Here is a 115,343-nt window from a genome sequence, read left to right on the forward strand (position 1 = left end):
TCCAGCATTTTCATTGCTTTTCCGGACACTGCCAAACTGTGTATTACTAATATTTGTCTCTGCTGCGTATTCTCCGGATAATATTTATCAATGATTTCGTATGGATTCATGTGCTTTATTTTTTGCTCTCTTGACGAGAAATTAATATTTTTGTGCAATATTACAAAAAAAATCACCGATATGCAAACTAGAGTTTTCTTCATTCTTATATTTCTGTTCATTATGCTGTTTCCAATGCGTGTAAACAGTCAAATTGTCACGGGAGCAGAACAGATGGATCAATACCTACCGCTGTTGAAAGGGAAACGCGTTGGAATGGTAGTCAACCATACTTCCATTGTGGGGGCAAAGCAAACTCATCTTCTCGACACCTTATTAAAAAGAAATGTTCAGGTCGTCAAAGTATTTGCCCCCGAACATGGCTTCCGAGGTAATGCAGATGCGGGTGAAACGGTGAAAAACGGAAAAGATTCCCGTACTGGTACTCCTATCGTTTCACTTTATGGCGACAACAAAAAACCGTCCGCTGCCCAGCTAAAAGATATTGATGTTATTTTGTTCGATATTCAGGATGTGGGAGCACGCTTTTATACCTATATAAGTACAATGTATTATGTAATGGAAGCTTGCGCAGAGAACAAGAAGGAAATGATTGTGCTGGATCGTCCCAATCCGTGCGATTATGTGGATGGCCCGATACTCAAACCGGGCTACAAGAGTTTTGTCGGCATGCTTCCCATTCCTGTACTTCACGGATGTACCATCGGCGAACTGGCACAGATGATAAACGGAGAAGAATGGATTGCCAACAAGAAAAATCCTTGTTCATTAAAGGTAATTCCAATGGTCGGGTGGAAACATGGAGAACCTTATTCACTTCCCATCAAACCGTCACCCAACCTCCCGAACGACCAGTCTATCCGATTGTACGCCTCACTCTGTCCTTTTGAAGCCACCCGTATCAGCGTGGGACGAGGAACAACTTTTCCTTTCCAGGTATTGGGCGCACCTAATAAGAAATACGGAAGTTTTACTTTTACTCCCCGCTCCTTACCCGGTTTTGACAAAAATCCGATGCACAAAGGTATCACCTGTTATGGGGAAGACCTCCGGAATGTAACCGATGTGAATGGCTTTACGCTTCTCTACTTCTTGAACTTTTATCGCTTATCCGATGAAAGCGCAGCCTTCTTCTCCCGTGCCCGATGGTTTGATTTGCTGATGGGTACTGACAGCGTACGCAAGGCTATCCTCAAAGGGGAATCGGAAGAGGCTATCCGGAATAGTTGGCAAAAGGAGTTACAGGATTACAAAGAGATTAGAAAAAAACATCTTCTCTATGAGTAAAAAACTAGTATCATACTCTCATTCATTTTTATAAACCACTTATAATTAAAAGAATAAGTATATTAGCAAAAAGAATGAGAGTTATGATAGTTATTTTCTACTCTAAGAACAATCAGTTAATAACACAATAATGAAAGATAAAACACAAAAAAGTTTCAGGGGAATAGTCCGGATATTACTTCTTGTTTTCTGTTATACCTTTGGTAGTCATGCTTTTGCATTGGCTTTAGAGCACGAACAAACAGTAGATATCTATAAAGTAACAGATGTCCCCAATCCGCGTAATGAAAGCTCTTCCAATTGGGTCAGCAATCCGAATCAGATATTGGATGAAAGTTATGTGTGGGAAATAAATAATATGTTGTCACAGTTAGAAGATTCATTGAGTATTGAAGTGACAGTTGTTGCACTCCCTTCTATCGGTGAAGATATTCCGGCAGAGTTTGCCCACAAGCTTTTTGAACACTGGGGCATCGGAAAGAAAGCGGACGACAACGGATTACTGATTCTTTTAGTGCTCGATCAACGTAAAGTCACTTTCGCAACCGGATACGGTTTGGAAGGAGTACTTCCCGACGCTTTATGCTTTCGCATTCAACAGAATGAAATGGTTCCGTGGTTTAGAAAAAACGACTTTGACAGAGGAATGACAGAGGGAGTCCGAGCTGTAACATTGGTGCTTTATGGAAGCGACTATGAGCCCGTTTCTCAAGGCACTTCTGATAATTACTGGAAAAGTGCCGGCAATACGTTGTGGAATTTTCTGGCAAATCAGCCGCCTATGCTTTGGGTATTCTTGATACTGGTAAATGTTATCACTTACCTCATGAAGGTAAATAAAGCTCGCCCCAAAGACAGTTCAGCATTAGCAGCAATCAAAGTCCTGACACTTTACAACCCACTTGGATGTCTTGTATTGTTTTTTCCAGTCTGGCCTGCACTTATTGCGGTATCCTTATGGTACAAGTTCTACCAAAAACAACGTGTTATTTTGCAGAGTAAAACCTGCGATTCTTGCAAAGCTGTGGCTTTACAACTTTTACCCAATGAGCTTGCAACCCCTTTATTATCTGCTTCCGAACAAATGGAACACAAACTAGGTTCTGCCATCCACCGTATTTATCAATGTACTTCCTGCGGCTGGCTTTTACGGTATAAATCTATCACCATAAGCGAATATAGGATGTGTAATCAATGCCATACCATTGCTTCCAAGCGTATCAGCCCGTGGAAAACAATTAAAGAGCCCACATATTCCGATGCCGGATTGGAGGTTGCCGACTCTCTTTGCCTGATGTGCGGAGATAAAAAGCAGACAACACAGAAGATTCCCCGCAAGACACCCCCCAATAGTGACAGTTCTAGTAATAGTCACAGCAGTAGTAGTGGCAGAAGCAGTAGTAGAAGTAGTAGCGGCAGTTTTGGTGGTGGACATAGCGGTGGCGGTGGAGCGTCAAGTAGTTTTTAAGATCAACTATCCATCCGAAGAAGTCGACTAACCAAATAAAGGACATGAAAACACATCTCACCTGAATATTTTCATAGAAAGATGGTTGTCCACTCCCTTATTCTAACTATTTTTGCATAGATAACCGAACATAAAAAAGTGAAATGAATATCGAAGAATTTAGAGAATACTGTCTTTCTTTTAAAGGTGTTCACGAGAAGATGCCTTTTCCCAATGTACCCGACCAATATAGCCGTGACGTTCTATGCTTTTATGTTGCGGACAAATGGTTTTGTTTCGTTAACATTGAGATTTTCGATTTTTGTTGCATCAAATGTAACCCTGACGAATCTGGAGAACTGCAAACTGAATATGCCGGTATAAAACCAGGCTGGCACATGAAGAAGAAATATTGGATCAGCGTTTATTTCAATCAAGACGTATCTGATGATAAGATCAAAGAACTTGTAAGCAAATCCTATGATATTGTAGTCAAAAGTCTGACAAAGAAAGAACAGGTTTCTGTTTGAGATTGCAAAAAGTCCTCCAGTGCTTTCAAGTCTTTTATTTCAAATATTCTTTCCATCATTTTCATTTTCAGCTCCGATGTCTTGTGTTGGGGAATGTTTTACATTTTTCACAGCGTGCACTATTCAATTGCGCTCCCAGACAAGGATTTTTTTGCCGTGTATAGGTAGGACACCCACCACAAAACACGCCACATGCCGGGACACGACCATTATAAATTTTCATCATACAAGGCTTTTGGCCATCCAATAGTTAGTAAGAGACAGCTGATTAGCCCTGCGTTTTTGCTCTACTTCTACTATATACCCTCGCTTTTCAAAAAATGGACGGGCTGTTATACTCACTTCAGAGGTAATCCGCGTAATCCCGGCTGCGACGGCATAACGTTCTATCTCATTCAACAATAGTGTAGCAACACCTTTGCCCTGAAAATCCTTATGAATAAACATTGAATGCAAATAGCCCTGAGGTGTAATGGATGAAAAACCGACGATTTCAGATTGCCGATTAACAGCAACAATAAAATAGTGAGTTTTTATCATACCCTCTATTTTAGAAGGATCATCTCCGCACGATGCCCAATCTTCAACCTCGGCCTGTGAATAGTCACGCCTGTTTATCACTAACACTGTGTTTCGATATAGAGACTGAATTTCCTCTATATCCGTATTTAAAGCTATCCTTATAGTAATCATATAATCCCTAATTATTTACTATTTTACCTCTTTTTTTCGCATTTTCCACAACTGCCAGCTATTGATAATATTCTGCCACAACACATACGAACCCGGTGCAACGGAAGACAGCGGATTCAGATAGGTATGCGCCATCCAAATAGCCAGAATTGTATTCTTTTGTCCAAGTGCTTGCCCACCACTGATACGGTCATTATAAATCGAGCCGATTGTCTTCCCCAAAAAGAACTGCAAACAACAGGCAATCAGTGCTCCGACAGCAATCATGATTTCCGTAAAACCATCCGCCGGGTCATTGAGCAAAGAATACAATGTTTGCGCAGTTACGATAGCTAAAGATACAGCCCACAAATAAAAAGCAAGTTCATGATAACCCAATAACTTCTGATGTACTTTCGGCAAACACTTGCTCAACAACCAGGCAACCAAAAAAGGACAAATCAACAACGGAAATACCTTACCCAAAATAACAAGAAACGCCTCCCAAAAAGTGACATCAGGATGGACTTCCACCAAAGGAAAAAGAATGGGCACAGCAATAGCCGCTCCGATATTTGCTATCAATGTATAGGTAGTCAGACTGGCCGCACTCCCTCCCAACTTGGTAGTAATCACCGCAGCAGCCGTAGCCGTTGGACAAATAATGCAAACCATCACTCCTTCTGCTACAATTTTATCAAAGCGATAAAGCAACAGATAAGCAGCCAACGCTCCACCAATCTGAATCAATAACAACCACATATGAAGAGGTTTTGGCTTCAAATCACGAGGAGATACCTTACAGAAGGTCAATAGCAACATCGTAAAAATAAGATAAGGAGTCAGGAAAGAAAGACTGATAAACAGCGGATAACCTACAGCACCTACCAGCATAGCAATAGGTAATGTCCAATTCTTCAAAAACTTAAGCATCGTCGTACATTTTAACTTCGAAGCACAAAGTAACGGAGATTTAGGGAAAAAAGCTATCATTAAACCGAAAAAAACACAAAACTTAATGGCAAATCATGAGTTTTCTACAAATTTCTACTACATTTGCACCGTATTATAGATATGAAACTGAATAGACCGTACATATTATACATATTTATTTGCCTCTGGCTACTTTTTCTACCCTCATGTACCAACCACTTATGGGGGAAGGATTTCGTAGTAGTTATTGACGCCGGACATGGTGGACATGATCCTGGTGCTATAGGCAAAATCTCGAAAGAGAAAAATATCAATTTGAACGTTGCCTTGAAAGTGGGGAATCTAATCAAAAGAAACTGCGACGACGTCAAAGTGATCTACACCCGTAGCAAAGATGTCTTTATTCCTTTGGACCGACGGGCAGAAATTGCAAACAACGCAAAGGCGGATCTCTTTATTTCCATTCACACCAACGCACTGGCAAACAACCGTACAGCCAAAGGGGCTTCAACCTGGACGCTGGGTTTGGCCAAATCAGACGCTAACCTGGAAGTTGCCAAGCGGGAGAACTCCGTTATCCTCTACGAAAGTGATTATAAAACAAGATATGCCGGTTTCAATCCGAACTCTGCCGAATCATATATTATATTTGAGTTCATGCAGGACAAATATATGGAGCAGAGCGTACACTTGGCCTCGCTGATGCAAAAACAGTTCCGCCAAACCTGTAAACGGGCAGACCGGGGAGTGCATCAAGCAGGATTCCTCGTCTTAAAAGCAAGTGCGATGCCAAGCATTCTAATAGAATTGGGATTTATTTCTACTCCGGAAGAAGAACGCTATCTGAATTCCGAAGAAGGGGCCGGAAGTATGGCCAAAGGTATTTACCGGGCTTTCCTGAATTACAAACGAGAACATGAGTTACGCCTTACGGGAGTCAGCAAAACGATTATCCCAACCGAGCAGGAAGAAGACAACGCCCCGGAAATTGCCCAAAAGGATACCGAAAGCATAAACACAGCTCCTCAACAGCAAGAATTACTAGCCGAAGCAAAAACCAAACCGGCTGCAACAGCAAAAACAGCACCGAAGCGCCCAATTGTGGCAGAAAGCGCAACCAATGACAGTGAAATTACGTTTAAGATACAGATACTCACTGCTTCCAAACCTCTCGCCAAAAATGACAAACGGCTGAAAGGACTGAAAGACGTGGATTATTATAAGGAAGGGGGAATATACAAATACACGTATGGAGCCTCCACCGATTACAACAAAGTGTTGCGCACGAGGCGCACTATTACGGCTGAATTTAAGGATGCCTTCATCATCGCTTTCCGAAATGGAGAGAAAATGAACATCAATGAAGCGATTGCCGAATTCAAGAAAAGAAAAAATAAATAAAAAGATAAAATGAAGTACATTACAAAAGAAGTCAGAATAGGTATTGCAGGTATCGTTGCACTATGTGTGCTTATATATGGAATCAACTGGCTGAAAGGTATACACATGTTTCAGCCTTCCAGCTATTTCTATGCCAAATTTGAAAACGTAAACGGACTCACTAAATCAAGCCCGGTATTTGCCGACGGTGTCCGTGTAGGTATTGTACGTGACATCTATTATGATTATGTCAAACCCGGAAATGTGATTGTTGAAGTAGAACTGGACACTGAGTTGCGGATTCCTAAAGGAAGTACCGCCGAACTCGTATCCGAACTTATGGGAGGCGTACGTATGAATATCCTCCTGGCAAACAACCCACGTGAAAAATATGCCGTAGGAGATACGATCCCCGGCACACTAAACAACGGAATGATGGAAAGCGCAGCACAACTGATACCGAAAGTGGAAGAGATGCTGCCTAAGCTGGACTCTATCCTCATCTCCCTGAACAATATCTTAGCTGACAAGAGCATTCCTGCCACTCTGCACTCAATAGAAAAAACGACCGCCAACCTGGCAGTAGTCAGTTCACAAGTGAAAGGACTAATGAGTAACGATATTCCTCAACTCACAAGTAAACTGAATACCATCGGAGACAACTTTGTGGTCATCAGCGGAAATTTGAAAGAAATAGATTATGCAGCCACTTTCAAAAAAATAGACGAAACACTGGCTAACGTAAAAATACTTACAGAGAAATTAAACAGCAAAGATAACACGCTCGGTCTGCTCTTCAACGACCCGACTTTATACAATAATCTGAACGCTACAACAGAAAATGCAGCTAGCTTATTAGAGGACCTGAAAGAGCACCCGAAACGATACGTTCACTTCTCATTATTCGGCAAGAAAGATAAGTAGCAAATTCTTGTTATATAGATTTCATCTAAATAACAAGGGGCTTTCAAAAGAAAGTAGATTGCTCTTCAAATGTCTATCTATAAACCGAAATAATATTCCCGTACAAACGTACAAAGATGAGAAAAAACGCTAAATTTAAGCATATAAGACATTAATATACAGATACTTATAAAATCGCAAGAGAGGGTAAGCTGACAGTGTCCAACAACAAAAGCATAAGTCATTGAAAGTAAACACATTATTGTTCGCATGAAAAAAACAAGAAAAAACAGATTTGTTTTTTCCGAATAAGATTCCCAATTTTGCAAACGTAGAAGTTTTGCTTAATTAATAAATGTATTAAAAGTTACTATGATTGAATCAAATCATGTCGTACTTTGGAACCGCTGTCTCGACGTAATTAAAGACAATGTTCCTGAGACGACATATAATACTTGGTTTGCCCCTATTGTCCCGTTGAAATATGAGGACAAAACTTTGATCTTACAGATCCCGAGCCAGTTTTTCTACGAAATCCTGGAAGAGAGATTCGTAGATCTAATACGCAAGACATTATATAAGGTCATTGGCGAAGGCACCAAGTTGATGTACAACGTCATGGTGGACAAGACTTCGATTCCGAATCAAACCGTGAATCTCGAAGCAAGCAATCGTTCTACAGCTGTTACCCCTAAAAGTATAATCGGAGGCAACAAAGCTCCCAGCTTCTTACAGGCTCCTGCCGTTCAAGATCTGGACCCGCATTTGAATCCCAATTATAATTTTGAGAACTTCATTGAAGGATACAGCAATAAACTTTCAAGAAGTGTAGCAGAAGCTGTAGCGCAAAAACCGGGAGGGACCGCTTTCAACCCGTTATTCCTTTATGGAGCATCCGGAGTGGGAAAGACACACCTGGCAAACGCAATAGGCACGAAAATCAAAGAAATTTATCCAGAAAAAAGAGTATTGTACGTTTCGGCACATTTGTTCCAGGTACAATATACGGATTCTGTACGTAATAACACGACCAACGACTTTATTAATTTTTATCAGACGATTGATGTATTAATCATTGATGATATTCAGGAGTTTGCCGGTGTCACCAAGACTCAAAACAACTTCTTCCATATCTTCAATCATTTACACCAGAATGGTAAACAGCTCATATTGACTTCGGACCGTGCTCCTGTATTATTGCAGGGTATCGAAGAACGCCTCCTGACCCGTTTCAAATGGGGTATGGTAGCCGAGCTGGAAAAACCGACCGTAGAACTTCGCAAAAACATTCTACGCAACAAGATACACCGCGACGGGTTACAATTCCCGGCAGAAGTGATCGACTATATTGCTGAAAATGTGAATGAAAGTGTACGTGATCTGGAAGGTATCGTCATCGCCATCATGGCCCGTTCTACTATTTTCAACAAGGAAATAGACCTGGATTTGGCACAACACATTGTACATGGCGTGGTTCACAATGAAACGAAAGCTGTCACTATTGATGATATTCTCAAAGTGGTATGCAAACATTTCGACCTGGAGCCGTCTGCCATACATACAAAATCCAGAAAAAGAGAAGTCGTTCAAGCACGACAGATCGCCATGTATCTGGCTAAAAACCACACAGACTTTTCAACTTCTAAGATAGGTAAGTTCATTGGTAACAAAGACCATGCAACCGTACTTCACGCCTGCAAAACCGTAAAAGGACAATTGGAGGTAGACAAGAGCTTTAATGCAGAAGTACAGGAAATAGAGTCGTTACTGAAGAAGAGAAACTAGAATCAAGTATTAGGTATTAAGTATTATCCTAGTAATGTGAAACTGCATTATAAATGCGTGTTTGCATGGACAATACTTAATACCTAATACTTATTTTAAAAACCCTTGTTGGCGGAGTACTTTCAACAAGTTTTCAGACATAAATTCGTTATCTTTCTTTGTATAACGCACATCCGTGAAAACCTGAGCCAATGTTTCTTTTTTATTTTCCTCGATGAACTGCTTATTTTCCGGCAACGATTCTTTGTAGGCATAGAGTTTATCTATCTCTTCCTGTGTATAGTCGTGATATTTTTCGTCATGCACAGCAGCTTCCAAAGGTAGACGGTCGACTTGGGAGGGAATACCATCCGGATAGCCTACCGTTATTGTTGTGAGAGGGAATACCAATTCAGGCAGTTGGAGAGTATCGATAATCATTTGAGGATTATAAGTGGTAGTCCCCAGATAACAAATGCCGAGTCCTACTTCTTCCGCCAGTGTACAGAAAGTCTGCGCAACGAGCAAAGTATCCATAGACGCATTCATAAAAGACATTAAATTATCATAGCCCGGCACAGCTTTCCGTTGTTCACACCATTTACTGAAACGACGGAAATCAGCACAAAAAGTCAATACGACCGGTGCATTTTTTACCATAGGCTGATTGAAATGAGCAGGCGAAAGTTTCTCCTTCATTTCCGCATCACGAGTCACAATTACACTATAAAGTTGCATTCCCCCCATCGTAGAAGCACGGAAAGAGGTTTCGAGCAAATCATTTAACAAACCAGGATTTATATCTTTAGGCAGATATTTCCGGATAGTTCTTCTGTTCTTTACGGTTTCAAACATATCTTTTTTTTGCAAAGATATAAAAAGAAAAAAATATTCTACCACACTAACAGAATAGAATAGTTTTCTTTTTGGAGAACTTTAACCTTTGAACAAAATTCAATTTTAACTGTTTATCAAACACTTAGCATAAACAAATGGAAAACTTGCAACCTGTTAATAAATTATTTCATTTTTATTTTGATAGATGAAAAAACATTCTTAGCTTTGCGGCTGCATTTGTTAACGATAAGTAAACTTCTACACATTACTTATTAAAAACGAGATTTAACACACATTGAATCGTGGAAAAACAAATTTATTCTTACGACGAAGCCTATGAAGAATCTTTACGATATTTTCAAGGCGACGAGCTTGCTGCAAGGGTTTGGGTAAACAAATACGCAGTAAAGGATTCTTTCGGTAATATCTATGAAAAATCTCCGGAAGACATGCATTGGAGAATTGCAAATGAAGTGGCACGCGTAGAATCAAAGTATCCGAATGCGTTGACAGCAAAAGAACTGTATGATTTATTAGATCACTTCAAGTACATCGTCCCCCAAGGTAGCCCGATGACAGGAATCGGTAACGACTATCAGGTTGCTTCACTATCCAATTGCTTCGTTATCGGAGTGGATGGCGCAGCCGACTCTTACGGTGCTATTATCAAAATCGACGAAGAACAGGTGCAACTGATGAAAAGACGCGGTGGTGTAGGTCACGACTTATCACACATCCGTCCGAAAGGTTCTCCCGTTAAAAACTCGGCACTGACTTCTACCGGCCTTGTTCCGTTTATGGAGCGTTATTCGAATTCCACTCGTGAGGTTGCTCAAGACGGACGTCGTGGTGCACTGATGTTGAGTGTATCCATCAAGCATCCGGATTCTGAAGCATTTATCGATGCCAAGATGACTGAAGGTAAAGTGACAGGAGCCAATGTTTCTGTCAAGCTGGACGATGCTTTCATGCAGGCTGCCGTAGACGAAAAGCCGTATGTACAACAATATCCTATTGACTCTGCCAACCCGACATTTACCAAAGAAATCAACGCTTCTACCTTGTGGAAGAAAATCGTTCATAATGCATGGAAATCGGCAGAACCGGGAGTTTTATTCTGGGATACGATTATCCGTGAGTCTGTGCCTGATTGTTATGCAGATCTGGGTTACAGAACTGTATCTACCAACCCATGCGGAGAAATTCCTCTATGTCCTTACGATTCATGCCGTCTATTGGCTATCAATCTATATTCCTATGTAGTGAATCCGTTCAAACCGGATGCATCTTTTGATTTTGATCTGTTCCAGAAACACGTGGCTCTTGCTCAACGTATCATGGACGATATCATCGACCTCGAACTCGAGAAGATCGAACGTATCATGACCAAGATTGACGAAGATCCGGAAAATGAAGAAGTAAAACATGCAGAACGCGCACTTTGGGAGAAAATCTACAAGAAGAGCGGACAAGGTCGCCGTACCGGTGTAGGTATCACTGCAGAAGGTGACATGCTTGCTGCATTGGGATTGCGTTACGGAACGGAAGAAGCGACAGAATTCTCTGAAAAAGTACACAAGACAGTCGCCCTCGGCGCATACCGTTCTTCAGTGGAAATGGCCAAAGAACGTGGTGCTTTCGAAATATACAATAGCGAACGTGAACAGAACAACCCGTTCATCCAACGTCTGGCAGCAGCCGACCCGAAACTGTATGAGGATATGAAGAAATACGGTCGCCGTAACATTGCCTGCCTGACAATTGCTCCAACCGGAACGACCAGTTTAATGACACAGACTACTTCGGGTATTGAACCTGTATTCCTGCCTGTTTACAAACGCAGAAGAAAGGTAAACCCGAACGATACGAATGTACATGTAGATTTTGTAGACGAAACAGGAGATGCATTCGAAGAGTATATCGTATTCCATCATAAGTTTGTGACCTGGATGGAAGCTAACGGATACGATCCGGCCAGACGCTACTCTCAAGAAGAAATTGACGAACTGGTTGCCAAATCTCCTTATTATAAAGCAACTTCCAACGACGTCGACTGGTTGATGAAAGTGAAGATGCAGGGAAGAATCCAGAAATGGGTAGACCACTCCATCAGCGTAACAATCAATCTGCCAAACGATGTAGACGAGGATTTAGTAAACCGTCTGTATGTAGAAGCATGGAAATCCGGCTGTAAAGGCTGTACCGTATATCGCGACGGTTCACGCTCTGGAGTTTTGATTTCCACTAAATCGGATAAGGAAAAGAAAGAAGACCTTCCTCCTTGCAAACCGCCTACGGTTGTAGAGGTACGTCCGAGAATATTGGAAGCAGATGTTGTCCGTTTCCAGAACAACAAAGAAAAATGGGTAGCTTTTGTCGGATTATTAGATGGGCACCCTTATGAAATATTCACAGGTTTGCAAGATGATGATGAAGGTATCTTGTTGCCTAAGAGCGTGACTTGCGGACGTATCATCAAAAATGTAGATGAAGACGGTACCAAACGTTACGACTTCCAATTCGAGAACAAACGCGGATATAAGACGACCATTGAAGGATTGTCAGAGAAGTTCAACAAAGAATACTGGAACTATGCAAAATTGATTTCCGGCGTGCTTCGCTACCGGATGCCGATTGAACAGGTTATCAAACTGGTTGGCTCTCTCCAATTAAACAGTGAAAGTATCAACACTTGGAAAAACGGTGTGGAACGTGCATTGAAGAAGTATATTCAGGATGGAACAGAAGCCAAAGGTAAGAAATGCCCGAACTGCGGTAATGAGACATTGGTTTATCAGGAAGGCTGTCTGATTTGTACAACTTGCGGTGCTTCCAGGTGTGGATAATAGTCCTACGTATGTTAATTAATATATAAACAAAAGATTAAAAGGAGTCCGGTGCGGCTCCTTTTATTTTTTATTCAAAAAAATGTCTTATACTTGCAGTGTCTTACATATACAATTAAAATCTAATATATATGATTCTATCATTTAATATTGAATACCGCACCAACTGGGGAGAAGAAGTAAGGATTTCCGGCTTATTTCCGGAATCAATTCCTTTACACACCACTGATGGTATCTATTGGACGGCAGAAGTTGAGCTTGAAATCCCGCATGAAGGGATGATTATCAATTATAACTATCAGATAGAACAAAACGGAATAGTTATCCGCAGGGAATGGGACAGTTTTCCGAGATCTATTTGCCTATCGGGCACTTCCAAGAAGATATACAGAATCAATGATTGCTGGAAAAACATCCCGGAACAATCGTATCTGTATAGTTCAGCTTTTACAGAAGCTTTACTGGCACATCCCGAGAGAGAGAGTATCCCGCAAAGTTATAAAAAGGGACTGGTTATCAAAGCCTATGCTCCACATATCAATAAAGATTATTGTCTGGCGATCTGTGGTAACCAGAAATCATTAGGCCACTGGGACCCGGAGAAAGCGGTTCTAATGAGTGATGCCAATTTCCCGGAGTGGCAGATAGAGCTGGATGCCAGCAAACTAAAATACCCGCTGGAATACAAATTCATCCTCTACAACAAACAAGAAAAGAAAGCGGACTGCTGGGAGAAAAACCCCAACCGTTATCTGGCAGACCCGGAACTGAAGACAAACGAAACGCTCGTGATCTCCGACCGGTATGCCTATTTCGACATTCCTGCCTGGAAAGGCGCAGGAATCGCTATACCTGTATTCTCCTTAAAATCGGAGAAAAGTTTTGGAGTAGGTGATTTTGGTGACTTGAAACGTATGATCGACTGGGCAGTGAGCACCCATCAGAAAGTTATTCAGATTTTACCGGTCAACGACACCACCATGACTCATGCATGGATCGACTCTTACCCCTATAACAGTATTTCCATTTATGCTTTCCACCCGATGTATGCGGATATCAAGCAAATGGGAACTCTGAAAGATAAAGAAGCCGTATCAAAATTTAGCAAAAAGCAAAAGGAGCTGAACAGCCTGCCTGCCATTGACTACGAAGCAGTCAACCAGACTAAATGGGAGTTTTTCAACTTACTATTCCGGCAGGAAGGAGAAAAGGTTTTGGCCTCCAAAGGTTTCAAAGACTTCTTTGAAGCCAACAAAGAATGGTTGCAACCCTATGCAGTCTTCAGTTATCTGCGCGACGCCTACAAAACGCCCAATTTCCGTAAATGGCCACGACACTCTGTTTATAATGCGGAAGATATAGAAAAAATGTGCCAGCCGGAAACTGTAGACTATCCTCATATCTCATTGTATTACTATATTCAGTATCACCTGCACCTGCAATTACTGTCTGCAACCGAATATGCCCGTCAACACGGTGTCGTATTAAAAGGAGATATTCCAATCGGTATCAGCCGCAATAGTGTGGAAGCCTGGACAGAGCCTCATTACTTCAATCTCAACGGACAAGCAGGTGCTCCACCCGATGATTTCTCCATCAACGGGCAAAACTGGGGATTTCCTACATATAACTGGGATGTCATGGAAAAAGACGGCTACCGCTGGTGGATGAAACGTTTTCAGAAAATGGCAGAATACTTTGATGCCTATCGGATCGATCATATCCTCGGTTTTTTCCGTATCTGGGAAATACCGATGCACGCCGTACACGGATTGTTAGGTCAGTTCGATCCTTCCCTCCCTATGAGCCGGGAAGAAATCGAAAGTTATGGTTTCACATTCCGGGATGAATACCTGCTCCCATCTATTCATGAATCTTTCCTTGGACAGTTGTTCGGACCACATACCAATTTAGTAAAACAGGACTTTCTTCAATTAGTTGACGACTCCGGTACCTATCGGATGAAACCGGGATTTGAGACACAAAGGGAAGTAGAACAATTCTTTGCCGGCAGAAACGATGAAGATAGTATCTGGATTCGGGAAGGGCTTTATTCGTTAATCAGTAATGTTTTATTTGTTGCGGACAAAAAGGAGGAAGGGAAATTCCACCCTCGCATCGGCGTACAGCGGGATTTTGTATTCCGATTGCTAAACGAAGAAGAAAAGAATGCTTTTAACAAGCTATACGACCAGTATTATTATCACCGGCACAATGAGTTCTGGTATCAACAGGCTATGAAGAAATTGCCCCAGCTGACACAATCAACCCGTATGTTGGTTTGTGGAGAAGATCTGGGAATGATTCCTGCTTGTGTATCGTCAGTGATGAATGATCTCCGTATTCTTAGTTTGGAAATTCAGCGGATGCCTAAAAATCCGATGTATGAATTCGGGCATTTAAATGAGTACCCATACCGGTCTGTCTGCACAATCTCCACCCACGATATGTCTACCCTGCGTGGCTGGTGGGAAGAAGATTACCAACAGACCCAACGTTACTATAATGCAACGTTAGGACACTACGGCGCCGCACCAACCACTGCTACTCCGGAGTTGTGCGAGGAAATTGTACGCAATCATCTCAACAGTAATTCTATTCTCTGTATCTTATCTTTCCAAGATTGGTTATCAATAGACGAGAAATGGAGAAATCCGAATGTGGCGGAAGAGCGGATTAATGTTCCATCAAATCCACGAAATTATTGGCGATACCGGATGCACCTCACATTGGAACAGTTGATGAAAGCAAAAACACTCAATGATAAGATTTGTGAACTGATAAAAAACACAGGAAGAGATCCGAATAAATAAGATAAAAGACACTAACTCTTTTTAAAGGATATTTTCCGGACACTACTGACGCGGATAACACTAGATTAAGAACTCTAAAATCAATGTTATCCGCGTCATTCGTTTTTTAAAGATATATTGCCAATAGAGGTAAAATAAGGAATTTCAAAACACAGCCAACGTTTTTTTTCGCAATAACAGTATTGCCTTATATCATACTTTTTCGCTTTGCGTATCATTCGTTTATTTTTTCAATCTTCCTCTTTTTATTCCAATTTATGAAGTATCTTTGCGCCGAAAAAGTGAAATTGAAAAGAGATAATGGAAGGCAACCAAAGCAGACGTATTGATTTCGTGGACTTAACCAAAGGAGTCTGCATCATCCTTGTAGTAATAGCGCACGTTGGAGGAGCCTTCGAACAGCTGGATACCAATTCCATGCTCTCCTGTTTTCGCATGCCGCTTTATTTCTTTATCTCCGGAGTATTTTTCAAATCATACGAAGGCTTGTTCGGATTTATCCTACGGAAAATAAACAAGTTGATTATCCCTTTTCTTTTCTTCTATCTAAGCGCATTTCTAATGAAATATATCGTTTGGAAAATAGCACCCGGGGTATTTCAACTGCCTGTATCATGGAATGAGCTCCTGGTAGTGTTTCATGGACATGACCTTATCAAGTTCAATCCTCCGATTTGGTTTCTACTTGCACTATTCAACTGCAATATCCTGTTTTATCTGATCCACTTTCTGCGTGAGAAACACCTGCCTATCATGTTTGCTGTCACACTCCTGATTGGTTGCACAGGATTTTATCTCGGAAAGTTACAGATAGAGTTGCCTTTGTATATAGATGTTTCCATGACCGCCCTCCCTTTCTATGTAGCCGGTTTCTGGATTCGGCGGTATAACTTTTTTCTGTATCCCAGTCATCGTTTCGACAAGTTGATCCCGGTTTTCATTCTGTTGGCACTGGTAGTCATGTACTTTACCGCTACCACATTGGGTATGCGCACCAACAACTATGCGGGAAATATTTTTCAAGTATACATCGCTGCATTTGCAGGAATATTTATGATTATGTTACTTTGCAAAAAAGTGAAGAAAATAAAGGTTATCTCTTACTTAGGGCGATATTCGATCATCACCTTGAGTATTCATGGACCGATACTTCATTTTTTAGGTCCATTGGTCAGCCGTTATATTCACAATAGTTGGGCACAGGCAAGTGTACTTTTGCTTATAACACTAAGCATCTGCATTCTGCTCACCCCCGTCTTTCTAAAAGTGATTCCACAAATGGTTGCACAGAAAGACCTGTTAAAAGTCAAACAAGATCACATTAAAAAGACAGTATATGAAGATAAACAGTAGCTATATTCTTTTGAAAGAAATTCGTTGTTACGCCTATCATGGAGTTGCACCGCAAGAAAATCTGATTGGAAATGAATATATCATTGACCTGAAACTGAAAGTGGACATCAGCAAAGCTACCCGGACAGACGAAGTTGCCGACACCGTCAACTACGCCGAAGTACATCAGGTGATAAAAAATGAAATGGCTGTTCCCTCAAAATTGCTGGAACACGTTAGCGGACGGATTATACAAAAACTCTTTGACCAATTCCCCTGTATTGAAGAAATCGAGCTCCGGCTTTCCAAACGAAACCCACCGATGGGAGCAGATATAGAGTCCGCAGGAATTGAGCTACACTGCAGCAGGAAATAAGATATCACAGTTGGAAATGAAACATAAATGACGAAATGCAGATAATACGATATTAATAAAGTAATCCGTATCATCTGCATTCCTTTTTTAAGCAAGATCTGCTTCTATTTTCACAGCCGTAAACTACCGGCTTATTTTCTCTTCTTTTTTCTTCTATTTACTGATTCTACAGCCTCCGTCACCACAGGTTTATCCTGGAAACGTTTCGTATAACTGGAATAGTCCGGATGAATGCGCTCATAGTCAGGATCCATAAATAACGGACTGGAAATAATATGATCCGCCGTAGAACGATTACAGCAAAAAACAATATTTTCTACACCAGCCAAGCGGGTTAATGCTTTCACATCCGTATCATGCGGTTGCAATGTCATAGGGTCAGTGAAGAAAAACAGATAGTCAATCTGTCCATCCACAATACGTGATCCCATTTGTTGGTCACCACCCAGCGGACCTGATTTTAAAATCGTAAAGTCCCATTCTTCATCAGGGTGCTTCTCTTTTAATGCTTCCAATATCAAAGTACCGGTAGTACCGGTACAATAGAATTTATTTCCCATCAACAGTTCCGAGTTCCACAGTACCCATTCGATGAGGTCTTTTTTCATTGCATCATGCGCTACCAGCCCGATGCCTCTTCTAACCTTTGCTTTCATTTGCTATCCTTTTAAATCCGACAATTGAGAGAATCTTTTGCATCCTCTCGCATAAAACTGCCACAAGATACTACTTTTTGTCCGTTCAGGTATCGGATTCAAAGTTTTTTTTCTCATATTCTCTTCACGGGATAAAGAAAATGAAGGACGTAGCTGTTGGTACTCTTTCCGTGCACGCATGACGGCACGAGCATTGTCCCAATGTCCTTGCAACAAGAAATTAAACGCTGCCACATAATCGAGACAGGCCCGGATACGCATCACTTTATTTAACTCCTCCTGTGGAAGATTCTTATAGAGCATGACAAGATTATTACGGAAATTAAGAAAAGTCTTATGAGGATTCTCTTTTTTAAGAGTAGCTCCCCCCACATGATAGACAACACTTTGAGGCACACAAACAATCTCACGTCCTCGTGAACGGAGTCGCCAGCACAAATCTATTTCCTCCATGTGTGCAAAAAAACATCCATCCAATCCTCCGGCATTCATATAATCAGCGCGTCGGATAAACAGGGCGGCTCCTGTCGCCCAGAAAACAGGAATTACTGTATCGTACTGACCTTCATCTTTCTCCACAACGCCCATTATACGTCCCCGACAGAAAGGATAACCGTATTTATCAATAAAACCACCGGCTGCCCCGGCATATTCGAAATATTCTTTTTGTCGCTGGCTACGTATCTTCGGCTGACAGGCAGCCACCTCCGGGTGAGCATCCAGATAAGCAACCATTGGTTCCAGCCAATGCTCCGTCACCTCGACATCCGAATTCAAAAGCACTACATATTCTGCATCTACCTGCTGTAATGCCAAATTGTATCCGTCTGCAAAACCATAATTCTGATCGAGCACAATCGTCCTGACAGAAGGAAATTCCTGTTGAAGCAAAGCCACAGAATCGTCCGTAGAACCATTATCAGCCACACAAACCTCTAGCCCCTCTCCTTTCGAATAGCGGACAACAGACGGAAGAAAAGTACGGAGCATATCACATCCGTTCCAATTCAAGATTACAACTGAAACTTTCATTGCTGTTCTTTCTTCTTGTTCAATTCTTCCTGTTGTTCAGCTTCCTCTCTGGTTAATTTCCAGCGTTTATGAGACCACAACCAGTATGCCGGTTCTCTACGAATCGTCTGCTCCAATTGATGAGCAAACATTTCAGTAATTTCTCCTTCCTTTGTTTCTTTCGGCGTCTCCGTCATTAGTTTGAATTCCGCTTCACAATATCCTCTGCGTCTCTTACTAAGTTCGCAATAGAAAACAGGAAAATTCATCATTTTGGCAATGCGCTCGGCACCATTCAGAAAAGCAGTCTCCTGCCCTAAAAAAGTAGTCCAATATCTATCAAATCCGCTGGGCCATTGGTCGGTAATCAGACCAACTACCATCTTTTTCCCATCACGCTTCAACTTAATAATTTCGCGTGCAGTAGAATGTTTGGGAATATTATATCCTCCGAAACGAGAGCGGATACGTTTAAAAAGTTTATCCAGATATTGATTTCTCAACGGTTTATAAACCTGCACAGGAACATCTCCGGGTTTCATGATTGCACCCATGCCAATCAACCATTCATAATTGGCATAATGAGGAATCATCACAATAATACCTCCGTACTTTTCGGTCAGTTCCAGATATTGTTCCGTATTCTTATAAGTCATTCTCACACAAAGCTCTTCGGCAGACATATGCAACAGTTTCAAATCCTCAAGCATATAATCCGACAGATAGCGATAGAATTTGCGCTCTATCTGCAATCTCTCTGCATCAGTTTTTTCCGGAAATGATCTCAACAGGTTCCCCCGAACTACTTTCCGGCGATATTTTCCAATATGATACATCAACAGATAATTCAAATCCGAGAACATATACAAAACCCGGAACGGAAGTGCCGAAAACAACCACATCCCACTATATACCAACCAGTAGATAAGTTTTGATCCCATACTTATATCAGAATTGTACCTTTAAGTGCTGTCATCTCTTCATTAAAATCTCCCAAACACACATTGACCACCCTATTATCCAGTGAATCATCGCTTTCCACCTCTACACGTATATAGTTCTCCGTAAATCCATGCATCGGAGCACCTGCCTTTGATTTTTCCATCAGCACCGGCATTGTCTGCCCAATATGACGAGCATAAAAGGCCTGCGTTTTTTGGTCCGACAGTGTCAATAAACGTTGGCTACGCTGATGTTTCTCTTCCGGAGAAACCACATATTCTATTTTTAAGGCCTGCGTTCCGGGACGTTCGGAATAACTAAACACATGCAACTGTGTCACATTCAAACTCTCAATAAACTGATAAGCTCGTTCGAAATACTCCGGCGTTTCTCCACGGGTTCCCACAATCACATCCACACCGATAAAAGCATCCGGCATCACCTCTTTGATCTTCTTCACTTTCGAAGCAAAAAGAGCTGTGTCATAACGGCGGCGCATTAATTGCAAAACCTCATCACAACCGGACTGCAAAGGGATATGGAAATGAGGCATAAAACTACGGGAGCGAGATACAAATTCAATGATCTCATCAGTCAACAGATTAGGTTCTATAGAAGATATCCGATAACGTTCGATTCCATCTACCTGATCCAGTGCTTTTACCAAATCAAAAAAGCTCTCTCCTGTTGTTTTACCAAAATCTCCAATATTCACTCCGGTCAGAACAATTTCTTTTCCTCCCTCGGCAGCCGCTTGACGGGCCTGCTCAACCATGGAAGCAATAGTCCCGTTACGACTTCGCCCCCGGGCAAAAGGAATCGTGCAATAAGAACAAAAATAATCGCATCCATCCTGCACCTTCAAAAAGAAACGGGTACGGTCTCCCCGTGAACACGAGGGAGAGAATGAACGGATATCTTTGGTCGTCGTAGTGATAGCCTCTCCTTTTTCATGCTTTTGGAGGTCGCCCAGATATTGAAGCAATTCTCCTTTCTGTTCCGCTCCCAACACTACGTCCACTCCATCTATCTTTGCCACATCGCCGGGCTTCAATTGCGCATAACATCCGGTCACTACCACAAAAGCACCAGGGTGTTGTTTTACCAGACGATGAATCGCTTGCCGGCATTTCTTATCCGCCATCTCCGTCACCGAACAGGTATTTACCACACAGATATCTGCTTTCTCTCCTTTACGCGCAGTCCGAACTCCTGCCTCACGCAGAATTTTACCAATAGTTGAAGTCTCTGAAAAATTTAATTTGCAGCCTAAAGTATAATAAACGGCTGTCTTATTTTGAAATACAGTGGTATCTATCATAAGCTGTTATAAACACATTAACTTTGCAAAGTTACACATTATTATTAGTAAAACGCTTTTGGATACGAAAGTTTATTCTTATTTTTGCACAATTCACTAAAAAACGTGCAATGATTAAAGAGAATTTCATTAAACTATACGAAAATAGTTTTCGTGAAAATTGGGATCTACCTTGTTACACTGATTATGGAGAAGATACCCAATATACTTATGGGGAGGTAGCTGAAAAAATCGCCCGTTTACATCTGTTATTCAAACATTGTAGCCTCCGCAGAGGAGATAAGATTTCAGTTATCGGCAAAAACAACGCTCACTGGTGCATCGCCTATATGGCAACCATCACGTATGGAGCAATCATTGTTCCCATCCTTCAAGACTTTACGCCCAACGATGTTCATCATATCGTCAATCATTCCGAATCCGTATTTCTGTTCACCAGCGACAGCATTTGGGACAATCTGGAAGAGGAAAAACTAACGGGACTGCGAGGCGTATTCTCACTGACCGATTTCCGGTGTCTTTATCAGCGTGACGGAGAAACCATACAGAAGTTTCTGAAAAATACCGATAAAGAAATGCATTCTTTATATCCGAAAGGATTTGCCCGTGAAGATGTTCAATATACCACTTTATCCAATGATAAAGTGATGCTATTAAACTATACTTCCGGAACCACCGGTTTCAGTAAAGGAGTGATGTTGACAGGGAACAATCTGGCAGGAAATGTCACTTTTGGTATCCGCACCGAACTTCTTAAAAAGGGAGACAAAGTACTCTCTTTCCTCCCACTCGCTCATGCATACGGCTGTGCGTTCGACTTTCTGACTGCAACCGCTGTCGGCACCCATGTCACTCTGCTTGGTAAAACTCCTTCTCCGAAGATTATAATGAAGGCTTTTGAGGAAGTGAAACCCAACCTTATTATTACTGTCCCGCTAGTGATCGAAAAGATATATAAGAATATCATCCAGCCACTCATTAATAAAAAAGGTATGAAGTGGGCACTCAATATTCCGCTACTCGACACACAGATCTACAACCAGATACGCAAAAGACTGATTGATGCACTGGGAGGTCGGTTTAAGGAAATCATTATCGGCGGCGCCGCTATGGACAAGGAAGTAGAAGAATTCTTCTACAAAATAAAATTCCCTTTTACTATAGGTTACGGTATGACGGAATGTGGACCACTAATCAGTTATGCCCCTTGGGATGAATTTGTACTAGGCTCTTCCGGAAAGATTCTGGATATAATGGAAGCACGTATCTATAAAGAAAACCCTGAAGCAGAAACCGGAGAAATCCAGGTCCGGGGGGAGAACGTGATGGTAGGATATTACAAGAACCAGGAAGCAACAGAGGAAGTATTCACACAAGACGGCTGGCTACGCACGGGTGACCTCGGTAGCATGGACAACAGCGGGAATATTTTCATCCGGGGACGGCTCAAAACCATGATCTTAAGTTCAAGCGGACAGAACATCTTCCCCGAAGAGTTGGAAACAAAACTGAATAACCTGCCTTTCATTCTTGAAAGTCTCGTTATCGAGCGCAACAAAAAATTAGTAGCACTCGTTTATGCCGATTATGAAGCGTTGGATTCTCTCGGATTAAACAATCCGAATAACCTAAAAACAATCATGGATGAAAATCTTAAGAATCTGAACAGCAATGTAGCCGCTTATGAAAAAATCAGCAGAATCCAACTTTATCCTACGGAATTTGAAAAAACTCCCAAAAGAAGCATAAAAAGATACCTATATAACAGTATTGCTGTCGATTAGCATGTTCTAAAACATACGAAAGAGGGAGAAAAGTGGCTAGTTACAAAAAAAAATATAAAAAAAGTTGGTGTTTCGAGAACAACGTATTGAAAAAGTACATACCTTTGCAACGTTTTAATAAAGCAATTGATTGTATTACGTTTTTAAAAAGCAAAGAAAATGAAAAAATTAGTTTTGATGGCCGTAGCTATCGTAGCAGTATCATTCGCATCATGTGGTAACAAAGCAGCTGACGCAGCAAAAGCAACTGCAGATTCTATCCGTATCGCTGACTCAATCGCAGCAGTAGAAGCAGCAGCTCTTGAAGCTGAACAAGCAGCAGCAGCCGCAGCAGATTCTTTGAATGCTGATAGCACTGCAATTGTAGCTGAATAATTCAGACACAACTTAGAGAGAATTGAAAGTCTGCCATGCGAAAGCATGCACAGACTTTTTTTTATGCCTTTATTTTAGCAATTCACACGCTATTTAGCGTATGAACTCTTCACAAAAGGAGCATCCAACAAATAATCCAAGCTCACTTCCACACTTTCTTCTACCGGCATACTATAACCCTCGATTTCAGCAACGAGATAGTTAACACCTGCAGTTTTTGCATTCTTAAAGATAGCGTCAAAACCTACCATTCCACTTTGTCCGATCTCTCTGTGATCCTTAACATGGAATATCTTGAAGCGGCCGGGATATTTATTAAAATAATCAACAGGACTGTTTTGTCCGCGAACTACCCAATAAAGGTCCATCTGGAAGAAGACATATTCAGGATTCGTATGTTCCAGCATATAATCATACATCACTTTATCTTCTACTTTCTGAAATTCATGAGCGTGATTATGATATCCAAACGACAGACCTTGTTGTTTACAACGCTTGCCTATCTCATTATAATATGCACAATACGTATCCAAATCCTTGAGCGTCTTAGGTACATCCATCCACGGAGCTACAATATATTTCATACCGGCAGCTTTATGATCGGCAATACACTGATCCCACCATTCAAGTGATTTCGAATAGTCACCGGAAGCAAGTTCTTCTTTCGACAGTCCACGCGTACAGTGTGAAGACAAGACTTTTAATCCAGCCGATTCTACATCTTTCTTAAATTGTTGAGGAGTCCGGTCATAAAATTTACCGTTGTTATAATTGGCAGCTTCAACACCGGTATATCCCATGTTTGCCAATTTCTTCAGAAGAGCAGTATAAGTGGGGTCACACTTACCATCTTTATTGTCTACTTTATTCAATATATCTCTGACAGAATAGAGTTGAATAGCTACTTCTTTTTTAGCTTTCTTCTTTGTTTGCGCTGTCATTGCCTGTGGAATCATGAAAAGAGCAGCCAACGCACATAAATAAATTTTTGTTTTCATATAATAGATATCAGGGGATTACAATTATTAGATTTATATAGAAAAAAACAGGCACGGATTACACAGACTTCACGGTTACTCTATGGCAATCGCCATTCAAAAAAACGTGAAATACGTGTAACCAGTGCCCTTTTATTGCTATTTGATTAGTCCAAAACCTTCACGCGGATGTTGCGGAACCAAACATCATCACCGTGATCTTGCAAACCGATGAAACCTTCGTGATTTTCGCCACCACAGTTATTCAGCAATTCAAATGCCAAAGGCCATTTATCTTCGCTGAACTTACTTGCCTGCAACATATCAGTCCATTGTTTTGTCCACAAATGATATTCAAGTACGTTTTCATCGTTTTGTCCGTGAACCACTGTACCTTTATAAACCATAATCTTAGCCTTGTTCCATTCGCCAAACGGTTTAGAGTTTTGAGGAACTGCCGGAATCATGTCATACAAAGAAGCCGACTGACGATTGTTATCTTTACCCAATTTAGCATCCGGATGATTGGCATTATCCAGGATCTGATATTCAGGTGCGGAAATATAAATAGGTTCAAGCACATCATTACCATCTTTGTCTTTAGAAGTAACTTCCTGAGCTAAATACAGAATACCTGAATTGCTACCTTTAGCAACCTTCCATTCCAATTCCAACTCGAAGTTTTTAAATTTGTGAGCAAAGATCAAGTCACCACCATCACCGTCTTGAGCTTCACCGCCGCCAGAACCGTTGAATTTAATACAGCCATCTTCGATTGTCCATTTAGTAGGAACACGGTCTTTTCCATAACCACGCCATCCGTTAAATGTTTCACCATCAAAGATTGTGATATAACCATTTTCGTCAACAGGCAGATTCAAACTATCAGTTTCCGGTGCTTTCAATGATTTAGAGTAAGACAATGCAACTTTGCTCGGTTCTTCCTGAGCATTTGCTTTTTTCTGACCACCGCAAGAAGCAAAAACTCCTGCAGCAAGACAACAACAAGCTAATGGATAAAATACTTTTTTCATGATAATAACGATTTAATTTTTTATCTTTAATTTCTAATTTATCTCGGCATATCAGGCAGTCTCCAGCCGTCACGATAAGTATGTTTCACTAATTCAGCAGCAAACTGTTTCGCATTAATCGGATCAGTCCATGTCTTGTCAAATGTCGGATGACCATCATGAATCTTGAATCCGTCTTTGATAACGGTACGGATCGTTTCGTTATCACCGATATTCGTAAAGCACATGTTAGCTCCATCCCATTCAAGAGTCTTATTCAGCGCTTGCAAACGAATAGCCAATACACCCATTGCTACCATTTCATTCATTGGTCCGGCTTCTGAGAAATCAGACTTAGTCATGATACGGTTAGATTTATTTTCTTTACATGCACGTACCCAGTCCATTTCGTGACCACCGTTCATAGCATTGGGAACACGACGGCAAACCTTTGGCGCATTTGGTTTACGACCAGAAAGCAACCAAGGATTCTGTCCATAACATCCGCAAATCAAAGTATCTTTCGTTCCGTGGAAAATAGTCAAACCACCACCACTCTGCATCAGTTGTTTTCCTTCCGGGAATCCTTTCGGACGTTCAGGCATCATACCGCCATCGTACCAATGTACTTCCACTTCAGGCATAGCTACTTTCGGCATATTTTCACGAGCAGGGAAAATCATTTTCACATGCTGTGCCTGCGGAGCACAAGCATTCAACAATAAAGTAGATGATCCTTCCACTTTGGTAGGATATTGCAATTTCAATGCTCTAAACGGCTGATGCAAAATATGGCAAGCCATATCACCTAATGCACCTGTTCCATAATCCCACCATCCACGCCAGTTCCAAGGATGATAAATAGCATTGTAAGGATTCATTTTAGCAGGACCTGTAAACAAATCCCAATTCAATGTACTAGGAATACGGTCTACACCTTCAGGAACATTCAATCCTTGCGGCCAAATAGGACGGTCTGTTGCACATTCCACCTTAGTTATATCACCGATTTCACCATTCCAAATCCATTCGCATACCAAATCCGTACCTTCGTCCGATGAACCCTGATTACCCATCTGAGTAACAACACCTGTTGAAGCAGCTAAATTTGTCAATAAACGAGATTCATAAACAGAGTGGGTCAACGGCTTCTGACAGTACACGTGTTTTCCCATTGTCATTGCATCAGCAGTGATGATAGCATGAGTATGATCGGCAGTTGCAATAATCACACCGTCGATAGATTTACCCATTTCCTCATACATCTTACGATAGTCCCAGTATTTTTTAGCCTTGGGGAATTCGTCGAACACACCTTTTGCATACTTCCAATCCACATCACAAAGAGCCACAATATTTTCAGTGCCCTTTACGTGATTAATATTGGCATGTCCCATACCACCAATACCCACGGCTGCAAGATTTAGTTTGTCAGTAGGCGAAATATGCCCGTGGCTCATACCTAAAATAGTACTGGGAGCAATAGTAATGCCTGCTAAAGCAGCAGCCCCCGTTTTGAGAAACTTTCTCCTCGAAATGTTTGACATGATTTTATTTATTTAAGGGTTAATAATCTTTGGAAGGTTGCCATGCAACAATCCATATCCATTTTTCATGTTTCTTCTTCGCTCGCGTATTTGCTCCAGAGTGCGCAAATTACCAATAGCGGGCAAATCGTGTTTGCGTGTGTCTTTCAAGAATGTCCACGCATATTCGGATGCAATGGCCGAATCGCGCATGGACGGTAAGCGGGAACTGCGCTTTCCGGTTTCTACCGAATCAGCAAACAGGTCACACAACACGTCTATATTCTTGCCACCGAAAGGCTTCTCCACACGAATGGTCTGATTGACACCGTGTAGATCGACAACAGCGGTATTGAAATCATGCGTCATACGCACAACTCCTTTTGTACCTATAATATCCACATACGAATTATGTGTCTGGTCTTTAGATAATTGTCCATAAACAAAGCCCTGAGTAATATCAAAGACTACACCATTTTGGAAAGTTCCGTGACATTGTACCCACCAAGGATCTTTATAATTCCACATATTCACTCCCTGGGCATTCCATGTTCTATAATCACAGCCTGCATACCAACGGGTAATATCGACATAGTGCATTCCACAATCATGGAAAGCCGGCCCCTCATACTCATGCCCTTCGCCCGGTGCCAAGCCGGGAGTCATGTGGCAAATACGGATAATAGCCAGTTCTCCAATCTCTCCCTGCTCGATATACTCTTTCATTAGATTATGGTACCAGGAATTCCGCAGATACAAGTTTACCGCAGAAATGAGGTTGGTATTTTCTGTCATTTCCACGACCTTCCACTCATTTTCCATGGTATCTGCAATCGGTTTTTCTGAAATAATGTGTTTGCCGTAGCGAATAGCTTTTTCTATTTGTTCCATCCGCGAGTCGGCCAAAGTGAAAAGACCGACTACCTGTACACTTTCATCCTCAAAAACTTTTTGATTATCTTCTACTATAAGAGATTCAGGAGATAACTTCTTAGCCAATTGACGTGATTCCGGATCGGTATCGCAAATATAAGCAATATTCCATCGCCCACTTTTTGTCATCGCTTCCCAATAGAATCTTCCCATTCTACCGAAACCGATAATTCCAACTTTAATTCTCGTGTCTACTGAAGATTGCGTGTTCATAATAAAACATAGTGAATTTAAGTACAAATAATAGATAAAGTATCAATTTTCACCATCAAGCTGATGAGTAAAAAACTGATATTGCAAATCTAGCCAAATAAATAACGGCTTATTTGACTTACACTACTTTATGTAGATAGCAAATTAGTATTTCTCCCTATTAATCAAACACTTAACGCTTTAAGTATATCCCAAAAATGTAGATGATTTGGAAAGGGGGTCAGCAGTAAAATGATAATTATGTCTCTTGAGTTGAACTAATTTTCATAATTTCGTTCTCAAATTCATCTCTGTCGACAGCAGCTTTATTTCTCATCTTCGTACGATAATTATAAACCGTACTTGTAGAGCACCGGAGGAAGTTCGCTATCTTCCCACTATCCGTAATACCCAAACGTAATAAAGCATAAATACGAAGTTCCCTATTCAATAAAGCATCCGGTTTTAAAATAATCTTCTCTTCATCTTTCAATAAAGCATTAAAATCTGAAACAAAAGTAGGATACAAACCTAAAAAGACCTTATCGAAACGGGCATACAATGCACTAAGCTCTTCATCAATAAGCGCGGACGACTTTAGTTTCTTAATCAACTCGTCATAGTACTTATTAATAGCTATTTTATACAACATATTCTGGAATTTCTCCATTTTGTGGATATAGCTAAAGCACACATCGAAAAATTCGGCTATATAATATTCCTTTATACCATTAATTTCATACAACTGATTATTGGTGTCATTCAACTGGCTGTTCATACTATTCAGTTTATTGTTCAGCCGCAGAAGTTCTTCATTACTTTGTGCCAATGCCTGCTTTATTTTCAACGTTTTCTTCATCTGAATATAGATAAAAACAACGAGCAGAATCAAAAGGAAAAGGATAACGCTTGTAGAAATAAGAAAAGTAGTCAGATGCGATCTCGATTTAGCCTGTTCCGCCTGATAGGCAGTATTGATAATAGAATTGAATTTATAGATTTCGATTGCACGGAAATGAATGCCGGAAGAAATTACATCATCAATAGCAGACTGTGTAAACTTAAAAGCATCGGCCAGATTCTTTTCTTCGTATTGTATCAATGCAAGAGATTGAAGAGAGGCATTTTCACGTGTTGCATTCCGGGTATCGGCAATCGCCGACAACATCAGATATTTTTTTTCCTCATCATATTTCTTCTGATGGTGGCATAACCTGGAATACGAATGAGTAATCATGGCATAATTAGGCGTTCCTACCTCCTCAATATCCAACAATTCCTTAAAAATTTCCTTCGATTTTAAGGTATCACGCCAGATATAATAAGAAGCTTGTGACATCCGGTAATCCCAAGAAGTATGATCTATGAGAGCAAACAGTGAATCCTGATAAGCAGATTGTTGCTTTCCATACAGATTGTTGGCAACAGAAATGGAGTAATGCCCCCAGAAACTGGAGTAAGTCTGATAATAGTCTATTAATAAATCTTTGGGGAGTTCTGAAGTCTTTATACTTTTCAAAAGAATCTCGGCTTCGCGGAACCTGCCGCACATCGAATACAAAAGACTAAGATTTAAAGACGACTGATTGGTAAAATAAGGTTTATTCAACTGGTGGGAAATCTCGATATTACGATCAACATAATGAATGGCCGAATCAATATGAAACTTTTTATACTCGCTATATAACCGTAAATTGATTCTATACTCCCCTTCAAGAGTCAAACCGGGACTTTTCAACATACATTTTATCCGGTTTATCCTCTCCTCTTTCTTTTGAACATAGACATGCTTCTCATCTATCACTCTACGCAAAGAATCCGTCAATAGCTTCAACTCATCATTCGCATAAAGGACACTGCCAATTCCCAAAGCAATCAGCAGAAGCAAAAACCTCTTCTTCAGAAAACAACAGTTGAATTTCATAATAGTAATAGCAAAGATAACAAAAAAAGCGATTCATCCATTCAGAACAAATCGCTTTTTGTATATGAAGTAAATTTGCTCTTATTCAGCAACTACTTCGAAAGGAATTTCTACCGAAACTTCCTTGTGAAGCTTAACAATAGCCTTATAGCTACCAACTTCTTTCACAGCGTCTTTTACAACGATGATCTTTCTGTCAACTTCATGACCCAGCTTAGACAAAGCCTCAGCGATCTGGATGTTACCAACAGAACCGAAGATAGTACCGGTTGAGCTAACTTTAGTTGCAATAGTCAAAGAAACGCCTTCCAACTTAGCAGCCATAGCCTCAGCATCTTTCTTGATTTTCTCAAGTTTGTGAGCGCGCTGTTTCAGTTCTTCAGCCAACATTTTCTTTGCAGAAGGAGAAGCGATGACAGCTTTTCCAGTCGGGATCAGATAATTACGACCGTATCCGGATTTCACGTTTACGATATCGTTCTTATAACCCAAGTTTACTACGTCTTCTTTCAATATAATTTCCATACTTTTCCTCCTTCTTATTTCATCATGTCAGTTACATAAGGCAGCAATGCCAAGTGACGAGCTCTCTTCACAGCCTGCGCGATACGACGTTGGAACTTCAAAGAAGTACCTGTAATACGACGCGGAAGGATTTTTCCTTGTTCATTCAAGAATTTCTTCAAGAATTCAGGATCTTTGTAGTCGATATACCTAATACCACTCTTTTTGAAACGGCAGTATTTTTTCTTCTTAACATCTACTGACGGCGGAGTCAAATATCTGATTTCTGATTGAACTTGTTGTGCCATGATTAATCCTCCTTTTTGTTTGATTTAACACTTCTTCTTTTTGCAGCGTATTCAGCAGCATACTTATCCATCTTGAAAGTCAAGAAACGGATTACGCGTTCATCACGACGGAAATTAAGTTCCAGCTTGTCAATTACAGTAGGATCTGCATTGAACTCAATCAGTTGGTAAAAACCTGTAGACTTCTTCTGAATTGGGTAAGCCAATTTCTTCAGTCCCCAGTTTTCTTCATTGATAATCTCAGCACCTTCAGCTTGAAGAACGCCTTTGAATTTTTCTACCGCTTCCTTCATCTGAACATCAGACAAAACGGGAGTTAAAATGAAAACGGTTTCGTATTGATTCATACTTCGTTTAATTAAATAAATAAATTATTTGATTTTAAATGCGGGTGCAAAGTTAGACATTTTATTTTGAACTACAAATATTTAATCTTTTTTTGTATCCGAAGATAGGATTTATCCGGGAAGTGACTTACCTTTGCAAAGTTGTTTAAACAATAATTTCATGATAGAGCAATTTAATTTCGATATCCGGCTTATATTCGCCATACTAAATGGCAAAGTTTCCGCGGCAATCAACCGTAAACTGTACCGTAACTTTCGTCAGAACGGACTGGAAATCAGTCCGGAGCAATGGACGGTACTCATTTTTCTGTGGGAAAAAGACGGTGTTACACAACAAGAGTTGTGTAATGCAACTTTTAAAGACAAACCCAGCATGACCCGTTTGATAGACAATATGGAACGGCAGCATCTTGTTGTGCGCATTTCCGATAAAAAAGACCGCCGTACCAATTTGATCCACCTGACTAAAGATGGAAAAGAACTGGAAGAAAAAGCGCGCGTCATTGCCGGCCAGACTCTGAAAGAGGCTCTTCATGGCATCACCCTCGACGAATTGAGCATTGGCCAGGAGGTACTGAAAAAGGTATTCTATAATACGAAAGATTAAGCAGAAGAACAGATCTTAAAATCATAAAATCCACTAAATCGTGCATTTATAATGGAATTTTTATCCAAATAATTTCGCCCGTTAAAGAATTATGCTTTAATTTGTGACTGGAATATTATAATCTATTAAAAATACACACGCATGAAAGGCTTATTAAAGAACTTAGGATTGATATTAATCTTGGCCGGAGTAGTCATCCTGTTGGCTTGTTCCTTTACGGGAAATGTAAACAACAACGCCATCCTGGGTACTTCAGTAGTACTTGTAGTACTGGGACTCATTTCTTATATTATTATTAATAAGAAAATCGCTGATTAATTTCGCTGAAAATCAATAAAAAATCCCGGAAACGAATGCTTCCGGGATTTTTTATTTGTAGTCATCTCAAATGCGATTATTAAGATTCAACTTCCGGGGTAATCAGCTTATAGCCTTTTCCGTGGATATTGATAATCTCGATAGAATCATCTTCTTTCAGATGCTTACGTAGTTTCGTGATATACACGTCCATACTACGGGCATTGAAATAGTTATCGTCGATCCAGATCGTTTTCAAAGCAAAGTCACGTTGCAAAATCTCATTTGCATGTGCACAAAGCAATCCGAGCAGTTCAGATTCTTTGGTAGTCAGTTTAGTCTGTTTGCCTTCTGACGACAGAATTTGTTTCTGTGTATCGAAAGTAAACTTACCAATCTTATAGATATTGCTTTCTTTGTTCTTCTTTCCACGAACACGTCTCAAGATTGCTTCAATTCTGAACGTCAATTCTTCCATACTAAACGGTTTGGTGATATAATCATCCGCACCGATTTTAAATCCTTCCAGGATATCTTCTTTCAGCGTTTTAGCAGTCAGGAAGATAATAGGAATTTCAGCATTTGCTGCACGGACATCCTGTGCCAGTGTGAAGCCGTCTTTTTTAGGCATCATTACGTCGAACACGCACAAGTCATATTTATTCTTCAAGAAAGCCTTATAACCGGCTTCTCCATCAGGATATAACTCAGCAGAATAACCTTTTGCCTGTAGATATTCTCTTAAAAGCATGCCAAGATTTTCGTCATCCTCGCATAATAAAATACGCAGTTTCTCGTCCATATCAATTATTTTTTAATAAAGGTAATGCAATAATAAATTTAGTTCCCACGTTCAGGTCACTTTCCGCCCGGATGGTTCCCTTATGATCCAATATAATTTTTCTCACATAAGCCAATCCTAGTCCAAAGCCCTTCACATCGTGCAGATTACCCGTATGCACACGATAGAACTTTTCAAATATTTTTTTCAGGTTCTCCTTCTTGATACCAATACCGTTATCCTGTATCGAAATCATCAGTTTACCCGACTCATTCCACGTTCTCACTTTCAGTTCCAAATCCTCTTCCGGTTTCTTATATTTCACCGCGTTATCCATCAGATTAAAGATTACATTTGTAATATGCATCTCATCTGCAAATATAACAGGATCGGTAGCCTCAAGGTTCGATGTTATCTTACCATTATATCGTTCCACTTTCAGAGCAAAGGTATTGACAACACCTGCAATCAATTCATTCGCATCAATCTCCTTCATCTTCAAAGTTGCCTTCTGACGTTCGAACATCGACATCTGGAGCACCTTTTCCACCTGGAAGCGCAAGCGCTTGGTTTCATCATTAATCACTCCCGATATATGCTGGAACATCTGCGGTGATTTTCCTACCGCGGGATCTTTCAACATCTGTGCTGCCAATGAAATGGTAGATATCGGTGTTTTAAATTCGTGCGTCATATTATTGATAAAGTCATTCTTCATTTCCGTCAGTTTCTTTTGCCGGAATACGATATAAATCGTAAAGATGAATGTCACTAACAATACCAGCGTAAATATCAGCGACGGAATCATGAAACTGATTGAGTCAAAGATATAATCTTTCTTACCCGGAAAGTGCACTTTCAATATGCTCATTTTTGCAGGCGGATCATTTTTGAACAATGCCTGCTGATAAGCGTCTTCACTTCCCTTTGCCTCATAATCCGCACAACGATAGACTTCCCTACCGTCTTTGTCAATCACCGTAAAGTGATAAGGCAAGTCTATACTATTATTATATAAGCTCGATTTCAGATAGTCATCCAGTTCTTTGAACCGTACCCTGTCTCCAATCGATTTGTCACTTCCCCGATAAATCATCTGCCAGGCCACTTCATCGAGTAACGCCCGTTGATACATATACCGATTCTTGATGGCTTCCACTAATGAACGCGAAGTTTCCGGAATGGTCTTTGTTCCCCTATAAGGAGAAATCATAGCCTTTGGAAGCTCGGAGGGCTTAGTGGTCATCACTTTCAGCTCAAAATCCGAATATACTTTTCCATCCTTAGACTTCACCGTGAACCGTTGCGTTTGCTGAATCAAGTTGTCTTGTTGTATGGAAGCGTTATTCGCAATCAGCGCTTTTCTTTCCGCTTCTGAAATATCTTCGATCAACCAACGTCTGGTCTCTGCATATTCCACATCCTTGGAAACCTGATCCAGGCTATTGCGTACAGCCGAATCAAACTGTTCCTTACGGGTTTTCATCATTTCCTCGATATAACTAACCTGCAAATACAGCAGGCTAAGGAAGGAAAGCCCCATTACAATACCTAATATCCAAATTGTTGACTTCTTCATAGCAACAAAATTAACACTCCCTAATTAACACTCCTAATGCATTAACTTGATTTAACCGGAACTTCCCGGAAATTAACCGTAAGGAGCTATTTAGGTTGTATTCTGATTACTACAACAATAAAACCCCTCCTTTGGTTTGCAAATTTAATAAAAAATTAAATCTTTTCCTTGCGTTTTTCCATTTTTATTAATCATAGTTAAACAAAAAACGGCATCTTTTGGGCGAATTAGTTAAATTAAGAATGACTATTAACACAAAACGACTAAATTCATTGAGAAAAAAGCCTATAAAAATAGTAGAAGAGAATAAAAGTATAAATATCTACTCTTCCTGATAAGGTTCAATTGAGACTAGTTCGTATTCACAAATGAGAGGCAGATTAGGACTGGTTGCACTACGCAGGTTCAAAAAGTTGGTATCCGTCCAGATGGTGATTTTCCCACCTACACCCATCAGTTTTATTATTTCCAAGAAGTCCGGAGATGGAAACCTGTTGTATGAGAAACATCTGTCTATTTCATATTCACATGAGTTTTCTCCTCCAGCCACTCCTCCCAACTGGACTGTTTGCCGATAGTTCATTCTGCAAATGTCAGTGTCCCGGTTGATTCGTTCGTTACTACCCATCTTATCTATACGATAAAGCACTCCGCTTTTACTACGCTGTATACCCGGAGTCTTAGCTTCAATTTCTGCAAAGTACTGTTTAGCTTTGACCAGATTGCGCGCAGGCAGACGTTTTTCATAAAAGTCTCTCAACAAATTTTCTGCCTGTTCTCTTCCCAACAATGGTTTAGGATTATCTGTTAACGCATCATGCATTCCTTTAATAAGAATATCCGGATTTTGTTCGAACAGAACGATTTCTTTTCTAAACTTATCCTGATAAAAGAGAATCCCATAAACAATAGCCAACGAATCCAGATTGACAGGGCACCCGGCATTTTGTGCATCAAAGAAATCATGTATTTTGTGGTTGGCATCAGGATACGATATAGGCTGACGCCCGGCAAAAGCCATGCGCAAAACATTTGTAATCGTATCAAAATTGCATTTCTCTATATCCGGAACTGCTCCTTTTATAAACCAGAAGATATTCGCTTCCTGTTCTTTATATTCGCACACAGTACAGTAACCTGCCGCATAACTCAATGAATCGACTTCAGTACGCATCTTTAAACCCGATGTAGCACAAGAGCACAACATCATATTCACCAAGATTATCAATAATTGGATAGTCAGTGTTTTATTGTTCATTTCGTTTAAATCAATGTGTTTTGTTTGGAATCTACAAAAAGAGAGCATCCGCGATGGACACCCTCTTTCTTTGTATTATAATCAACTATCCGGAGTTAAATCTGAAATTCCGGAGAAGTTATCTTTATTCTTCTGTCTGCTTAGCCTCAAAGTCTTTCATCAACTTATCCTGAACATCTGCCGGAACAAGCTCATAACTAGAGAACTTCATAATAAACGAAGCACGTCCGCCGGTGAGTGAGCTAAGAGCTGTAGAGTAGGACGACATTTCTTTCAAAGGAACTTTAGCAACCAGTTTCTCAAAACCTTTTTCGCTACTCATACCCATAATCATGGCACGACGTCCCTGAAGATCTCCCATCACATCTCCCATCCTATCAGACGGAACAAACACTTCTACATCATAAATCGGTTCCAGAATTTTCGGACCGGCGTTCTTGAAGGCTTCACTAAAGGCATTACGTCCGGCAAGCATAAAGGAGATTTCATTAGAATCTACCGGGTGCATCTTACCATCATAAACAATGACACGCACATCACGAGCATACGAACCTGTCAACGGACCTTGCTCCATACGAGACATAATACCTTTCATAATAGCAGGCAGGAAGCGTGCATCGATAGAACCACCGACGATACTGTTGATAAACACCAGTTTACCACCCCATTCCAATGGTATCTCTTCCGTACCTCTCACGGTAATCTTAAATTCCTGCCCATTGAACTTATACGTATCGGGCACAGGCATACCTTCTTTATAAGGTTCTATAATCAGGTGAACTTCACCAAACTGACCGGCACCACCGGATTGTTTCTTATGACGATAGTCGGCGCGGGCGGCTTTTGTAATCGTTTCACGATACGGAATCTTCGGTTCTTCGTATTTCACCTGAAGTTTTTCATTGTTTTCCAAACGCCATTTCAATGTACGAAGATGGAATTCTCCCTGTCCGTGTACCAAAGTCTGTTTTAATTCCTTTGACTGTTCGATCACCCAGGTAGGATCTTCTTCACGCATACGGTTCAGAATGCCCATCATCTTTTCCACATCCGCTTCATTCACCGGCTTGATGGCACGGGTATATTTAGAATTCGGATATTTGATAAAGTTGAATTTATAGTCGCAATCCTTACCGTTCAGCGTATTACCGGTTTTCACATCTTTCAGTTTCACAGCAGCACCGATATCACCGGCTTGCAGCTCTTCCACCTTGACGCGGTTACCACCGGCTACCACATAAATTTGCGCAATACGTTCCTTCGAACCACGGTCGGCATTCAGCAAGTCGTCTCCTTCATGAACTTTACCGCTCATTACTTTGAAATAAGAAACTTCACCGATATGCGGCTCCACACTGGTCTTGAAGAAATAAAGGGATTCCGGTCCGTTAGCGTCCGGAGCCACTTCTTTACCTTCCGTATTCTGTACCTTCGGCATTTCAGAAACAAAAGGAACAACATTACCCAAGAATTCCATCAAGCGGCGAACGCCCATATCCTTACCTCCACAAACACAGAATACAGGGAACATACCTCTGGCGATCAATCCCTTACGGATACCTTCGCGCATTTCATCTTCTGTAAGAGAATCTTGTTCGAAGAACTTCTCCATCAAACCTTCATCATTTTCGGCAGCAGCTTCTACCAATGCTTTGTGCATCTCCATAGCCTTATCCATTTCTTCTGCCGGAATATCTTCGATGGTCGGAGCCCCTCCTTCGGGTTTCCACGAATATTTCTTCATCAACAGCACGTCGATCAGCGCATTAAAGCCCGGGCCGGTAGCTATTGGATATTGGATAGGAACAACCTTAGAGCCATAAGCCTCTTTCAGCTGTTCGAGGATATTATCATAATCGCATTTTTCATTATCAAGCTGGTTGACTAGAAAAATAACAGGTTTATTCAGCTTTTCTGTATAACGGAAGTGATTTTGTGTACCGACTTCGACGCCGTATTGGCCATTAAGAAGAATAATTGCTGTGTCGGTCACATTTAGTGCAGTTACTGTACTACCTACGAAGTCGTCCGATCCCGGACAGTCAATAATATTAAGTTTTTTGTTATTCCATTCTACATGGAGAACGGTGGAGAAAACGGAGTAACCATACTCTTGTTCAACAGGGAAATAATCGCTAACAGTATTCTTTGCGGCAACAGATCCGCGACGTTTTATAACACCACTCTCGAAAAGCATCGCTTCCACGAGAGTGGTTTTCCCAGAGCCAGAACTTCCCAACAAGGCAATGTTCTTGATTTCATTAGTCTGATATACTTTCATAATATATAAGATTTTAGTAATTACTCAGTATGTTTCTCACATACCATTAATTTTGTGATGCGCAAATTAGGGATTAATTGGGGGAAAAGCAACACTTATGACGGTGTTACTAAACAATGTTATGTAACACATCTTTAACATAAACATTTTCGAATCGGGTTAAAAATTATTTTCGCATGGCTATAAACTAATTTCATAGTTGCAATGAGTAATCCGGCACGATGTTATTTTTAGTTGTTTTCCTTTCATACAATAGTTCCCCCGTTACCTAATCAGTTTTCGTTTGACAGTTGTTAAGCGATAGTTCAACAATTGTCATTCTATCGCTTAACAACTGTCAAACGAAAACCCGGCTACAAGTTCGAATCTTATTTATAAAAAAAAGATCTTAAATTCAGCATTGCAGGAAATTATCTTCTACTAATCGATGGGAGAATTATCTATTTAGCGTATTCCTGCCCCACTATAAATAATTTCCGTCAACAGCTTTTTTGATATATCTAATAATAGTCTTACTTTTACACCCACAAACCCAAACAGCATAGCTATGGCAGGTATCTATCTTCATATTCCTTTTTGCAAAACGCGCTGCATCTACTGCGACTTCTACTCAACCACTCGCAGCGAACTCAAAACCCGTTATGTACAGGCTCTCTGCCGGGAGTTGGCGATGCGTAAAGAATACCTGAAAGGAGAAGATATAGAAACTGTTTATTTCGGTGGCGGAACCCCGTCTCAACTGGAAAAAGAGGATTTTGAACAGATATTTGATACCATCCGCGAGCATCACGGATTGAATCATTGCCAGGAAATCACATTGGAAGCCAATCCCGACGATCTGACAAGTGAATATCTGAAAATGCTTTCTTCGCTCCCTTTCAATCGCATCAGCATGGGAATACAGACTTTTGACGATCCCACTCTCAAACTATTGAAACGCCGTCACAATGCCCGTACAGCTATCGAAGCTGCTCACAGGTGTCGGGAAGCCGATTTTCAAAATATAAGTATCGACCTTATCTACGGATTACCGGGAGAAACCAAGGAACGATGGGCGAATGATCTTCGTCAGGCTGTCAGTCTGAACGTGGAGCATATTTCCGCTTATCATCTGATTTACGAAGAAGATACACCTATATATAATATGTTAAAACAACATCAGATATCGGAGGTGGACGAAGATTCCAGTTTAGATTTTTTCACGTTACTGATAGAGCATTTGCAGAAAGCGGGATTTGAACATTATGAAATTTCGAATTTCTGCCGTCCGGGCAAGTACTCCCGTCACAACAGTTCTTACTGGAAAGGAATACCTTATCTAGGGTGCGGACCGTCGGCGCATTCTTTTGACGGGATGACACGGGAATGGAATGTTTCTTCCATCGATACATATATAAAAGGTATAGAGGAAGGCAGTCGTGCTTTTGAAATAGAGTATCTGGACCAGACGACCCGCTACAATGAATTTATTATCACTACCATACGTACTGTATGGGGAACGCCTATAGAAAAGCTGAAACAGATGTTCGGCAATGAGATGTGGGAGTATTGCCAGAGAATGGCTGCGCCTTATCTGAAAAATGGAAAACTGGAAGAACACGATGGAGCCTTACGCTTGACTCGTGAAGGTATTTTCATCTCCGACAGTATAATGAGTGATTTACTTTGGGTAGATTAACAAAACAAACAGCAAGCCGATGACCGAATCAGAAGTTAGAAAGTTATTGCGGCAAATGAAAGAACTGGATTCGCAAACTGCTTTCCGGGACTTTTACAACATGACTTACGATCGCCTCTTCCGCATAGCCTACTACTATGTGAAGCAGGAAGAATGGTCGCAGGAAATCGTTCTCGACGTATTTCTGAAACTATGGAAACAGCGTAGCAATTTACTTGATGTGAGAAACATTGAAGATTATTGTTTCATTCTCGTCAAGAATGCTTCGCTCAATTATCTGGAAAAAGAATCAAAACACACTTACATTCATCCCGATTCTCTGCCGGAGCCACAGGAACAGAGCTATTCGCCGGAAGAATCACTCATCAGTGAAGAATTATTTGCTCTTTACGTAAAGGCACTCGACCGGCTTCCGGAACGTTGCAGGGAAGTATTCATTCGCATCCGCGAAGAAAAACAAAGTTATGCACAAGTAGCGGAAGAATTAGGCATCAGCATGAATACAGTGGACGCACAACTTCAGAAGGCAACCACACGACTCAAAGAGATGATTAGCCGGGCAGAAATAGATTAACAATTATTTAGAAAAAGAGCGTAGGGAGTTTCTGTCAACCTCCGGTCTTTATCAACAAATAAATCAATCACTAAAAAAGACAGAAAAATGAAAAAGCTAAATGACGCAAACATTGGATTCCTTGTTCTTCTATCAACTTGCCTGTGCCTGTTTTCATGCAACAATGACAACGACAATTTGCCCAAAGACTATGCAGGATTCGAACATTCGAAGGAAACGGTAGAATGTGAAGGAGACAAATCAGAGTGTGAATTGGAAATTAAAATTGTGGCAATGGAGAAAGCGAAAGAAGACCGAACGGTAGTACTTGCCGCACCTCCTCCGATGACAGGGCAAGCCGCAGTCATACAACTGACGGAAAAGAAAGTAATCATCAAAGCGGGTAAGAAGTCAGCTACGACTATCATTAAAATCTATCCCAAACAGATGGTATTGAATAAACAGAATGTCACTTTATCCTGCACTCCCCAATGGAAAGAAGGAGGGATCAGCAAACTGACCATTCTGTTGAAACGAAAATAATGGATCAAGAGTAATACAGAAAAAATATGAAACACACCGATACGGAATTAGAAGAAATACTGAATCAGCTCATTGCTTCCACGCGTTCACCGCGAGGGCGTTTTTCAGCAACAGCCAGTTACCCGGAACTAGAAAAAAGACTGAAGTCGCATACCCGGCGCCTGACTTTGATACGCACCTTCTCGGCAGCAGCGGCAGTAGTTCTACTTTGCCTATCGGTATGGACAGCTTATTTATATATGCAACCTGCTGCAATACAAACGGTTTCCACTCTGGCAGAGACACGTACAGTCCGTCTTCCTGATGGTAGTTCCGTCACGCTCAACCATTATTCTTCGCTTTCTTATCCGGAAAAGTTCCAATCGGACAAACGGGAAGTGGAGCTAAATGGGGAAGCCTATTTTGAAGTAAGCAAGGACCCAAAGCATCCGTTTATCGTGCAGACTGAAACGATTGACGTTCAAGTGTTGGGAACCCATTTCAATGTAGATGCATATCATGACAATCCGGATGTAAAGACAACGTTATTGTCCGGCTCGGTAGCAGTCAGCAATAAAAGTAAATCTGTCTGTATGATTTTGAAGCCTAACGAGATTGCTATATATAATAAGGTAGAAGAAAAACTCACCCGCAAGGTTTTAGAGAACGCAGAAGATGAAATTTCCTGGCGACAGGGAGAGTTTATATTCGACGACCTGCCTTTACAGGAGATTGCCCGCGAACTGTCCAACTCATTCGGAGCGACGATCCATATAGCCGATACGACTTTGCAAAATTACCGGATCACAGCACGATTCCGCGATGGAGAAGATCTGGCAACCATTTTATCTGTATTACACAACGCCGGTTATTTCAACTACTCACAAAACAATAAACAGATTATTATCACTGCTAAACCAGACTAAGATGAATATAATATTCCAAGATCGCTTCCCTATCAGAGCCATTGTTCTGATAGGGGTGGCGCTCCTTATCACCACGCAAATATATGCACAAAATGCGGAAGCCCGGCTTTCGCTGACACTACGAAACGCCACACTAAAAGAATTCGTCAAACGGATTGAAAACTCAACCGGATATTCTTTTATCTATGGCGAGGAAATTATCATCAAACATAAAATCAATTTGCAGGTAAAGGATAAGCCGTTGCGTGAAATACTTGATCTCGTATTCAAAAATGAACAGATCAGTTATCAGTTCACCGGCCGCCATATTCTACTGCAAAAGAAAAAAGAATCAAAAACCGTAGGCCGTAAGTTCACTATCAGCGGATATGTCACAGATGGAACGTCTTCCGAGACGTTGATTGGAACCAATATCATTGAGAGTCATCAGAATCAAGGAACAACCACCAATCCTTACGGTTTTTACAGCATCACTTTGCCCGAAGGAGAAACCGAACTGCGTTTCTCCTATCTGGGTTATGCCACAGAAGCGCATCATTTTACGCTCTCACAAGATACATTGCTGAATATCCGCATGCAGGGAAACACGCAGTTGCAGGAGGTAGTGATCGTTTCCGATAAAACTGAAACGGGCACCGTAGCCACCCAGATGGGCTCTATCGAAATTCCGATGACACAGATTAAAAATACGCCGAGCATACTGGGAGAGGCAGATGTCATGAAAGCCATCCAGCTGATGCCTGGCGTACAGGCAGGAGTAGACGGTTCAGCCGGACTGTATATACGCGGCGGCAGTCCGGACCAGAATCTTATTCTACTGGATGGGACTCCTGTATACAATGTAGACCACATGTTCGGATTCTTTTCGGTTTTTACTCCGGAGGCTGTCAAAAAGGTAACACTATTCAAAAGTTCCTTTCCGGCACGTTTCGGCGGACGGCTTTCTTCCGTCATTGATGTCCGTACCAATGACGGAGACATGCAGAAATACCACGGTACGCTTAGTATCGGATTACTAACCAGCAAAATCAATCTGGAAGGCCCGATTGTGAAAGGAAAAACCTCTTTCAACATTTCCGCCAGACGTTCGTATGCCGATCTCATCGCCAAGCCATTTATGCCGGATGGAGAAGAATATGGTTATTACTTTTATGACATCAATGCCAAAATCAATCATAAATTCTCCGACCGGAGCCGTATCTATCTAAGCGTTTACAACGGGAAAGATCATTTTGCCGCCAATTATGATGGGGATACCGACTCCAAAGATGGAAGTACAATGAATTGGGGAAATACCATTGTTTCCGCCAGATGGAACTACATATTCAACAACCGTCTGTTCAGCAACACGACTATCTCTTACAACAACTATTTATTCGACGTCAACTCATACAACAACAATAAATATGCTAACAGTATGGGAGCTTCGATAATCAACCGATATTCAGCCGATTATCGTTCGGGAATCAATGACTGGAGCTATCAGATTGATTTCGATTATAACCCGTCTCCCGCACACCACATTAAATTTGGTACAGGATATATCTATCATCGGTTCCGTCCGGAGGTCATGACATCCAAGATCTCCGAGAAAACAGGAGACAAAGTAGATCGAGACACCACTTACCACAGCATCGCCAACAGCCGGATTTACGGGCATGAGCTATCGGCTTATCTGGAAGACAACATCAAGGTGAATGACCGTCTGCGTCTGAATCTTGGATTACACCTCTCCTTGTTTCAGGTACAGAAGCAGAGTTATTCTTCTTTGCAGCCACGAGTTTCCGCCCGTTATCAACTAGGGAAAGACGTAACTCTGAAAGCCTCTTATACACAAATGAGCCAATACGTACATCTGTTATCATCCATGCCAATCGCAATGCCTACGGACTTATGGGTTCCCGTGACTAAAAAAATCAAACCGATGCGCTCTCACCAATATTCATTAGGCGGATACTATACGGGAATCGAGGGATGGGAATTCTCGGTAGAAGGCTATTATAAAGATATGTATAATGTATTGGAGTATAAAGAAGGAGTCAGCTTCTTCGGTTCTTCTGCCGGTTGGGAAAATAAAGTGGAAATGGGCAAGGGACGTTCGGCAGGTATTGAGTTTATGGCACAGAAGACACTTGGAAGAACGACGGGATGGCTGTCCTACACTTTGTCCAAAAGTGACCGTCAGTTTGCCAAAGGCGGTATCAACAACGGTGAACGGTTTCCATATAAATATGATCGAAGACACAATATCAACCTGACAATCAACCATAAGTTCAGCGAACGTATCGACATCGGTGCTTCCTGGGTGTTTTATACAGGTGGAACAAGTACAATCCCTGAAGAGAAAACCGCTGTCATCCGTCCTAGCGACGGCACAAACAACAGATTTGGAGGAGGATATGGATATGGAGATTATTTTGATTCAGGCATAACTTCACCCATCATCGGAGAAGCTTCGTATGTGGAGCATCGTAATAATTACCGGTTACCAGCCAGTCACCGGTTGAATGTGGGAGTCAATTTCAACAAAAAGACCAAACATGGTATGCGTACCTGGAATATCAGTCTGTATAATGCATATAATGCGATGAACCCTACATTTGTATATCGCAGCACCAGCAAAAACGATCCCTACAAACCGATTATCAAGAAGTATACTATACTTCCATTAATTCCATCATTCACTTACACTTATAAATTCTAAACCCATTATGAGAACTCGTATATATTATCCATTTATCCTGTTAATAGCATTACTGACAACAGTATCTTGCGAAAACGAACTCCCGTTTAGTGTAAAGGACAATCCACCCAAACTAGTGATGAATGCACTAATCAACGCAGATAGTCTGACCAATGTTCTTTACCTCAATTTCACGGGAAGAGGATATGCCACTCATGCAGAAAAAGCCACCGTGGAAGTACGTGTTAACGGACAGTTGTCAGAAAGTTTACGTCCGCTCCCACCACAGGCGGAAGGAGATATGCAATGCCGCTTCAATATTTCCGGCAAATTCTCTCCCGGAGATGTAGTACGTATCGACGCTCTCACTGACGACGGGCAGTATCACGCATGGGCTGAAGTTACCGTTCCACAGCGTCCCCACGAAATTACTGATATCGATACGGTCACTGTTCCACTGACACAGTATTATTATACACAGAATTATCTCCGGTATAAAATCAACATCAAAGATCGCCCCGACGAAAATAATTTCTATCGACTTATCATGGATAAGCAAATGACAGTGAAAGACTATAATAATGAAATAGGCGAATATGTCACTAAAACCACACACCGTTATCATTTTATATCCCGCGAAGATGTTGTATTGACGGACGGACAGCCTACCAACAGCGATGACGAAGATAATGGCATGTTCGACACCGTAAAGAATATATATGGCGTATTCGATGACTCACGATTCAAAGATACATCTTATACCATGACAGTCTACAACCAGACAAATGTTGAGGGGCTTTCCAAATATGGAACGAATGTAAAGATGGATATTATTGTGCGCCTGTTAAGCATTACAGAAACCGAATATTACTATCTGAAAGCACTCAACCTGGCAGATTCCGACGCTTATGATGAGACAATAAACGAACCAATCAAATATCCCGGCAATGTGCACGGAGGGGTCGGGATTGTCGGGATCAGTACGGAGACAAGCAAAATCATTCATATAGAAAAGCCATGGATATGAAAACTCATCACCTGCTATTTATACTCATCGCATTACCGCTGTTCTGTTCCTGCCGAAGCAGCCGGAGTATGCTAAGGGAAATACAAGCCTTAAAATCCAGCTTGTATTACGAGCTCACTTCTCCTATCTATCAGGAGAAAGCAGATCAAACCGTATATCTGGACTTCATCGACTATTCCAACATGGATTATTACACCAGCGTGAAACGAAAAAAGTCTGCATATATTCCGCTACTGTTATATAACTATGAAGGCGAGCTTTTCCATCTTCGGTTAGGAGAGTCTTCTCTCACCCAACTCTATCGGGAATTTCTGACGGAGGCACTGCTTACCGAATGTAACAGTAGCACCTGCTGTCATCTGATAGATAATCAGAAAGGAAAAATGATTCCCGATTCCGCCTATCGGCTGGAAGTAAAAATCAGAAAGAATGAGACGTGTGGCAGAATCAAACTCAACCAGTCAAGCATCCCTTGGTTTGAGGGAGAAATGTTGGAGGTTGTCAATAACAAAATTCGCCCGGCAGCTTCCAGTCTTGCCATTTCTATCCGCCTCACTCAAAAGGAAGATTGCCTGCTTGATAAAACTTACTCTACAGAATATCAGCAAACTACCAAAGCGCAAAGATTCGAAGATTCACCGTCCGCCAATGCCGCTTGTCTGGATGATATGACCGAATGTTTGTCAATGGCTACGAAAGAAATCGTGGAGGAGATTAGTCGGGATATACATTTAATACTATCTTTGCAGCCAAAAAGCAGGCACTAACTATGTTTATCATTATTGGAATTATGCTGACAGGCATGCTTTTTGGCTACTTGTTACGCAGTAAAAGACTATCATGGATACACAAGATAATTACTCTTCTTATATGGATTCTCCTCTTTCTTCTAGGAATAGATGTAGGAGGTAACGAATCTATTATCAAAGGTTTGCATACTCTCGGACTGGAAGCTATTATCATCACGGTAGCTGCCGTTGCAGGAAGTACGTTATGTGCCTGGGGATTATGGTACCTATTATATAAATGGAATGGAGGAAAGGAAACAAAAGCATGAAAGGTAGTTTGATTATCGTCTCTTTCTTCATTATCGGTACTCTTTGTGGAGTTTATCATCTTATTCCATACGACTTCACCGACAGCAAGCTCAGTTACTATGCCCTCTGCGGACTCATGTTCTGCGTAGGCATCAGTATCGGCAACGATCCGAATACTTTGAAGAGTTTTCGCTCCCTGAATCCGCGGCTTGTATTCCTTCCCATCATGACGATCATTGGCACATTAGCAGGTTGCGCCGTAGCAGGAGCCTTTATGAGCCAACGAGGTCCTTTAGACTGTATGGCAGTCGGAGCCGGATTTGGCTATTATTCACTTTCCAGCATTTTCATTACCGAATACAAAGGTCCCGAATTGGGAACTATTGCGTTACTTTCCAATATCATGCGTGAAATCATCGCTTTGCTGTGTGCGCCATTATTAGTGAAGTATTTCGGAAAGCTAGCCCCTATTTCTGTTGGTGGAGCCACTACAATGGATACCACTCTTCCTATTATTACCCGATATTCGGGAAAAGAATTTGTAATCATTTCTATTTTCCATGGTTTTGTTGTTGATTTCAGTGTTCCTTTCCTAGTCACGTTCCTTTGTTCAATATCATTTTAATAGGAATAAATCCTAAAAAGCAGATTATTTTCACTATCGTTTTCGCACACGTATTACAAATATGTTTCATAAAGAACCACTTTTGTATCAAAAAGCATACCATCTCTTGACTTACATCAAGAAATGAGGCTAAATAGAATCTTTTCCTTCTCTTTATTTTTATGCTATAAAACATATTCTTATATTTGCATAGGTAAAAAGAAAAACTAAGCGCTTAGACTAATTTTCAATAGGTATTAGATTTGTTTTTAGGAATAGTTTTTAGGTATAACAATTAAAAAAGTAGGTATTATGAAACGTTTAGGATTAACATTAGTGGCAGCGCTCTGCCTTGCTGCTACAACATTTGCAGCCGGAAATCAACCTACAACTGCAAAATGGGAAGGTAACATCAATGTTAGTAAATTAGGTAAATATTTGAACTTGAATTCAGTTCAGAGTGAAGAGGTTGCAAACATCTGCGATTATTTCTCCGAACAGATGTCAAGAGCCACAACAGCAAAGAAAGATAAAGAAGCTAAATTGCGTAACGCTGTTTATGGTAACTTGAAGCTGATGAGAAAGACTCTTAGTGCTGAACAGTATGCCAAGTATGCTGCATTGATGAACATCACTTTACAGAATAAAGGTATTGAACTGAATAAGTAAAATGAGTAATATGCAAAAGAGAGAGAGGGTGGAAGCCAGTTTGGGCTTCCACTTTTTTTATTCCTCTTTATCCTCATCTATTCACATGGCTTTATCTTTATCGCATATCCGCCTCCCGGATACATTACAATTTTAAGCTTCCTATCAACTGGTAACTTTTTTATTACTTTACGATAGTCGGAAGCATTTCTATCCGAATTTAAACCATCACAAAAGATTTCTACATAATAATCTGCATTCGGCAAAAAAGACAAATCAACCAGAGTCTCACGAATCGACCAATCATTCATCCCCCCTACATACCATACATCTCCTTTACGACGAGCAATGTGAATATAATGAGAAAGTTTGCAGTCCAACGAGCGCGTCTCATCCCAAACTGTAGGAACAGATGATATAAAATCAGTGCATTCTTGTTCTTTCATGTACCGGGTAGGTGAATCACATAACATATTCAAAGGAGAATTAAAGACTACATACTCCGCCATTTGACGACATCGCGTACCTTGACTCATTGGGTTACTATAAACCGGATAAAAACCTCCCCGAACAGCATTCTGCATAGCTCCTTGTGTATAATCCACAGGTCCTGCCATCATTCGTATAAACGGAAATTGCAAATCATAAGTAACCTGATCACATTCTATTGGTCTCCATTTCATTTGCTCCAATCCATGTACCCCTTCAAAATTCATCACATTCGGATAAGTCCGTTGAATACCAAAAGGTTTACAAGCACCATGATAGTTAAGAATCATGTGATATCTGGAACATAATTCCGCTGCTTCCCACATAAATCGAATCATATCCTGATCATCCCTATCCAGAAAGTCTACTTTAAAACCTTTCACTCCCATTTCTGCATAGTGCTTCACCACTTTTTCCATATCCCGGTGAAATGCCCAATAACCAGCCCATAAAATAATGTCTACATTCTTACTTTTAGCATAAGAGACTAACTCTGTCAAATCAATTTCAGGAATAACCTGCAACATATCCGCTTGCTGGTTTACTGCCCAACCTTCATCCAAAATTACATACTTAATCTGATTTATAGCAGCAAAATCAATATAATATTTGTATGTCTCATTATTAATTCCTGCTCGAAAATCCACTTTGGAGATATTCCAATCGTTCCACCAATCCCAAGCGACCTTACCAGGCTTAATCCATGAAATATCTTTTAGTACGGAAGGTGTAGCCAACAAGTAAACCAAATCATTATCCAACAATTCCCTATCCTGTTCAGCTATCGTAAATATTCTCCAAGGAAATGTACGCTTTCCATTAGTGTGGGCAATATAATCATAACGTTTCACCACTATTTGCTGTAGTTGATTATGCCCTCCCTGCACTGTTTTCTCTGGTAAAGGTGCCCAAACACCTTTCATTGAAAAGCTATCAGGACTACTTTGCAGAAACATACCAGGATAATCGCGCAGGTCACTTTCCGTAATACATATCTTTTCAAATTTATCCGGTAGTTCCACTAAAAAAGGATAGAAAATCAACCGTCTACTATTCAGTTGAGACAACAATTGATTATCATAAGTATTCTCAAAAGAATTTAAATACTGACTAGACAAGTCGTTATCATCTCCATAATTACTGTAAGCAGCATACCCTTTAGTTCCTGATGGGAAATGAAAAACAGCCTTCTCATTATTAATAACAATCTCCCTCTCCTTGAAATCAGTTACAAAACGATAAGCAACTCCCTGATTATAACAACGGAAAACAACCGAATAATTACCTCTAAAACTAGCAGTCAATTCATTATAAATATTATCAACCTCATCTTTTATATATATAGGAGATGATAATTTTTCCGTCACTGAACGTCGGCTTACACTTTTTAGTTTTGGATTTTCTCCTAATATTCCTATAAAACGGACATCCATACCAATCGCAGACGGTTGAAGTACTGTCGTCCCATTCCGAATAATAGCGATCTCCAATTCTTGACCTATCATAACCTGAAGTTCAATTTTCCTATCTGGCGACTGCACATATAATACTTTTTGTCCCCAGCTTACTACAGGTAACAACAAAATATATAACAACAGTTGATACTTGATTTTCATTTTATCAATCGAATTATTTATTTTATTCACCTTTTAAACGTCTCTCCAGCATTTTCATATAATAGCCACCAACTACCGAACGTGCACGGAATACTTTCACTTCGGGTCGATCCGTATACATCCAGTCAGTCATCGGTACACGATCTGGAGTTGTAGTCATAAACAAATAAACAGGATCAACAAATTTTTCGAATGTTTCCATATCCGAAGCCAAAGTAGCCGTCCACATAATCCAGTCAGTTTTGGTATAAGTTTCACGGTTATCCAATGGTAGACCGTATTTATTCTGTACTGAAAGATAATAAGGTATTTCTGTCTGTCTTACTTTATCTGGAAATATATGCCAATCCATCAGTTTATCCCACACCAAATTATACTTTTGGCTCCATGTTCCCGGTTTGTCAAATGCCAATTTATAATGATCACCATCATCAGCCATCTTTACCCATTCCAGAGCCATTTCTTTTGCTTTTTGTATATAGCTTTCACTTTGTTCCTTATAGCCTAGCTTACCAGCCAGATAACCATAAGAAGCTACCCCTAAAATTGCTTTTATAGAAAGATTTGCATTATGAGCCAAATGCCCGGCAAAATCATCTGTACAGAGTTGGTCCGCAGGATCAAGGCCGTTATAAAGTAAATAATCTGCCCACGCTGTTAATGTTTTCCAATGTCTTCGGGCATAATCAGTATTTCCCTCTACAGCGGCAATCGACGCAGTTAAAATTAAGATATTACCAGATTCTTCTATGGGCATTTCTCCAACATATGTCTCACCATTAGCAAGTGGATAAGTTCCGACATCATGAGCAGCAAACGGTTTAGTCCATCTACCACTCTCGCTATAATAGAAGATAGGATTCAACATACCCTTAACTAGTTCCGGATTATAAAGCAGAAACAAAGGAGCTGAAGGATAAGTAATATCCACTGTGCCAATAGATCCATTACTGGAATTTTCTTTTGAAAGGAACAGTAAATCTCCATTAGGAGCCTCTACCAATTTATGTGCCGAAATTGCCTGACGATATGCCAAGGCACAAAGCTCTGCATATCTACGTCCTCCTGCTTCAGTTGCCTCTTTCATTAATTGATAATCGAAAGCTATGCATTTCTTCATCAATTTCTCATAATCCGAATTCGCCTTATGAAATTGAGATAGAATTGTTTCTGTTCCCTTCCGATTCCAGTAAGGGCGCAAGTTCTCCCCAAAATACTGAATTGAAAATATATCATCATATCCAATTAAAAAACGCCCCTCTGACTTTCTAATAGTTCCCAAAGAACAAACTAAAGCCATTCGTTGATTTTCTCCTTTAGTATTAGCCGCACTAGCATAAAAGTCAGTATTTCCCTTTAAAAAATTTTCACGGAGTGTATTACGGTTTCCAACAGCAGCAAGAGTATTATGCCTATCGGTGCCTAAATAGAAATATCCCCAGTCAATACGAACATCATCTCCCTTCGTCCCAAGTATATTCTGTTGTTTCGTACCACTTTTAAGAAAAACAAAACCATCTTTAGTAAAAGTCTCTGAAACAGACGACTGGTTTGACAGATTCATAGCCCAATGTGGAGACACTTCTATATAAAGTTCTACATTGTGCATTTGACCATCATCAGTTTTCATTTCATAAGAAAGATAATTTACCGGACGGGCCACAAGCTCAAGATCATCCATCAAAAGAGGGGCAATAAAGGTCAAATCTAATTGAACCGGGCCACAAACAAACTGATAAATCGTCCTTGTCGGCTGTACATCAACAGAAAGTTGGCGAGCTGTCTGTGTAAAATAGGACATACTATCTCCTTCAGTGGACAAACCCGGAACATCACCATTCGTACTCATCATCGGATCATAATCCTCTATCCCCATAAAACGATACGGTACTCCATCTACTTTGACAACACCTATCAAAGGAAAATCTTGTCCTGTCCAATGTTTCAAAGAAGAATCATACAAATTATCCCCGAAGGACCAAGCATTAGTATAAGGATCTATCGTTACTAAAGGATAAGCAGGAGCGCGCAACTCATTCTTATCAACACAGTGTACTTCTTTATTATTGCAACCTAACAATAACAAAATCATTACTATTCCCGAAAGAATCCGAGATTTTATAATTTTCATATAGAGTTCAAATATTAAATGATAATTCTATTTATTCCACAGGTTGTATTGAATACATTTCGTTTGCATTCAGTGCCAAAGTAATCTGTCCATTGCTAACCGCTAGAACTTGAGCTTCCCCTAATCCTTTTTCCGTTACAGGATATATTGTCACCTGTTTTATTCCATTCCAACTAGAAGGCAACGTCCATTTCATAGAAGAGTATCCTTTCTCTGAAAAAGCGATAATCTCCTTGTGGTCTTTTATCCATGTTACAGGGATAAACAAATTATTATCCCGACGTACTAGGTTTCCGTCTTTTATAAGCGTTTTATTTTGTCCGTTTACAACTAATCCATCGGAATAGATTACAGTTTTAGTATCAGCATTATAACTTTCTACTTTATGTTGATTCAAGTAAGCCCATTGCAAAGTAGTTATACAAAATTGCTTTTTAAATTCCGCAAAATTCGTATTTGTACTTATTATTTCTTCACCATGCATATTATCACCAAATAAAAAAGCTGTATCCCATATGGTCCCATACAAACCACTACGTCCGCCGCAAGCCAATGCCGGACTAATTGTACAACGTTCTTCAGGAGTCAGATCGCTATACCATGCTGCCGGTTGTAAACCATAAAAAGCATCAGTGCGTTGATAACCCTTATAGAACTCACTTGTTACATCTATCCCTTTATCCCTCCAATAACGAAAAATTTTCCTCATAACCTCGGTCGTCATTTCTTTCGAATATCCATGAAAAGGACTTTCGCGAGGCTCAAATGCATCAATATGTACCGTCTTTGAAGAAGTTAAGTCCAACAGCTCTATCACTTCGTCTATACGTTTCTTAGTATATCCTTTCTTCCATTCATTAATCAGGCATACTTGAAAGTTTGGCATATTATTATAAGATCCCCATTGTAAGAAAGTACCATCCGCATTCCTACAAAGTAAATCCTTTTTCACATACGTATGCCACAAAGGACTATTCGTATAAGCATCTGTCAAATTGATATGAACAGAAATTATCGTATTATACTTGGCAGCTTCCTTTTTCAACCAAAGATAGCTATCACGAGCAGTCTTATCCTCCGGTCTTTTTAATGCTTCATTAAACACATTAAAGGCAGGGTATTTGTCATCATGTCCATTAAACTGCCAGCCTACCAAATATACTACTTTCGTAATGCCACGCGTTAAATTATCTATTTTCTTCACATTTTCTAAGACATCATTATAGTCCAATTTCTTAATAGTACCTCCTTGAGGATCAGGTTGTGCAAGAAACATTTTCATCAACATAGAAGTATGATAAGAAAGCATATAGGGACGTTCCGGTTTTCCAGTCTTTGTATAGTCATATTTCTCTCCCGAAATATTATCAATAAATTCTTCATCTTCCTCATTCTTTATTACTGAAGTTCGCTCTTCATTACTACAAGCACTACTAACTGTTGATACCATTACAAACAGCAAGAAATATATAAGACATAGACGATAACTAAAATTTCTCATGATATTATTTATTAGATGGTTATTATATTATTTTAATCGCACCTGGATGGATTTTCCAACCATTGAAGAATATGATTTCCAGACCTTTCCTTCCCTCTCTATTACTGTCTTGATCCTGTCACCATGCCGAATAACACGAATATTAAAAGGCTTTGTACCAAAAGCATACACATTTTTGAGTTCCATAAAATTCCATTCGGCCGGAAGTTGGGGAGTCAACATAAATGCATGTAGCCCCATTGGCCGGATACCAAATATACCTTCCGTAATTATTCGGCAATAAAGACCGCTTTCTGCTGACAAATGACGCTGATTACCTTCCGGCCAGGCTTCGATCGGATAAGGTACATGATCGCCTAATAATCGTTGCACGGAATAACGTTGCAAATACCGGGTGGCTTTCTCACGCTCACCAGCAGCATAAATACCTCTTAAAGCATACAAAGCAGGACGATCCCAATAAGTAGAGGTTCCCGTTTGTGATAATAAACCATTCTCTGTCCATAAATTTGGAGAAAGTAATGCATTAATAGTCCCCTCTTTACGGTCGAAAATACCAGCTACTAATGGCACACATATCCAAGAACGAAGCACATCGTTACCTTTATAATAACAATATGTTTCATACCCTTCTATATTCGCTTCAAAATAATGAGCTATATTCTTTCTTAATATCTCTGCCTCTTTCCGATAGCCATTAGATAGTGATACAGATTTTCCTAGTTCTTTACTTAGATAGCTGGCAGAAAGAAGAGCGTCATAGTATAAAGTAGATGTATTAAGATTTGCATTTCCTGCCGGAAAGCGATTCTCCATCTCATCAGTATCTGAAATTACCACACCTTCAGCATTAAGTTTTCGTTTACAATACATCAGACACCATTCTATCAGAGGCCACAATTCATTTGCAACATCAGTATCTCCTAATTCCAAAGCAAAACGTGCTGCACCATAAGCAATCATCGCCGCATCTCCACGGTCACCGGCACCATGCCAGATATCCTTTCCTTCTGCTATTATTGAACTCGGAATCGGATTGTATTCTGGATTCATAAAACGAGCGAAATGCCGATAAGAATTGATAGCTGCCTCATTACCTATTTTATACCCAAGAAAAGGGAAAAAAGGATTAACATATTCCGCCTGATCGTTTGCCCAAATTGCTGCATAATAAGCTTCACCACCCGGTCCATGCATTAATCCACCACTTGTACGATAAATGCTTTCCGATGCACGGATTTTAGCAAAAGCAAAAGCTGTATTCAAAATTGTGTCAGGAGAACAAAATTCCAGGCTATTCCATACCTGCTCTATAAAGCTATCTCGTGAACGAAGCTCTGCCTCTACATCCGGCAATAGTTCTGTCTGACCTCTTTTATAAGCCTGAACCGACGCCCCAAAAGTGATGGATTCACCACTTCCAAGTAGAAAAGCCTCCACTTTACCTACAACAGTAGAAGCTACTAATGTATAACTTCCATCCACTCCCTGATCCGGCCTTGTCTGATACACAACACGAGAATGAGGAAGCAATACTTCCACCTTTTCATTTCCTATATTCTTAACAGTGTATCGTTCGCACAACATCGGCTTGTCAACAGAAGGAAAGAAAACGCGAGTTAATTCTATTGCAGGAACAAGTTCTCCACCTGCCTTGGTTCCTCTTGTATGTCCGATTGTAAACTCACTGACTACCGTCAACTTTCCATCCAATTGTATTGACTTTACCTGCTCATTATTCAAGGTTAATCCATTTACCTGTAACATAGCTAAAAAGTCAACAGAAAAACGACGAGTCAAGCTAGCATGAGTATCATTAGGAACTGTACGCAACATAGGCCATATCACCGAACGTTCCAAAGAAAAAGCACCATCAGTATTCACACCATAACGAAGCACGGTAGCGACCTTTTCCCCCCCCATTTCTATATGATCATAATGGGGAATATTTTGTCCTATACTCCATTTTATCGATTGATCCGATTGAATCTGCCAACGAGACTGCCCATCCATTTCACAGAATGGTAATAACCCCACAAATAAAATAACCAGTTTAGCAATTTTCATCCTTTGTATATTTAAATGCAAGAACATAAAATGTAATATTTATAAATCCCATCATCGTAATCATCATTTCATACGATGATGGGAAATTGTCTTAATCAATTGGCTGTCCGTCAACAGAAGTCACTTTCTTCATAGAAAACTCCCAAATTGCCGTACGGTCAGCATTACCACTTGGAATAACCTCCATCTTCACATATTGAGTTCGCAACTGATTATCAAGCATATCATTCGGTATTTCTCCCCAATACAGACCATCCTCTGGAATATTTATAGAAGCAACCTTTATCCAGTTGACAGTAGCATCATACTCTTTCAGACGATTATGTAGTCCTCGATATTCATCCCCTTCTCCTTGATACCCTGAAAGTATATTCCAGTCATTATCAGATAAGGAAACATTTATATCATCAGTAGTAATATAGAAATTAACACCACCTGCTCTTACATCCCATTTTGAGAACACACCTAATTGCGCAATGAAATAAGGATCCCCAAGATCAATTGCAATATACGGATTTCCATAATTCCCGCCATGACTATCATTTACATATCCCATCCAACCGAAATTATTAGAAGTATTACTATCGAACAGATAAGAATAAGCATGCCCCCACGGTTCATAAGTTAATGTTCCATAAGCAACCTTCCACTTCGATTTGTCTGTCACTTCCGTATTTGTATAAGTGTGGAAACCACAAATCAACAGCATTTCATCTTTATCTGTATTAGCTGTTTCAGAAAGAGCTAGTAATCTGACAGGCAATACATAAATCACTCCACTATTATTCTTTTTAGCTTCATAAATTTTATCCGGATAAAAAGTTATATTAGCAACCACATTTGTTGCAGATGCACCCATTGAAATAAGTTTATTCGGCAATTCATACATATCAGATTCCAAAACTTTATATGCTATTCCTTCAGGAATACTATATTTTTCATCCAAATCAGATTGAGAAATCAACTCCAACTGTACATCAGTAGCCAAAGCACCCTTTTTCACAATACTAACCGGCACTATATGAGATATTTCAGCACTGTTTAATATCAATTGTTCCCTACTCTCCCCAAACGATACAACTACAGGAGATACATTGCATCGAAGTAGTACCCTATTCTTATCAGCATTAACTGAATCGCTGGCACTAACTAAACGCACCGGTAACACATATTCCACACCATCTCCTCCCTCTTTAACAGCACCATAGATTTTCTTGGGCTTAAAAGTAACATTAATGGTTTTTCCTGTTTCATCTCCAGAAATAGATACAGACTCATCTACTATCATATACATGTCCTTAGACAAGACCTGATAATTAGTCCCCTGTTTATCATTATACTCTACATCTACTTCATTCTGTGTAAGCACTTCCAAGGAAGCATTTGCCTCCAGATCCTTGCGTAAACCACCTTTTATTACTGTCAACTGATACTCGTATACCTCTTCTTCCACAGACATTATAACCTCTTGTGAGCCTGTTTCCTTTATTGATAAGATCTTATGATATTCATCCGGAACCAGTTCGTCATACTTTCCATCCAGATCATTACAAGATATAAGTAGCCCCAGGCATCCTAGCAGACAGATATTCAGAATATATTTTTTCATATTTCAGCATTTTTCAAATTAATATTTAGGAGCTTGTATCAAATGCGGGTTATTATAAATTTCACTAGCATTGACAGGAAGCAAATACATACGATCATCCCATTGAAATGGCTGATCCACTTTTGTCCGTCGGTTAAACTCTTCAAAAGTAGGATTCTCCTTTTCTATTGCATTCAATCCTTCGCGTACTCCAGCCTTAAATAGTTGTGGAGCAATCATCCAGCGACGTGCATCGTAATAACAGTGACCTTCGGCAAACAATTCAACAAAACGTTCATTGCGTATCCAATCCATCAACGACATTTCATTTAAATCTTTTGCTCCTATTACAGAAATACCTGCACGTTCCCGGACCTCATTCAAATTATCCAACGCAGACTGTTGCTCACCTAAAGCAGCATGGCATTCAGCCAAACTTAAATATAACTCTGACAACCGAATGAAAGGAGTAGGTACTGAACGATAATTATATCCACCATCCTTCCGAAATGTCAAATTAGGAGCTGCCCATTTCTTAAGGAAATATCCGGTAGTACAATTATCGCGATTAAACTTGCTTGGATTATATCCCTGCTTTAACGAATTTCTCACTTGTACAATCAGAGGCGAACCATCACATATCTTTTGTCCAAATTCATCACCATCAAACGATAGCCATGCATAAAAACGAGGTTCACGTTTGGTATTCAATTTTATAATATCCTCTCTACCTGTATATCCGGCAGACTCGAACCAACTATCTTTCGGCAACTGCGAATCATTTTCCGGAAGTTTTCCATCAGCTGTATAAAAGTGCTCCACAGCATAAAGTAATGGAGACATTGCACACACACCTCCCCAAGCAGAACCGTCATTCTTTGTTACCACCCAATGAGGAACAGCTTCTATCGCATTAGTACTTAATCTATCTGTTACTATTCCCCAAATCACTTCCCGATTTCCTTCTGTTTCTGCAGAACACATCATATAACGCATTTGCATAACTCTTTTCTTAAAATCATCACTTACCCCCGGAATATTAGGCAAATTCAATTGATGCATGTTCCGAAGACTCTCTGAAGTAAGAAGATCAAACAAAGATCTCCCCCCTTCACCCAATGCCAGATCTAATGCCTCCTGACATGCTGTCTTGGCGCGTACCCATTTATCACGACTATACATCAAACTCACGAGCTCCTTTCCATACCCCGGTGTTTCATAGTTTGTATTTTTCCATCCCGTAAAAGGGAAACCACCATTCCATAAAGGAGAAGCGGCATATAAAAGTACCCTAGCCTTCAAAGCTTTACTAGCAACAGAAGTGGCACGGCCTAAGTCATTAACATCTACTGTTGCAGGCAAAACCTTAGCAGCTTCATCTAACCAACCAACTATTTTATCGACACAATAATCAAAATGAGAACGCCCGGGAAACTCTGACTTAGGTGTATTCTGCGAATAATAATGTTCAATTATAGGAATAGGTCCATACGCTTCCAACAAACGGAAATGATAATATGCCTGTAAAAATAAAATTTCAGCTTTCCAACGCTGCCTGTCATTTTGAGAAACACCAACCGGATTCAGTTCATCCAATGTCTTTAAAAACAAATGACAATGCCCTAGATAATCATAACAAGAACTCCAAGGTAAGGCCGCCGGTCCCCAGTTTGAAACATAAGTAGACGAAAGTTGGTCCCAACTAACTTGTTGCCCCAGATACCCCCACAACAATGGACTCACAAATTCATCCGTAGAACTCTCCAATGCCCCCAAATTATTACAGGGTGCACTATAATTTGTGCCAGAATAGCATGAATAAAGAAAACCGATAGCATCATCCTTATCACGCATCGTATCATCAAAATCAGCTGTTTCAGGAGGTACCACATCCAAATAATTACAAGCTGTAAAGCAACAGACCGGCAATATTATTTTTGCCCAATATAACATGTGTTGAATGATCTTCATAGTCTATATTTTTTTAAGTATTTCTAACTGATTAAAAAGTAAACTGAGCACCAATATTAATAGCACGCTGTAGTGGATAAGCACTATAAGATAATTCTGGATCCCAAAGTTTAAATGGACTCCATACTGCTAAATTATCTCCACTAAGATAGATACGACAGAACGGAAAAGAATATCCTAAATCCAACGTTTTGAAACGTAAAAAATTACCATTACGCATCCAAAAACTACTAGGCTTCATATTATTAGCTATTTGAGAATTATTGACCCCCAATCTGGGATAAGCGGCTTCTTGATTAGGATTAGCTTCCGACCAATAATTATCAGCTATAAATTTCATCAGATTCCTGTCCTGGTTCCCTACATCCGAACAGAACGGAGCAATGTTGTCTATCATCAGTGTACGTTTGGCGGAACCATTGAAGAAAACACCGAAATCAATGTTCTTATATGTCCAGTTCAGACCAAACCCATATTGGATGCGGGGTATCCCCCCATAGCGTGATAACATAATCTGATCTTCGGTTGTAATAGTACCATCTCCATTCACGTCCCTGTATTTTATATCACCAGGCATTACTGTACTCCCCAAATTTTTTTGTGAAGGACTATTACGTATATCATCCTCATCCTTAAACAACCCATCTGCAATATAACCATATGTGCAAGATAGAGGCTTACCTGTTTTCGTTTGCCATACATAAGGATAATCCGGTTCATCATTATACACATATTTATTTTGTGTATATGTAAAATTACCACGTAAATCCACAAACATATCCTTTATTATTTCTTTCTTCCAGTTCACACTTAATTCAAAGCCTTTATTATCAACTTTCCCGATATTACTCCATGGAGTAGCATGAGCATATCCCATAATAACCGGCCATGAGCCACGCTTCTGCAAAATACGGTCACGCCGATCATGGAAATAATCGAAAGTGATGCTCACCTGATCAAAAAGATTCAAATCAACTCCAATATCAAATTTTTTAGCACGTTCCCACGAAGCATTCTCCACTGCATATCCTTCTATCCCTGGACCTCTTTTAGATATATAAACTCCATCATAAGGACCGGTAGAGAATATTCCGCTTCCATCGATATTAACATTATTAATATACAAAAAATGAGCGGCACCAGCCGAAAGTCCTGTTTCATCACTTCCTACAAGCCCATAAGAACCGCGAATTTTCAAGTGAGTAACAGCTGTTGAAAGGGGTTCCCAGAAGCTCTCATTGCTCACTACCCAACCTAACGACATTGCAGGAAAAAACTCAAATCGGTGTCCACTGGCCAAACGTTCCGTCCCGTTATAGCCAAAATTAAATTCAGCAAAATATTTATTCTGATAGTCATAAGTAAAACGTCCGGATAACCCTTGATTTCTCTGTGGCAATACATCACTACGATACTCACGCTGCATATACATTAACATACCGGAAACTGTGTGATCTTCACCAAAACGCCGATTATAGTTAACACGCGCATCAAAATAGAAAGTTCTATCAGAATAACGATTTATTGTCCCTTGCTTAATATAATCTGTTCCTTTCTGTAATAACTCAAGATAAAAAAACTCCGGATCAGAAGGATCCCAAGTATAATCCATCACTTTATAAAAATAAGGATCAAGTGTATTCGTGTATGAAGAACTGCTGTGGCTCTTCATATTCACAAGCACCGTTGCACTCAACCCTTTAGTTATGAAATCAAACTCCTGACTGATGCGCAAAGAAGCATTTATAGTCGAATAATTACTCTCGCTAAATGAACTCATCATAGCAGCATAAGGATTTATATTCACAGTTGACCCAGTAAGTATCGAATTACCAAACCGAATGTGGTTATCGCCTTCTTCTGTCGGATAGGTGGCAGGAAAAGCCACCGGATTGGCATTATAAACAGCATTAAAAATATCAGTGGTAGAAATACCAGGACCTTTTTGGTTTCCAAACTGTGCATTCAGGTGCAAATCTACTTTTGTGGTAGAAGTAGGTTTATAAGATATGTTATTCTGAAAAATATAATTCCAATCGTTGATATTACTATCAAAAGAATAAGTACTCGGTACATCCAGTAAACCTGTATCATGATTTGCCTGAATTCCCATGTAATAAGTTACTTTTGAACCACCGCCCTGCATATTGATATTCGCACGTTGATTCATATTAAAATCCTTAAACATCAGACCATACCAATCTACATTCGGATAAACATAGGGATTTATCCCATTCCGGGTATACTCTATAACTTCATCAGAATATTTTGGAGTAGCTGATGGAGTACGTGTAGTCAAAGCTTCATTATACAAATTCATCCACGTAGGACCATCTACATACTCCACCCGATTCATCGGCTTTACAAAAGAATTCTCTACTGTTACATTAATTCTTGTACGAGTATTCTCCATCCCCTTTTTAGTAGTAATCAGCATCACTCCATTTGCACCACGTGCACCATAAATAGCAGTGGCAGAAGCATCCTTTAAAATTGAGAAACTTTCGATTGATTCAGCAGGAATACGATCCAAATCACCTGCCGATATTTCCACATCATCCATAAGAATTAACGGAGTAGCCCGTCCACCAAAAGTTCCAACTCCGCGAATATAAAATTCAGATACAGAACCTGGTTCTCCACTAGTAGTGGACGAAATAACTCCTGCCAATTTTCCTGCAAAATTACTCGTTAAAGAAGAGCTGGGAGCTCGTAGTTCCAATCCTTTTACAGTAGCGATAGAGCCTGTCACAGACACTTTTTTTTGAGTTCCGGCGCCCACAACTATCACTTCTTCCAATTCATTGGAAGAACCCATTTTTACCTCAATAAATCCCAGATCTCCTACAGGAAGCAAGCGTTTATCGTAACCTATATAAGAGACTTCTAATATACTTTTATTCGTACATTCCGGAAGAGAGAATTTTCCGTCCAAGTCTGTTATTACTCCCACGTCTTTTCCTCTAATCTTAACACTGGCTCCAATCAATGGCGTATTATCGGAACCATCCGTCACTATCCCACTGATTGTTCTTACATCGTCTTTCTTATTATCTTTCTTGCTTTCTCGGATAATAGCAAATGAATTTCCACTTCTTCGATATGTCAATTCTGTAGATAAGAGTATCTTTTTCAGGAAAGCTTCAACAGGCATTCGTTTTACGGAAAGAGTTATTTTTCCAACCTTCGCTAAATCTGTGTCACGATAAGTAAATCTGTATACAGTCTCCTTTTCAACCTGGTTTAAAACATGCTGTATACTTGTGTTTTTCACAGACAATGTTATATACTCATTTTTATCCTGTTGCTGTGCAAACAAGCTCAATGGAATAAAAAATAAAAAGATATAAAACAGAATTAAATAATTATTGCTACTTTTGTAGAAGTTGCATTTAAAAGAGTTACACTCTTTCTTGACATTTTTCATTATAATTATCATATAAGGTTAATACTAAATAATACTCACAATTGTATTAACTAGAGGGGAACCGTCAGTCTGCCAACTTTTCGGTTCCCTTTTTTATGGCGCTCTTTCTTTCATCTGATTTAATTTAAAGTTACTACTCTGATTTAATCACTATTTTATCATCCTTTACCTTAAAAGTAAAATCATAATGCATTTGAAGAATTTTTAATACATCATAAATATTATCTTCTTTAAAGCTTCCGGTAAATAAGTCCAAATTATATTTATTCTCTAGTATTTCGATTTTCATTCCATAGCGTTTCTCTAGTTTCTTCATTATATCCGAGAAACAAGTTGAACGGAATACTAATTCTCCTCTCATCCAAGCTGTTTCAAATTCGCCAGATGTTGGTGAAATATATAATGAATCATTCAATTTACTATAAACAACCTTCTCATGTGGCTTCATTACAACCGCATGAGCACGATTACCTGTAGTAGTCAGCTTGACACTTCCCTCTATCAGCATCGTTTCCACATGTTCCTGTTCAGGATAAGCACATATGTTGAATGTAGTACCTAGTACTTCAATATTCACATTCTCTGTATGTACATAAAATGGTTTCTTTACATCTTTGGAAACTACCAAATAGGCTTCTCCTGAAAGATATATATTTCTATTCTTCAATCCAAAATCAGAAGGATATGATAGAGAAGTAGTAGCATTCAGATAAACTTTCGTACCGTCTGGTAATGTCAATTCTGTTTTATCCCCACTCTCTACTTGTACCATCAATTGAGAATTCAACAAGCTGTTTAGTTTTTCATTACTATAATAAAAATAAATTTGAGTACCTAACAAAATCGGTATGACAATTGCAGCCGCAATTTTGAGAAAAGTATACAGAAAACGAGGCCGGCGGGAATAAAGAGTCGGACTTAGTTTTTTCATAAAATGACCAACATCATCTGGTACGGTAACCAATGTATCATAGTTTTCCCAAACATCCGATAACGCTCGTGCCAATTCTTCATTAGACATCTTTGCAACAGAGTTCTTTAATTCCTTACCTTCTTGCGAGGTGATAGAATTACGCACAAATTTTTCTAATAGAGTATGTGTCTTTCTTTCCATATGTTAACTGTTTCTATATAGTTAATACGAAACTGCTAATATAATCTACTATGGAAAAATGAGTTTTTTTATCAACTAAAAAAAAGAGTGAAAAAGAAGAGAAGAGTACCTTTTATTTCCTTCTTAAGAAGTCTCAAGGCAGTAGAAAGTTGATTATAGACCGTTTGTTCACTTATTCCCAATTTGCTAGCTATCTCTGAAGAAGTTAATCCTTCCTCTTTACTCATTTCGAATATTTCTCGTTGCCTCGAAGTTAATTTATCCTTTGCCCGATTTAATTCTTCTACAAAAAGATCAAAATCCAATTTTTTTTCAATCTCAGTAGGAGTACTTAATACTGCCTCATCACAATAATTCAGATAATCTTCAAAAAGAGGTTCATTAAGACGCTTTCGGAATTCATCTATGATCAAATTTCGAGATATTTTGAACAAATATGATTTAAAAGAAAGATCTGGATCAATAAATTCTCTATTGATCCAGACTTTTATAAAAGTATCTTGAACAATACTACCAGCCAAATCAGCAGAACGTGTCATTCCTAACACAAAGCCATACAGATTCCCTGCATACATTTTATATAATGCATCAAAATCACGATATGAACCTAAACGTAGCCTTTTTAGCTGATCTTTATCCATGTTATCTATATTACTGGAAATGTGATATTATTTAATAGTCACCATCGTAGCTCCAAACCCATATTCCTGGAAAGAAGCATCCTGATAACGGCAATTACTATATTTCCGTTTCAATTCATCAACAATAGCTTTCCGAAGCACACCATCTCCTTTGCCGTGAATAAAGACAATCTTCTGCTCACGTTTGTTCTTATAGACTTCCATCACTTCGCGAAACTTATCCAATTGATAATTCAGTATTTCAGCATTACCCATTCCTTGAGTATCATCCAGTAGAGAGTCGATATGAAGATCTATTTCAACAATCTCACTCTTTCCACCATGAGCGTGATTCGGTTTCACAATAGGTTGTGATCTGGGCTTATCGACAGATTTCTTCTGCAGCAAAGCCTCTTGAAGCTCTTCTGCCGAAACATATACTTGTTTGGTAGGCATATCATCTTTCACAATGTCATAAATCAACGCCGGTTCTTCGAAGAAATCAGAATCGCTAAAGGTATGAAGTTTATAGAACTTCACAGTATCAATCCGTATTTCCACACTGACAGCCGGTTTGATAGCCGCAGGCTTACCATCCTTGAAAGCAATCAACTGAACGGCCACCCGCTCCATATCATTCAGTACATCTTTTGTGAACTCCTCCAACAGCAATTTCGTATTAGGTTCCACCAACCCGTGCGAACGGTTCTTCCAGGCTTTTCCTTCTGCACTCAAATAAGTGTAATACAAATAATAATTGCTATCATTTACCAAATAAGTTTCGAAAGGAGTAGTCATCATAGCCTTTGCATCTTCAGGCACATAAGCCAGAAATACATTCAGCGTATCTCCTCCCTTCACTTCCGGCTGGCGTTGAATGACGGGCATCTCCGGTTTTACCGGTTTAGCAGGTTCCTCTTGTTTCGGAGCAGAAGAAGTCGGTTTACGCTTCAAATTATAGTCGTCCGTTTCAATCACTACACACTCACGTATCGGCATCGGAATATCAAATCCATCCGCATCTTCCACCAACACAAAATCCTTTCCCTGGAATCCAGTGACGATTCCACCGCCTACCTCACTAAGAAAGCGTACTTTATCTCCTATTTTCATTGTTGTATATCCAATTAAAATTCAAACTCAAAAAAACGAGTAACAAAGATAGAGATTTCTATGAAATTAAATGGTGATTCGGTTCTAAAAACAAATCGCCTGCCTTTATTCCTCTTTTTATTATAACTTTGCATCCGAAAAGCCCAACATATTACTCAAAACTTACTATTAACGACAATAACCGATGAAAGAACTTATAAAAGTCATAGCCTTCGATGCAGACGATACTTTATGGAGTAATGAACCGTTTTTCCAGGAAATAGAAAAACAATACGTAGACATGTTAACGCCTTATGGCACTTCCGAATATATTTCAGCCGCTTTATTTCAAACGGAAATGAATAACTTGAAAAATCTCGGGTATGGTGCTAAGGCTTTTACCATTTCTATGGTGGAGACAGCATTGCGAATTAGCGGACAGAAAATTCCGGGCGCAGACATCCAACACATTATTGAATTAGGCAAATCATTGCTGGAAATGCCTATTGAGCTATTACCGGGAGTGAAAGAAACACTGAAAGTATTGAAAGAAAAAAAGCAATACAAATTAGTAGTTGCTACCAAAGGGGATTTGCTCGATCAGGAGAATAAACTGGAACGTTCCGGGCTAACTCCTTATTTCGACCACATTGAAGTGATGTCCGATAAAACAGAGAAAGAATATCAGCGTATGTTGAATATATTACAAATCGCTCCTTCCGAATTTGTCATGGTTGGCAATTCTTTGAAATCAGATATTCAGCCTGTTCTATCGCTGGGAGGGTATGGTATACATATTCCTTTTGAAGTGATGTGGAAGCATGAAGTCGTGGATACATTCATACATGACCATCTGATACAGTTGAAAAGAGTTGATGAGTTACTGACGTTGTTTTAAGTAATTTCTCTTCTTGATTACAACAGTTTCATCAATTCAGCAGCCCGGCATGCTTCTATCGAATTCCCGACAGAAAGTTTCTCCAAAATATTCTGTCGGTGCCGGTTGACTGTATTCACACTGATATAAAGGGTTGTTGCAATCTCCTTACTTGATAGTCCTTTACGTATACAGCGAAGTATTTCCTTTTCACGTTCGGACAATATATTACGATGTTCCTCCGATAAAAAAAGTGTTTCTACCTCTCCACGTTCCATGTGAGTAATGGTAGGGTATATACCTTGCTCTGTCCGTTGGTCTGCCGACAAGGAATAAAGACAAAAGATCAGCCATGCACTCCCTGAAGGAGTATTTTCCATAATCTGCACTAAATTATCAATATACTGATACACTCCTTTCTCATTCATCATACGTATTCTGCATCTTCCCCGGTATTTCAGCCGTTCATCGAAAGCCATTGCAAAGGTTTTCTGGAAAAACTTATATTCTAACAAACGCTTTTCTACCAAATCTTCGGGATGAATACGTCGGTAAATGCAATCTTCATCCATAGAATCAATTACACTCAGAGCAGCTTCTTCGGGAGTCAACCCCAAGAAATGTGCCCACGGATGAACGGCAATATAACTCTTCCTGTTCGAAAGATCTGAAATTACAGCACACCCGCCATTTATCTCTGTCAATGAATGAATAAAACGTCGATGCTGCTCTACAACCCCATTATCCAATGTTTCATCAGTGATCGGTTGCGTTGCATAAACTTCATCTATTTCCTTTTGTAATACGTCCATTCGATAAAATGGTTATTATTCAGTATTGTTACACACGGCGGCTTGCGCTATCTTTGCACCACAAAGATAATCAAATAAGAAATAATCATGAAATATTTAAAAATCAAAATCATGTCAATAGCCTTTATGGCAGTAGCAACTTCTTCTATGGGACAAAGTTTGAATAAAATGAACTGGCTGAATGAGCCTCAACAATGGGAAATAAAAGATGGTAAAACTTTAGTGATGGACGTTCCGGCAAAAACTGACTTCTGGCGGATTTCTCATTATGGATTTACCGTAGACGACGGTCCTTTCTATTATGCCACTTACGGTGGAGAATTCGAAGCCAAAGTAAAGATAACCGGCAATTACGTAACAACTTTCGACCAAATGGGATTAATGCTACGCATCGACCATGAAAACTGGATCAAAGCAGGTGTGGAATATGTGAATGGCAAACAGAATGTGAGTGCTGTTGTAACGCATCGGACTAGCGATTGGAGCGTAGTACAGTTGCCGGATGCTCCCCGTTCTATATGGATAAAAGCAGTCCGCCGCTTGGATGCAGTAGAAATATTTTTCTCACGTGACGATAAAGAATATATTATGATGCGCACTTGTTGGTTGCAAGATAATTGCCCTGTCATGGTTGGGTTGATGGGAGCTTGTCCGGACGGGAAAGGCTTCACCGCTACATTCGAAGAATTTAAAGTGACTCCATTAGCCGATCAACGAAGACTGGAATGGGCCAAGAAACAAATGAATAAATAGGTACTTCACATATATAGGTTGTTTTACCTGACTAAAGCATAGCTTTAGGGAATGAAAAGCATAGCTTTAGCCAGTCTAAAGCTATGCTTTTGAGAGTTAATAAGACATTTTTTCATATTATTTCCAAAATCGTATATACCTGTCCTTTTCACGGTTCAAAGCAACTTCATCGACACAATCATCCAGCCGGAACCATGAATGTTCTATGAACGAGCCTCCTTTTTTAACAGATTTATCCCAGTTTCCTATCACCTGCCCCTCATGAAGAACAATCGGATAAAACAGACCATTATTCGTAAATGCTTTTGCATAATGCTCTTTAGGCAAAACGTCTGTCCTGTCTTTATACCCAAGCAAATATTCATCATAAGAAGGAAGAAGATGTAAACTTCCGGAGACTTTTCCGCGAGTCCGGCAATCTTTATGAATATACCATGTCTGTCCATTCCATTCTTCCGCAGTCAATTCTGAATCAATCAGATAGATAGCTTGCCGTGCTTCAGTAACAGGCAATCCCGACCACCAGACAAAATCTTGTAAAACAGCGGGAGCATGACTCCGAAAATAGCTTCTGGCCAAACGAGCCAAAGATTCATCTTTTGTCAGTTCGGGCATTGGCGGAACACGTTCTTCCAAAAGTGCATACGTGCATTTACTTCCTTTATCTTCTCCACTACAGACAATACCTACCTGTTCTGCCCGCGCCATAAAGCGGGTCATACGATGATTATCCGCCACAATTCCCGAACGGCTAAAATGTTCAGCAATCTCCTGCCTTGTCAGACTTTTGTTTCCACTAAGAATCTTTTCCAGTAACCGATAACTTTTCGCATAAAGTTCTTCTGAAATATCCAGATCATGTCCTTTCGCATAAGATTCATTGGCAGCTATCACACGCTCGGCAGAAAGTTTCAACATCCATCGGATATCTTCTGCCGCTACCAGATGCCATGTCGGACGCATTACATGGGTCCGCAAAATCTCACCCTCGCGTAGTGCTTTCTCCACAGTCTGAATCGTTGCCGACTTCAAACGCATTCCTACTGCCCACTTTACCATGGAATAATTCTGTGCCTGTATGGCTCCCATCCATGACACAAGTTCCTTCGGTTGAGAGAAAAGAGGACTTAACAACTGTTGGTTGAGTAAACGTATATTCGATATTTTCATTTCAATTTATTACCTTTTTTATCAATATAAAACCAATGATCGCTTTGCCATGTCCAATGCTCCCCATAATCATCCATTGCCTTCTTTGCCCCGGTATAGGTCACTTCGGCCTTCCCGTCTTTAAAAGGAAAAACGAAAGCAAACTGCGGTTGGATGACGACATTCCCCAATGTATCGGCAAATCCCATCAGCATCTCATCGTTTATGATACGAAAAAGCCCTTCCTCTACATAGTCCGGCCCATTATCAAAGCTAAAGGTATAAAAAAGTTTTTCTCCTTTATTGTTGATCGTTGTCCATCCGGGGGTATGAGGTTCCACTACAAAACCGATATGCCGTATGGTATCACTCCCTCCATAATGATATTTACCAAAAGGAATCACCGTATCACCTCGTTCATTCAAATAACAGACAGAAGAGCCTAATTCCGGAAATTCCGTTGACGTATAAGCGATAAGGATTGCATGATCCGACTGTTTCTGACCGTCCAAACATCCAGTCGTAAAAATACAAAACAATAAGGCATACAAGGATTTTATTTTCATGAGCTTATTATTAGTATACTGCAAATATAAAATTTCTTTCCAAACAAACCATTGTTAATGAAAAGAATAAACTGGAAAAATCACTTTTATTCATCAACCAGAAGTTTTATTTCACTTTTTATTTCTTTCTTTGTAAGAACTACTACCAACAAAACGACTAACTCTTCAAAACACATTAAAATTAAGTGAAGTGGAAGAAGAATTCATCAAATTAATTACCCGGCATGAGGGGATATTACAGAAAATATGCAATATCTACTTTTATCAGCATCCATTTCGGGAGGATTACTATCAGGAAATATTAATCCGGTTATGGAAAGCTTATCCAAAATTTAAACGAGAAAGTGCCGTTTCAACCTGGCTATATAGAGTTGCTTTAAACGCTGCCATCGACCTTGTGCGAAAAGAGTCTATACAACCTGTCTATAAAGAGCTTTCAGCTCAAGAATACTCCATACACGACAGCCATTCAGCAGACAATTCCATGGCAGATAAAAAGGAACAATTATATCAAGCTATCAATCAGTTATCCGATATAGAAAAAGCGATTATCATTCTCTATCTTGAAGGGAACGAGTATAAAGAGATTTCTGCTGTTATCGGTATTTCAGAAACCAATGTAGGAGTGAGAATTAATAGAATTAAAAAGCAACTTATTAAACTTTTGAAAGATGGAAGAGTATAATTTAAAAGAGTTTTGGCAAGAAATACATACAGAAACGGAAGTAAAACCTGTCTATGTAAGAGAAGTTATACGAAAGAAGCATTGCAATGTCATTTCCAAAACCATACATCGTCAGAAAATTCTGATCTGCTTATACACGTGCTTTCTAGCTATGTCTGTGGCGGCTAGTATTTGGGATATGTGTATAATAGGCAGTGCTTCTCTCTCTTTATGGACTGCAAGTGCTTTCTTGCTATTTTTATTACTTTCCAGTATCGGACACTATCAATTACTGATAAAATCTGCCGACTTATATTCAATAAAAGACTCCGGAGTTATGCTAAAAAAACGATTAAGACGAAGAATCAATATCGATTTTTCCATCTATTTGATATTCTTTTACGGAACAGCGAGCAGATTTATCATCCAATATTTCAAAGATTTCGAAGGATTAAAAGAGCTTTCATTTGTATTAATACTCTTCGTATGTATCCTTCTTACTATTCCCTGGTTAATGAGATATCAGCAAAAGCATCGATACAGATATTACCTCAACTCTCTTGCCAAGAGCCAAAACCAGTTGGAAGTCTCCGAATAAATCTCTACTTTTGTACTCCATAACAAAGAATATATTTAGATATGATGCTCTATAAACTCATCCCTCCCTCAACGGTAACAACAGCTATCCAGTTGCCGGCTTCTAAAAGTATCAGTAATCGTGCATTAATCATCAATGCATTGGGTAAAGGAACGTATGCTCCTGAAAACCTGTCTGATTGTGACGATACACAGGTGATGATAAAGGCTCTCACCGAAGGGAAAGAGACGATTGACATCATGGCTGCGGGCACTGCTATGCGTTTCCTTACCGCCTATTTAAGTGTGACTCCGGGAGAGCGGACCATCACAGGAACAGCACGTATGCAACAACGTCCGATACAGATATTAGTCAATGCTCTTCGGGAGTTAGGAGCTGAAATAGAGTATACTCACAATGAAGGGTATCCTCCCCTATGTATCAAAGGGGCAGAGCTGAAAGGAAACGAAATAACACTGAAAGGAAATGTCAGTTCCCAATATATATCTGCTTTACTGATGATAGGTCCGGTACTCAAAGACGGTTTGACGTTGCATTTGAGCGGGGAGATTATTTCCCGTCCATATATTAATCTTACATTGCAACTGATGCAGGACTTTGGAGCCAAAGCCGCATGGACTTCTCCAAGCAGTATTTCCGTTGCTCCACAACTCTACCAGAGTATTCCTTTCAAAGTGGAAAGTGACTGGAGTGCGGCTTCCTATTGGTATCAGATTGCTGCCTTGTCTCCCAAAGCAGAAATAGAATTGTTAGGATTGTTCCGTAACAGCTATCAGGGTGATAGTCGGGGAGCAGAAGTTTTCTCACGCCTAGGTATAACTACCGAATTTACATCGCAAGGTGTGAAACTGAAAAAAACAGGCAAAGCACCGGAAAGGCTGGAAGAGGACTTTGTCGATATTCCGGACTTGGCACAGACGTTTGTCGTTACTTGTGCCTTGCTGAATATTCCTTTCCGTTTCACAGGATTACAAAGTCTGAAAATAAAAGAAACTGATCGTATTGCCGCATTGCGCACCGAACTTAAAAAGTTGGGATATATTATTGAAGAAGAAAATGACAGCATATTAATGTGGAATGGCGAACGATGTGAACCGGAGGAAATTCCGGTGATTGATACCTACGAAGATCATCGTATGGCAATGGCATTTGCTCCGGCAGTTATCTGTCATCCTAATTTGCTTATTGCCGATCCGCAGGTGGTCACCAAATCATATCCCGGATATTGGGAGGATTTGAAGCAGGCCGGATTTCAGGTGATAAACGAAGGATAATCTCCGGACATTGTGGAAGATTTCAATAAATATACTTCCCATATCAACTACTCCCCTATTGTAGATTTCGTATTGCAACAGGGGAAGCAGACCTATTATAAGAAAGGAGAATACTTTTCCCGTCAAGGAGAAGTATGTAAAACAATGGGGTTCGTCAGTTCCGGTTCTTTCCGGTACTGTTGTACTAACAGTGCAGGCGAAAACAGCATCGTAGGATATACTTTCGATCATTCTTTTGTTGGCAACTATCCGGCTTTTCAATTACAGGACAAATCCAATGTAGATATACAGGCTTTATGTGACTGCTCGGTATACGTAATCAATTACCAGCAAATGACAGAATTCTACGATACCAACGACGCTCACCAAAAGTTGGGACGTCGCATTGCAGAAACTTTGCTGTGGGAGGTCTACGACCGGATGATTTCAATGTACAGCCTGACACCGGAGGAACGCTATCTCGAAATTATCAACCGTTGTCCCGACTTACTGAAACTGATTACTTTAAAAGAACTGGCTTCTTACCTTCTGATTCGTCCCGAAACATTAAGCCGTATCCGAAGAAAAGTCGTACAAAAGTAAATTCTTGATTTCAGTCAAGAGTTTATTTATTCCCTACCCCTACTTTTGCGGACAAATAAAGTATACGGTATTTCATGAAGAAAATTATAATTATAGGTGCAACCTCCGGCATCGGCCGTGGATTAGCAGAAATTTATTCTCAAGAAGATTTCTTTATCGGCATTACCGGCCGTAGAGAAAATCTATTGAAAGAGGTATGCGCCCGTGACGAAGACAAACTATTCTATCAAGTGTGTGACATCACCGACACGCAATCCACTATTTCATCCCTTGAGACACTCATTCAAAAAATGGGTGGAATGGATATACTGATTATCTGTGCCGGTACCGGAGAATTAAACCCTGAACTATCCTACCAACTGGAAGAGCCCACCTTACTAACTAACGTGATAGGATTCACCAACATCGCAGACTGGGGATTCCGATATTTCGAACGGCAAAAAAGCGGGCATCTGGTTACTATCTCCTCCGTTGGAGGCACTCGGGGGAGTGGCATTGCCCCTGCCTACAATGCATCGAAAGCCTATCAAATCAATTATATGGAAGGACTACGGCAGAAAGCGACCAAATCTCACTATCCTATTTATACTACCGATATTCGTCCCGGATTTGTAGATACTGCCATGGCAAAAGGAGAAGGATTGTTCTGGGTTACTCCTGTTGATAAGGCTGTGAGGCAAATAAAAAAGGTTATTTCTAAAAAGAAAAAAGTAGCTTTCATCTCTAAAAGATGGAAATATGTGACTATTCTATTTCGTCTTTTGCCATCTGCTATTTATTGCCGGATGTAAAGTTCTTATTATTCGCCGTCTCTCCTATTTTAAGAAAGAAACTTCCGTGAATTCTACCATCGGGAAACAAAGATTATCTACACAAATTCGCTATATTTGCAAAGATAGTCTGTCAACAGGCCAATAAAGGATTATAATTACCCCACTGGCTGATTGATACTATCCAAATAAAAACGAGAGCATATATGAATACTGATTTCATAAACTTAACAGCAGAAAATCTTTCCAATGAGCATTTATGCTGCATTATCCGTAGCAAGAAATCTCATCCGGGCATTGAAGCAAAACGGCAATGGCTTTCCGACCGACTGAAAGAAGGTCATGTTTTTAGAAAGTTAAATGCAAAAGTTACGGTCTTTATTGAATATGCTCCTCTTGAAAAAGCCTGGGTTCCGATAATGGGAGGCAACTACTATTACCTCTACTGCTTATGGGTTTTAGGCAGTCCCAGAGGAAACGGGTATGGAAGTTCGTTGATGGAGTACTGTATAGCTGATGCTAAAGAAAAAGGTAAATCCGGCATTTGTATGCTTGGAGCAAAAAAACAGAAGAATTGGCTTTCAGACCAATCATTTGCAAAGAAGTTCGGCTTTGAGGTGGTTGACACTACCGATAATGGATATGAATTGCTTGCTCTTTCTTTTGATGGGACAACCCCGAAATTCACTCCAAATGCTAAAAGGCTAAAAATAGAAAGCGAAGAACTGACTGTTTATTATGATATGCAATGCCCTTATATCTATCAATACATTGAGATGATTAAACAGTATTGCGAAACAAATAATGTTCCTGTTTCTTTCATTCAAGTGGACACATTAGAAAAAGCAAAGCAATTGCCTTGTGTTTTCAACAACTTCGCCCTGTTTTATAAAGGAGTTTTTGAAACTGTGAATCTGCCAAATATCGACTACTTGAAAAGAATACTCAAAAAATAAGAAGTACAATCCTGACACATTTTCCCGTTCATTCATTATCAGGATTGTATTTTATCTGTTTCCTTAAAATGACTTCTCATTCGCCATCTTCCACATATTGAGAAAAGATGCTTTGCTAATTTCTACTATTTTATCCCAATTCAATCGATCTGCATGATCGGAAGGCTGATGATAGTCAGGATGCCCGTCGGTATGATACCAGATGATCGGAATATTGACTTTGGCAAACGAACCGTTATCACTTCCTCCTATCGGATGATCCCAAGCGCGATAATCCGGTTCCAGCTGTAAGCCGTGTTTTTTGATATCCTCTTTCAGCCAATCACCAAAAGCCGGATGAGCGGCTGTATAGAAATAGACAACATGTTTAGGCTGTTGAGGTTTGTTATTACGTCCAATCATGTCAAAGTTCAGATACCCTTTTATTTGAGACAAGAAAGGACAAGTTTGTACAAAATATTTAGAGCCTAGCAATCCTTTTTCTTCTCCATCCCAAAAGGCAAAGATTACATTCCTTTCAGGTTGCTGTCCACTGGCAAGAAAGGCTCTCGCTATCTGCAACACTGCCGATACACCGGAAGCATTATCATCAGCACCGTTGTATATTTGATCGCCGTCAAGTGCAGGATCGATGCCTAAATGATCGAAATGAGCCCCTACAATCACATATTCTTTCGTGTTTTTACCAGGAATCATTCCCAATACATTCCTCATAGAGAGCTTCTGATGGACTTCCTGTTTCAGTTTGGCAATGGAATCAGGATGTACTTCCAAGCGCCCTTTTTTCTGGCGTTCTTTGCGATAAGCATCAAAAGGCTGGAAATAACTGTCAGTCAAAGGTGGGATTCCCATCCATTGTAATAAAGAGGCAATATACTCCGAGGTCACACGTGAACCGTGAAAACCTGCCTCACGACCCTGCAATTCATCGCCTGCCAGAAAGTTGATAGTAGCCTCGGCGGAGGAACGGTTGATCGTACTCAAAGCTTTGTCTACAGGAGACTGTGCAAAAGTAGCCATTCCCATTAATAAGAGCCCTGCCACTATTAAAATTTGTTTTATCATCTCTATTTTACTATTATTTATCAGTAGGATCTTTTACAATATACCACCCTTTAAGTAATCCTTTATCACAATTCTCCTCTCCGGGATTTCCGTAATAAGAAATAAAATAAGTCTTTTCGTATCCAGGATTGTCCTTAGGCACTTCAAACAATTTAGTGAAAACCGAATTCAATGCTTTTCCATCCAATTTACAGGAATAACATTCCAAACCTCGCAATTGATTATTCTTCGGAATCAGAATACTCGCTAATTGCTTATTATTGCTGCAATTCAAAGTATATAACAATGATTGTTTTGACAAATCCAATTCTGTTAATTGATTGGAACTACAATCCAACTCTGTCAATAAAGGCAGTTGAGATAAAAAATCCAATGATTGAAAGGCACATCCTCCCATGCGCAATGTCGACAGTATTGTCTCATTATCAAATTCCAACGCAGACAATTGCGGATTATCATAGCAGAAGACATAATTTAATGATGGCAGTTCTTTTAGAGAAAGAGATTGTAATCTGCTATTTTCTGTACACCACACCCCTTCTAAATCCGGATGCTCTCCCAACTTTAATGAACTCATTTGGGGAAGTCCATAAAGTTGTATGGCTTTTAGTTTTGAACAATGGTCTATGTTTACAAGCTCCAAATCTGCGCAATTACCTATACTGATTATCTCAATATTAGGGCAAGAGGCATTAAAATCAATCTCTGAAGTGTTTATAATACTATTAAGCAACAAAGTTTTCATTTTGGGAAGATATCCTAAACAAAGATTACCTATCGGAATCAAAAGCGTTTCAACATTACAGGTATCAATCTCTTCCGCCCATATTCTCACTTGATAAGTTCTGGAATTTCCATATTTATAAGTTATAGGATCATTTTCTGGGTTTGCAATCTTTTGTATTCGTCCATCTCCCCATTCGATTGCCATTCTACCACCACTAGCGGCAATCTGTAACTGCTTCCAGTCATCGGTAGCATCCACCGTGAATCGTATCGTATTCTCATCTGTTAATTCCGGAATTTCAAAGTCGTCTCCAAATACACTTCTATCTTCATTAGAACAGGAAACTAACCCCAGTAACAAACATAAGCCTATCAAGCTAAATAACTGTTTCTTTTGTTTCATCGTGTAAAACTTTAAGTTAGTAACATACAAAAGTAAGAAAAGAAATAGATACCATACTCGATAGAATGAAATTTATAAGTAACTTTGCACAAATTTGATTCGTAATTGTTATATTGGTATGTGGATACTCATTATAAGTCTGGTACTGCTGGGGGTTATCGCGCTGATAGCCGGAATCATCCGCAACAAAAGACTACAAAAGAAAATAGAAAAAGGCGAACTGGATCGTATGCCGGAAGTGAAGGAAGTAGATGTGGAATGCTGCGGACAACATGAAGTATGCGAAAGGGATAGCTTGTTGGCCGCTGTCAGCAAAAAGATAGAATATTACGATGATGAAGAGCTGGACCAGTTCATTGGCAGACCTGGAAATGCATATACGGAAGAAGAGACAGATATGTTTCGGGATGTACTGTATACAACATTGGATATAGAAGTGGCCGGATGGGTACGTAGTCTTCAACTCCGTGGCATCGAACTGCCGGATGATCTCAAAGACGAGGTCTTTCTGATTATCGGAGAAAGAAGAAATGGAGAAATAAAAACGACGGACGACAGGTGATGGATTTACTACAATATACATTCTTTCAACACGCTTTGTTGGGTAGTCTGCTGGCAAGCATTGCCTGTGGGATTATCGGTACATACATCGTTACCCGCCGCCTGGTATTTATCAGTGGAGGAATCACTCATGCTTCTTTTGGCGGTATTGGGTTAGGATTGTTTGCCGGAATTTCCCCGATACTCTCGGCGGCTGTATTCTCTGTTTTATCAGCCTTCGGTGTGGAGTGGCTTAGCAGACGGAAAGATATGCGTGAGGACTCTGCCATTGCAGTGTTCTGGACGTTGGGAATGGCACTCGGAATCATGTTCAGCTTTTTGTCACCCGGATTTGCACCCGACTTATCAGCTTATCTTTTCGGGAATATCCTGACCATTAATCAAATTGACTTATGGATGCTCGGCATATTGGCACTCATACTGACCGGATTCTTTTATCTGTTTATCCGCCCTATCGTATATATTGCCTTTGACCGTGAATTTGCACGTTCGCAGAAGATTCCGGTAGAGATATTCGAATACGTGTTAATGATGTTCATCGCATTGACTATTGTGGCCTGCCTGCGGATGGTAGGTATTGTGTTAGCCATATCTCTTCTCACCATTCCACAAATGACGGCTAACCTCTTCACTTATAGTTTCAAGAAAATCATCTGGTTGTCCATCGGTATCGGTTTCTTGGGATGCTTGGGCGGATTGTTTATTTCTTATCATTGGAAAGTCCCCTCGGGAGCTTCAATCATATTCTTCTCTATCCTGATTTATGCTATCTGCAAAATCGGAAAGAGTTGTTGCAGGAAAAAGTCATCATAATAGATATAGTATATGGAAATCAAAATTCAATCACTGGAAAGTATCCATGAAGCAGCCCGGGAATTCATCGCTGCTATGGGCGACAACACTGTATTTGCTTTATACGGAAAGATGGGTGCCGGTAAAACCACATTTGTAAAAGCACTCTGCGAAGAATTGGGTGTAGCCGATGTTATCAGTTCTCCGACTTTTGCTATTGTCAACGAATACCGTTCGGACGAAACCGGGGAGTTAATCTATCACTTCGATTTTTACCGCATCAAGAAACTAAGTGAAGTGTACGACATGGGATACGAAGATTATTTCTACAGTGGTGCTCTCTGCTTTATCGAATGGCCGGAACTGGTGGAAGAATTACTGCCGGGTGACGCCGTAAAAGTAACGATTGAAGAATTGGAAGACGGAAGTAGAGTGATTAAACTATGACCGGGCAATATATCGTACAAGGAATCTTTGCGCTGGCAGGAACTGTCTCCCTGCTGGCGTCATTGCTTAACTGGAACTGGTTCTTTACAACACGTAATGCGCAAACCATTGTCAGAAATGTAGGACGCAACCGGGCACGACTCTTCTATGGGATATTAGGGATTATCATTATCGGCATGGCTATATTCTTTTTTGTAGAAACACGAAAAGCCATAGGATTATAAGTTCGATGAAAAAATAAACAAGAAGAAAAAGTCAGACTATTATTGATATTCATATTACAATAGTTGTCGTGACTTCATTTCCAGATACTTATTAATCACATCAATTGAAAGGTTATCCGGCGTGGTTAATAAGGAATAAATTCCATGTTGTTTCAAAGTAGATACAATCAGCCGCTTTTCATAAGCGAACTTTTCTGCGATCACATGACGATAGTAACTTTCCGTATCTTTTGCGGGTTGAGCGATATATTCTTTCAGATCGACATCTTCGAAAAAGACTACGAGCAAACGATGCTGGCGGTTTAATTGTTTCAGATAAGATAATTGACGGTTCATACCTCCTATACTTGAGAAGTTTGTGTATAGTACTAACAAGCTACGTTTGCTGACATGCTTGTTCAAATGAACACAAAGAGCCGAGAAATCTGTCTCTCCGAAAGTGGTTTGCTGACTATAAAGATTCTCCAGCAAGGTTTGCATATATCCCGGTTGCTTGGAAGCAGGAACAAAAGAATCAAAGTGCTCATCAAAAGTCACTAAGCCGGCTTTATCTTCTTTCCGCATGGCAACATACGATAATACCAGCGAAGCATTAATCGCATAATCCAACAGAGTCATTCCCCGGAAGGCTTGCTGCATCACTCTACCTTTATCTATCACATTATAAATCTGCTGAGAACGTTCGTCCTGATATACATTCACCATAAGTCCATGTCGGCGGGCGCTTGCTTTCCAGTTAATCGTGCGGTAATCATCCCCTTTTACATACTCTTTGATCTGCTCAAACTCCGTATGATGTCCTACCCGGCGAATACGCTTTATTCCCAATTCAGTCAGATTATCACTTATTGCCAACAATTCATATTGATGGAGCATCAGATATGACGGGTACACTTTAATATCCAGAGGTTCCGCACAAGTATAACGTCGGGATATAAAGCCGATTTTTCCGGTCACAAAAACTCTGATATGCCCGAAAGAGTAAACACCACGATGAGTAGGGCGAAGACGATAGGTAACTGTTTTTCCCTCGTTTGCTCCAAGCTTCACATGAAAGTCAACATCACGTTTCTGAAAGATAAAAGGAATCTCATCTATGATCTCTAAAGATACAGGATGCGAATAATTACTTTCCACCCGGATACTCACTTCATTTTCGTCACCATTGGAGAAGCGGTCGGCACACTGACGGAAAGCACGGATTCCACGAATGCGATAAAGAGAATATGCATCTGCCAGTACCACCAGAAGCAGGACAAAAAGAGTCCACTGCCCGATGACAAAGAACGGAGCAAAGACGTATCCGCTACCCAACAACAGGATAACTACGACAAGGGCAATATAGAAACGACGAGTTAAAAACAACTTATCAATTATTTAGGAACTTCCACTTTATCAATCAAACGCTGTGTCACTTTCACCGGAGAATAACCTTCCATTTCAGCTTCCGCAGTCAGGATCAGGCGGTGCTGAAGCACATAGGGAGCTACAAACTTAATATCTTCCGGCGTCACAAAATCACGTCCCTGCAAAAGGGCATAAGCTTTCGACGATTGCAGCATAGCTACAGATGCACGTGGAGAGGCTCCCAAATATACGGCTTTACTGGTACGGGTCTGCTGCACAATCAATGCGATGTATTGAAGCAACGTTCGATCTACAAACACCTGATTCATGAAAGCACGGAGCGACAGCACTTCTTCTTTGGTAATGGCGGGAGTGATATCATCCAACTTCACCAATGCAGCATTAGTATGATGACGTTCCAGAATGTTCACTTCTTCCTCTAATGAGGGATAATCCATTGTTATCTTCATCAGGAAACGGTCGAGCTGTGCTTCGGGAAGTTTGTATGTTCCTTCCTGCTCTACCGGATTCTGGGTAGCCAGAATCGTATAAAGATCTCCCATCCGGTGAGTGGTTCCGTCAATACTGATCTGACGTTCTTCCATTACCTCAAACAAGGCGGCCTGTGTCTTGGCAGGAGCACGGTTGATTTCATCCACCAATACAATATCTGCAAAAATCGGTCCCTGATGAAAATCAAAGCCATTGGTCTTCATATTAAACACTGTCGTACCTAACACATCACTCGGCATTAAGTCCGGAGTAAACTGGATACGACTGAAATCGGCATCAATCAGACGGGCAGTCAAACGAGCCAACAGTGTCTTAGCAACACCCGGAACACCTTCTATCAATACGTGTCCATTCGCCAGAATAGCCGTCAGTACCAAATCGACAGTTTGCTCCTGTCCTACTATAACGGAAGCAATCCGGTCTTTCAACTCTTGTATCTTCTCGGAAAAGAGAGTTAAATCCACTCGCTGTTCTGTATTCTCTTCCATAAATTTCTTCTTTAGATATGATTGATTATTTCATTCATTTTATCAATATACACTTTCATCTGATCCGCATCAATCGTACGTCCTCCATAAATCACCGGACGCACTTCGCGGATCAGTTTCGCAATCTCTTGTATATCCATTCCTGTTTTCCGGGCAATTCTGTTGAAAGAGCGTTCATCATCTTCCACTTCTTCAATATCCACCTGAATCTCCCTCCGAAGTTCTTCGGCCAAATAGGAAAACTTCTTTCGAACCAAATCCGCATGATCTTTCTTTTGAAAGTAAAGCGTACCTATCAGTTCGGTAAATTCAAGAGATTTATTGGCCGGCTCCTGAATAACAGGGATAGCCCGTTGCCGCCTCTTCGCTGTGAATATCATGAAGAGTATGATGGTAATCATTGTCAGATATAAAGCCCAACGAAGCGGCTGGTGTGCCAGAAGATAGCGGAAAGGTGATTGCTGCACCTGTGCCGTCTCCTTCATGTATCCCTCTGTACGAACTATGGGCAGCTTTCCCATCTGCGACAACAAACGGAAAATATAGGTTGCATTCTTACCATCCAATATACCGTAATTAGTGAAAATCAACGGAGTGGAAACTAAAATAACCTCTCCTTTACCCCACTGACGGGACATTGCAACAGGCATATAAGTAACACTATCTGTTACCAATGAGTCCGCCTCGGTTTCGTATTTAAATTCATTCGACTCAAGGACTTTTTGTGCCAGTACCCTTTCAGGAAGCGAATCTCCCCAGAAATAAGAAGAGCACAACTGGGGATAAAAATAAAAAGTCTGACGGGGATAAACCGCCGAATCTCCCACCCAGCACAGACTGTCTTTTAACAAGAATGAAGTTGCATATTTCTTCAAAGCCATCGGACTGAAGTAGGAATAATAAGACCTGAAGCTCAAAGTATCTTCCATATATCTACCAAACAAGGTACTCACCAGCATGATCTTATCTCCGCGTTCCGCCATTTTCAACAGAGCGTTTACATCAACATCCGACAATCGCAAATTATCAGAGATTACCAATATCCCTCTGCGCTGCGTCGTATCTTCCTGCTCCAACTGATAGAGACTTTTTTTCGAAAAGGTGTAGCCCTGTGGCAAAGAAGAAGCCAACAGACTATCGAATATCGCGCATCCAAAAGGTTGCTCATCATAATGTCCGAAAGTGGGCTTCCACACAAAGTTCTTCGGCAAATGATATTCTATTGCAAACATGATGAATAGAAAGGCAACAATAAAGATAATAAACCAACGGCTTCCTTTCATGAGACGCCTCCTTTCTCTATTTCTCCCTGTAGAGACTGCATAGTTCGGAAGAGTTCTTCCGTCGCCTCAAAGTTACCATAACGTACCCGTAAGAAATGATTGGTCAGTTGCCGGAAAGCCGGCATCCGTACTTCATTGATATATTGGGTAGGTGTTTTATAAAGTTGCCAGTCAATACGTTCTGCATCACTAAGTTGTTTCAAAGTTTGCAAATAAAGCAAACGTACCGCTTCCCGGTAATCCTGACGGGAAAGTGCCTCTGTAATACCTCCCGGAAAATCCACACCGTAAATTGTATCCTCTTCAATCGTATAAGGCAATGCATTCTTACGAGAGACCATAAACAATTCGGGACGTTTCCGGTAGACGAACCAAACAATCAATAGCAAAATAAGAATGGCAATACATATCAGGATAAGCCCTGAATACTCTTCAGCAAAACGACTGCCGAATATCTTACGCATCAATTCCCCAAACTGCCTGCTGATCCACTCAAAGACATTCATCTCCGGAGTCATCAATTCACGGTTATAGTTGTATGCCGGGTCAGACTGCCAAAGGGCAATCTGCGCCGTATCACAAACTAATGTATCAGCCGGGGAAGTGAGATTCATCTAGTTGAGGTCTGTTTTAGAGTTTATCAAAATTATCAATATCGCTTTCTACCGTTATGCTGTCTACCACTTCCGATGCATGACCGTACTGATAAACCAAGCCGACAATACTGAATATAGCCGACAAGTAAGAACCATACAACATCAGGATAGAGAACAAATATTGTGCGAAGTTCAGTCCGACCGATGAAGAGGTTGCACCTCCGTCACTCATAGTAAAGATCATTTTCACAATATAGATCACATACCATGGTATAGAAACAATTGTCTGCAATACGCTGGCAATGAGTCCCATTACAATTAATATCAGAAAAATTCCGCCCCAGGTTGCAAATCCCAACCGGAATGTCTTTGCAAATGCCTCGCTCAACGAAATATCTTCAAATAAGTAGATGGGAGACATTAATACCAAAGGTATCATAAATGCGAATAAAAGCGGAATGGTCAGAATGAGTGTGAAAGGTGTTAACACAGCCAATAGAACAACAAGGATCACCGCAAAGAAGAACAAGAAGCCACAAGCAATCCCCATCAGGAACAACCTCTTGACATTACGGAGCAGTAACGATTTTATATCGCCAAATACAATTCCGTTCAGGCGTTCTTCCCGTTCATTGTACAATCGCACCATCGCATAAATCAGGGAAGTTAGCAGCAAACCTCCCAAGCATGAGAAGAAAATCACTCCCGCATAATTCAATGCAAATGAAGGTCCCAGGGCAGCCAACGGATTCTCACCTATTCCTCCTGAAGTCTGCATGGCACTAAGATCTGTCATACTTCCCATTAAACCACTAAAGTTAGCAGCCTGAATTAAGCATATAGGGAGTATCAGATAAGTTGAATACTTAAATAATTGTTTCCAATTCTCTTTTATAAAATCAAAAGAAGCGTTCAACTTCTCACCGAAAGGACGTTTCACATACATCGCAATCTTAGGTTTCTGTGATTCCATGTTTTTTTCTATTTGGTAAATAAATATAGTAGAATACAATAAATGCCAGAGAAGTGAGTATCACACCGAGCCTCAACATATCGGGAAGTTCTGTGTGACGGGTAATAAAACCTTCTATAAAGCCTGCCATAATAAATACCGGAACAGTGCCGATCACTATTTTCAAGCCTCGCTTCGCTCCTCTTCTGAAAGATTCCAGTCGTGAATATGTACCGGGAAACAACCAACCGTTGCCTAAAGCTAATCCGGCGGCACCGGCCACGATGATCGCCCAAATCTCAAGCGTCCCGTGTAGCCAAATGGCAAGACTGGACTCCCATAACAAATCGTGCTGATAAAAGAATGTTTGAAAAGCTCCTACCATGATACCATTGGAAAGAAGCATATATCCTGTGCCGAAACTGGTCAGCAATCCCATGGCAAAGCAGTTGAAAGATACCATCACGTTATTAAGCGTAATGCCTAGAAACATTGGTACTTCAGAAGAGCCGTTATACACGGCCATGGGCTCACCATTGGCTATATTGTCGAGTGTCATATCTACATAACCGTTTCCTAATATCAGTCGGACAAAATCCGGATCATTCGCTGCTGATAATACACCGATTAATGCGCTGGCTACAAAAATCAGAAAGGAGGTCAGTAATTCGCGGCGTGCATCGTGCATGGTTCGTGGCACTTCCTGTGTCCAAAAGGTAACGATGCGTGTCCACTTCTCGCGTTTATTCCGGTAAATCTCGTTATGTAATGCCGAAGCCAGATTATTCAGATAAATAGTAATACGGGAAGTCGGGAAATGTGTTTGAGCAAATGCCAGGTCAGCTGTCAAGTCCGTATATGCATCGGCCAGTTGATCGGGAGACAGACTCGCCGCCCGCTCTACAACCTTCTCTGTCTCCTTCCATTTTTCAATGTTCCGACGAATAAACGTTACTTCTTTCATGCTTTTCAATAGATTTCGGATAAGTTTTGTCCGAAACCGGAAGCAAAAATAAGAGAATTATGATATATTTGCAACGGAATCCTAAAAATGTTTAACCTGAAATGGCAGAATCTACGATAATGACCGGACAATTCGTTCGTATCAGCCAAACGCCAGCCAGTATCGGCGAACGACTGATGGCTTTAATCATCGATTATTTTCTGATCGGACTTTACATCTTGTCCACTGCCACTCTCTTGTCCGAGTTAAATTTACCATCAGGATTCAGTTTATTCTTTTTCCTGTGCATCGTTTATTTACCGATTCTCGGTTATTCTTTTCTTTGCGAGATGTTCAATCACGGACAGAGTTTTGGAAAGAAACTCATCAATATCCGTGTTGTAAAAGTGGATGGTTCCACTCCCAGCATAGGATCTTATCTGTTACGATGGATTCTTTTCCCGATCGACGGTCCTATCACAAGTGGCCTGGGACTTCTGGTCATTTTACTGAATAAAAACAATCAACGGCTAGGAGATCTTGCTGCCGGTACGATGGTGATTAAAGAGAAAAACTACCGTAAGATTCATGTCAGCTTGGATGAATTCGATTATCTTACCCAGAATTATCATCCGGTATATCCGCAATCGGCTGATTTATCACTCGAACAAGTGAATGTAATTACCCGAACACTGGAATCCAGCGAGAAAGACCGGGCAAGACGTGTCACGGCACTTGCTAAGAAAGTACAGGAACTGCTTTCCGTTACTCCTCGTGACGGTAATCAGGAAAAATTTCTTCAGACTGTACTTCGCGATTATCAGTATTATGCATTGGAAGAAATATAATCAGAATACGCAGTTTCAGACTATTCAAACAAGGGAGTATTCTCACCACAATGAGAATTAATTCTCATTGCGATGAGTATTTTTTCTCATCGCAGTGAGAACTTTTTCTCATAGGCATAAGAATGTTTGAGAAAAAGCCAGCACAAAAAAGGGGCATACTCACAACAGAGCACACCCCTTTTCTTAATTTTATCTACAATGAGACCGGACGTCGTTTTAGTCCACTTGTCCCAGAGAGTTTCCGTATTCCATCTCTCCCTGAACCACAAAGAGGACTTCTTCAGGATCATATTCTCCTACTTCATCCTTTTTGGCTTCTTTTACAATGTAAGCCACAACCTCTTCCAAATCGATGTTGACATAACCATCTTCATCGGGCTGAGCATCGAGAATGCCACTTTCAGAGTAATACTCGTCGATTAAATCGAGAAAATAATACAATTCGTCGTCCGAGAACTTCTCCTTCAGTTCTTGAGGCAGATAGTTTTTGATAAACTCGATGGTCTTTTCGTCATCGGCATCTGCTAATAAAAAATCGTCTTCCAGTCCCATTTTTTTTAGTATTAAGTGATAAGTATTATCGACTATAAAAGCTTCTTTACTTTTTCCGCAAATACAGGTTTAGCAACTGCACCTACCTGCTTGTCTACTATTTCACCGTTCTTGAAAAACAATACAGTAGGAATATTACGGATACCATATTCGGCAGCCATATCACCATTTTCATCTACATCGCATTTACCGATGATTACTTGTCCTTCAAACTCCGCAGCCAATTCTTCAATGATAGGAGCCACCATCTTGCAAGGGCCACACCAAGGAGCCCAAAAATCAACAACAACCGGTTTTCCTTCTGCAAGAACCTCTTTATAGTTGCTGTCTGTAATTTCTAAAGCCATTTTTTTAAGTATTAATTATTAAATGTTATTTCGTTAGCTTATTCGCGCCACAAATATAATCAATTTGTTCCAATTGGCGCTCATCTATTTTAGTGTTTTATGATAGAACAAGAAGCATTTATAATAAAAGCCATAACATACCCGAAAAGCTTCTTAACGTTCCAAAGAATCTCGATACACAGGAGGGTATTACAGAGAGCAACAATTGTCTTCATCTATTTAAGATCTTTCTTCCGAATAGCCTCCATGATATTAGCAGGTGCCCTCTTAGCCATTAATTCTCGCTTCATATAATCCATATAAGGAGCAACATGATCAAAAAACTGATAATAACCTTTACAGAGGTAATTCAATCCGGACTCTCCAGTCTCTGTTTTGCAAATACGATTTTTGGGACATTCACCATTACAAGCAAACAAGTATTGACATTCTTTACACTGAGTAGGTAGAGCATCTTGCTTGGCTTGACCAAATTTCTGTTGTTTTTCGCTATACATCATTTCTACCAACGTTTCGCGATAAATGTTCCCTAATTTGTATTGAGGAAAGACGAAATGATCACAAGCATATACATCTCCATTAAATTCCATAACTGCAGCATGTCCGCAGGTCTTGGCTAATGTACAAATACCAGGTTGTTCACCCATCCAGTTGGCAAGGGTTGTATCGAACAATTGAATATAATATTCACCAACATCATTTTTTACCCATTCATCAAAAATTGTACAAAGGAAATTTCCCCATTGTTCGGAAGTAATGGAAAAATCGGCCAGATGCTCATTATCTCCTTCTTCTACCGCTGCTAAATAACGACCATCCGTATGATGATAGATACGTTCTACAATGGGTGAGAATTGAATGTATCGACAATCTATTTCTTTAAAAAAGTGATAAAATTCTAATGGATAGTCGGCATTGAAATCATTAACAACAGCCAATGCATTCCATTCTACCTGATATTTCTTCAAAAGATTGATACCTTGCATTACTTTTACAAATGAAGGCATACCCTGTTTGTTCTTCCGGTATTCATCATGAAACTCTTGCGGGCCGTCAATAGATACCCCTACCAGCCAGTTATTTTCATGAAAAAATTTGCACCATTCATCAGTTAACAGAGTACCATTAGTCTGTATACAATTATCAATGGTACGGCCTTTAGCATATTTATGCTGTAATTCCATTGCTTTCTGATAAAAGGAAAGAGGACGCATTAAGGTTTCTCCACCATGCCAGGTAAAAAGTATTTGCGACATAGTTTGGGAATTAATATACTCTTCTATAAACTTTTCAAGCAATTCATCACTCATCACATGCTTAGGATTATCTTGATAGAGCTTAGCCTTTTCAAGATAGTAGCAATAGTCACAAGCTAGATTACAGAGTGCTCCCACTGGTTTTAGCATAATATAGAGCGGGCGGGCAAAAGGAGCGAATGTAGCCATAATATATTATTTTTTATAAAGTTTTTATTTACAGTTATTTATATTCACTGGGATTTACACCAAAATATTTTTTAAAACTGACAGAAAAATGGGATAAAGTGCCGAACCCTGTTATATCAGCCACTTCAGACACATTATATTTTCCACTTTTCAACAATTCAGCCGCCTTATTCAATTTATATTTTAAGAAAAAATGTATAGGGGTTTCGCCTGTCAACCCTTTTAATTTATAATTGAATTTGGAACGACTCATATATAGTTTTTCTGCAACCATATTAAAATTCAAATTATCTTGGGTAATCATACTGTCCATCAAAACATATAAATCTTTCATAAAAGCCATATCCTGAGGAGATAAAGCATTTGTTACTATTTGAGACGTAGATAATGAAGATAACAGTAAAGCACGTATGCTATCTCTATTACGTAAAAGAGATTTCACAAGAGCTTTCAGGTAATTAGGGTCAAAAGGTTTTGTCACATAAGCACTGGCCCCTATGTTCAAACCTTCTATTTGTTCTCCTATCTGTGTTTTTGCCGTAAGCAAAATGACTGGGATATGGCAATGAAGACGACTCTCTTTTAAATTTCGACAAAATTCATACCCTGACATTTCTCCCATTACCACATCAGATAAAATGATATCGGGTTCCACTGTTTCCAATGCAGCAAGCGCAGATTCTGCACTATATTTATTGATTACATTATAATCCTCATCAAATAAAGTCTTAAGATAGAAAGCAACCTGCGTATCATCATCTACTATCAACATATAGGGTTTGGAAGGATCTGTACAGGGAGGTACATATACAACAGAAGAAGACATTTCTAAAATTTCCAGATTCTTTTTATCTTCAGTCTGTCTTTCATCTACTATATATGCTTCCTCATCAATGGGAAAGAGCACATGAAAAATCGCACCAGTATGTTCAGGTTCTTGCACATTGTCAGCTTTAACCTCTCCATGATGCAATTGCACTAATCTTTTCACATAATAAAGTCCGATGCCTGTCCCCCAATTAGCATACTTGAGTCCGGACTTATTATCGATCTGATAGTATCTCTTGAAAATATCATTTAATTGATTATCAGGAATTCCTCTACCACTATCTTGTACATAAATATAAATATATCGTTCTGCTTTTACCGGCAATCGTCCTACTATTAGCATTGCCCTGTCATATGATACACACTCAAGACCTATCTTTATGCTACCATTTTGAGGAGTATGCTTCAAAGCATTAGTAAACAAATTACTTAAAATTTTATCCAGTTTATCTTTGTCAAGCCATGTAAAGAAAGAACTTTCTAAACCAGAATACTCCACTTTTATACTCTTTTGCATAGCACTTACCCGGAAAGTTTCCACCCAATTAGCGATTTCATCAACAATATCATATTGACCAACTTGCATCTTTAAAGCGTCATTCTCCAACTTATTGAAATCAAGCATCTGGTCAATAAGTTTAAGCATTTGGCTGATACTTCGTGATATAATGTTAAGCATTTGATGATTTTGCATCGACAAGCTTTTGTCACACTTCATGGTGGTAACCGGACCAAGAATCATAGTCAATGGATTTCTAAATTCATGTGAGATATTGGCAAAAAAGTCCATGTTCATTTGGTTGGTTGTATGTTCACGTTCTCTATCACGTTGAAGCATCCGCATAGCCATCCGGTCAGACTTGATATGGAGATATAATCGGTTAATGTAAAATACAATCCCCACTATCACTGCTATATAAAAAATGACAGCAGGAGTTGAGGCCCACGGAGCCTTGTCGACAGCAATTTGGATTTGCTGTTCTGAAAAGACATCTTCTTCTGATAATGCCAGTTTTACTCTGAATGTATAACTACCTGCCGGAAGGTTAGAATAGATAGCTTGAAGGTTTTCATTACTCTCAATCCAATCGGGATCAAAGCCCTCCATTTTATAAAAACATGAAAACTGGGGAGTAAAGGCGAAATTAATTGTACTGAAGCAAATGGTCAGATCGTTCTCATTATACTTCAAGTGGATGGATTCAACCGGATTGCTCTGAATGTCAATTCCCGATATCTCATTAGCCCTACTTATCAAGATTTTTTCAAGATGCACTACAGGCATAGAACTTTGAGCCATCGCTGAAGGAGTAAAAACAGAACAACCTCGGGTATGTCCGAAAAAGAATATGGAATCCTGCAACTTACAAGCACTGTTACGATTAAAAACTCTATATTTTTCTTGTGAGGCGGCGGTTGTGGGATAAAATATTATTTTATCTTTGTGTGGGATATATTCAACTATTCCCTGATGCGTCCCCAACCAAAACTTGTCTTTTTTTTCCTCCACAATACTACTTATATATATATTGGGAACAGAATGAAGATGAGTTAATTTATTGGTATGAATATCCAAGAAATAAAGTCCTTTGTTAGTCCCTATCCAGATACCTTTCTGTTTATCTTCATAAATACAAGTAGGAATAACGCCCTTAGTATGGCTTATTGTGGTAATATCAAGGGATTGTATGGTATCACTACCCATCTGATAATAAGCAAATTGCATATCATGCGTACAAATAAGAATTTGCCCGGAAGACAACGCCCGGATACAACTGCTTGTGCTATAGGCAGGCAAAGAAACCGGAATCTTATCAATTTGATCTTTATCGGGAGATAGTTTGAACAGACTGTTGATATTCGTCGTCACATAGAGATTATGATCCCCGTCTGTGCAGAAATTACCAACTGATATATTTTGCATTCCCAACCGGATGACTTTTTCCAAATTTAATTTTCCCGCTGTATAATTGTAACGCATTAGCCGGGTACCAGCAAGTAACCAAATTTTATCCTGAATGCAGCATATATCATTCAATTTATGCTGAAAACGCCGCGTTGCTACACCTTCTATATCTTTAGTCCCTTTGAATAATGAAAATTTATTTAAAGACAGATCATAAGCAAATACATCATTATTACCTTGGATACCCCATAAGAAATTCTCATTTACAGATAAAGAGCGTATAGACGCATCTTTAACTCTATCAATGAAAAGATGATGGTGTAGTGCTGCATTATTAGACAATCGTTTCAGATTGGTATATCCCCCATTCGGAAATCCTATCCAAAGATCATTATGAGAGTCTACATACATAGTTGATACAAGTGACGAATAATGCTCAAGCAGGAGACTTGTCATTTCATCTTCACATAAAAAGTCATGTGTTTCTTCACTGTAGGAATAAATACTATTTTTAGCGACCAACCATATTTTATCTTTGTAAGCAACTATATTTCTTGGTACGATATCTGATTTATTAAAATTGATAGAATCTTGTATTATAGTGGTCATTCTATTGCTTATATCATATTTCAATAGTCCGTTTCCTCCAGCGCTCCAAATACAATTATCTTTTATTATTGCATTGACAATATTTAGTGCTGCAGAATTAGGCAAAGTAAATACTTCCTTGAATTGGCGCGTATAACAACGGATAGACGGAATTGTTATTTCCCAAAAATTATCATCTTTGTCAATAAAAAATTTCAATGTATTATAACCGCAGGCCGAATACCGCAATACCTCTTCGCAATGATTCACGGATTTGTCATATAATAGCAATGCTTCACTTGTTACAAAGAAAATCTCTTTCTGGCTGTTTTCTATTATCTGAAAAGTTTTTCCATACTTTTGTGGAATAGGAATGGTTTTAAATTTACCGTCACCTACATATTGACATACACCACTTTCAGTTCCTATCCAAATTCTGTTCCAACTATCTTTAAAAAGGAACTCTATTTGATTACCAGCAAGACTGGAAGAATCTCCCGGAACATAAAAGTATTGACGATAATATTTCCCGTCAGACAAATTTAATCCGTCAGAGGTTCCAATCCACATATAACCATTCTTGTCCATCACAAACGCTGTTACATCTTCGGAAGATAAGGTGAAAGAAAGAATTGGAACCGACAGGTTCTTTAGTTCAGTATGTTTTGTGGTGCAGGATATACATAAACATAACAGAATAAAAATATAAAAATAAAATGAAATAACTTTTTTCATAAATCGGATTTTAAGTTCTACAAAGATAAAACTTTAAATAATGAGAAAAAACAAATTAGTATTCTCCTCATTTTTATAAATAAACAACCCATTAATAATCAACAATTTACTGTCTTTTTTTTAATAGATAGCATAAAGAATTGCAAGAAAATGAAAATAGCAGATTCATGAATCACAAATCATTTGGAAGAGTAAAAAAAGAGTTTCGATTATTATTCCTCACTTTTGCACCGAAGATAATACTCACAACATTTTATCAAACTAATACATTATGAAAAATGTGAATACAAAATTATTAGCGGCAGTAATCCTGTTAGCTACTTGTACAGGTTCTGCGAATGCGCAAAAAAAGAAAAGTAAAGTTGCCGAAAAAGACACAGTGATCACAACTGTAGCTCGAGGGGCAAGCAACATGATGCTAAATGCATCTGATGAAAGTACACCACGCTTTATTAATGTAGGACTACCCGAAGCAACTGGTGGAACCGTAGTAACAGAAAATGGAATGGAAGTTAGCTACGACACAAATGCCTTAAGAATCAATCAAGCATGGAGACAAGACGGGAGCTTTATAAAAGGAGAGTCTCGTAATTTGGCAGAAACAGCTATTAAACTTGGTAGTGTGGGCGTTTCCATGAGTACCATATCCAAAAGAGGAGGGGATAATTTTTCCGGGACTTTTAATTTTAAAACAAATTCCTTTGGAATGATGAATGGTAACCTTTCTCTAAGTGGTCCAATAAAAAAAGGGTGGGCATATGCTGTAAATGCGTTTGTTAATCTTGATCCGGGAACTACAAATGTAAATTTCACCCGTTTCTTAGACCAAACACAGATATACAAAGGAATCCTGACTAAACGATACAGAAACGGCGAGCTTAACATTCAATATAAGTATGCTGACTCCAAGATGATCAATACCAAAATGTCACCTTACATATATCGTGATGGAAAGCAGGTAGATGCCTTAGAAGGATTTGATATTGCTCATGGAAATTATTTAGGCAATTCTGCAGTTTGGCATATTAAAGATCCTCTGACAGGTGAATATCAGGATATCAATTTAATGGATGACACAGGTTCCAAAACACATATGTTCGACATTTTTGGTAACCATACGTTTAACAATGGTATGAATCTGGAATATAATTTCAGATACCAAAATGCCCATGCCGGTTCAAATTCTTTTGCCTACTCCGCCATTACGGATGCCAGCAATTTACCTGATAACCAAAGGTATATCTACGCTGATAAAAACACAACACAAGTGTATGCAGGACTTGTACAAAATACGACACTACAGTTTTCGCGTAATGTTCCCACCAATACATTAGTAGGAAAATTTGAATTAAGCAAAAAACATAATAAACACCAATGGTTGATAGGATTCAATACTTCTTACTATAATGCAGATAAATATACCAATGGCATTTTTACGTTTATGCAGGAAGTAGCTGAAAACCCTCAACGAGTTATCTTACAGAAGAATGTGGATGGTGTATGGAAAAATGCACAAGCCGATGAGTATGGACAGTGGAATTATAATAAATCAATGTTTTATTACGATGGTTCAGAATATAAGAATGCCATTTACGCTACCGAAAAATGGAAAATATTACCGAGTCTGACGTTAGATTTGGGTGCACGTTTTGAATGGCACAAGATAGATGGCAGTTGGGCACCAAATTCCGTTAGAAATGATGTTTGGACAGATAAAACTTATGTATCAGGCGAAACACAAAAAATTAAGAAAGATGAATTTAACAAAAGTTTCACTGCTACACTGACCTGGAACATCTTGAAAAACTTTGGACTAATAGGAGACGCGTACTATATTGAAGCTACAGATGGATTGAATGCTTACAAGACAGCCAATGATCCTTTGGCAAAAACTAATGTAGTTCCTTATTTTGCCGGAGGTGTATTCTTCAATAGTAAATGGGTTAGTCTTATCTCACGTGTTAGCAAGATTAGCCGCTCCAATTTAGTAGCTTCCGGTGGTTTCAACAATTCATCGGGTGAGAATACAAAATTGAGTTTTAACTATGATATAAAAACTATCGGCTGGACTACCGATGCTAATATTACCCCATTCAAAGGTTTTCAGCTACATTTAATGTTGACATTGCAGAATCCAACAATGGACAACTTTGAGTTTGACGTCTTTGGCGAACACTATAACTACAATGGTCTTCCGGCTCGCGTCACTTCCAAAACTTTGATTGAAATAGATCCCAGCTATCAGTGGAAGAAATTCCGGATATGGGCTAGTGCACGTTATTTCAGCAAACAATCCTGTAGCTATCCTGCAACATTATATTTCCCGTCAAGATGGGAGACTTTTGCTGGGTTTGATTACAAACATAACAAACATATCAACTTTAGCGTCAATGTTGTCAATCTGCTAAATCAAACTGGTGCTCAAGGACGTATCTCTGGAACAAACACAGCCATCGATCCGACACCTTATTATAATACAGCAGTTGCAGGAACTTATATCCGTCCGTTTACTGTAGAATTTAAAACACAAATCAGATTTTAATGTATAATCCTAATAGATAAAAGAATTATGAAACTGAATTATTTATCATGTCTCGTCGGAGGATGCCTGGCCTTTATCCCGACTACTTCACAAGCCAAGCAGGATAAAAAAGTGAAAGAAGATCGCCCTAACATTTTATTGATCTTAGCTGATGATATGGGCAAAGAGTGTTTGGGTGCATACGGAAGTACTTACCATACCCCCAATCTGGATCAGTTTGCAGAAGAAGGAATAAGGTTCAATTATGCTACTTCACAACCTTTAAGTACTCCCTCACGTGTAGAGTTGCTCACTGGCCGATATAACCATAAAAATTATTCCAAATTTGGTTTTCTAAATCAAGATCAGCATACATTTGCACAATTAGCCCAACAAGCAGGTTACAAGACTATGATTACTGGTAAATGGCAGTTGGGTACAAACAGTAAGCTACCGGCTCATTTCGGTTTTGACAACTACTGCCTATACCATCTGAAATATAAAGGTAAAAAGTATGCACAACCTCTTTTCGAAGTAGATGGGGTTATGCATGACAATTGTACGCAAGATGATTATGGTCCTGATTACTTTTCCAATTATCTGCTTGATTTTATGGAAGAGAATAAAGATCGACCATTCTTGGCTTACTATGCTATGACTCTGGTACACGATCCGTTCAATGCAACCCCCGAGAGCGATGATTGGGATATCGACCCCAAACTACGCTTTAACACGGATGACAAGTATTTCCCGGATATGGTGAGCTATACCGACAAACTATTCGGTAAAATTATGAACAAGTTAGACGAATTGAAGATAGCAGATAACACAATTGTTATTTTTGTAGGAGATAATGGTACGGCACGATACATTTACACTCCGATGAAAGACGGTTCTGTAGTCCAGGGTGGCAAGGCTACGACACTGGAAACCGGAACAGCTGTTCCAATGCTTGCAAAATGGGGAAAATATGAATATCTGAAACATACAACAACAGATTTGGTTGATTTTACTGACTTCCTGCCAACTTTTGCTGAAGCTATGAATATCACTGTTCCTACTGATTGGGATACGGACGGCGTCAGTTTCCTTCCGTTATTAAAAGGAGAGAACAATCCCAATGCCAGAGAATGGGTATTTGTACATTATAAAGCCAACCATGTACCTCAAAGTGGTCTTGAAAAATATGCCGCCCGCTATTTCAAAGATCATCGTTACAAATTATATTCAAATGGGCAGTTCTTTGATTTCGTTGAAGATCCCGAAGAGCTCCGTCCAATGACCAAATTGTCGCCCGAAGCAAAAGCAGTCAAAGAAAAATTTCAAGCACTAATGGATAAGTTGCCCAAATGGGACTTAACCTCCAAGAATGTTCCAATGGTTACCTTACCAGGATTGGAACCTGAAGTAGTCGGAGTAGGTCGCGATTATATAAAGCCAGATAAAAAATAGTGCTCCTATGAAATGTTTCTCCAAATCAATTATTCTAACCAGTAGTGCCCTGATTATCCAGGGCACTTGGCTTCAAGCACAGGAAGAGCGCCCTAATATCATTTGGATTACTTGTGAGGACATCTCGCCTTACATGGAAACCTATGGGGACAGAGTAGTTAAAACGCCTAATATTGATCAACTGGCTATCGAAGGACAACAATTCCAAAGTGTATATACAACAGCTGGAGTCAGCTCTCCAAGTCGTTCATGCATCATAACCGGTATGTATCCCATGTCAATAGGTACACAGCATATGCGCACTTTGATTGAAACTCCGGCTGTAAGTCAAAAAATCGGGGTTCCTAAATACTCTGCAGTTTTACCGGAATATGTAAAGGCATTTCCTGAATATTTACGTACTAATGGCTATTACACTTCCAATAATCTGAAGACCGATTATCAGTTTATTGAACCGGTAACAGTCTGGGACGAATGTAGTGCAGCCGCCACCTATCGGAAGGCTCCCAAAGGTAAACCCTTCTTTAGTATTTTCAATTTGTTCATTACGCATGAGTCTCAACTATTCAAGCAATCACCTTGGTTTGAGGAGCATAAAGACTTATTGGTTAATCCAGAAAAAGTATCATTACCACCTTATTATAAAGATACACCGGAAGCTCGCAAATGCATGGCTCTCATGTTGAGTAATGTCCAACTGATGGATTATCAAGTAGGGCAAATAATCAATCAATTAAAAAAAGACGGTGTATATGATAACTCCTATATATTTTTCTTCAGCGATCATGGAGGAACAATGCCATGGATGAAACGTGAAATATTGGAACGCGGTACGCACATTCCCTTTATTGTGAAATATCCCAAAGGAAAGAATGCAGGCACAGTAAACACAGATCTGATTAGTGCTGTCGATTTCGCTCCGACAATCCTATCACTGGCTGACATATCTATACCTGATTATATGCAGGGAAAGGCTTTTTTAGGAAAACAGGCCGTTAAAGAAAAGCGGCAATATGTTTTTGCCGGACGCGACCGTTTGGACGAATGCTATGATCGTGTACGCAGTGTACGTGATAAACAGTTCAGGTATATTTTTAATTTTATGCCAGACCGCCCTAAATACATGAATGTAACTTATCGCCTGAATATTCCAATGATGAAGGAACTTCTGGAACTGCACAAAGAAGGGAAGTTAAACCAGCATCAGGAAGACTGGTTTAAACCAACCAAACCGATGGAAGAGTTATATGATGTTGTGAATGACCCTCATGAGTTACATAATCTTGCAGAAAATCCGATGTACAGAAACAAATTAGAAGAATTAAGAAAGGTATTTCGGATGTGGATGAATGAAGTGGGAGATTTATCATATATACCAGAGAAAGAGATGGTAATTAATTGGTGGAATGGTGAAAATCATGCTCCCTATACAGAAATGCCGGAATTACATAAAGTAGATGGAGGATATACCTTATCTTGTGCGACAAAAGGTGCCTCTATCGGCTATAAAATACTAAAAATAGGAGAAACAGATACCAAAGTAAAATCCATTCGAAACTCTTTTGATGCCGGTTATATAATAAAACACCAACCTAATGGAGTGGAAATACAAGTCAACACTCCATGGAATATTTATAAAGAAGGGATGGTATTGAAGTTGAAGCCAGGTGAAAGGCTGTTAGTCAACGCAAGGCGTATTGGCTATGAAGAAGCTTCAAAGACTTTTGATTTTTAATAAATAACAAAATTCAAATATGAAAAATTTTGATTTCAAGTTCTATGCAAGAACGCAAACAGCAGTTCTATTTTCAATGTTGGTATGTAATCATGGAAATGTTTTTGCTCAAGTAAAAGCACAGGCAAATAATGCACCGGATAATGCAGATACTAAATATAATGTGTTGTTCATCGTTGCTGATGATTTAAATTGTGATATGGGGTGTTTCGATGATCCGATTGTAAAAACACCCAACTTGGATAAATTGCGACAACATGCCGTACGCTTTAACAACTCTTACTGTCAATATCCATTTTCTGGTCCTAGTCGTGCATCTTTCCTTACGGGATATTCACCGAATCGTACCGGAGTCATAGACCTACAAGCTAATTTTCGTGATAATTTGCCCGCAGCAGTCACCTTGCCAGAACTTTATAAAAAAAATGGTTATTTCACAGCTCGTGTAGGCAAAGTGTTCCATGCTGGAGTACCTAATGATATTGGCAAAGCAGGTAAAGACGATCCGCAATCATGGGTGGATACTTTCAATCCAATAGGTATTGATAAGACAGAGGAAGATAAGGTTATTAACTATACTCCGCAACGTCCGCTAGGAAGTGCCTTAAGCTTTATGATTACAAATGGATCAGATGATGAACATACAGATGCGATTGGTGCCAATATTGCTTGCAGCATGATAAAAGAAAACAAAAATAAACCTTTCTTCATTGCTATGGGATTCTATCGTCCACACTCACCTTATGTGGCCCCTAAAAAATATTTCGATTTATACCCAATAGAACAAATCACTTTACCGGAAGTCCCGGAAAATGACTGGGAAAACAGACCCATATATGAACGTTTTACAGATCCTATCAACTGGGGAGTTGCCGAAGACAGGTTGAAAGAAGCTAAACGTGCCTATTATGCCACTATCTCATTTATGGATGCACAAATCGGGAAATTACTAACAACATTGGAGAAAGAAGGACTGATAAATAAAACAATCGTTGTATTCTGTAGTGACAATGGTTATAATTTGGGACAACATGGTATGTGGATGAAGCAAGCATTGTTTGAACATACCACCCGTACTCCGTTAATTATTTCTGTACCAGGCATAACTAATAAAGAAGCCAAATCATCACGTATTGTAGAAATGTTGGATATATATCCCACTTTAGCTAATCTGTGTGAATTAAAGCATATACCACAAGATTTGGACGGACGAAATCTTATGCCTTTACTGAAAGATGTAAATGCTCAATGGGACGATGTTGCAACAAGTCTAGTGGTGCGTACAGGAAATCCTTCTATTAAATATATGAAAAAGGGTGAAAAGGTCATAGGCAAAAGTATCCGTGTAGAGCGTTATAGATATACAGAATGGGATAATGGTGAAAAAGGTGGAGAACTCTACGACTATCAGGTAGATCCGAATGAAAATAATAATTTGTACAATAATCCTAAGTATAGAAAGATACAAGAAGAACTAAAATTGGGACTCAGAAGCAAAATGCCTCAATAGTTTTTATCATATACTAATTTCCTATTTTTTAAAATCTAATTAAAGATGAACTTTTTCCCGAAACTAAATTTATTGTTACTTTCCACAGCCGCCCTCTCTGGCTGCGGAAGTAAACAGGTAACCCAACATAGTCGTCCCAATATATTATATATAATGTGTGACGATCATTCTTACCAAACGATCAGTGCTTATGGAAGTGCTGTTGCAAAGTTAGCTCCTACCCCCAATATTGACCGTTTAGCCAATGAAGGGATGTTGTTCGACCGCGCCTTTGTAGAAAACTCATTGTCAGCTCCTAGTCGTGCTTGTGTTATGACAGGGTTATATAGTCACCAAAATGGTCAGAAACAGTTATGTGAGGGTATCGATTCTACTAAAACCTTTTTCACAGAACTGTTGCAGGAAAGTGGTTATGAGACGGGAATTGTGGGTAAATGGCATCTGATGTGTGAACCCAAAGGCTTTGACTACTATCATGTGTTAAATGACCAAGGACAATACTATAACCCGACTTTTAAAAGTAAAGAGACGCATGGAAAATTTGTACAAGAGAAAGGATATGCTACTTCTCTCATCACCAAACATGCTATCGATTTTCTGGATAATCGGGATAAAAATAAACCTTTCTGCCTTATGGTTCATCACAAAGCTCCACACCGCAACTGGATGCCGGAAACAAAATATCTGGATCTATACGAAAATGTAGAATTTCCTATTCCTGATACCTTTTGGGATGACTACGAAACACGTGGAGTAGCCGCACACACACAGAAATTGAATATAGCCAACGCTATGGAGTTAATTCAGGATCTCAAGGTAGAGGAACTATATGATTCTACAAAGATAGAGGATAAATTTTCTTATTTCTGCCTGATGGGGGAATTGGGACGTCTGACTTCCGAAGAGCGTATGGCATGGGACAAACATTATAAACCAAGGAACAAAAAGTTTCTGGATGCCAAGCTGACCGGTAAGGATCTGGCCGTTTGGAAATATCAGAACTATATGAAGGATTATCTCCGTTGTATCAAATCTGTAGATGACAGTGTAGGCGAATTACTTGCCTATCTTGAGAAAGAAGGCCAACTGGATAATACAATCATTGTTTATACATCAGACCAAGGGTTTTGGATGGGAGAACACGGATGGTTCGATAAGCGCTTCATGTACGAGGAGTCTTTCCGTACTCCTTTACTTATCCGCTATCCGAAAAAAATAGCTGCAGGTAGCGAATGTAAGGCTTTAGTTCAAAATATTGATTTTGCTCCAACATTATTGGATGTTGCTGGTGTTAAAGTGCCTGAAACAATGGAAGGACATTCATTACAACCTTTATTTAGAGGTGAAAAACCTGCAGACTGGCGGAAGAGTATTTATTATCATTATTATGATTATCCTACATTTCATTTGGTTCGCCGCCATGATGGAATACGTACCGACCGTTACAAATTGATTCATTTTTATGGGAAAGGTGGGGAGAACGGTGCAACTCCGAATATGTTGAAACCGGGTACACGCGAGAATCGTACTTTCAATATGCTGAAGAATGCTAATTATTTTCCTACTGCAAGTGAAGATCTTAATTATAATGAATTGTATGATCTACAAACTGATCCACAGGAACTAAACAATCTATACGGAACACCTGGTTACGAGGTAATCATAGCAGACCTTCAGAAGTTACTTGACAATTATCGTAAAACCCTGAAAGTAGAAGAATATTAATCATTAAAACAATCTTATGATAAAAGTTAGACTTTTAGGAATGGCCGTTACTGGTATGTTGTTTTTTACAGCATGCAGGCCTCCTGTCCCACAATTGGGAGAAGCTTCATTAAATGAAGTAATTGCAGCAATGACACTAGAAGAAAAAGCACATTTCGTTATAGGTACAGGAATGAAAAATTCCTCTGGCGATAGTGCCGTAATTGGTGAAACACAAAGCATAGTACCCGGTGCAGCGGGAACTACCTATCCTATTCCTCGGCTAGGCATTCCGGCTGTAGTATTGGCGGACGGTCCTGCGGGTCTTCGCATCTCTGCTACACGCGAAAATGATACAGCCACTTATTATTGTACCCATTTTCCAATTGGAACTTTATTGGCATCTACCTGGAATAAAGAATTGGTAGAGAATGTGGGACAAGCCATTGGTAATGAAGTATTAGAATATGGAGCAGACGTATTGTTAGCTCCGGCTCTGAACATTCATCGTAATCCGCTTTGTGGGCGTAATTTTGAGTATTATTCGGAAGATCCTGTAGTATCCGGTAAGATAGCTGCAGCCTATATACGTGGGGTACAAAGCAATGGAGTGGGAACCTCTATCAAACACTTTGCCGTAAATAATCAGGAAAGTAATCGTATGTCTAACGATGCTCATGTCAGTCAAAGGGCTTTAAGAGAAATTTATCTGAAAGGTTTTGAAATAGCAGTAACTGAAGCAAAGCCATGGACTGTAATGTCATCTTACAACTACCTGAATGGGGTTTATGCTTCGGAAAATAAAGAGTTACTCACTACCCTCCTACGAGATGAATGGGGTTTCGGAGGATTAGTCATGACAGACTGGTTCGGTGGTACAAATGCTGTTGCACAGATGGAAGCAGGAAACGACATGCTTCAACCGGGAACGTCCAAGCAGTATAATATGATTATCAAGGCATTACGCGAAGGAAAATTGGATGAGACTATATTGGATAGAAATGTGAAGAGAATATTGGAAATGATATTAGAGACTCCTCGTTTCAAAGGATATAAATACTCAAACAAACCAGATTTGAAAGCTCACGCCATAGTGACACGACAATCAGCTACAGAAGGAATGGTATTGCTTAAAAATGAAAAACAGATATTGCCGTTTTCCAACCAAATAAAAAGAATAGCATTGTTTGGTTGTACTTCTTATGATTTCATAGCAGGTGGCACCGGCTCGGGAAATGTGAACCGCGCCTATACCGTTTCGTTACTTGATGGTTTAAAAAAGGCCGGATATATACTGAATGATGATTTGAGAAAAAATTATGAGCAACATATTACATCAGTCAATCGGCAAAGAAAACAACCTAAAGATAAGATAGCTTCTTATATGCCAGTACCTCGTCCTAACGAATTATCTTTCACCTCTGACGAACTTAAAAAACTGGCCGAAGAAACAGACGTTGCATTGATTACATTGGGACGAACCTCCGGTGAATTTGTGGACCGTACACTCGAAGACTTCAATCTGAAACCATCTGAAAAGAAAATGCTGGAAAATGTTTGTACAGCATTTCATGCACAAGGAAAAAAAGTGGTTGTAGTATTAAATATCGGCGGGGGTATTGAAACAGCTTCATGGAAAAATATGCCGGATGCTATACTCTTAGCTTGGCAAGCCGGACAAGAAGGAGGTAATAGTGTATCCGATATTTTAAGTGGCAAAGTATCTCCTTCCGGAAAATTGACAATGAGCTTTCCTGTTTGCTATGAAGACGTATCATCTGCCAACAATTTCCCAACAGAAGGAAAAACTGGAGATTTGAATTTAGATGATCATGGTGCAAAAAAGGACGAAATTAAGAATTGGGATTACACAAATTATGAGGAAGATATTTATGTAGGATACCGCTACTTTGATACATACGACAAAGAAGTTTCCTATCCCTTCGGTTACGGGCTCTCTTACACTACCTTTGAATATTCAAACCCCAAATTAGAACAAAAAGATGGTATTTTCACCATAACAATTGAGGTAACAAACAAGGGTAATTATGAGGGAAAGGAAGTTGTACAATTGTATGTTTCAGCACCGCACAGTAAAACCTTGTCCAAGCCTGAAAAAGAACTAAAAGATTTCGCTAAAACAACGAGCTTGAAACCGGGAGAAAAGATAGTTGTTGCCTTAAAGGTGAAAGCTACAGACTTAGCATCTTATGAAGAAACATCCCATTCATGGGTGATTGATACCGGCATTTATCAATTCAAATTGGGAACTTCTTCCAAAGATATCAAAGCCGTCTTAGAGGCAAATGTTGATATGCAGAAAAAAAATGTAAATGATATTTTAAAACAACGAACCGTTTTTAGACGTTTAAGTAATTAACAATATTCCAATGTGTTATGATTACTAAGTTTACCCATAACAGACAACCAACACTTTACTCTATTTAATTGGTAAGAACACCTCAGTTTTACTGTAAAAGACCCTCATTATTATATAAACATAAAACTATAAATAAAGAAAGGGAGACAAGTGCTTTTACACGACATTTGTCTCCCTTCGCTTTCTCTATCCAAATGTATTCACAATTTACTTCAATCAATAATAACTAATAGACAATCTAATTATCATTGAAATAAATTATGTATGACTGATTATTATTAAATACTCAATTTATATGAAATCCCAGTTCGGGACGTTCCTTTAAATATGTTATTAAATCCCGGCCTACTGAAAGTCTAACCGGACGGGAAATCAAATCAACCGACATATGAGCTACATCAGCATCATCTGTCACCTTGAAGTATAGTTCCGTATTTCCCGGATGTTCCTTCGTCAGAGTAGCAAGTTCAGTGACCAAAGCCGAATTCAAGACAGACAGGGGAATGACGATCGTGATCTTCTGCACCAGTTCTTCTTTCACGTCGGGAAGAAGTTCCATAGAGGTGATTTTCACTTCCAGTTCATCCTGCCGCCATTGCTTGGCCTGACAGCGTGCCTTGATATACAAGAACGTTCCTTCATTGAGATATCCCTGATAAGTCACCCAGTCGTTTCCCCAGAATGGAATCTCGGTAGAACCGGAATAGTCCTCAATCTTGGCGATACCATACGGATTTCCGTTCTTGCTAACTCCACGACGAACACTAGTCACAATTCCTCCCATCGTTATTTCACGACCGACAAGGGCAGCTTTATCTTCCAAATCTGCCATACGTGTATTGCAAACATGTTCCAATACGATAGAGAATTCATCCAACGGGTGAGCGGAAAGATAGATACCAACCAAATCACGTTCACGGTTCAGACGGTCGAGATCACTCCAACGTTCTACCCCTTGAGGAATTTCAGGAGTTGCAACATCAATAACGTTTTCACCACCGAACAGAGAATTGACGGCAGCCGCCTTATCCGCCTGATAACGGTTACCATAACGCATCAATGTTTCCAGGAACACTTCCCCTTTAGAGTTTACAGCAAAATATTGTTCCCGTTTCAGTTCCGGGAAACTATCAAATCCTCCGGCTAATGCCAGACATTCCATATTCTTCTTGTTGCAAGCATTGAGATTGACACGTTGCACAAAATCAAAGATTCCAAGGAAAGGACCATTTTGCCTGCGTTCTTCCATAATGCTTTGCACGGCAGCTTCACCTACACCTTTGACAGCCCCAAGTCCAAAACGAATATCACCATCATGGTTCACGGTAAACTTCAGGTTACTCTCATTTACATCCGGTCCCAGCGTCTGAATACCCATTGCCTTACATTCGTCCATCAGTTTCGTGATATCGGTAATGTTAGACAAACTTCGGCTCATCACAGCCGCCATATATTCAGAAGGATAGTTCGCTTTCAGATAAGCTGTCTGGTAAGCTACCCACGAATAACAAGTAGCATGCGATTTGTTAAATGCATAAGACGCGAATTTTTCCCAGTCTGTCCAAATCTTCTCAAGCACTTTCGGATCATGTCCGTTCTTTCGCCCGCCTTCAACAAATTTAGGTTTCATGTGATCCAGCTTGTCACGCAGTTTCTTACCCATCGCTTTACGAAGAGCATCGGACTCACCACGGGTAAAGTCGGCCAATAAGCGTGACAAAAGCATCACCTGTTCCTGATAGACCGTAATACCATACGTATCCTTCAAGTATTTCTCCATTACCGGAATATCATACTCAATCGGTTTACGTCCATGTTTACGATCAATAAAATCAGGTATATAATCCATAGGTCCCGGACGATAGAGGGCATTCATGGCAATCAAATCTTCGAATGTAGAAGGCTGCAATTCACGCAGGTACTTCTGCATACCGGCAGATTCAAACTGGAATGTACCAATCGTACGTCCGTCACTATATAATTTATAAGTAGCCGGATCAGAGATATCTATTGCGTCGACATCTACCTCAATATTACGACTTAAACGGATATTTTCAACGGCCTCTTTAATGATAGACAAAGTTTTCAGACCGAGGAAGTCCATCTTAATCAACCCGGTATCTTCAATGACCGAACCTTCATACTGGGTGACAAGCATCTTTTCACCCGTTTCCTTATCATCAGCAGTACTGACAGGTACCCAGTCGGTGATATCGTCACGACAGATAATCGTACCGCAGGCATGTACACCCGTACCACGCACGTTGCCTTCGAGCATTTTGGCATACTTGATCGTATCGCGCAACAGTGGATCAGATGACGCTTCTGCTGCTTGCAATTCGGGCACATAAGCAATGGCATTCGGCAAATTCAGTTTCTTATCAGGGATCTTGTCAGGAACCAATTTACACAAACGGTCGGACTCTGACAAAGGCAGCTTTTGCACACGCGCAACATCCTTGATAGCCATCTTTGTCGCCATAGTACCGTACGTGATAATATGAGCAACCTTTTCCTGACCATATTTATTCGTCACCCAACGAAGCACATCACCTCGCCCGTCATCATCAAAGTCAATATCAATATCGGGCAAAGAGATACGGTCGGGGTTCAGAAAACGCTCGAACAGCAAATCATATTTAATAGGGTCAATCTTCGTAATCTGCAAGCAATAAGCTACTGCCGAACCGGCAGCAGAACCACGCCCCGGTCCAATCGACACACCCATGTTACGACCTGCTGCAATAAAGTCTTGCACAATCAGGAAGTACCCCGGGAAACCCATGGTCTTCATGATATACAGTTCGAATTTTAATCGTTCTTTGACTTCATCTGCCAAGGGATCGCCATATACTTTTTTTGCTCCGTCGAATGTCAGTTTAGCCAGATAATCGCCTTCCAGCTTAATACGATAAAGTTTATCATAACCACCCAGACGTTTAATTTTTGCTTTCGCATCTTCTTCACTCAAGACTACATTACCATTTTCATCTTGTGTAAATTCGTCGAATAAGTCTTTCTCCGTGTACTTCTGCCGATAGCCCTCCTCCGTTCCGAAATCTTCGGGAATGGCGAAAGTCGGCATGATAGGCGCATGGTCGATGGAGTAGTATTCTACCTTATCAAGAATTTCCAGAGTATTGCTCAATGCTTCGGGCACGTCGGCAAAGAGTTCGTTCATCTCCTCGCGTGTCTTCATCCATTCCTGTTTGGTATAAAGCATACGGGTAGGATCATCCAAATCCTTACCGGTACTCAAACAGATCAAACGGTCGTGCGCTTCCGCATTCTCTTCATCTACAAAGTGAACGTCATTCGTACAAATCAGTTTGACATTGAATTTCTTAGCATACTCTATCAAATGTTTGTTCACATTCACCTGCAACGGGTAGCATTCGTGATTGGCACGGGGAACAGTCGCTTTATGGCGTTGTAACTCCAGATAGTAGTCATCGCCAAACAAGTTCTTATACCATTGTATTGCTTCCTCCGCTTCGGCAAATTGCCCGGCAGTAATCCGTTTCGGCACCTCACCACCGAGACAGGCTGAACAAATAATAAGTCCTTCGTGATATTTTTCCAGTTCGCTACGGTCAGTACGCGGACGCATATAATAACCGCGCGTCCACGCGTGCGATACTAATTTAATAAGGTTGTGATAACCTGTTTCATTCTTAGCCAATACGATCAGGTGATAACCACTCTGGTCGGGCTTGCCTTCTTTCAGGTCCATGGTACGGCGGGCCACATACATTTCACAACCGATGATCGGTTTGAATAATTTGTTTTCCGCTTCCACGATCTTAGCTTTGCAAGCAGCAATCTCCGCCTCTTTATCCTCGCACTCTATCGTGCCGGCCTCAATTCCTGCAATTCGCTTCTTCAGGTCCTTGACTTCACCTTTCGGACCGCTGTTCTTCTTATTGACGTAGTTCGTAAATTCCTTGATACCGAACATATTTCCATGATCGGTCACGGCTATACCCTTCATCCCATTCTTCATAGCTTTATCAACCAGACGAGCTACGCTAGCCTGACCATCCAACAAAGAATATTGAGTATGGACATGTAAATGAACGAAATCCTGCATAATGATAAGTAGTTAATTTGAAGGCATAAAATTACTACCTCCTGGGTTATAAACAAAAATAATCCTCAAAAAGTTATCAACATTCGCATTTCTATGCTCATTTACTTGCTGAATTTTTAAATTAAGTATATTTTTGCAGACAATATCATTAAACAGCATTCATGGGCCGACTAAAGAAATTGAAGAAAATACGTATTCACCGCGAAGGAACACATATATTATGGGCTAGCTTCTTGCTATTGCTATTGATTAATGCGGCTCTTTATTGGGGGATCGATTGCAAAATACCATTTTATGTGGTAGCAGTAGCGAGTATAGCAGTCTATCTGCTGATGGTGAATTTCTTTCGATGTCCGATCCGTCTCTTCGGACAGGACACTGAAAAGATTGTCGTAGCACCCGCCGATGGAAAAATCGTCGTTATCGAGGAAGTCGATGAAAACGAATATTTCCATGACCGCCGGTTAATGATATCCATCTTCATGAGCATTGTGAATGTACATGCCAACTGGTATCCGGTGGACGGTACCATTAAAAAGGTAGCACATCATAATGGAAACTTCATGAAAGCATGGCTGCCGAAAGCCAGCACAGAAAACGAACGTTCTACAGTAGTGATCGAAACTCCGGAAGGAGTGGAAGTACTCACCCGGCAAATTGCCGGAGCAGTGGCACGCCGTATTGTCACCTACGCTGAAGTAGGAGAAGAATGTTATATTGACGAACACATGGGATTTATCAAATTCGGTTCCCGTGTGGATGTGTATTTACCCATTGGCACAGAAGTATGTGTCAGCATGGGACAATTAACGACCGGTAACCAAACGGTTATCGCCAAACTTAAATAATTCTGTCACAATGACAAACGTTATTAAAAACAGTATTCCGAATACCGTAACCTGCCTGAACCTTTTCTCCGGTTGTATTGCCTGCGTCATGGCTTTTGAAGCCAAATATGAACTGGCACTACTTTTCATTGCTTTAAGTTCCATTTTCGACTTCTTCGACGGATTGTTAGCTCGTATGCTCAACGCACATTCCATTATCGGAAAAGACTTGGACTCATTGGCAGATGATGTAAGTTTTGGAGTTGCTCCTTCACTGATCGTATTCTCTCTGTTCAAAGAAATGTATTATCCGGCAAGTATGGAGTTCATCGCTCCTTACCTACCCTATTTAGCATTCTTGATTTCTGTTTTTTCAGCATTGCGCCTGGCTAAATTCAATAATGACACGCGACAGACCAGTTCTTTTGTGGGACTTCCGGTTCCCGCCAACGCTCTGTTCTGGGGTTCTTTAGTGGCGGGTGCACATGACTTCCTGATATCAGACAACTGCCATCCTGTCTACCTTCTTATACTTGTCTGTCTGTTTTCCGGACTGCTGGTATCAGAAATACCGATGTTTTCGCTGAAATTTAAAAATCTGTCATGGAATGACAACAAAATCAGTTTTATATTCCTGATTATCTGCATTCCTCTCCTTATATTTCTTGGAATCAGTAGCTTTGCCGCCATCATTGTATGGTATATTTTACTTTCACTTTTTACAAGAAAAAGTAAATAAACAATCTCTTGGCACGTTTGTTGTACTATGAGTTTTATCGAAGTAACAACATAAAAATCATAGCCCGATGCATATACTTTTATTCATACTCATTTTTATTATTGCCATTTTCGTATTTGGCCTTTCTATTATCGGCTTCATACTAAGAACGATTTTCGGATTAGGACGTGGTTCTTCTTCATCACGCCCGAAACAAACGGAATCGGGACGTACAAGCCAACAGGACTATGCCCAAAGAGATCGCCGTTCAAATGATGATGAAGAGGAAATATATTCCGAGAATGTTCCGGAGAAAAGACATAAAAAAATATTCACCCAGGACGATGGTGAATATGTAGATTTTGAGGAAATCAAATAAAACAGGATACTGCTTTTATTTTCGTTTCGCAGCAAAGAACTCTTTCATTAGTGTAGCACATTCGTCAGCCATTACCCCTTTTACAACCACCGTTTTAGGATGTAGAGCCGAACCGGCATATTTCTGATAGCCGCGTTTTTCATCTTCGGCGCCAAATACAAGCTTACCAGTCTGTGCCCAAGCAATAGCTCCGGCACACATTACGCAAGGTTCAACTGTGACATACAGGGTACATTCGTTCAAGTACTTGCCACCAAGCACATTGGCAGCAGCTGTAATAGCCTGCATCTCGGCATGAGCCGTTACATCATTCAATGTTTCTGTGAGATTATGGGCACGTGCGATAATCCGCTCCTTACAAACCACGACAGCTCCAACGGGAACTTCCCCCCGCTCGGCAGCCTTTCCTGCCTCTATCAAAGCTTGTTTCATGAAGTAAATATCGTCCATCATTCGACCCTTTTATTTTGAATCTATAATTTTTTAATTATCCCCCTATCGTCTCATATCATGTTCACCAAAAAGGGTCGGATAATCTTCTTCCATATTTTTATGGATAAACATGAGAATTGTCTCACGAAGCCAACGTGACTTGTTCGTTATCTTATATTTCTCCAGATAACGATCTACAATCAGCTGTTCTTCGTCGCTCAACAAAATGCTCATTCGTCGTTCCCTTTTGGTACACTCGACATGCATTTTCAGGCACTTCTTACTCCTTTTTCTCATATCTTCTGCAAAATTACTTTTACTTCTGTAAATACAAAGAATAAAAGCAGTAAATTTGCAAAAAAAGATGGCTAAACATAATGATTTAGGAAAAGCCGGAGAAAATGCCGCCGTAGCTTATCTTGAACAGAAGGGGTATCTCATCCGTGACCGGAACTGGAGAAAAGGACATTTCGAACTGGACATTGTAGCTGCAAAGGATAATGAACTGATTGTGGTAGAAGTGAAAACCCGCAGTAATACTCTGTTTGCAGAGCCGGAAGATGCTGTTGATTTACCTAAAATAAGACGCACGGTACGCGCTGCGGATACCTATATCAGATTGTTTCAGATTGACACTCCTGTACGCTTTGATATCATTACGATAGTAGGCGATGAGATAAATTTCAAGGTTGAACATATAGAGGAAGCATTTTATCCTCCTTTATATTAAAGTTCACTACAGAAGATGCAGAATACATAGAGTTATTATATAATCGAATCATTATGAATGTAGAAACTGTCAGAGAATACTGCCTCAACAAGAAAGGAGTTACCGAGTCTTTCCCTTTCGATGATGTATCACTTGTTGTCAAGGTGATGAACAAAATGTTTGCTCTCATCGATTTGGAAGAAGCCAATCACATCGCATTGAAATGTGATCCGGAAAAAGCGATCGAACTGCGCGAACATTATTCAGGAATTGAAGGAGCTTATCATTTTAATAAAAAATACTGGAACAGTGTTCGTTTTGATAGTGACGTAGACGATAAACTGATGAAAGAACTTATCGATCACTCTTATGATGAGGTAATCAAGAAATTTACTAAAAAGTTACGCGCAGAATATGATGCCCTCCCCTTATATATTCCCGGTTCCATTGATTCATATCAGCGAGACTAATTCTACCAACAACTATCTGCAGTCTCTCTGTTCTAAACAGAAAGTGGAAGAACTCACTGTCGTAGTCGCTGACTTTCAGACTTCCGGTCGTGGACAACGCGGCAACTCTTGGGAATCAGATTCCGGTAAGAATCTTCTTTTCAGCATCGTCATCTTCCCTGAATTCCTGGAAGCACGACGCCAGTTTCTCATTTCACAGATTATTTCTTTGGCTATTAAGGAAGAACTGGATACCTATACCACCGATATTTCTATCAAATGGCCGAACGATATTTATTGGAAAGAAAAGAAAATATGTGGAATGTTGATAGAAAACGATCTGATGGGACGGAACATCAGTCAAAGTATAGCAGGGATTGGAATCAATATTAATCAGGAAACGTTTCACAGTTCTGCCCCTAATCCTGTTTCACTGCGACAAATTACAGGAAAAGAGTTCGATCTATTTGAAATACTGAAGAACATCGTATTGCGTATCCAATCTTATTATAGTTTACTTAAAAAAGGCAATACGGAATCAATAGTCTGCCAATATGAAATGTCTCTTTTCAGAAAGGAAGGAATGCATCGTTTTAAAGATGCCAACGGTGAATTTCTTGCACGAATCATTTGTGTAGAACCCGAAGGAAGATTAATACTGGAAGATGAAATGCTAAACAAAAGAGGCTATATGTTTAAGGAGGTGGAATATTTACTGAAATAATCATCACTTAACAAACTATTATTGCTACATTGTGTTGAAAAAATAAATATATTTGTGAATTAGTAACCTTATAAAAAATGAGAAAAATGACGAAAGTTCAATTCGGCCTACATATATGGATAGGAATATTCCTTTGTTTATTTAGCGTGTCTTGTTCAGATGATGATACAGATTCGATAAAAGGAGACGATGATGATACGGATCTTAGCATAAATCATTGGATAGAGAAAAAATTGCGCAACGATTATTTATGGTATAATGAGTTACCAGCAACTAACAAAATAGATTACACAGCCGATCCTGAAACTTTCTTTTATTCATTGCTCAGTCTGAACGATGGCAAAACAAGGAATGGAAAACACCTCTACTACTATTCTTACATGGAGAAGAATAAAGATTATAAAACACGTACCAGTATTGATGCAGACAATACCTATGGAATGGAATTTACATTGTTTAATATAGTAGATGGAAATAACAAACCTTTAGGATATTATTATGCCCGAGTAGTGTATATTCTACCCAATAGCCCTGCACATGCAGCCGGTTTGGAACGAGGAGATTGGATTATAGGTATAGATGGAAAAAATAATATAAAAGAAGGAAATTACAAGGCCCTATTGAATGGTTCTGCTTCTCAATGGACTATAAAACACAATTCTGAAACTAAGACAATTGCCATAGGAGCTTCTACGGCAGTCGAAGATAATCCGTTATATTATCATGACGTACTTACGTTTGGAGATAAGAAAATAGGCTATCTGGTTTACAACCATTTCACTCCGGGACCAACGGGCGTAGATGATCGTACTTATGATGAAGAAATGAAAACCATATTTGCCGATTTCCAATCAAAAGGAGTGAACGAATTTGTATTAGATTTGCGCTATAATGGGGGCGGTTATGAACATTCGGCCAATATGCTAGCGGGACTTTTGATTTCCGAAGAGTCCAAAGATAAAATATTTGGCATTTTCTACAATAACAAAGGTAAAGTGACACACACCAGAACTTTCAATAAGGAAACAGAAGGAACAGCAGGTTATTTGAAACTTAATTCTAATCGCATCTATATCTTAACAAGTGAAAATACCGCTTCATCCTCTGAATTGGTTATCAGCAGTTTGGAACCCTTCATGAATATCGTACTCATCGGTGAATTAACAGAAGGAAAAAATGTCGGAATGCAGAAGTATTCAGATGAGCAATATGAATGGGCGTATTGGCCTATTACTACAAAGGTTACCAATGCTGTAAATTCAGATTACAGTGCAGGCTTTACCCCCGATTATGAGTGGAACGAATTCAATTTAGCCCAAAACCCAGAAGACACTTTACTCCCTTTAGGCAGCCCTGATGAGTTTATGTTAAATAAGGCCATTACTCTGATAACGGGAACCAATCGAAATACAAGAAACATAACAATGCCGTCTCAAGCAATACTAAGAAGCCAACCTATATATCAATCGATAGATCGCCATACTACTGGTGGAGTGCTACTTTGTCCGATTGAGATGGAATAAAAATACCTTGAGAATAGAAAAAGAGGTGAACCGCTTAGCGATTCACCTCTTTTTCTATTCTCAATATCTTATCCAATGTCTTTTGAGCTTCTGTCGATGGAAAACGTAGAACAACTTTCTGTAAAGAGTTACGCGCTTTCTCATACCGGGTAGTAAACAACTTCGATAATCCGTCCCGATAGCGGGCATACTGCATTTTAGTGGGAGAAGGAAGTTTCTTGTAATCCATTTCTAACTTTTTCTTCTCCTGCTCTGCCATCAAATAATAATAGTTTCCTAAAAAGATATTAGCAGCCAGATTATCCGCATCGAGTTGCAATATTTTTTCGTACATACGCAAAGCATCTTTTTCTTGTCCGCGACACACTTGCATTTCTGCACATGTTTCCAAACAATCTACATTATTTGGGTCCTTTTGCAGCAACTCTTTGTAAAACAAATAAGCTTTGTCGTAATTTCGTTTCTTTTTATAGGCGAGAGCTAATTCGGTAGCCAGTTTGGAGCTAATTTCACTATTCTTGTCCACATTCGTCCAATAATACATTTCCGTACGGTCTATATTCAGAGGAATAGTCTGCCGGAAATAGCTCACAGCCTGTCCATTCTGCCCAGCCTCAATAGCGGCAGATACTTTCTGCAACATCTCATCAACCGACTGTGCATTCAGCGCCAGCGGCAGTGAGAATAAAGATAAAAGAAAAATAGTTAAGGTCCTCATAATCCATCTGATTGCTATTTAGTTCGTGATTCACAAAGATACAACAAAAAAATAAAAAATGTACCTTTGTGGACGAAAAGAACAATCAATTTGATAAAAGTGTTTCTATAAAATGATAGATAAAAAACAATCCTCCGAAAACAGACGAATATTACGGATAGCCATACCATCAATTATATCAAATATTACCGTCCCGCTACTGGGACTTATTGATGTTACCATCGTAGGACACCTCGGTTCTCCGGCCTACATTGGAGCCATCGCTGTAGGGGGAATGTTGTTCAATATTATCTATTGGATTTTCGGATTCCTGCGCATGGGGACGAGTGGCATGACCTCACAAGCATATGGTCAGCATGATCTAAATGAAATCACCCGGTTACTGTTACGTTCCGTTGGCGTAGGATTATTTATAGCTCTTTGCCTGTTGATACTCCAATACCCCATCCTGAAATTGGCATTCACCCTGATACAAACCACACCGGAAGTCGAGCAACTGGCAACTACTTATTTCTATATCTGTATCTGGGGAGCTCCCGCCACATTAGGACTTTATGGATTCGCCGGTTGGTTTATCGGAATGCAGAATTCACGCTTTCCCATGTATATCGCTATTACTCAAAACATTGTCAATATTGTAGCCAGCCTATCCTTTGTCTACTTACTGGATATGAAAGTGGCAGGAGTGGCAACAGGAACTTTAATAGCCCAATATGCAGGTTTCTTCATGGCCATATTGCTATATATGCGCTATTACAATGCACTAAGAAAGCGGATCGTATGGAAAGAAATTATACAGAAACAAGCCATGTACCGTTTCTTCCAAGTCAATCGGGACATCTTCTTCCGTACCCTTTGCTTGGTTGCGGTCACCCTATTTTTCACCTCTGCAGGAGCCGCCCAAGGAGAAATTGTATTAGCCGTAAACACCTTACTCATGCAACTATTCACTCTATTTTCTTACATCATGGACGGATTTGCCTATGCCGGTGAAGCACTAGCCGGCCGTTATATAGGCGCCAAGAATCAAACAGCCTTACGCAACACAGTACATCACCTTTTCTATTGGGGATTGGGTCTTTCATTGATATTCACCATCCTTTATGCAATCGGCGGAAAAGAATTTCTGGGATTGCTAACCAATGACACTTCAGTAATCAACGCTTCAGACACTTATTTTTACTGGGCACTTATCATTCCGCTAGCTGGTTTTTCTGCTTTCCTGTGGGATGGAGTATTTATTGGTGCCACCGCTACCCGCCAGATGCTTTACTCCATGTTAGTCGCCTCCGCCAGCTTCTTCGGAGTATATTACGCTTTCCATCCTCTTCTAGGAAATCACGCCCTGTGGCTGGCTTTTCTCATTTATCTTTCCCTGCGAGGAGTTGTACAAACCTTTTTGGGAAGGCAAATAATGAAAAAAGTAATCGCATCCCAGTGAGGCTATCCGATAAATTATCTCTATATTTGCGGCAAACAATAAAAAGCAAAAGGTATGGCAAAGTATAAAAGAATCTTACTAAAGCTCAGTGGAGAGAGCTTGATGGGCGAAAAGCAATACGGCATTGACGAAAAAAGACTGGCAGAATATGCTCAACAAATCAAAGAAATCCACGAACAAGGGGTACAGATTGGTATCGTCATCGGAGGAGGCAACATATTCCGCGGATTAAGCGGAGCCAATAAAGGTTTTGACCGTGTGAAGGGGGACCAAATGGGAATGTTGGCTACCGTTATCAATAGCCTCGCTCTAAGTTCTGCTCTTGTAGCTACCGGTGTAAAAGCACGTGTA

Annotated in this window: 101 protein-coding genes (2 of these 101 only partly in view); 52 read left to right on the top strand and 49 right to left on the bottom strand. The window is 39.9% G+C overall.

The features are described 5' to 3' along the window. Positions 1-110, bottom strand: the beginning of a protein-coding gene (locus tag DXB58_RS07205) for an HDIG domain-containing metalloprotein (protein WP_008998896.1). Its footprint begins 427 nt before the window's first position; the window shows 110 of its 537 coding nt (coding positions 1-110); the start codon lies at positions 108-110; its stop codon lies beyond the left edge, outside the window. 70 nt (positions 111-180) lie between these two features. Here DXB58_RS07205 and DXB58_RS07210 point away from each other — a divergent pair, with 70 nt between their 5' ends. The 3 genes from DXB58_RS07210 (at position 181) to DXB58_RS07220 (ending at position 3,324) form a co-directional block, all read left to right on the top strand. Further along, positions 181-1,347, top strand: a complete 1,167-nt coding sequence (locus tag DXB58_RS07210; RefSeq protein WP_117934410.1) for an exo-beta-N-acetylmuramidase NamZ domain-containing protein — start codon at positions 181-183, stop codon at positions 1,345-1,347. A gap of 130 nt (positions 1,348-1,477) precedes the next feature. Next, the gene (locus tag DXB58_RS07215) at positions 1,478-2,815 is read left to right on the top strand and encodes a YgcG family protein (protein ID WP_117934235.1); all 1,338 of its coding nucleotides are present in this window, start codon (positions 1,478-1,480) and stop codon (positions 2,813-2,815) included. Between the two features lie 143 nt (positions 2,816-2,958). Then, positions 2,959-3,324, top strand: a complete 366-nt coding sequence (locus DXB58_RS07220) for an MmcQ/YjbR family DNA-binding protein (protein ID WP_122136383.1) — start codon at positions 2,959-2,961, stop codon at positions 3,322-3,324. 222 nt (positions 3,325-3,546) lie between these two features. Here DXB58_RS07220 and DXB58_RS07230 read toward each other — a convergent pair whose 3' ends face one another. Both DXB58_RS07230 and DXB58_RS07235 read right to left on the bottom strand, forming a co-directional pair. After that, positions 3,547-4,017, bottom strand: coding sequence for a GNAT family N-acetyltransferase (locus DXB58_RS07230; protein ID WP_004312343.1), 471 nt, complete (start codon positions 4,015-4,017; stop codon positions 3,547-3,549). A gap of 18 nt (positions 4,018-4,035) precedes the next feature. After that, the gene (locus tag DXB58_RS07235) at positions 4,036-4,989 is read right to left on the bottom strand and encodes a transporter (protein WP_083852305.1); all 954 of its coding nucleotides are present in this window, start codon (positions 4,987-4,989) and stop codon (positions 4,036-4,038) included. Between the two features lie 81 nt (positions 4,990-5,070). On the opposite strand from DXB58_RS07235, the gene DXB58_RS07240 reads away from it, so the two are divergent. The 3 genes from DXB58_RS07240 (at position 5,071) to dnaA (ending at position 8,997) form a co-directional block, all read left to right on the top strand. After that, positions 5,071-6,330 (top strand): N-acetylmuramoyl-L-alanine amidase, encoded by a 1,260-nt coding sequence (locus DXB58_RS07240; protein WP_122136384.1) that lies wholly within the window; start codon positions 5,071-5,073, stop codon positions 6,328-6,330. A gap of 9 nt (positions 6,331-6,339) precedes the next feature. Then, on the top strand, positions 6,340-7,233 hold the full coding sequence (locus DXB58_RS07245) for an MlaD family protein (protein ID WP_122136385.1): 894 nt from the start codon (positions 6,340-6,342) through the stop codon (positions 7,231-7,233). Between the two features lie 351 nt (positions 7,234-7,584). Next, positions 7,585-8,997 (top strand): chromosomal replication initiator protein DnaA, encoded by a 1,413-nt coding sequence (dnaA, locus tag DXB58_RS07255; RefSeq protein WP_008998903.1) that lies wholly within the window; start codon positions 7,585-7,587, stop codon positions 8,995-8,997. Positions 8,998-9,087: 90 nt separating this feature from the next. On the opposite strand, the gene DXB58_RS07260 is transcribed toward dnaA, so the two are convergent. Continuing rightward, positions 9,088-9,831 carry an NADPH-dependent oxidoreductase gene (locus DXB58_RS07260; protein ID WP_122136387.1) on the bottom strand — a complete coding sequence of 248 codons (744 nt, stop codon included), beginning with the start codon at positions 9,829-9,831 and terminating at the stop codon, positions 9,088-9,090. A gap of 284 nt (positions 9,832-10,115) precedes the next feature. Between DXB58_RS07260 and DXB58_RS07265 the strand changes: the two genes are divergently transcribed. The 4 genes from DXB58_RS07265 to folB all read left to right on the top strand — a co-directional run bounded on the left by DXB58_RS07265 (position 10,116) and on the right by folB (position 17,180). After that, positions 10,116-12,659 carry an adenosylcobalamin-dependent ribonucleoside-diphosphate reductase gene (locus DXB58_RS07265; RefSeq protein ID WP_120079318.1) on the top strand — a complete coding sequence of 848 codons (2,544 nt, stop codon included), beginning with the start codon at positions 10,116-10,118 and terminating at the stop codon, positions 12,657-12,659. Between the two features lie 131 nt (positions 12,660-12,790). Then, entirely contained in the window at positions 12,791-15,472 is a 2,682-nt protein-coding gene (locus tag DXB58_RS07270; RefSeq protein WP_122136388.1) for a 4-alpha-glucanotransferase, read from the top strand. 300 nt (positions 15,473-15,772) lie between these two features. Beyond that, positions 15,773-16,825 carry an acyltransferase family protein gene (locus DXB58_RS07275; protein WP_122136389.1) on the top strand — a complete coding sequence of 351 codons (1,053 nt, stop codon included), beginning with the start codon at positions 15,773-15,775 and terminating at the stop codon, positions 16,823-16,825. Beyond that, positions 16,809-17,180: a dihydroneopterin aldolase gene (gene folB / locus DXB58_RS07280; protein WP_004326209.1), complete on the top strand. Its 372-nt coding sequence runs from the start codon at positions 16,809-16,811 to the stop codon at positions 17,178-17,180. The genes DXB58_RS07275 and folB overlap by 17 nt, the downstream gene beginning before the upstream one ends. A gap of 131 nt (positions 17,181-17,311) precedes the next feature. Here folB and DXB58_RS07285 read toward each other — a convergent pair whose 3' ends face one another. Genes DXB58_RS07285 through mtaB form a run of 4 tightly spaced genes read right to left on the bottom strand, consistent with a single transcriptional unit; the run spans position 17,312 to position 21,110 of the window. Further along, on the bottom strand, positions 17,312-17,836 hold the full coding sequence (locus DXB58_RS07285; protein ID WP_004326210.1) for a methylglyoxal synthase: 525 nt from the start codon (positions 17,834-17,836) through the stop codon (positions 17,312-17,314). A 3-nt stretch (positions 17,837-17,839) separates the two neighbouring features. Further along, on the bottom strand, positions 17,840-18,868 hold the full coding sequence (locus DXB58_RS07290; RefSeq protein WP_122136390.1) for a glycosyltransferase family 2 protein: 1,029 nt from the start codon (positions 18,866-18,868) through the stop codon (positions 17,840-17,842). After that, positions 18,865-19,788, bottom strand: a complete 924-nt coding sequence (locus DXB58_RS07295) for a lysophospholipid acyltransferase family protein (RefSeq protein WP_122136391.1) — start codon at positions 19,786-19,788, stop codon at positions 18,865-18,867. The genes DXB58_RS07290 and DXB58_RS07295 overlap by 4 nt, the downstream gene beginning before the upstream one ends. Before the next feature lie 2 nt (positions 19,789-19,790). After that, a complete protein-coding gene (gene mtaB / locus DXB58_RS07300) occupies positions 19,791-21,110 on the bottom strand; it encodes a tRNA (N(6)-L-threonylcarbamoyladenosine(37)-C(2))-methylthiotransferase MtaB (RefSeq protein ID WP_117934251.1) in 1,320 nt (439 codons plus the stop codon). A 110-nt stretch (positions 21,111-21,220) separates the two neighbouring features. On the opposite strand from mtaB, the gene DXB58_RS07305 reads away from it, so the two are divergent. Both DXB58_RS07305 and DXB58_RS07315 read left to right on the top strand, forming a co-directional pair. Beyond that, positions 21,221-22,894, top strand: a complete 1,674-nt coding sequence (locus tag DXB58_RS07305) for a long-chain fatty acid--CoA ligase (protein ID WP_117934253.1) — start codon at positions 21,221-21,223, stop codon at positions 22,892-22,894. Between the two features lie 159 nt (positions 22,895-23,053). Then, the gene (locus tag DXB58_RS07315; RefSeq protein ID WP_117934257.1) at positions 23,054-23,269 is read left to right on the top strand and encodes a hypothetical protein; all 216 of its coding nucleotides are present in this window, start codon (positions 23,054-23,056) and stop codon (positions 23,267-23,269) included. A gap of 89 nt (positions 23,270-23,358) precedes the next feature. Here DXB58_RS07315 and DXB58_RS07320 read toward each other — a convergent pair whose 3' ends face one another. The 8 genes from DXB58_RS07320 to rpsF form a co-directional block, all read right to left on the bottom strand. Further along, entirely contained in the window at positions 23,359-24,267 is a 909-nt protein-coding gene (locus DXB58_RS07320) for a sugar phosphate isomerase/epimerase (protein WP_117934259.1), read from the bottom strand. 146 nt (positions 24,268-24,413) lie between these two features. Next, the gene (locus DXB58_RS07325; RefSeq protein WP_004299334.1) at positions 24,414-25,280 is read right to left on the bottom strand and encodes a DUF1080 domain-containing protein; all 867 of its coding nucleotides are present in this window, start codon (positions 25,278-25,280) and stop codon (positions 24,414-24,416) included. Positions 25,281-25,318: 38 nt separating this feature from the next. Next, complete coding sequence (locus tag DXB58_RS07330) at positions 25,319-26,806, bottom strand: Gfo/Idh/MocA family oxidoreductase (RefSeq protein WP_074559144.1); 1,488 nt, start codon at positions 26,804-26,806, stop codon at positions 25,319-25,321. A 12-nt stretch (positions 26,807-26,818) separates the two neighbouring features. Then, positions 26,819-27,931 (bottom strand): Gfo/Idh/MocA family protein, encoded by a 1,113-nt coding sequence (locus DXB58_RS07335; protein ID WP_117934261.1) that lies wholly within the window; start codon positions 27,929-27,931, stop codon positions 26,819-26,821. 238 nt (positions 27,932-28,169) lie between these two features. After that, the gene (locus DXB58_RS07340; protein ID WP_117934263.1) at positions 28,170-29,834 is read right to left on the bottom strand and encodes a DUF6377 domain-containing protein; all 1,665 of its coding nucleotides are present in this window, start codon (positions 29,832-29,834) and stop codon (positions 28,170-28,172) included. Between the two features lie 81 nt (positions 29,835-29,915). Beyond that, positions 29,916-30,359, bottom strand: coding sequence for a 50S ribosomal protein L9 (rplI, locus tag DXB58_RS07345; protein ID WP_004299330.1), 444 nt, complete (start codon positions 30,357-30,359; stop codon positions 29,916-29,918). Between the two features lie 14 nt (positions 30,360-30,373). Beyond that, complete coding sequence (rpsR, locus tag DXB58_RS07350; RefSeq protein WP_002562536.1) at positions 30,374-30,646, bottom strand: 30S ribosomal protein S18; 273 nt, start codon at positions 30,644-30,646, stop codon at positions 30,374-30,376. A 2-nt stretch (positions 30,647-30,648) separates the two neighbouring features. Continuing rightward, a complete protein-coding gene (gene rpsF / locus DXB58_RS07355) occupies positions 30,649-30,993 on the bottom strand; it encodes a 30S ribosomal protein S6 (RefSeq protein ID WP_004306610.1) in 345 nt (114 codons plus the stop codon). Between the two features lie 160 nt (positions 30,994-31,153). Here rpsF and DXB58_RS07360 point away from each other — a divergent pair, with 160 nt between their 5' ends. Both DXB58_RS07360 and DXB58_RS27895 read left to right on the top strand, forming a co-directional pair. After that, positions 31,154-31,600 carry a MarR family winged helix-turn-helix transcriptional regulator gene (locus DXB58_RS07360; protein ID WP_004299328.1) on the top strand — a complete coding sequence of 149 codons (447 nt, stop codon included), beginning with the start codon at positions 31,154-31,156 and terminating at the stop codon, positions 31,598-31,600. A gap of 141 nt (positions 31,601-31,741) precedes the next feature. After that, the gene (locus DXB58_RS27895; RefSeq protein WP_167511779.1) at positions 31,742-31,918 is read left to right on the top strand and encodes a hypothetical protein; all 177 of its coding nucleotides are present in this window, start codon (positions 31,742-31,744) and stop codon (positions 31,916-31,918) included. 79 nt (positions 31,919-31,997) lie between these two features. Here the strand turns inward: DXB58_RS27895 and DXB58_RS07365 are convergent, their stop codons facing one another. The 4 genes from DXB58_RS07365 to DXB58_RS07380 form a co-directional block, all read right to left on the bottom strand. Then, on the bottom strand, positions 31,998-32,699 hold the full coding sequence (locus DXB58_RS07365; RefSeq protein WP_004299326.1) for a response regulator transcription factor: 702 nt from the start codon (positions 32,697-32,699) through the stop codon (positions 31,998-32,000). A 1-nt stretch (position 32,700) separates the two neighbouring features. Further along, a complete protein-coding gene (locus DXB58_RS07370; protein WP_004299325.1) occupies positions 32,701-34,257 on the bottom strand; it encodes a sensor histidine kinase KdpD in 1,557 nt (518 codons plus the stop codon). A 322-nt stretch (positions 34,258-34,579) separates the two neighbouring features. Beyond that, on the bottom strand, positions 34,580-35,515 hold the full coding sequence (locus DXB58_RS07375; RefSeq protein WP_158570810.1) for an FKBP-type peptidyl-prolyl cis-trans isomerase N-terminal domain-containing protein: 936 nt from the start codon (positions 35,513-35,515) through the stop codon (positions 34,580-34,582). A gap of 124 nt (positions 35,516-35,639) precedes the next feature. Beyond that, on the bottom strand, positions 35,640-37,796 hold the full coding sequence (locus DXB58_RS07380) for a translation factor GTPase family protein (RefSeq protein ID WP_122136392.1): 2,157 nt from the start codon (positions 37,794-37,796) through the stop codon (positions 35,640-35,642). 547 nt (positions 37,797-38,343) lie between these two features. On the opposite strand from DXB58_RS07380, the gene hemW reads away from it, so the two are divergent. The 10 genes from hemW to DXB58_RS07435 all read left to right on the top strand — a co-directional run bounded on the left by hemW (position 38,344) and on the right by DXB58_RS07435 (position 47,495). Continuing rightward, a complete protein-coding gene (gene hemW / locus DXB58_RS07385; protein WP_122136393.1) occupies positions 38,344-39,474 on the top strand; it encodes a radical SAM family heme chaperone HemW in 1,131 nt (376 codons plus the stop codon). A 19-nt stretch (positions 39,475-39,493) separates the two neighbouring features. Beyond that, entirely contained in the window at positions 39,494-40,048 is a 555-nt protein-coding gene (locus DXB58_RS07390; protein WP_122136394.1) for an RNA polymerase sigma-70 factor, read from the top strand. An 87-nt stretch (positions 40,049-40,135) separates the two neighbouring features. Beyond that, positions 40,136-40,570, top strand: a complete 435-nt coding sequence (locus DXB58_RS07395) for a hypothetical protein (RefSeq protein WP_122136395.1) — start codon at positions 40,136-40,138, stop codon at positions 40,568-40,570. Positions 40,571-40,596: 26 nt separating this feature from the next. Continuing rightward, positions 40,597-41,475, top strand: a complete 879-nt coding sequence (locus DXB58_RS07400; protein WP_122136396.1) for a FecR family protein — start codon at positions 40,597-40,599, stop codon at positions 41,473-41,475. A gap of 1 nt (position 41,476) precedes the next feature. Then, a complete protein-coding gene (locus DXB58_RS07405; RefSeq protein ID WP_122136397.1) occupies positions 41,477-44,179 on the top strand; it encodes a TonB-dependent receptor in 2,703 nt (900 codons plus the stop codon). 7 nt (positions 44,180-44,186) lie between these two features. Further along, on the top strand, positions 44,187-45,185 hold the full coding sequence (locus DXB58_RS07410; RefSeq protein ID WP_122136398.1) for a DUF4249 domain-containing protein: 999 nt from the start codon (positions 44,187-44,189) through the stop codon (positions 45,183-45,185). Beyond that, positions 45,182-45,952, top strand: coding sequence for a hypothetical protein (locus DXB58_RS07415; RefSeq protein ID WP_233527257.1), 771 nt, complete (start codon positions 45,182-45,184; stop codon positions 45,950-45,952). Before DXB58_RS07410 ends, DXB58_RS07415 begins: the two co-directional genes overlap by 4 nt. Positions 45,953-45,954: 2 nt before the next feature. Continuing rightward, a complete protein-coding gene (locus DXB58_RS07420; protein ID WP_122136400.1) occupies positions 45,955-46,242 on the top strand; it encodes a LysO family transporter in 288 nt (95 codons plus the stop codon). Then, a complete protein-coding gene (locus DXB58_RS07425) occupies positions 46,239-46,847 on the top strand; it encodes a lysine exporter LysO family protein (RefSeq protein WP_004326224.1) in 609 nt (202 codons plus the stop codon). Before DXB58_RS07420 ends, DXB58_RS07425 begins: the two co-directional genes overlap by 4 nt. 291 nt (positions 46,848-47,138) lie before the next feature. Then, positions 47,139-47,495, top strand: coding sequence for a hypothetical protein (locus DXB58_RS07435; RefSeq protein WP_004299310.1), 357 nt, complete (start codon positions 47,139-47,141; stop codon positions 47,493-47,495). Positions 47,496-47,572: 77 nt separating this feature from the next. Here the strand turns inward: DXB58_RS07435 and DXB58_RS07440 are convergent, their stop codons facing one another. The 10 genes from DXB58_RS07440 to DXB58_RS07485 form a co-directional block, all read right to left on the bottom strand. Next, entirely contained in the window at positions 47,573-49,579 is a 2,007-nt protein-coding gene (locus tag DXB58_RS07440; RefSeq protein WP_122136402.1) for a glycoside hydrolase family 97 protein, read from the bottom strand. 22 nt (positions 49,580-49,601) lie between these two features. Next, positions 49,602-51,710, bottom strand: coding sequence for a glutaminase family protein (locus DXB58_RS07445; RefSeq protein WP_122136403.1), 2,109 nt, complete (start codon positions 51,708-51,710; stop codon positions 49,602-49,604). Positions 51,711-51,741: 31 nt separating this feature from the next. Next, positions 51,742-53,211 carry an endo-alpha-N-acetylgalactosaminidase family protein gene (locus DXB58_RS07450; protein WP_117934284.1) on the bottom strand — a complete coding sequence of 490 codons (1,470 nt, stop codon included), beginning with the start codon at positions 53,209-53,211 and terminating at the stop codon, positions 51,742-51,744. Between the two features lie 27 nt (positions 53,212-53,238). Then, a complete protein-coding gene (locus tag DXB58_RS07455; protein WP_369907089.1) occupies positions 53,239-55,278 on the bottom strand; it encodes a hypothetical protein in 2,040 nt (679 codons plus the stop codon). A 91-nt stretch (positions 55,279-55,369) separates the two neighbouring features. Then, positions 55,370-56,887: a DUF1735 domain-containing protein gene (locus tag DXB58_RS07460; RefSeq protein WP_122136404.1), complete on the bottom strand. Its 1,518-nt coding sequence runs from the start codon at positions 56,885-56,887 to the stop codon at positions 55,370-55,372. 18 nt (positions 56,888-56,905) lie between these two features. Beyond that, on the bottom strand, positions 56,906-58,837 hold the full coding sequence (locus DXB58_RS07465) for a RagB/SusD family nutrient uptake outer membrane protein (protein ID WP_122136405.1): 1,932 nt from the start codon (positions 58,835-58,837) through the stop codon (positions 56,906-56,908). A gap of 31 nt (positions 58,838-58,868) precedes the next feature. Further along, entirely contained in the window at positions 58,869-62,195 is a 3,327-nt protein-coding gene (locus tag DXB58_RS07470; protein WP_369907090.1) for a TonB-dependent receptor, read from the bottom strand. A 202-nt stretch (positions 62,196-62,397) separates the two neighbouring features. After that, on the bottom strand, positions 62,398-63,378 hold the full coding sequence (locus tag DXB58_RS07475) for a FecR family protein (RefSeq protein ID WP_122136406.1): 981 nt from the start codon (positions 63,376-63,378) through the stop codon (positions 62,398-62,400). 71 nt (positions 63,379-63,449) lie between these two features. Further along, positions 63,450-64,019, bottom strand: a complete 570-nt coding sequence (locus DXB58_RS07480; RefSeq protein ID WP_117934292.1) for an RNA polymerase sigma factor — start codon at positions 64,017-64,019, stop codon at positions 63,450-63,452. A 27-nt stretch (positions 64,020-64,046) separates the two neighbouring features. Continuing rightward, the gene (locus tag DXB58_RS07485) at positions 64,047-65,111 is read right to left on the bottom strand and encodes a DUF2027 domain-containing protein (protein ID WP_117934294.1); all 1,065 of its coding nucleotides are present in this window, start codon (positions 65,109-65,111) and stop codon (positions 64,047-64,049) included. Between the two features lie 184 nt (positions 65,112-65,295). On the opposite strand from DXB58_RS07485, the gene DXB58_RS07495 reads away from it, so the two are divergent. Then, entirely contained in the window at positions 65,296-65,988 is a 693-nt protein-coding gene (locus DXB58_RS07495) for an HAD family hydrolase (RefSeq protein ID WP_122136407.1), read from the top strand. Positions 65,989-66,005: 17 nt separating this feature from the next. Here the strand turns inward: DXB58_RS07495 and DXB58_RS07500 are convergent, their stop codons facing one another. Then, entirely contained in the window at positions 66,006-66,779 is a 774-nt protein-coding gene (locus DXB58_RS07500; protein WP_122136408.1) for a response regulator transcription factor, read from the bottom strand. A 111-nt stretch (positions 66,780-66,890) separates the two neighbouring features. On the opposite strand from DXB58_RS07500, the gene DXB58_RS07505 reads away from it, so the two are divergent. After that, entirely contained in the window at positions 66,891-67,532 is a 642-nt protein-coding gene (locus tag DXB58_RS07505; protein ID WP_117934298.1) for a DUF1349 domain-containing protein, read from the top strand. Between the two features lie 117 nt (positions 67,533-67,649). Here DXB58_RS07505 and DXB58_RS07510 read toward each other — a convergent pair whose 3' ends face one another. Together DXB58_RS07510 and DXB58_RS07515 are read right to left on the bottom strand one after the other, a co-directional pair. Further along, positions 67,650-68,702 carry a winged helix DNA-binding domain-containing protein gene (locus DXB58_RS07510; protein WP_122136409.1) on the bottom strand — a complete coding sequence of 351 codons (1,053 nt, stop codon included), beginning with the start codon at positions 68,700-68,702 and terminating at the stop codon, positions 67,650-67,652. After that, a complete protein-coding gene (locus DXB58_RS07515) occupies positions 68,699-69,247 on the bottom strand; it encodes a WG repeat-containing protein (RefSeq protein ID WP_008998914.1) in 549 nt (182 codons plus the stop codon). Before DXB58_RS07515 ends, DXB58_RS07510 begins: the two co-directional genes overlap by 4 nt. A 190-nt stretch (positions 69,248-69,437) precedes the next feature. Here DXB58_RS07515 and DXB58_RS07520 point away from each other — a divergent pair, with 190 nt between their 5' ends. From DXB58_RS07520 to DXB58_RS07545, 6 genes are all read left to right on the top strand, one after another. Next, positions 69,438-69,932 carry an RNA polymerase sigma factor gene (locus tag DXB58_RS07520; protein ID WP_122136410.1) on the top strand — a complete coding sequence of 165 codons (495 nt, stop codon included), beginning with the start codon at positions 69,438-69,440 and terminating at the stop codon, positions 69,930-69,932. Continuing rightward, positions 69,919-70,509: a hypothetical protein gene (locus tag DXB58_RS07525; RefSeq protein WP_122136411.1), complete on the top strand. Its 591-nt coding sequence runs from the start codon at positions 69,919-69,921 to the stop codon at positions 70,507-70,509. Before DXB58_RS07520 ends, DXB58_RS07525 begins: the two co-directional genes overlap by 14 nt. Positions 70,510-70,553: 44 nt before the next feature. Further along, positions 70,554-71,783: a 3-phosphoshikimate 1-carboxyvinyltransferase gene (aroA, locus tag DXB58_RS07530; RefSeq protein WP_369907091.1), complete on the top strand. Its 1,230-nt coding sequence runs from the start codon at positions 70,554-70,556 to the stop codon at positions 71,781-71,783. Between the two features lie 12 nt (positions 71,784-71,795). Next, entirely contained in the window at positions 71,796-72,365 is a 570-nt protein-coding gene (locus DXB58_RS07535) for a Crp/Fnr family transcriptional regulator (protein WP_122136413.1), read from the top strand. A gap of 74 nt (positions 72,366-72,439) precedes the next feature. Beyond that, positions 72,440-73,156: an SDR family NAD(P)-dependent oxidoreductase gene (locus DXB58_RS07540; RefSeq protein ID WP_122136414.1), complete on the top strand. Its 717-nt coding sequence runs from the start codon at positions 72,440-72,442 to the stop codon at positions 73,154-73,156. A gap of 185 nt (positions 73,157-73,341) precedes the next feature. Further along, positions 73,342-74,091, top strand: coding sequence for a GNAT family N-acetyltransferase (locus DXB58_RS07545; protein WP_122136415.1), 750 nt, complete (start codon positions 73,342-73,344; stop codon positions 74,089-74,091). A 63-nt stretch (positions 74,092-74,154) separates the two neighbouring features. On the opposite strand, the gene DXB58_RS07550 is transcribed toward DXB58_RS07545, so the two are convergent. Then, the gene (locus DXB58_RS07550; RefSeq protein ID WP_122136416.1) at positions 74,155-75,156 is read right to left on the bottom strand and encodes a M28 family metallopeptidase; all 1,002 of its coding nucleotides are present in this window, start codon (positions 75,154-75,156) and stop codon (positions 74,155-74,157) included. Between the two features lie 13 nt (positions 75,157-75,169). Continuing rightward, positions 75,170-76,285, bottom strand: coding sequence for a leucine-rich repeat domain-containing protein (locus DXB58_RS27900; protein WP_199487934.1), 1,116 nt, complete (start codon positions 76,283-76,285; stop codon positions 75,170-75,172). A gap of 118 nt (positions 76,286-76,403) precedes the next feature. Between DXB58_RS27900 and DXB58_RS07560 the strand changes: the two genes are divergently transcribed. The 4 genes from DXB58_RS07560 to DXB58_RS07575 are packed head-to-tail and all read left to right on the top strand — an operon-like array spanning position 76,404 to position 78,309. Next, the gene (locus tag DXB58_RS07560) at positions 76,404-76,847 is read left to right on the top strand and encodes a phospholipase (protein ID WP_122136417.1); all 444 of its coding nucleotides are present in this window, start codon (positions 76,404-76,406) and stop codon (positions 76,845-76,847) included. Further along, a complete protein-coding gene (locus tag DXB58_RS07565; protein WP_122136418.1) occupies positions 76,847-77,659 on the top strand; it encodes a metal ABC transporter permease in 813 nt (270 codons plus the stop codon). The genes DXB58_RS07560 and DXB58_RS07565 overlap by 1 nt, the downstream gene beginning before the upstream one ends. Before the next feature lie 12 nt (positions 77,660-77,671). Beyond that, entirely contained in the window at positions 77,672-78,085 is a 414-nt protein-coding gene (gene tsaE / locus DXB58_RS07570; RefSeq protein ID WP_008998923.1) for a tRNA (adenosine(37)-N6)-threonylcarbamoyltransferase complex ATPase subunit type 1 TsaE, read from the top strand. After that, positions 78,082-78,309 (top strand): immunity 17 family protein, encoded by a 228-nt coding sequence (locus DXB58_RS07575; RefSeq protein WP_122136419.1) that lies wholly within the window; start codon positions 78,082-78,084, stop codon positions 78,307-78,309. The genes tsaE and DXB58_RS07575 overlap by 4 nt, the downstream gene beginning before the upstream one ends. 54 nt (positions 78,310-78,363) lie before the next feature. Here the strand turns inward: DXB58_RS07575 and DXB58_RS07580 are convergent, their stop codons facing one another. The 6 genes from DXB58_RS07580 to DXB58_RS07605 are packed head-to-tail and all read right to left on the bottom strand — an operon-like array spanning position 78,364 to position 84,452. After that, positions 78,364-79,674, bottom strand: a complete 1,311-nt coding sequence (locus DXB58_RS07580) for a DUF58 domain-containing protein (RefSeq protein WP_122136420.1) — start codon at positions 79,672-79,674, stop codon at positions 78,364-78,366. A gap of 8 nt (positions 79,675-79,682) precedes the next feature. Continuing rightward, entirely contained in the window at positions 79,683-80,657 is a 975-nt protein-coding gene (locus tag DXB58_RS07585) for a MoxR family ATPase (RefSeq protein WP_117934325.1), read from the bottom strand. Positions 80,658-80,668: 11 nt separating this feature from the next. Next, positions 80,669-81,940, bottom strand: a complete 1,272-nt coding sequence (locus tag DXB58_RS07590; protein ID WP_122136421.1) for a DUF4350 domain-containing protein — start codon at positions 81,938-81,940, stop codon at positions 80,669-80,671. Beyond that, complete coding sequence (locus DXB58_RS07595) at positions 81,937-82,554, bottom strand: DUF4129 domain-containing protein (protein WP_117934329.1); 618 nt, start codon at positions 82,552-82,554, stop codon at positions 81,937-81,939. The genes DXB58_RS07590 and DXB58_RS07595 overlap by 4 nt, the downstream gene beginning before the upstream one ends. Before the next feature lie 16 nt (positions 82,555-82,570). After that, a complete protein-coding gene (locus DXB58_RS07600) occupies positions 82,571-83,509 on the bottom strand; it encodes a hypothetical protein (protein WP_122136422.1) in 939 nt (312 codons plus the stop codon). Beyond that, positions 83,490-84,452 carry a stage II sporulation protein M gene (locus tag DXB58_RS07605; RefSeq protein ID WP_122136423.1) on the bottom strand — a complete coding sequence of 321 codons (963 nt, stop codon included), beginning with the start codon at positions 84,450-84,452 and terminating at the stop codon, positions 83,490-83,492. The genes DXB58_RS07600 and DXB58_RS07605 overlap by 20 nt, the downstream gene beginning before the upstream one ends. A gap of 101 nt (positions 84,453-84,553) precedes the next feature. Between DXB58_RS07605 and DXB58_RS07610 the strand changes: the two genes are divergently transcribed. Next, positions 84,554-85,279, top strand: coding sequence for an RDD family protein (locus DXB58_RS07610; RefSeq protein WP_122136424.1), 726 nt, complete (start codon positions 84,554-84,556; stop codon positions 85,277-85,279). A 216-nt stretch (positions 85,280-85,495) separates the two neighbouring features. Here the strand turns inward: DXB58_RS07610 and DXB58_RS07615 are convergent, their stop codons facing one another. The 4 genes from DXB58_RS07615 to DXB58_RS07630 form a co-directional block, all read right to left on the bottom strand. After that, on the bottom strand, positions 85,496-85,831 hold the full coding sequence (locus DXB58_RS07615; RefSeq protein ID WP_004307939.1) for a hypothetical protein: 336 nt from the start codon (positions 85,829-85,831) through the stop codon (positions 85,496-85,498). Positions 85,832-85,863: 32 nt separating this feature from the next. Further along, positions 85,864-86,178: a thioredoxin gene (trxA, locus tag DXB58_RS07620; RefSeq protein WP_004307938.1), complete on the bottom strand. Its 315-nt coding sequence runs from the start codon at positions 86,176-86,178 to the stop codon at positions 85,864-85,866. A gap of 215 nt (positions 86,179-86,393) precedes the next feature. Next, on the bottom strand, positions 86,394-87,623 hold the full coding sequence (locus DXB58_RS07625; protein WP_122136425.1) for an anaerobic sulfatase-maturation protein: 1,230 nt from the start codon (positions 87,621-87,623) through the stop codon (positions 86,394-86,396). Positions 87,624-87,657: 34 nt separating this feature from the next. Then, complete coding sequence (locus DXB58_RS07630) at positions 87,658-91,680, bottom strand: hybrid sensor histidine kinase/response regulator transcription factor (protein ID WP_122136426.1); 4,023 nt, start codon at positions 91,678-91,680, stop codon at positions 87,658-87,660. Positions 91,681-91,951: 271 nt separating this feature from the next. Between DXB58_RS07630 and DXB58_RS07635 the strand changes: the two genes are divergently transcribed. Genes DXB58_RS07635 through DXB58_RS07660 form a run of 6 tightly spaced genes read left to right on the top strand, consistent with a single transcriptional unit; the run spans position 91,952 to position 102,982 of the window. Beyond that, positions 91,952-94,222, top strand: a complete 2,271-nt coding sequence (locus tag DXB58_RS07635; protein WP_122136427.1) for a hypothetical protein — start codon at positions 91,952-91,954, stop codon at positions 94,220-94,222. 27 nt (positions 94,223-94,249) lie between these two features. Continuing rightward, entirely contained in the window at positions 94,250-95,653 is a 1,404-nt protein-coding gene (locus DXB58_RS07640) for a sulfatase-like hydrolase/transferase (protein WP_122136428.1), read from the top strand. A gap of 7 nt (positions 95,654-95,660) precedes the next feature. Further along, positions 95,661-97,388 carry a sulfatase gene (locus tag DXB58_RS07645; RefSeq protein ID WP_074638009.1) on the top strand — a complete coding sequence of 576 codons (1,728 nt, stop codon included), beginning with the start codon at positions 95,661-95,663 and terminating at the stop codon, positions 97,386-97,388. Between the two features lie 19 nt (positions 97,389-97,407). Further along, entirely contained in the window at positions 97,408-98,898 is a 1,491-nt protein-coding gene (locus DXB58_RS07650; RefSeq protein ID WP_122136429.1) for a sulfatase, read from the top strand. 45 nt (positions 98,899-98,943) lie between these two features. Next, a complete protein-coding gene (locus tag DXB58_RS07655) occupies positions 98,944-100,623 on the top strand; it encodes a sulfatase (protein WP_122136430.1) in 1,680 nt (559 codons plus the stop codon). Positions 100,624-100,639: 16 nt separating this feature from the next. Continuing rightward, positions 100,640-102,982 (top strand): glycoside hydrolase family 3 C-terminal domain-containing protein, encoded by a 2,343-nt coding sequence (locus DXB58_RS07660; protein WP_122136431.1) that lies wholly within the window; start codon positions 100,640-100,642, stop codon positions 102,980-102,982. 286 nt (positions 102,983-103,268) lie between these two features. Here DXB58_RS07660 and dnaE read toward each other — a convergent pair whose 3' ends face one another. After that, positions 103,269-107,072 carry a DNA polymerase III subunit alpha gene (gene dnaE / locus DXB58_RS07665; protein ID WP_122136432.1) on the bottom strand — a complete coding sequence of 1,268 codons (3,804 nt, stop codon included), beginning with the start codon at positions 107,070-107,072 and terminating at the stop codon, positions 103,269-103,271. A gap of 161 nt (positions 107,073-107,233) precedes the next feature. Here dnaE and DXB58_RS07670 point away from each other — a divergent pair, with 161 nt between their 5' ends. The 3 genes from DXB58_RS07670 to DXB58_RS07680 all read left to right on the top strand — a co-directional run bounded on the left by DXB58_RS07670 (position 107,234) and on the right by DXB58_RS07680 (position 108,996). Then, positions 107,234-107,920 carry a phosphatidylserine decarboxylase family protein gene (locus tag DXB58_RS07670; RefSeq protein ID WP_004299219.1) on the top strand — a complete coding sequence of 229 codons (687 nt, stop codon included), beginning with the start codon at positions 107,234-107,236 and terminating at the stop codon, positions 107,918-107,920. 10 nt (positions 107,921-107,930) lie between these two features. Continuing rightward, positions 107,931-108,638 carry a CDP-diacylglycerol--serine O-phosphatidyltransferase gene (gene pssA, locus DXB58_RS07675; RefSeq protein WP_004306563.1) on the top strand — a complete coding sequence of 236 codons (708 nt, stop codon included), beginning with the start codon at positions 107,931-107,933 and terminating at the stop codon, positions 108,636-108,638. Positions 108,639-108,705: 67 nt separating this feature from the next. Then, on the top strand, positions 108,706-108,996 hold the full coding sequence (locus DXB58_RS07680) for a DUF4834 family protein (protein ID WP_122136433.1): 291 nt from the start codon (positions 108,706-108,708) through the stop codon (positions 108,994-108,996). 15 nt (positions 108,997-109,011) lie between these two features. Here DXB58_RS07680 and DXB58_RS07685 read toward each other — a convergent pair whose 3' ends face one another. Further along, positions 109,012-109,449, bottom strand: coding sequence for a nucleoside deaminase (locus DXB58_RS07685; RefSeq protein ID WP_122136434.1), 438 nt, complete (start codon positions 109,447-109,449; stop codon positions 109,012-109,014). Between the two features lie 42 nt (positions 109,450-109,491). Next, on the bottom strand, positions 109,492-109,725 hold the full coding sequence (locus tag DXB58_RS07690; RefSeq protein WP_004299215.1) for a hypothetical protein: 234 nt from the start codon (positions 109,723-109,725) through the stop codon (positions 109,492-109,494). Positions 109,726-109,792: 67 nt separating this feature from the next. On the opposite strand from DXB58_RS07690, the gene DXB58_RS07695 reads away from it, so the two are divergent. From DXB58_RS07695 to DXB58_RS07710, 4 genes are all read left to right on the top strand, one after another. Further along, positions 109,793-110,158, top strand: a complete 366-nt coding sequence (locus tag DXB58_RS07695; protein WP_122136435.1) for a YraN family protein — start codon at positions 109,793-109,795, stop codon at positions 110,156-110,158. 53 nt (positions 110,159-110,211) lie between these two features. After that, positions 110,212-110,607: an MmcQ/YjbR family DNA-binding protein gene (locus DXB58_RS07700; protein ID WP_122136436.1), complete on the top strand. Its 396-nt coding sequence runs from the start codon at positions 110,212-110,214 to the stop codon at positions 110,605-110,607. Continuing rightward, entirely contained in the window at positions 110,552-111,310 is a 759-nt protein-coding gene (locus tag DXB58_RS07705; protein WP_122136437.1) for a biotin--[acetyl-CoA-carboxylase] ligase, read from the top strand. The genes DXB58_RS07700 and DXB58_RS07705 overlap by 56 nt, the downstream gene beginning before the upstream one ends. Positions 111,311-111,396: 86 nt before the next feature. Next, a complete protein-coding gene (locus DXB58_RS07710; RefSeq protein WP_122136438.1) occupies positions 111,397-112,833 on the top strand; it encodes a S41 family peptidase in 1,437 nt (478 codons plus the stop codon). A gap of 34 nt (positions 112,834-112,867) precedes the next feature. Here DXB58_RS07710 and DXB58_RS07715 read toward each other — a convergent pair whose 3' ends face one another. Further along, positions 112,868-113,551 (bottom strand): lipopolysaccharide assembly protein LapB, encoded by a 684-nt coding sequence (locus tag DXB58_RS07715; protein ID WP_122136439.1) that lies wholly within the window; start codon positions 113,549-113,551, stop codon positions 112,868-112,870. 112 nt (positions 113,552-113,663) lie between these two features. On the opposite strand from DXB58_RS07715, the gene DXB58_RS07720 reads away from it, so the two are divergent. Then, positions 113,664-114,992, top strand: coding sequence for an MATE family efflux transporter (locus DXB58_RS07720; RefSeq protein WP_122136440.1), 1,329 nt, complete (start codon positions 113,664-113,666; stop codon positions 114,990-114,992). Positions 114,993-115,046: 54 nt separating this feature from the next. Then, positions 115,047-115,343 carry the 5' end (the start) of a UMP kinase gene (pyrH, locus tag DXB58_RS07725; protein WP_004306551.1) on the top strand. 414 nt of this gene lie beyond the right edge of the window, so only the first 297 of its 711 coding nucleotides appear in the window; it begins with the start codon at positions 115,047-115,049; the stop codon falls past the right edge of the window.

The organism is Bacteroides sp. OM05-10AA (assembly GCF_003439055.1).
GTDB classification, from domain to species: Bacteria; Bacteroidota; Bacteroidia; order Bacteroidales; family Bacteroidaceae; genus Bacteroides; species Bacteroides intestinigallinarum.

Bases quoted from the DNA above. Each gene is read 5' to 3' on its own strand.
- DXB58_RS07325 (WP_004299334.1), bottom strand. From the start codon at position 25,280: ATGAAAAAAGTATTTTATCCATTAGCTTGTTGTTGTCTTGCTGCAGGA.
- DXB58_RS07235 (WP_083852305.1), bottom strand. From the start codon at position 4,989: ATGATAGCTTTTTTCCCTAAATCTCCGTTACTTTGTGCTTCGAAGTTA.
- DXB58_RS07230 (WP_004312343.1), bottom strand. From the start codon at position 4,017: ATGATTACTATAAGGATAGCTTTAAATACGGATATAGAGGAAATTCAG.
- DXB58_RS07415 (WP_233527257.1), top strand. From the start codon at position 45,182: ATGAAAACTCATCACCTGCTATTTATACTCATCGCATTACCGCTGTTC.
- DXB58_RS07715 (WP_122136439.1), bottom strand. From the start codon at position 113,551: ATGAGGACCTTAACTATTTTTCTTTTATCTTTATTCTCACTGCCGCTG.
- DXB58_RS07290 (WP_122136390.1), bottom strand. From the start codon at position 18,868: ATGAAAGTTTCAGTTGTAATCTTGAATTGGAACGGATGTGATATGCTC.
- DXB58_RS07680 (WP_122136433.1), top strand. From the start codon at position 108,706: ATGCATATACTTTTATTCATACTCATTTTTATTATTGCCATTTTCGTA.
- DXB58_RS07365 (WP_004299326.1), bottom strand. From the start codon at position 32,699: ATGGACGAGAAACTGCGTATTTTATTATGCGAGGATGACGAAAATCTT.
- DXB58_RS07605 (WP_122136423.1), bottom strand. From the start codon at position 84,452: ATGAAAGAAGTAACGTTTATTCGTCGGAACATTGAAAAATGGAAGGAG.
- DXB58_RS07315 (WP_117934257.1), top strand. From the start codon at position 23,054: ATGAAAAAATTAGTTTTGATGGCCGTAGCTATCGTAGCAGTATCATTC.
- DXB58_RS07500 (WP_122136408.1), bottom strand. From the start codon at position 66,779: ATGGACGTATTACAAAAGGAAATAGATGAAGTTTATGCAACGCAACCG.
- DXB58_RS07655 (WP_122136430.1), top strand. From the start codon at position 98,944: ATGAACTTTTTCCCGAAACTAAATTTATTGTTACTTTCCACAGCCGCC.
- DXB58_RS07330 (WP_074559144.1), bottom strand. From the start codon at position 26,806: ATGTCAAACATTTCGAGGAGAAAGTTTCTCAAAACGGGGGCTGCTGCT.
- DXB58_RS07635 (WP_122136427.1), top strand. From the start codon at position 91,952: ATGAAAAATGTGAATACAAAATTATTAGCGGCAGTAATCCTGTTAGCT.
- DXB58_RS07565 (WP_122136418.1), top strand. From the start codon at position 76,847: ATGGATTTACTACAATATACATTCTTTCAACACGCTTTGTTGGGTAGT.
- DXB58_RS07375 (WP_158570810.1), bottom strand. From the start codon at position 35,515: ATGAACAATAAAACACTGACTATCCAATTATTGATAATCTTGGTGAAT.
- rplI (WP_004299330.1), bottom strand. From the start codon at position 30,359: ATGGAAATTATATTGAAAGAAGACGTAGTAAACTTGGGTTATAAGAAC.
- DXB58_RS07305 (WP_117934253.1), top strand. From the start codon at position 21,221: ATGATTAAAGAGAATTTCATTAAACTATACGAAAATAGTTTTCGTGAA.
- DXB58_RS07575 (WP_122136419.1), top strand. From the start codon at position 78,082: ATGACCGGGCAATATATCGTACAAGGAATCTTTGCGCTGGCAGGAACT.
- DXB58_RS07455 (WP_369907089.1), bottom strand. From the start codon at position 55,278: ATGAAAATTGCTAAACTGGTTATTTTATTTGTGGGGTTATTACCATTC.
- DXB58_RS07625 (WP_122136425.1), bottom strand. From the start codon at position 87,623: ATGGCTACATTCGCTCCTTTTGCCCGCCCGCTCTATATTATGCTAAAA.
- DXB58_RS07670 (WP_004299219.1), top strand. From the start codon at position 107,234: ATGGGCCGACTAAAGAAATTGAAGAAAATACGTATTCACCGCGAAGGA.
- DXB58_RS07210 (WP_117934410.1), top strand. From the start codon at position 181: ATGCAAACTAGAGTTTTCTTCATTCTTATATTTCTGTTCATTATGCTG.
- DXB58_RS07505 (WP_117934298.1), top strand. From the start codon at position 66,891: ATGTCAATAGCCTTTATGGCAGTAGCAACTTCTTCTATGGGACAAAGT.
- DXB58_RS07340 (WP_117934263.1), bottom strand. From the start codon at position 29,834: ATGAAATTCAACTGTTGTTTTCTGAAGAAGAGGTTTTTGCTTCTGCTG.
- DXB58_RS07465 (WP_122136405.1), bottom strand. From the start codon at position 58,837: ATGAAGATCATTCAACACATGTTATATTGGGCAAAAATAATATTGCCG.
- DXB58_RS27900 (WP_199487934.1), bottom strand. From the start codon at position 76,285: ATGAAACAAAAGAAACAGTTATTTAGCTTGATAGGCTTATGTTTGTTA.
- DXB58_RS07380 (WP_122136392.1), bottom strand. From the start codon at position 37,796: ATGAAAGTATATCAGACTAATGAAATCAAGAACATTGCCTTGTTGGGA.
- DXB58_RS07705 (WP_122136437.1), top strand. From the start codon at position 110,552: ATGATGCCCTCCCCTTATATATTCCCGGTTCCATTGATTCATATCAGC.
- DXB58_RS07460 (WP_122136404.1), bottom strand. From the start codon at position 56,887: ATGAAAAAATATATTCTGAATATCTGTCTGCTAGGATGCCTGGGGCTA.
- DXB58_RS07400 (WP_122136396.1), top strand. From the start codon at position 40,597: ATGAAACACACCGATACGGAATTAGAAGAAATACTGAATCAGCTCATT.
- DXB58_RS07295 (WP_122136391.1), bottom strand. From the start codon at position 19,788: ATGGGATCAAAACTTATCTACTGGTTGGTATATAGTGGGATGTGGTTG.
- DXB58_RS07220 (WP_122136383.1), top strand. From the start codon at position 2,959: ATGAATATCGAAGAATTTAGAGAATACTGTCTTTCTTTTAAAGGTGTT.
- DXB58_RS07695 (WP_122136435.1), top strand. From the start codon at position 109,793: ATGGCTAAACATAATGATTTAGGAAAAGCCGGAGAAAATGCCGCCGTA.
- DXB58_RS07545 (WP_122136415.1), top strand. From the start codon at position 73,342: ATGAATACTGATTTCATAAACTTAACAGCAGAAAATCTTTCCAATGAG.
- DXB58_RS07320 (WP_117934259.1), bottom strand. From the start codon at position 24,267: ATGAAAACAAAAATTTATTTATGTGCGTTGGCTGCTCTTTTCATGATT.
- DXB58_RS07370 (WP_004299325.1), bottom strand. From the start codon at position 34,257: ATGAAGAAGTCAACAATTTGGATATTAGGTATTGTAATGGGGCTTTCC.
- DXB58_RS07435 (WP_004299310.1), top strand. From the start codon at position 47,139: ATGAAACGTTTAGGATTAACATTAGTGGCAGCGCTCTGCCTTGCTGCT.
- DXB58_RS07260 (WP_122136387.1), bottom strand. From the start codon at position 9,831: ATGTTTGAAACCGTAAAGAACAGAAGAACTATCCGGAAATATCTGCCT.
- DXB58_RS07390 (WP_122136394.1), top strand. From the start codon at position 39,494: ATGACCGAATCAGAAGTTAGAAAGTTATTGCGGCAAATGAAAGAACTG.
- DXB58_RS07515 (WP_008998914.1), bottom strand. From the start codon at position 69,247: ATGAAAATAAAATCCTTGTATGCCTTATTGTTTTGTATTTTTACGACT.
- pssA (WP_004306563.1), top strand. From the start codon at position 107,931: ATGACAAACGTTATTAAAAACAGTATTCCGAATACCGTAACCTGCCTG.
- DXB58_RS07600 (WP_122136422.1), bottom strand. From the start codon at position 83,509: ATGGAATCACAGAAACCTAAGATTGCGATGTATGTGAAACGTCCTTTC.
- DXB58_RS07660 (WP_122136431.1), top strand. From the start codon at position 100,640: ATGATAAAAGTTAGACTTTTAGGAATGGCCGTTACTGGTATGTTGTTT.
- tsaE (WP_008998923.1), top strand. From the start codon at position 77,672: ATGGAAATCAAAATTCAATCACTGGAAAGTATCCATGAAGCAGCCCGG.
- DXB58_RS07410 (WP_122136398.1), top strand. From the start codon at position 44,187: ATGAGAACTCGTATATATTATCCATTTATCCTGTTAATAGCATTACTG.
- DXB58_RS07590 (WP_122136421.1), bottom strand. From the start codon at position 81,940: ATGAAAGGAAGCCGTTGGTTTATTATCTTTATTGTTGCCTTTCTATTC.
- DXB58_RS07595 (WP_117934329.1), bottom strand. From the start codon at position 82,554: ATGAATCTCACTTCCCCGGCTGATACATTAGTTTGTGATACGGCGCAG.
- DXB58_RS07640 (WP_122136428.1), top strand. From the start codon at position 94,250: ATGAAACTGAATTATTTATCATGTCTCGTCGGAGGATGCCTGGCCTTT.
- DXB58_RS07360 (WP_004299328.1), top strand. From the start codon at position 31,154: ATGATAGAGCAATTTAATTTCGATATCCGGCTTATATTCGCCATACTA.
- DXB58_RS07475 (WP_122136406.1), bottom strand. From the start codon at position 63,378: ATGGAAAGAAAGACACATACTCTATTAGAAAAATTTGTGCGTAATTCT.
- DXB58_RS07485 (WP_117934294.1), bottom strand. From the start codon at position 65,111: ATGAAAATAGGAGATAAAGTACGCTTTCTTAGTGAGGTAGGCGGTGGA.
- aroA (WP_369907091.1), top strand. From the start codon at position 70,554: ATGCTCTATAAACTCATCCCTCCCTCAACGGTAACAACAGCTATCCAG.
- DXB58_RS07525 (WP_122136411.1), top strand. From the start codon at position 69,919: ATGGAAGAGTATAATTTAAAAGAGTTTTGGCAAGAAATACATACAGAA.
- DXB58_RS07270 (WP_122136388.1), top strand. From the start codon at position 12,791: ATGATTCTATCATTTAATATTGAATACCGCACCAACTGGGGAGAAGAA.
- DXB58_RS07445 (WP_122136403.1), bottom strand. From the start codon at position 51,710: ATGAAAATTATAAAATCTCGGATTCTTTCGGGAATAGTAATGATTTTG.
- DXB58_RS07700 (WP_122136436.1), top strand. From the start codon at position 110,212: ATGAATGTAGAAACTGTCAGAGAATACTGCCTCAACAAGAAAGGAGTT.
- DXB58_RS07450 (WP_117934284.1), bottom strand. From the start codon at position 53,211: ATGAGAAATTTTAGTTATCGTCTATGTCTTATATATTTCTTGCTGTTT.
- DXB58_RS07615 (WP_004307939.1), bottom strand. From the start codon at position 85,831: ATGGGACTGGAAGACGATTTTTTATTAGCAGATGCCGATGACGAAAAG.
- DXB58_RS07240 (WP_122136384.1), top strand. From the start codon at position 5,071: ATGAAACTGAATAGACCGTACATATTATACATATTTATTTGCCTCTGG.
- DXB58_RS07420 (WP_122136400.1), top strand. From the start codon at position 45,955: ATGTTTATCATTATTGGAATTATGCTGACAGGCATGCTTTTTGGCTAC.
- DXB58_RS07720 (WP_122136440.1), top strand. From the start codon at position 113,664: ATGATAGATAAAAAACAATCCTCCGAAAACAGACGAATATTACGGATA.
- DXB58_RS07560 (WP_122136417.1), top strand. From the start codon at position 76,404: ATGTGGATACTCATTATAAGTCTGGTACTGCTGGGGGTTATCGCGCTG.
- DXB58_RS07540 (WP_122136414.1), top strand. From the start codon at position 72,440: ATGAAGAAAATTATAATTATAGGTGCAACCTCCGGCATCGGCCGTGGA.
- DXB58_RS07480 (WP_117934292.1), bottom strand. From the start codon at position 64,019: ATGGATAAAGATCAGCTAAAAAGGCTACGTTTAGGTTCATATCGTGAT.
- DXB58_RS07710 (WP_122136438.1), top strand. From the start codon at position 111,397: ATGACGAAAGTTCAATTCGGCCTACATATATGGATAGGAATATTCCTT.
- DXB58_RS07610 (WP_122136424.1), top strand. From the start codon at position 84,554: ATGGCAGAATCTACGATAATGACCGGACAATTCGTTCGTATCAGCCAA.
- rpsF (WP_004306610.1), bottom strand. From the start codon at position 30,993: ATGAATCAATACGAAACCGTTTTCATTTTAACTCCCGTTTTGTCTGAT.
- DXB58_RS07405 (WP_122136397.1), top strand. From the start codon at position 41,477: ATGAATATAATATTCCAAGATCGCTTCCCTATCAGAGCCATTGTTCTG.
- dnaE (WP_122136432.1), bottom strand. From the start codon at position 107,072: ATGCAGGATTTCGTTCATTTACATGTCCATACTCAATATTCTTTGTTG.
- DXB58_RS07585 (WP_117934325.1), bottom strand. From the start codon at position 80,657: ATGGAAGAGAATACAGAACAGCGAGTGGATTTAACTCTCTTTTCCGAG.
- DXB58_RS07690 (WP_004299215.1), bottom strand. From the start codon at position 109,725: ATGAGAAAAAGGAGTAAGAAGTGCCTGAAAATGCATGTCGAGTGTACC.
- DXB58_RS07650 (WP_122136429.1), top strand. From the start codon at position 97,408: ATGAAAAATTTTGATTTCAAGTTCTATGCAAGAACGCAAACAGCAGTT.
- trxA (WP_004307938.1), bottom strand. From the start codon at position 86,178: ATGGCTTTAGAAATTACAGACAGCAACTATAAAGAGGTTCTTGCAGAA.
- DXB58_RS07550 (WP_122136416.1), bottom strand. From the start codon at position 75,156: ATGATAAAACAAATTTTAATAGTGGCAGGGCTCTTATTAATGGGAATG.
- folB (WP_004326209.1), top strand. From the start codon at position 16,809: ATGAAGATAAACAGTAGCTATATTCTTTTGAAAGAAATTCGTTGTTAC.
- DXB58_RS07440 (WP_122136402.1), bottom strand. From the start codon at position 49,579: ATGAAAATCAAGTATCAACTGTTGTTATATATTTTGTTGTTACCTGTA.
- DXB58_RS07495 (WP_122136407.1), top strand. From the start codon at position 65,296: ATGAAAGAACTTATAAAAGTCATAGCCTTCGATGCAGACGATACTTTA.
- mtaB (WP_117934251.1), bottom strand. From the start codon at position 21,110: ATGATAGATACCACTGTATTTCAAAATAAGACAGCCGTTTATTATACT.
- dnaA (WP_008998903.1), top strand. From the start codon at position 7,585: ATGATTGAATCAAATCATGTCGTACTTTGGAACCGCTGTCTCGACGTA.
- DXB58_RS07510 (WP_122136409.1), bottom strand. From the start codon at position 68,702: ATGAAAATATCGAATATACGTTTACTCAACCAACAGTTGTTAAGTCCT.
- DXB58_RS27895 (WP_167511779.1), top strand. From the start codon at position 31,742: ATGAAAGGCTTATTAAAGAACTTAGGATTGATATTAATCTTGGCCGGA.
- DXB58_RS07425 (WP_004326224.1), top strand. From the start codon at position 46,239: ATGAAAGGTAGTTTGATTATCGTCTCTTTCTTCATTATCGGTACTCTT.
- DXB58_RS07630 (WP_122136426.1), bottom strand. From the start codon at position 91,680: ATGAAAAAAGTTATTTCATTTTATTTTTATATTTTTATTCTGTTATGT.
- DXB58_RS07395 (WP_122136395.1), top strand. From the start codon at position 40,136: ATGAAAAAGCTAAATGACGCAAACATTGGATTCCTTGTTCTTCTATCA.
- DXB58_RS07645 (WP_074638009.1), top strand. From the start codon at position 95,661: ATGAAATGTTTCTCCAAATCAATTATTCTAACCAGTAGTGCCCTGATT.
- DXB58_RS07215 (WP_117934235.1), top strand. From the start codon at position 1,478: ATGAAAGATAAAACACAAAAAAGTTTCAGGGGAATAGTCCGGATATTA.
- DXB58_RS07285 (WP_004326210.1), bottom strand. From the start codon at position 17,836: ATGAAAGCAAAGGTTAGAAGAGGCATCGGGCTGGTAGCGCATGATGCA.
- DXB58_RS07245 (WP_122136385.1), top strand. From the start codon at position 6,340: ATGAAGTACATTACAAAAGAAGTCAGAATAGGTATTGCAGGTATCGTT.
- DXB58_RS07685 (WP_122136434.1), bottom strand. From the start codon at position 109,449: ATGATGGACGATATTTACTTCATGAAACAAGCTTTGATAGAGGCAGGA.
- DXB58_RS07275 (WP_122136389.1), top strand. From the start codon at position 15,773: ATGGAAGGCAACCAAAGCAGACGTATTGATTTCGTGGACTTAACCAAA.
- rpsR (WP_002562536.1), bottom strand. From the start codon at position 30,646: ATGGCACAACAAGTTCAATCAGAAATCAGATATTTGACTCCGCCGTCA.
- hemW (WP_122136393.1), top strand. From the start codon at position 38,344: ATGGCAGGTATCTATCTTCATATTCCTTTTTGCAAAACGCGCTGCATC.
- DXB58_RS07335 (WP_117934261.1), bottom strand. From the start codon at position 27,931: ATGAACACGCAATCTTCAGTAGACACGAGAATTAAAGTTGGAATTATC.